105 protein-coding genes, 2 tRNA genes and 3 pseudogenes (2 of these 110 cut by a window edge) are annotated in these 113,353 nt (G+C 58.1%); 38 read left to right on the top strand and 72 right to left on the bottom strand.

What is annotated here, in order from left to right:
- From ACA063_RS00985 to ACA063_RS01025, 9 genes are all read right to left on the bottom strand, one after another.
- Positions 1-485, bottom strand: partial view of a MetQ/NlpA family ABC transporter substrate-binding protein gene (locus ACA063_RS00985; RefSeq protein WP_497664452.1) — the 5' portion only. It extends 325 nt beyond the left edge of the window; only the first 485 of its 810 coding nucleotides appear in the window; its start codon is at positions 483-485; its stop codon lies off the left edge, out of view.
- A gap of 119 nt (positions 486-604) precedes the next feature.
- Entirely contained in the window at positions 605-1,963 is a 1,359-nt protein-coding gene (locus ACA063_RS00990) for an LLM class flavin-dependent oxidoreductase (RefSeq protein ID WP_497664453.1), read from the bottom strand.
- Positions 1,963-3,156 (bottom strand): SfnB family sulfur acquisition oxidoreductase, encoded by a 1,194-nt coding sequence (locus ACA063_RS00995; RefSeq protein WP_497664454.1) that lies wholly within the window; start codon positions 3,154-3,156, stop codon positions 1,963-1,965. Before ACA063_RS00995 ends, ACA063_RS00990 begins: the two co-directional genes overlap by 1 nt.
- A 37-nt stretch (positions 3,157-3,193) precedes the next feature.
- Positions 3,194-4,435, bottom strand: a complete 1,242-nt coding sequence (locus tag ACA063_RS01000; protein ID WP_497664455.1) for an SfnB family sulfur acquisition oxidoreductase — start codon at positions 4,433-4,435, stop codon at positions 3,194-3,196.
- Between the two features lie 376 nt (positions 4,436-4,811).
- Positions 4,812-5,576, bottom strand: a complete 765-nt coding sequence (locus ACA063_RS01005; RefSeq protein WP_497664456.1) for a hypothetical protein — start codon at positions 5,574-5,576, stop codon at positions 4,812-4,814.
- 476 nt (positions 5,577-6,052) lie between these two features.
- Positions 6,053-6,808: an L-cystine ABC transporter ATP-binding protein TcyN gene (tcyN, locus tag ACA063_RS01010; protein ID WP_162437047.1), complete on the bottom strand. Its 756-nt coding sequence runs from the start codon at positions 6,806-6,808 to the stop codon at positions 6,053-6,055.
- Positions 6,809-6,811: 3 nt separating this feature from the next.
- Positions 6,812-7,477 carry a cystine ABC transporter permease gene (tcyL, locus tag ACA063_RS01015; protein ID WP_010464804.1) on the bottom strand — a complete coding sequence of 222 codons (666 nt, stop codon included), beginning with the start codon at positions 7,475-7,477 and terminating at the stop codon, positions 6,812-6,814.
- Complete coding sequence (gene tcyJ / locus ACA063_RS01020; protein ID WP_162437046.1) at positions 7,477-8,271, bottom strand: cystine ABC transporter substrate-binding protein; 795 nt, start codon at positions 8,269-8,271, stop codon at positions 7,477-7,479. The genes tcyL and tcyJ overlap by 1 nt, the downstream gene beginning before the upstream one ends.
- Before the next feature lie 342 nt (positions 8,272-8,613).
- On the bottom strand, positions 8,614-9,612 hold the full coding sequence (locus ACA063_RS01025; protein WP_497664457.1) for a D-cysteine desulfhydrase: 999 nt from the start codon (positions 9,610-9,612) through the stop codon (positions 8,614-8,616).
- 190 nt (positions 9,613-9,802) lie between these two features.
- Between ACA063_RS01025 and epsC the strand changes: the two genes are divergently transcribed.
- Together epsC and betT are read left to right on the top strand one after the other, a co-directional pair.
- Positions 9,803-10,729 carry a serine O-acetyltransferase EpsC gene (epsC, locus tag ACA063_RS01030; protein WP_497664458.1) on the top strand — a complete coding sequence of 309 codons (927 nt, stop codon included), beginning with the start codon at positions 9,803-9,805 and terminating at the stop codon, positions 10,727-10,729.
- 423 nt (positions 10,730-11,152) lie between these two features.
- The gene (gene betT, locus ACA063_RS01035) at positions 11,153-13,108 is read left to right on the top strand and encodes a choline transporter BetT (RefSeq protein WP_497666450.1); all 1,956 of its coding nucleotides are present in this window, start codon (positions 11,153-11,155) and stop codon (positions 13,106-13,108) included.
- Between the two features lie 18 nt (positions 13,109-13,126).
- Here betT and ACA063_RS01040 read toward each other — a convergent pair whose 3' ends face one another.
- Both ACA063_RS01040 and ACA063_RS01045 read right to left on the bottom strand, forming a co-directional pair.
- A complete protein-coding gene (locus ACA063_RS01040; protein WP_497664459.1) occupies positions 13,127-13,384 on the bottom strand; it encodes a hypothetical protein in 258 nt (85 codons plus the stop codon).
- A gap of 139 nt (positions 13,385-13,523) precedes the next feature.
- The gene (locus ACA063_RS01045) at positions 13,524-14,264 is read right to left on the bottom strand and encodes an SDR family oxidoreductase (protein ID WP_497664460.1); all 741 of its coding nucleotides are present in this window, start codon (positions 14,262-14,264) and stop codon (positions 13,524-13,526) included.
- A 176-nt stretch (positions 14,265-14,440) separates the two neighbouring features.
- On the opposite strand from ACA063_RS01045, the gene mgrA reads away from it, so the two are divergent.
- The gene (gene mgrA, locus ACA063_RS01050; RefSeq protein ID WP_497664461.1) at positions 14,441-15,478 is read left to right on the top strand and encodes an L-glyceraldehyde 3-phosphate reductase; all 1,038 of its coding nucleotides are present in this window, start codon (positions 14,441-14,443) and stop codon (positions 15,476-15,478) included.
- A gap of 164 nt (positions 15,479-15,642) precedes the next feature.
- Here mgrA and tauD read toward each other — a convergent pair whose 3' ends face one another.
- The 7 genes from tauD to ACA063_RS01085 all read right to left on the bottom strand — a co-directional run bounded on the left by tauD (position 15,643) and on the right by ACA063_RS01085 (position 24,287).
- Entirely contained in the window at positions 15,643-16,485 is an 843-nt protein-coding gene (gene tauD, locus ACA063_RS01055) for a taurine dioxygenase (protein ID WP_497664462.1), read from the bottom strand.
- A 223-nt stretch (positions 16,486-16,708) separates the two neighbouring features.
- Positions 16,709-17,542, bottom strand: coding sequence for a taurine ABC transporter permease TauC (gene tauC, locus ACA063_RS01060; RefSeq protein ID WP_497664463.1), 834 nt, complete (start codon positions 17,540-17,542; stop codon positions 16,709-16,711).
- On the bottom strand, positions 17,539-18,333 hold the full coding sequence (tauB, locus tag ACA063_RS01065) for a taurine ABC transporter ATP-binding subunit (protein WP_497664464.1): 795 nt from the start codon (positions 18,331-18,333) through the stop codon (positions 17,539-17,541). Before tauB ends, tauC begins: the two co-directional genes overlap by 4 nt.
- A gap of 16 nt (positions 18,334-18,349) precedes the next feature.
- The gene (gene tauA, locus ACA063_RS01070; RefSeq protein ID WP_497664465.1) at positions 18,350-19,327 is read right to left on the bottom strand and encodes a taurine ABC transporter substrate-binding protein; all 978 of its coding nucleotides are present in this window, start codon (positions 19,325-19,327) and stop codon (positions 18,350-18,352) included.
- Between the two features lie 397 nt (positions 19,328-19,724).
- Entirely contained in the window at positions 19,725-21,308 is a 1,584-nt protein-coding gene (gene gshA, locus ACA063_RS01075) for a glutamate--cysteine ligase (RefSeq protein ID WP_162437036.1), read from the bottom strand.
- A gap of 271 nt (positions 21,309-21,579) precedes the next feature.
- Positions 21,580-21,963, bottom strand: a complete 384-nt coding sequence (locus ACA063_RS01080; RefSeq protein ID WP_497664466.1) for a PaaI family thioesterase — start codon at positions 21,961-21,963, stop codon at positions 21,580-21,582.
- On the bottom strand, positions 21,963-24,287 hold the full coding sequence (locus tag ACA063_RS01085) for a Tex family protein (RefSeq protein WP_497664467.1): 2,325 nt from the start codon (positions 24,285-24,287) through the stop codon (positions 21,963-21,965). The genes ACA063_RS01080 and ACA063_RS01085 overlap by 1 nt, the downstream gene beginning before the upstream one ends.
- 361 nt (positions 24,288-24,648) lie before the next feature.
- Here ACA063_RS01085 and ompR point away from each other — a divergent pair, with 361 nt between their 5' ends.
- Together ompR and ACA063_RS01095 are read left to right on the top strand one after the other, a co-directional pair.
- Positions 24,649-25,389, top strand: a complete 741-nt coding sequence (ompR, locus tag ACA063_RS01090) for an osmolarity response regulator transcription factor OmpR (protein ID WP_027922237.1) — start codon at positions 24,649-24,651, stop codon at positions 25,387-25,389.
- Positions 25,390-25,491: 102 nt separating this feature from the next.
- Entirely contained in the window at positions 25,492-26,805 is a 1,314-nt protein-coding gene (locus ACA063_RS01095; protein WP_497664468.1) for an ATP-binding protein, read from the top strand.
- 92 nt (positions 26,806-26,897) lie between these two features.
- Here the strand turns inward: ACA063_RS01095 and rimK are convergent, their stop codons facing one another.
- From rimK to rimA, 3 genes are read right to left on the bottom strand one after another with little or no spacing between them, the layout of a single operon-like run.
- The gene (gene rimK / locus ACA063_RS01100; protein WP_007972871.1) at positions 26,898-27,803 is read right to left on the bottom strand and encodes a 30S ribosomal protein S6--L-glutamate ligase; all 906 of its coding nucleotides are present in this window, start codon (positions 27,801-27,803) and stop codon (positions 26,898-26,900) included.
- A complete protein-coding gene (gene rimB, locus ACA063_RS01105; RefSeq protein WP_008149289.1) occupies positions 27,800-28,279 on the bottom strand; it encodes a retropepsin-like aspartic endopeptidase RimB in 480 nt (159 codons plus the stop codon). Before rimB ends, rimK begins: the two co-directional genes overlap by 4 nt.
- Positions 28,280-28,296: 17 nt before the next feature.
- The gene (gene rimA, locus ACA063_RS01110) at positions 28,297-29,076 is read right to left on the bottom strand and encodes a S6 modification regulatory phosphodiesterase RimA (protein WP_497666451.1); all 780 of its coding nucleotides are present in this window, start codon (positions 29,074-29,076) and stop codon (positions 28,297-28,299) included.
- 116 nt (positions 29,077-29,192) lie between these two features.
- Here rimA and ACA063_RS01115 point away from each other — a divergent pair, with 116 nt between their 5' ends.
- Entirely contained in the window at positions 29,193-29,597 is a 405-nt protein-coding gene (locus ACA063_RS01115) for an RNA-binding S4 domain-containing protein (protein WP_497664469.1), read from the top strand.
- 157 nt (positions 29,598-29,754) lie between these two features.
- Here the strand turns inward: ACA063_RS01115 and ACA063_RS01120 are convergent, their stop codons facing one another.
- Positions 29,755-30,558 (bottom strand): phosphatase PAP2 family protein, encoded by an 804-nt coding sequence (locus ACA063_RS01120; RefSeq protein ID WP_497664470.1) that lies wholly within the window; start codon positions 30,556-30,558, stop codon positions 29,755-29,757.
- Between the two features lie 103 nt (positions 30,559-30,661).
- On the opposite strand from ACA063_RS01120, the gene hslO reads away from it, so the two are divergent.
- Positions 30,662-31,564 (top strand): Hsp33 family molecular chaperone HslO, encoded by a 903-nt coding sequence (gene hslO, locus ACA063_RS01125; RefSeq protein WP_162437028.1) that lies wholly within the window; start codon positions 30,662-30,664, stop codon positions 31,562-31,564.
- A gap of 182 nt (positions 31,565-31,746) precedes the next feature.
- A complete protein-coding gene (locus tag ACA063_RS01130; protein WP_122840747.1) occupies positions 31,747-33,288 on the top strand; it encodes a phosphoenolpyruvate carboxykinase in 1,542 nt (513 codons plus the stop codon).
- A gap of 63 nt (positions 33,289-33,351) precedes the next feature.
- Here ACA063_RS01130 and ACA063_RS01135 read toward each other — a convergent pair whose 3' ends face one another.
- From ACA063_RS01135 to ACA063_RS01145, 3 genes are read right to left on the bottom strand one after another with little or no spacing between them, the layout of a single operon-like run.
- Positions 33,352-34,206 (bottom strand): EamA family transporter, encoded by an 855-nt coding sequence (locus tag ACA063_RS01135; protein WP_497666452.1) that lies wholly within the window; start codon positions 34,204-34,206, stop codon positions 33,352-33,354.
- A gap of 42 nt (positions 34,207-34,248) precedes the next feature.
- Positions 34,249-34,602: a DUF1493 family protein gene (locus tag ACA063_RS01140; RefSeq protein ID WP_497664471.1), complete on the bottom strand. Its 354-nt coding sequence runs from the start codon at positions 34,600-34,602 to the stop codon at positions 34,249-34,251.
- A 43-nt stretch (positions 34,603-34,645) separates the two neighbouring features.
- The gene (locus ACA063_RS01145; RefSeq protein ID WP_497664472.1) at positions 34,646-34,939 is read right to left on the bottom strand and encodes a hypothetical protein; all 294 of its coding nucleotides are present in this window, start codon (positions 34,937-34,939) and stop codon (positions 34,646-34,648) included.
- Between the two features lie 347 nt (positions 34,940-35,286).
- Here ACA063_RS01145 and ACA063_RS01150 point away from each other — a divergent pair, with 347 nt between their 5' ends.
- The 3 genes from ACA063_RS01150 to ACA063_RS01160 all read left to right on the top strand — a co-directional run bounded on the left by ACA063_RS01150 (position 35,287) and on the right by ACA063_RS01160 (position 39,259).
- Complete coding sequence (locus tag ACA063_RS01150; protein WP_497664473.1) at positions 35,287-37,215, top strand: RecQ family ATP-dependent DNA helicase; 1,929 nt, start codon at positions 35,287-35,289, stop codon at positions 37,213-37,215.
- A 227-nt stretch (positions 37,216-37,442) separates the two neighbouring features.
- Positions 37,443-38,669, top strand: coding sequence for a 3-hydroxyacyl-CoA dehydrogenase (locus ACA063_RS01155; protein ID WP_497664474.1), 1,227 nt, complete (start codon positions 37,443-37,445; stop codon positions 38,667-38,669).
- A 170-nt stretch (positions 38,670-38,839) separates the two neighbouring features.
- Entirely contained in the window at positions 38,840-39,259 is a 420-nt protein-coding gene (locus ACA063_RS01160; protein ID WP_497664475.1) for an acyl-CoA thioesterase, read from the top strand.
- A gap of 107 nt (positions 39,260-39,366) precedes the next feature.
- Here ACA063_RS01160 and ACA063_RS01165 read toward each other — a convergent pair whose 3' ends face one another.
- From ACA063_RS01165 to ACA063_RS01180, 4 genes are all read right to left on the bottom strand, one after another.
- Positions 39,367-39,855, bottom strand: coding sequence for a glycine zipper domain-containing protein (locus ACA063_RS01165; RefSeq protein WP_497664476.1), 489 nt, complete (start codon positions 39,853-39,855; stop codon positions 39,367-39,369).
- A 310-nt stretch (positions 39,856-40,165) separates the two neighbouring features.
- Complete coding sequence (locus ACA063_RS01170; RefSeq protein WP_497664477.1) at positions 40,166-42,514, bottom strand: FdhF/YdeP family oxidoreductase; 2,349 nt, start codon at positions 42,512-42,514, stop codon at positions 40,166-40,168.
- Complete coding sequence (gene fdhD, locus ACA063_RS01175) at positions 42,511-43,350, bottom strand: formate dehydrogenase accessory sulfurtransferase FdhD (RefSeq protein ID WP_497664478.1); 840 nt, start codon at positions 43,348-43,350, stop codon at positions 42,511-42,513. The genes ACA063_RS01170 and fdhD overlap by 4 nt, the downstream gene beginning before the upstream one ends.
- Positions 43,351-43,441: 91 nt before the next feature.
- A complete protein-coding gene (locus ACA063_RS01180; protein ID WP_162437018.1) occupies positions 43,442-44,329 on the bottom strand; it encodes a LysR family transcriptional regulator in 888 nt (295 codons plus the stop codon).
- A 138-nt stretch (positions 44,330-44,467) separates the two neighbouring features.
- On the opposite strand from ACA063_RS01180, the gene lysM reads away from it, so the two are divergent.
- Positions 44,468-44,917, top strand: coding sequence for a peptidoglycan-binding protein LysM (gene lysM / locus ACA063_RS01185; RefSeq protein WP_150712480.1), 450 nt, complete (start codon positions 44,468-44,470; stop codon positions 44,915-44,917).
- Between the two features lie 122 nt (positions 44,918-45,039).
- Here lysM and yrfG read toward each other — a convergent pair whose 3' ends face one another.
- Complete coding sequence (yrfG, locus tag ACA063_RS01190; protein ID WP_490146689.1) at positions 45,040-45,702, bottom strand: GMP/IMP nucleotidase; 663 nt, start codon at positions 45,700-45,702, stop codon at positions 45,040-45,042.
- Between the two features lie 90 nt (positions 45,703-45,792).
- Between yrfG and nudE the strand changes: the two genes are divergently transcribed.
- Positions 45,793-46,359, top strand: a complete 567-nt coding sequence (nudE, locus tag ACA063_RS01195; protein ID WP_194691784.1) for an ADP compounds hydrolase NudE — start codon at positions 45,793-45,795, stop codon at positions 46,357-46,359.
- The gene (cysQ, locus tag ACA063_RS01200; RefSeq protein WP_497664479.1) at positions 46,356-47,183 is read left to right on the top strand and encodes a 3'(2'),5'-bisphosphate nucleotidase CysQ; all 828 of its coding nucleotides are present in this window, start codon (positions 46,356-46,358) and stop codon (positions 47,181-47,183) included. The genes nudE and cysQ overlap by 4 nt, the downstream gene beginning before the upstream one ends.
- Positions 47,184-47,295: 112 nt before the next feature.
- On the opposite strand, the gene ACA063_RS01205 is transcribed toward cysQ, so the two are convergent.
- Genes ACA063_RS01205 through ACA063_RS01215 form a run of 3 tightly spaced genes read right to left on the bottom strand, consistent with a single transcriptional unit; the run spans position 47,296 to position 50,991 of the window.
- Entirely contained in the window at positions 47,296-47,751 is a 456-nt protein-coding gene (locus ACA063_RS01205) for a thioesterase domain-containing protein (RefSeq protein WP_497664480.1), read from the bottom strand.
- Between the two features lie 40 nt (positions 47,752-47,791).
- On the bottom strand, positions 47,792-49,186 hold the full coding sequence (locus tag ACA063_RS01210; RefSeq protein ID WP_497664481.1) for a sigma-54-dependent transcriptional regulator: 1,395 nt from the start codon (positions 49,184-49,186) through the stop codon (positions 47,792-47,794).
- Positions 49,183-50,991: a sensor histidine kinase gene (locus tag ACA063_RS01215; protein ID WP_497664482.1), complete on the bottom strand. Its 1,809-nt coding sequence runs from the start codon at positions 50,989-50,991 to the stop codon at positions 49,183-49,185. The genes ACA063_RS01210 and ACA063_RS01215 overlap by 4 nt, the downstream gene beginning before the upstream one ends.
- 227 nt (positions 50,992-51,218) lie before the next feature.
- On the opposite strand from ACA063_RS01215, the gene ACA063_RS01220 reads away from it, so the two are divergent.
- The 4 genes from ACA063_RS01220 to ACA063_RS01235 all read left to right on the top strand — a co-directional run bounded on the left by ACA063_RS01220 (position 51,219) and on the right by ACA063_RS01235 (position 56,891).
- Positions 51,219-54,131 (top strand): aminotransferase, encoded by a 2,913-nt coding sequence (locus ACA063_RS01220; protein WP_497664483.1) that lies wholly within the window; start codon positions 51,219-51,221, stop codon positions 54,129-54,131.
- 310 nt (positions 54,132-54,441) lie between these two features.
- On the top strand, positions 54,442-55,320 hold the full coding sequence (gene aguB / locus ACA063_RS01225; protein WP_162437008.1) for an N-carbamoylputrescine amidase: 879 nt from the start codon (positions 54,442-54,444) through the stop codon (positions 55,318-55,320).
- Positions 55,321-55,325: 5 nt separating this feature from the next.
- Positions 55,326-56,432, top strand: coding sequence for an agmatine deiminase (aguA, locus tag ACA063_RS01230; protein WP_497664484.1), 1,107 nt, complete (start codon positions 55,326-55,328; stop codon positions 56,430-56,432).
- Positions 56,433-56,678: 246 nt separating this feature from the next.
- Complete coding sequence (locus ACA063_RS01235) at positions 56,679-56,891, top strand: hypothetical protein (RefSeq protein ID WP_162437006.1); 213 nt, start codon at positions 56,679-56,681, stop codon at positions 56,889-56,891.
- Between the two features lie 237 nt (positions 56,892-57,128).
- Here ACA063_RS01235 and ACA063_RS01240 read toward each other — a convergent pair whose 3' ends face one another.
- Complete coding sequence (locus tag ACA063_RS01240) at positions 57,129-59,222, bottom strand: TonB-dependent receptor (RefSeq protein WP_497664485.1); 2,094 nt, start codon at positions 59,220-59,222, stop codon at positions 57,129-57,131.
- Positions 59,223-59,606: 384 nt separating this feature from the next.
- Between ACA063_RS01240 and ACA063_RS01245 the strand changes: the two genes are divergently transcribed.
- The 3 genes and pseudogenes from ACA063_RS01245 (at position 59,607) to ACA063_RS01255 (ending at position 61,712) form a co-directional block, all read left to right on the top strand.
- The gene (locus ACA063_RS01245) at positions 59,607-60,893 is read left to right on the top strand and encodes an OprD family porin (protein WP_162437004.1); all 1,287 of its coding nucleotides are present in this window, start codon (positions 59,607-59,609) and stop codon (positions 60,891-60,893) included.
- Positions 60,894-61,119: 226 nt separating this feature from the next.
- A pseudogene (locus tag ACA063_RS01250) lies at positions 61,120-61,438 on the top strand (transcriptional regulator).
- Complete coding sequence (locus tag ACA063_RS01255; protein ID WP_497664486.1) at positions 61,428-61,712, top strand: helix-turn-helix domain-containing protein; 285 nt, start codon at positions 61,428-61,430, stop codon at positions 61,710-61,712. The pseudogene ACA063_RS01250 and the gene ACA063_RS01255 overlap by 11 nt, the downstream one beginning before the upstream one ends.
- A 139-nt stretch (positions 61,713-61,851) precedes the next feature.
- On the opposite strand, the gene ACA063_RS01260 is transcribed toward ACA063_RS01255, so the two are convergent.
- The 5 genes from ACA063_RS01260 to ACA063_RS01280 form a co-directional block, all read right to left on the bottom strand.
- The gene (locus tag ACA063_RS01260; protein ID WP_497664487.1) at positions 61,852-62,757 is read right to left on the bottom strand and encodes a hypothetical protein; all 906 of its coding nucleotides are present in this window, start codon (positions 62,755-62,757) and stop codon (positions 61,852-61,854) included.
- Between the two features lie 232 nt (positions 62,758-62,989).
- Positions 62,990-63,823 carry a hypothetical protein gene (locus tag ACA063_RS01265; protein WP_247266882.1) on the bottom strand — a complete coding sequence of 278 codons (834 nt, stop codon included), beginning with the start codon at positions 63,821-63,823 and terminating at the stop codon, positions 62,990-62,992.
- Positions 63,823-65,631, bottom strand: coding sequence for a hypothetical protein (locus ACA063_RS01270; RefSeq protein WP_497664488.1), 1,809 nt, complete (start codon positions 65,629-65,631; stop codon positions 63,823-63,825). The genes ACA063_RS01265 and ACA063_RS01270 overlap by 1 nt, the downstream gene beginning before the upstream one ends.
- A gap of 17 nt (positions 65,632-65,648) precedes the next feature.
- Positions 65,649-67,199, bottom strand: a complete 1,551-nt coding sequence (locus tag ACA063_RS01275; protein WP_497664489.1) for an OmpA family protein — start codon at positions 67,197-67,199, stop codon at positions 65,649-65,651.
- A gap of 387 nt (positions 67,200-67,586) precedes the next feature.
- A complete protein-coding gene (locus ACA063_RS01280; RefSeq protein ID WP_497664490.1) occupies positions 67,587-67,949 on the bottom strand; it encodes a DUF6124 family protein in 363 nt (120 codons plus the stop codon).
- A gap of 595 nt (positions 67,950-68,544) precedes the next feature.
- Between ACA063_RS01280 and ACA063_RS01285 the strand changes: the two genes are divergently transcribed.
- Together ACA063_RS01285 and ACA063_RS01290 are read left to right on the top strand one after the other, a co-directional pair.
- Positions 68,545-68,781: a CopG family ribbon-helix-helix protein gene (locus tag ACA063_RS01285; RefSeq protein ID WP_497664491.1), complete on the top strand. Its 237-nt coding sequence runs from the start codon at positions 68,545-68,547 to the stop codon at positions 68,779-68,781.
- A gap of 60 nt (positions 68,782-68,841) precedes the next feature.
- On the top strand, positions 68,842-69,711 hold the full coding sequence (locus tag ACA063_RS01290) for an AraC family transcriptional regulator (RefSeq protein ID WP_497664492.1): 870 nt from the start codon (positions 68,842-68,844) through the stop codon (positions 69,709-69,711).
- A 356-nt stretch (positions 69,712-70,067) separates the two neighbouring features.
- Here the strand turns inward: ACA063_RS01290 and ACA063_RS01295 are convergent.
- From ACA063_RS01295 to ACA063_RS01305, 3 genes and pseudogenes are all read right to left on the bottom strand, one after another.
- A pseudogene (locus ACA063_RS01295) lies at positions 70,068-70,235 on the bottom strand (integrase domain-containing protein); the annotation flags it as partial.
- A 342-nt stretch (positions 70,236-70,577) separates the two neighbouring features.
- Positions 70,578-70,907, bottom strand: a complete 330-nt coding sequence (locus ACA063_RS01300) for a hypothetical protein (RefSeq protein WP_497664493.1) — start codon at positions 70,905-70,907, stop codon at positions 70,578-70,580.
- Position 70,908: 1 nt separating this feature from the next.
- Positions 70,909-71,052: pseudogene (locus ACA063_RS01305) on the bottom strand (tyrosine-type recombinase/integrase); the annotation flags it as partial.
- A 131-nt stretch (positions 71,053-71,183) separates the two neighbouring features.
- On the opposite strand from ACA063_RS01305, the gene ACA063_RS01310 reads away from it, so the two are divergent.
- Entirely contained in the window at positions 71,184-71,825 is a 642-nt protein-coding gene (locus ACA063_RS01310; protein ID WP_497664494.1) for a BRCT domain-containing protein, read from the top strand.
- A 194-nt stretch (positions 71,826-72,019) separates the two neighbouring features.
- Here the strand turns inward: ACA063_RS01310 and ACA063_RS01315 are convergent.
- The 7 genes from ACA063_RS01315 to ACA063_RS01345 all read right to left on the bottom strand — a co-directional run bounded on the left by ACA063_RS01315 (position 72,020) and on the right by ACA063_RS01345 (position 77,542).
- A tRNA-Thr gene (locus tag ACA063_RS01315) sits at positions 72,020-72,095 on the bottom strand.
- A 77-nt stretch (positions 72,096-72,172) separates the two neighbouring features.
- The gene (locus tag ACA063_RS01320; RefSeq protein ID WP_497664495.1) at positions 72,173-72,997 is read right to left on the bottom strand and encodes an FkbM family methyltransferase; all 825 of its coding nucleotides are present in this window, start codon (positions 72,995-72,997) and stop codon (positions 72,173-72,175) included.
- A 342-nt stretch (positions 72,998-73,339) separates the two neighbouring features.
- Entirely contained in the window at positions 73,340-74,569 is a 1,230-nt protein-coding gene (locus ACA063_RS01325) for a methyltransferase (RefSeq protein ID WP_497664496.1), read from the bottom strand.
- On the bottom strand, positions 74,550-75,239 hold the full coding sequence (locus ACA063_RS01330; RefSeq protein ID WP_162436990.1) for an ABC transporter permease: 690 nt from the start codon (positions 75,237-75,239) through the stop codon (positions 74,550-74,552). The genes ACA063_RS01325 and ACA063_RS01330 overlap by 20 nt, the downstream gene beginning before the upstream one ends.
- Entirely contained in the window at positions 75,236-75,931 is a 696-nt protein-coding gene (locus tag ACA063_RS01335; RefSeq protein ID WP_162436989.1) for an ABC transporter permease, read from the bottom strand. Before ACA063_RS01335 ends, ACA063_RS01330 begins: the two co-directional genes overlap by 4 nt.
- A gap of 77 nt (positions 75,932-76,008) precedes the next feature.
- Positions 76,009-76,755 (bottom strand): ABC transporter substrate-binding protein, encoded by a 747-nt coding sequence (locus ACA063_RS01340; RefSeq protein ID WP_497664497.1) that lies wholly within the window; start codon positions 76,753-76,755, stop codon positions 76,009-76,011.
- A 13-nt stretch (positions 76,756-76,768) separates the two neighbouring features.
- A complete protein-coding gene (locus ACA063_RS01345; protein WP_162436987.1) occupies positions 76,769-77,542 on the bottom strand; it encodes an ABC transporter ATP-binding protein in 774 nt (257 codons plus the stop codon).
- A gap of 563 nt (positions 77,543-78,105) precedes the next feature.
- On the opposite strand from ACA063_RS01345, the gene gabP reads away from it, so the two are divergent.
- Positions 78,106-79,497, top strand: coding sequence for a GABA permease (gene gabP, locus ACA063_RS01350; protein ID WP_497664498.1), 1,392 nt, complete (start codon positions 78,106-78,108; stop codon positions 79,495-79,497).
- A gap of 72 nt (positions 79,498-79,569) precedes the next feature.
- Here the strand turns inward: gabP and ACA063_RS01355 are convergent, their stop codons facing one another.
- From ACA063_RS01355 to ACA063_RS01370, 4 genes are all read right to left on the bottom strand, one after another.
- Positions 79,570-80,034, bottom strand: a complete 465-nt coding sequence (locus ACA063_RS01355) for a hypothetical protein (protein WP_162436985.1) — start codon at positions 80,032-80,034, stop codon at positions 79,570-79,572.
- Between the two features lie 6 nt (positions 80,035-80,040).
- Positions 80,041-80,457, bottom strand: coding sequence for a hypothetical protein (locus tag ACA063_RS01360; protein ID WP_497664499.1), 417 nt, complete (start codon positions 80,455-80,457; stop codon positions 80,041-80,043).
- Between the two features lie 37 nt (positions 80,458-80,494).
- The gene (locus ACA063_RS01365; protein ID WP_497664500.1) at positions 80,495-81,448 is read right to left on the bottom strand and encodes an alpha/beta hydrolase family protein; all 954 of its coding nucleotides are present in this window, start codon (positions 81,446-81,448) and stop codon (positions 80,495-80,497) included.
- 62 nt (positions 81,449-81,510) lie between these two features.
- Positions 81,511-82,575: a PDDEXK nuclease domain-containing protein gene (locus ACA063_RS01370; protein WP_497666453.1), complete on the bottom strand. Its 1,065-nt coding sequence runs from the start codon at positions 82,573-82,575 to the stop codon at positions 81,511-81,513.
- 262 nt (positions 82,576-82,837) lie between these two features.
- On the opposite strand from ACA063_RS01370, the gene ACA063_RS01375 reads away from it, so the two are divergent.
- Positions 82,838-83,281, top strand: coding sequence for a carboxypeptidase regulatory-like domain-containing protein (locus ACA063_RS01375; protein ID WP_497664501.1), 444 nt, complete (start codon positions 82,838-82,840; stop codon positions 83,279-83,281).
- Between the two features lie 147 nt (positions 83,282-83,428).
- Here the strand turns inward: ACA063_RS01375 and ACA063_RS01380 are convergent, their stop codons facing one another.
- From ACA063_RS01380 to ACA063_RS01410, 7 genes are all read right to left on the bottom strand, one after another.
- Positions 83,429-83,863 carry a hypothetical protein gene (locus tag ACA063_RS01380; protein ID WP_497664502.1) on the bottom strand — a complete coding sequence of 145 codons (435 nt, stop codon included), beginning with the start codon at positions 83,861-83,863 and terminating at the stop codon, positions 83,429-83,431.
- Between the two features lie 270 nt (positions 83,864-84,133).
- Positions 84,134-84,925, bottom strand: a complete 792-nt coding sequence (locus ACA063_RS01385) for a TSUP family transporter (protein WP_497664503.1) — start codon at positions 84,923-84,925, stop codon at positions 84,134-84,136.
- A 71-nt stretch (positions 84,926-84,996) separates the two neighbouring features.
- Complete coding sequence (locus ACA063_RS01390; RefSeq protein WP_497664504.1) at positions 84,997-86,076, bottom strand: hypothetical protein; 1,080 nt, start codon at positions 86,074-86,076, stop codon at positions 84,997-84,999.
- 327 nt (positions 86,077-86,403) lie between these two features.
- Positions 86,404-86,479: transfer RNA gene (locus tag ACA063_RS01395), tRNA-Phe, on the bottom strand.
- A 103-nt stretch (positions 86,480-86,582) separates the two neighbouring features.
- Positions 86,583-86,855 (bottom strand): oxidative damage protection protein, encoded by a 273-nt coding sequence (locus ACA063_RS01400; RefSeq protein ID WP_010464608.1) that lies wholly within the window; start codon positions 86,853-86,855, stop codon positions 86,583-86,585.
- Complete coding sequence (gene mutY / locus ACA063_RS01405; RefSeq protein ID WP_497664505.1) at positions 86,852-87,919, bottom strand: A/G-specific adenine glycosylase; 1,068 nt, start codon at positions 87,917-87,919, stop codon at positions 86,852-86,854. The genes ACA063_RS01400 and mutY overlap by 4 nt, the downstream gene beginning before the upstream one ends.
- A complete protein-coding gene (locus tag ACA063_RS01410; RefSeq protein ID WP_497664506.1) occupies positions 87,916-90,141 on the bottom strand; it encodes an AsmA family protein in 2,226 nt (741 codons plus the stop codon). Before ACA063_RS01410 ends, mutY begins: the two co-directional genes overlap by 4 nt.
- 418 nt (positions 90,142-90,559) lie before the next feature.
- On the opposite strand from ACA063_RS01410, the gene ACA063_RS01415 reads away from it, so the two are divergent.
- The 7 genes from ACA063_RS01415 (at position 90,560) to ACA063_RS01445 (ending at position 96,414) form a co-directional block, all read left to right on the top strand.
- Complete coding sequence (locus ACA063_RS01415) at positions 90,560-92,221, top strand: OFA family MFS transporter (RefSeq protein ID WP_497664507.1); 1,662 nt, start codon at positions 90,560-90,562, stop codon at positions 92,219-92,221.
- 309 nt (positions 92,222-92,530) lie between these two features.
- The gene (gene hisB / locus ACA063_RS01420; protein ID WP_003218037.1) at positions 92,531-93,124 is read left to right on the top strand and encodes an imidazoleglycerol-phosphate dehydratase HisB; all 594 of its coding nucleotides are present in this window, start codon (positions 92,531-92,533) and stop codon (positions 93,122-93,124) included.
- On the top strand, positions 93,124-93,762 hold the full coding sequence (gene hisH / locus ACA063_RS01425) for an imidazole glycerol phosphate synthase subunit HisH (RefSeq protein ID WP_497664508.1): 639 nt from the start codon (positions 93,124-93,126) through the stop codon (positions 93,760-93,762). The genes hisB and hisH overlap by 1 nt, the downstream gene beginning before the upstream one ends.
- A complete protein-coding gene (locus tag ACA063_RS01430) occupies positions 93,763-94,020 on the top strand; it encodes a DUF2164 domain-containing protein (RefSeq protein ID WP_157711279.1) in 258 nt (85 codons plus the stop codon).
- Between the two features lie 42 nt (positions 94,021-94,062).
- The gene (hisA, locus tag ACA063_RS01435; RefSeq protein ID WP_162436975.1) at positions 94,063-94,800 is read left to right on the top strand and encodes a 1-(5-phosphoribosyl)-5-[(5-phosphoribosylamino)methylideneamino]imidazole-4-carboxamide isomerase; all 738 of its coding nucleotides are present in this window, start codon (positions 94,063-94,065) and stop codon (positions 94,798-94,800) included.
- Between the two features lie 9 nt (positions 94,801-94,809).
- Positions 94,810-95,580 (top strand): imidazole glycerol phosphate synthase subunit HisF, encoded by a 771-nt coding sequence (gene hisF, locus ACA063_RS01440; RefSeq protein WP_407013243.1) that lies wholly within the window; start codon positions 94,810-94,812, stop codon positions 95,578-95,580.
- 78 nt (positions 95,581-95,658) lie between these two features.
- Positions 95,659-96,414: a substrate-binding periplasmic protein gene (locus ACA063_RS01445; protein WP_497664509.1), complete on the top strand. Its 756-nt coding sequence runs from the start codon at positions 95,659-95,661 to the stop codon at positions 96,412-96,414.
- Positions 96,415-96,422: 8 nt separating this feature from the next.
- Here ACA063_RS01445 and ACA063_RS01450 read toward each other — a convergent pair whose 3' ends face one another.
- The 6 genes from ACA063_RS01450 to gpmI all read right to left on the bottom strand — a co-directional run bounded on the left by ACA063_RS01450 (position 96,423) and on the right by gpmI (position 104,337).
- Positions 96,423-97,655, bottom strand: a complete 1,233-nt coding sequence (locus ACA063_RS01450; protein WP_497664510.1) for a trypsin-like serine peptidase — start codon at positions 97,653-97,655, stop codon at positions 96,423-96,425.
- Positions 97,656-97,668: 13 nt separating this feature from the next.
- Positions 97,669-99,006 (bottom strand): Vps62-related protein, encoded by a 1,338-nt coding sequence (locus tag ACA063_RS01455; RefSeq protein WP_497664511.1) that lies wholly within the window; start codon positions 99,004-99,006, stop codon positions 97,669-97,671.
- Positions 99,007-99,124: 118 nt separating this feature from the next.
- Positions 99,125-99,901 carry a divergent polysaccharide deacetylase family protein gene (locus ACA063_RS01460; protein ID WP_497664512.1) on the bottom strand — a complete coding sequence of 259 codons (777 nt, stop codon included), beginning with the start codon at positions 99,899-99,901 and terminating at the stop codon, positions 99,125-99,127.
- Position 99,902: 1 nt separating this feature from the next.
- Positions 99,903-101,222 (bottom strand): S41 family peptidase, encoded by a 1,320-nt coding sequence (locus ACA063_RS01465; RefSeq protein WP_162436970.1) that lies wholly within the window; start codon positions 101,220-101,222, stop codon positions 99,903-99,905.
- Between the two features lie 31 nt (positions 101,223-101,253).
- A complete protein-coding gene (locus ACA063_RS01470) occupies positions 101,254-102,555 on the bottom strand; it encodes a murein hydrolase activator EnvC family protein (RefSeq protein ID WP_497664513.1) in 1,302 nt (433 codons plus the stop codon).
- 252 nt (positions 102,556-102,807) lie between these two features.
- Complete coding sequence (gene gpmI, locus ACA063_RS01475) at positions 102,808-104,337, bottom strand: 2,3-bisphosphoglycerate-independent phosphoglycerate mutase (RefSeq protein ID WP_497664514.1); 1,530 nt, start codon at positions 104,335-104,337, stop codon at positions 102,808-102,810.
- Positions 104,338-104,490: 153 nt separating this feature from the next.
- Here gpmI and ACA063_RS01480 point away from each other — a divergent pair, with 153 nt between their 5' ends.
- From ACA063_RS01480 to secB, 3 genes are read left to right on the top strand one after another with little or no spacing between them, the layout of a single operon-like run.
- Positions 104,491-104,904 carry a rhodanese-like domain-containing protein gene (locus ACA063_RS01480; protein WP_497664515.1) on the top strand — a complete coding sequence of 138 codons (414 nt, stop codon included), beginning with the start codon at positions 104,491-104,493 and terminating at the stop codon, positions 104,902-104,904.
- A 1-nt stretch (position 104,905) separates the two neighbouring features.
- Positions 104,906-105,160 (top strand): glutaredoxin 3, encoded by a 255-nt coding sequence (gene grxC / locus ACA063_RS01485; RefSeq protein WP_010464569.1) that lies wholly within the window; start codon positions 104,906-104,908, stop codon positions 105,158-105,160.
- Positions 105,161-105,199: 39 nt separating this feature from the next.
- Positions 105,200-105,691 carry a protein-export chaperone SecB gene (secB, locus tag ACA063_RS01490; RefSeq protein ID WP_194691701.1) on the top strand — a complete coding sequence of 164 codons (492 nt, stop codon included), beginning with the start codon at positions 105,200-105,202 and terminating at the stop codon, positions 105,689-105,691.
- Between the two features lie 185 nt (positions 105,692-105,876).
- Here secB and ACA063_RS01495 read toward each other — a convergent pair whose 3' ends face one another.
- Positions 105,877-106,332 carry a tRNA (cytidine(34)-2'-O)-methyltransferase gene (locus tag ACA063_RS01495; RefSeq protein ID WP_133837827.1) on the bottom strand — a complete coding sequence of 152 codons (456 nt, stop codon included), beginning with the start codon at positions 106,330-106,332 and terminating at the stop codon, positions 105,877-105,879.
- Here ACA063_RS01495 and ACA063_RS01500 point away from each other — a divergent pair.
- Positions 106,331-106,771 carry a hypothetical protein gene (locus ACA063_RS01500; RefSeq protein ID WP_497664516.1) on the top strand — a complete coding sequence of 147 codons (441 nt, stop codon included), beginning with the start codon at positions 106,331-106,333 and terminating at the stop codon, positions 106,769-106,771. The two genes, ACA063_RS01495 and ACA063_RS01500, sit on opposite strands and share 2 nt — an antisense overlap.
- A 552-nt stretch (positions 106,772-107,323) precedes the next feature.
- Here ACA063_RS01500 and ntrC read toward each other — a convergent pair.
- From ntrC to glnA, 5 genes are all read right to left on the bottom strand, one after another.
- On the bottom strand, positions 107,324-108,760 hold the full coding sequence (gene ntrC / locus ACA063_RS01505) for a nitrogen regulation protein NR(I) (protein ID WP_054055303.1): 1,437 nt from the start codon (positions 108,758-108,760) through the stop codon (positions 107,324-107,326).
- Positions 108,757-109,842: a nitrogen regulation protein NR(II) gene (glnL, locus tag ACA063_RS01510; RefSeq protein ID WP_162436963.1), complete on the bottom strand. Its 1,086-nt coding sequence runs from the start codon at positions 109,840-109,842 to the stop codon at positions 108,757-108,759. Before glnL ends, ntrC begins: the two co-directional genes overlap by 4 nt.
- Positions 109,843-110,073: 231 nt before the next feature.
- Positions 110,074-110,694, bottom strand: coding sequence for a DUF4124 domain-containing protein (locus ACA063_RS01515; protein WP_497664517.1), 621 nt, complete (start codon positions 110,692-110,694; stop codon positions 110,074-110,076).
- Positions 110,691-111,200 (bottom strand): DUF4124 domain-containing protein, encoded by a 510-nt coding sequence (locus tag ACA063_RS01520; protein WP_497664518.1) that lies wholly within the window; start codon positions 111,198-111,200, stop codon positions 110,691-110,693. Before ACA063_RS01520 ends, ACA063_RS01515 begins: the two co-directional genes overlap by 4 nt.
- Positions 111,201-111,444: 244 nt before the next feature.
- Positions 111,445-112,851, bottom strand: a complete 1,407-nt coding sequence (glnA, locus tag ACA063_RS01525; protein ID WP_162436960.1) for a type I glutamate--ammonia ligase — start codon at positions 112,849-112,851, stop codon at positions 111,445-111,447.
- Positions 112,852-113,182: 331 nt separating this feature from the next.
- Between glnA and thiI the strand changes: the two genes are divergently transcribed.
- Positions 113,183-113,353 carry the beginning of a tRNA uracil 4-sulfurtransferase ThiI gene (gene thiI / locus ACA063_RS01530; protein ID WP_162436959.1) on the top strand. 1,284 nt of this gene lie beyond the right edge of the window, so the window shows 171 of its 1,455 coding nt (coding positions 1-171); the start codon lies at positions 113,183-113,185; its stop codon lies beyond the right edge, outside the window.

Raw genomic sequence — 113,353 nt, forward strand, 5'->3', positions numbered from 1 at the left:
GTGGCCTTGTAGCCAACACCGGGTCTGAGTGTGATCAGGCCGGACTTGGCCAGGAGTTGCAGGCCGCGGCCGCTGTTGATCGGGTCGTTGGCGATGGCGACGGTAGCGCCTTCTGGCAGATCGTCGAAGCTTTTGTATTTCTTCGAGTACAGGCCGACGTTGTTGATGATCCCCGGTGCAAACGGCACCAGGTCAAAACCGGCGGCGGCCTTGGCGTTTTCCAGGAACGGGATGTGCTGGAAGTAGTTCACGTCGATGTCGCCAGCGGCGAGGCTCACATTGGGGGCGATCCAGTCACTGAACTCGACGAGTTCTACTTTCAGCCCTTGTTTGTTGGCTTCTTCGACGGCCGCTTCCAGAGGGATGGCGAAGGCGGCGGTGGTGCCGACCTTGAGTGCCGGGTCGGCGGCAAAGCTGGCGGAGCTGAAGAGGCCGAGGGCCAGGGCCAGTGCTTTGACTGGGTGGGAGAGGCGTTTCTTGGTCATGATGGTTATTCCAGTCAGTGCATGAATGTGTGTTGTCTGGTTGGGCCTCATCGCCAGCAGGCTGGCTCCCACAGTAGGAATGCATTGCAACTGTGGGAGCTAGCCTGCTAGCGATGCTTTTAACGGCGGAACGCCGAACCCGTGTGTTGATCAGGCAAATGCGCGCCTTCGTGAAACAGCTTTTCCCTGAAGGAGCCGTTGTCATAAGCGGTCTTGTACGACCCTCGACGCTGCAGTTCCGGGATCACCTGTTCAATGAAATCCACATAACTTTCCGGCGTGACGATGCGCGTCAGGTTGAAGCCATCCAGACCGGTTTCAGCGATCCACGATTCCAGCTCATCGGCCACTTGCTCAGGCGAACCCACCACGGTGATGTAACGACCACCGAGGGCGTGTTGCTCCAACAATTTGCGGCGGGTCCAGTCGTTGTTCTGCAGGTTCTTGGTCGCGGACTGGATGGCGTTGCTCTTCACGTACTGGATCGGTTCGTCGATCTCGTACTCGGAAAAATCGATCCCGGTCGAGGCCGAGAAATGCGCCACGCCCGCTTCCGCGCTGGCGTAGCTCAGGTACTCGGCATGCTTGGCCCAGGCAAGCTCTTCGGTGGCGCCGACGATCACGTTCAACCCCATGAACACCTTGATGTCCTCGGGGTTGCGACCGGCAGCAACGGCGCTGGCGCGCACCTTGTCCACCTGAACCTTGGTCGATGGTTTGTTCTGACCGCTGATGAACACGCACTCGGCGTGACGCCCGGCGAACAGCAATCCACGGTCCGAGCTGCCGGCCTGGAACAGCACCGGCGTACGTTGCGGCGAAGGTTCGCAGAGGTGATAGCCCTCGACTTGATAGAACTCGCCCTTGTGCTCGACCTTGTGCACCTTCTCCGGCTGCGCATAGATTCGCTGCTGCGGATCGTTGAGCACCGCGCCGTTTTCCCAACTGCCTTCCCACAGCTTGTAGAGCACTTCGAGGTACTCGTCAGCCTGGTCATAGCGGCGGTCGTGTTCGACCTGTTCACTCAGGCCCATGGCCTTGGCGGCGCTGTCGAGGTAACCGGTGACGATGTTCCAGCCCACTCGGCCGCGACTCAGGTGATCGAGTGTCGACATGCGTCGGGCGAACAGATACGGCGGCTCGTAAGTGAGGTTGGCGGTGAGGCCGAAACCAAGGTTCCTGGTCACGGCGGCCATGGCCGACACCAGCAGCAGCGGGTCGTTGACGGGCAACTGGATCGACTCTTTCAGCGGCACATCCACCGAGTTCTGGTAGACGTCATACACACCGACGATGTCGGCGATGAACAACCCGTCAAACAGCCCACGCTCCAGCAGTTGTGCCAGTTCGGTCCAGTATTCGATGGTTTTGTATTGAGTGGAGTTGTCCCGTGGATGCGTCCACAGGCCATGGTTGATGTGCCCGATGCAATTCATGTTGAACGCGTTGAGCAGGATTTTCTTTTTGCTGGCGGTCATCAGATGGTCCCCCGCAGTGGCGGGTTTTCATCGTTGAGGTAGTAGTTGCCCACGGCGTGATACTTCCAGCGCACCGGGTCGTGCAGCGTGTGCACGCGCGCATTGCGCCAATGGCGATCCAGACCGTGTTCGATCAGGGTCGCCTGGCTGCCAGCCAGTTCAAACAGCGTGCTGCCTGCGGCCAGGGAGATTTCGGTACTGATGGCGCGCGCTTCAGCGATGGCAATAGACGCCGCCGCGACAGTCTCGGCGTTGGTGTCGGCCTGGGCCTTGTCGAGGTATTCGCCAGCACGTTCGAGCAAGGCTTCAGTGGCATGCAGTCGGATGCTCAGGTGGCCGAAGCTCTTGATGGTCAACGGGTCTTCGGTGGCTTTTTCATGGGTGGCATCAATCCACGGTCGGGTTTTGGTGCGCACGAAGTGCAGGGCATCTTCATAGGCCGCGCGTGCAATGCCGGTGTCGATGGCCGCATGAAGAATCTGCGCCAACGGGCCAACCGGTGTCGGGCGTTCGAAAGCGCTTTGAAAAGGGATCACGTCTTCGGCCGCGATGTAGACGTCTTCGAACACCACCGAACCGCTGCCCGTGGTGCGCTGGCCAAAGCCGCTCCAGTCGTCGATAACCGTCAGGCCTTTGCTGTCGCGCGGGACGAACGCCAGTTGCTGCACGCCGTTTTCATCAATGACTGACGTCGGGATGCGTTGGGCGTAAATGGCGCCTGTGGCGTAGAACTTGCGGCCGTTGATGCGATAACCATCGCCTTCGCGGGTCAGGCGGGTGACACGGTCGTGGGCGGTTTTGGTGCCCAGTTCTGCCAGGGCATTGCCAAAGCGCTGACCGGCCAGAACTTCGGCGTACAGGCGTTTTTTCTGCTCGGCGCTGCCGTTCACTCGCAGCACTTCGAGGGCGTAGAAATGGTTTTGGGGGATCTGTCCGAGAGAGCCGTCCGCCTGCGCGATCAAGGCGATGACCTTGGCCAGGGTGACGTTTGAAACGCCCGCGCCACCGTATTCCTTTGGCACGCTGATGCCCCATAGGCCCGAACGGGAAAACACTTCCAGCTCCGGATGTGGCAAACGGCGTTCGCGGTCGCGCAGGGCGCTGTCGCGTTTGAAGTCATCGGCCAGGTCACTGGCGACGATCAGGGCTTGCTCATCGCTGGTTATGACCGCGACGTGGTGAGAAAGAGGCATGTGCTTCTCCAGAGATCTGGTCAAAAGTGTCTGGTCGTTAAATCCAGGAATGACGAGCGGGCAACGTGCCGTTCAAGTGATACGTGCCGACAGCGTGATACTTCCAGCGCACCGGATCGTGCAGCGTGTGCACGCGGGCGTTACGCCAGTGACGGTCGAGATTGAATTCGGCGAGGGTGGCGCGGCTGCCGGCGAGTTCGAAGAGCTTTTCGCTGGACAGCAACGAGATTTCGGTGGTCAGCACTTTGGCTTCGGCCACGGCAATCGAGGCGCGGGCAGCGGACTCGGCGGTGAGCGGCGCGGCGTTGACCTGGTCGAGCACTTGCCCGGCCTTGCGCAGCAGGGCTTCAGCGGCGTGCAGTTCAATTTTCAGTTTGCCGATGTCGGCGATGACATAGAGGTCGTCGCTGGCCCGTTCAACATTGGCGTCGATCCAGGGTCGTGCACGGGTCTTCACGAACTCGATGGCGTCGTCGATAGCGCCTCGGGCAATGCCGGCGTCGATGGCCGCTTGAATCAGCTGCGAGACGGAACCCTGAATGTTCGGCTTGTCGTTGATCGTCCAGTTATCCACCACCAGCTCGGCGTCTACCCGCACGTTGTTGAGCAAGACAGTGCCGCTGGCGGTGGTGCGTTGGCCAAAACCCGACCAGTCATCGACGATGCGCAAACCGGGCGTGCCACGGCGGACGAAGGCCAGTACCTGCTTGCCGTCATCGTTCAGCGCTTTGACGGCGACCCAATGAGCGAACAACGCGCCGGTGGAATAAAACTTCTGCCCATTGATCACGAAACCATCGCCGTCGGCGGTGATTCGCGCTTTCAGTTCGAGGGTGTTTTTGGTGCCGCGCTCCGGGCCTGCATTGCCGATGCGCCAGCCTTCAAGCACGCTTTTGAATAGCTGTTTTTTCTGCGCTTCGGTGGCGCTGCCGAGCACTAGATTAAGGATGCCAAACTGGTTTTGCGGGATCTGCCCTAGCGCCGGGTCGGCCGCGGAAATGATCGCGAAGACCTCGGCAAGGGTGACGAATGAAACCTGTGGACCGCCGTACTCACGCGGGATGGCAATGCTGCCCAGGCCGCTGCGGGTGAATTGTTCGACTTCCGACCACGGCAGCTTGCGCTGCTGGTCACGTTTGGCCGCTTGTAGACGGGCGACCTGTGCCAGCTCATGGGCGGCCTTGATGGCTTGAGCATCGTTGCGCAAAACCTGCGCGGGCAACAGCAACGGGGCGATATCCAGATCACTCTGGACAAGTGCGTCTGCCAGACTGGACATCAGCGCCACTCCTTGGCTGCACGCAATGCCCTGGCGATCTGCACTGGGGTGATTGTGTTCCGGACCATACCTACCTCACATCTCATGGAAACGCCGCGGAAAGGTGGCGTACGAAAACAAGAATGTCCGGTGGTCCGGTTCATATACCCTAAACGTGTATAAATAATTAATAAACTAACTTTTAGGAATATGCATAGAAGGGCGTTGTGATTGAATGTCGCGGTCCTTGTGGCGAGGGAGCTTGCTCCCGTTCGACTGCGAAGCAGTCGAAAAAAAGTCACCTCTGATTAGCTGAAAAAGCTCGATCAGACGTCTTGATGGGGTGCTTCGCACCCAGCGGGAGCAAGCTCCCTCGCCACATGTTTCTGCCAAACATTTACTTTCTGAGAGGTTCAGAGGATTTCGGTTTTTTTTTCAGCGGGACTTTGAGGTAGGCGTTGGCGCAGCCGATCTTCAGCCTGCGCACCGGCGCCCAGCGAGAATTGTTGCCGACCCGGTCGAGCACGCAATATGTGACTTCGAGTCGCAGATCCTCGCCCGCTTCGCGAATGATCGCCGAAGGTACCCAGACCTGAATCGGCTGTCCGATATCACAAGGTTTTAGCTTGGGCAGATCCATTCGCGCGTCCCCCCAGCGCAGGGTGATCTCGTCGTCGACGGCCATGTTCAGGTATGGCTCGATGGTCAACGGCACGCCGCGTTTAATCTGTCTCGAATTGACGCCCTTTCGTTGAATCGCCCGGGGGAGGTTGACCGGTGCCAGATTCTGGTTTTCATCGCCGCACACCGATAGTGGCTGTCCGCCTGGGCATTCCAGTTTGACGTGTACGTGTATGGCGGACGACAGGGCCGGCTCCTGACCGATTTGCATGACCCGGTAGCGAACGCTCGAAGCGCCGCTGGCAATAAAGCTTTCCGGTACTCGCAGGCTGACGGTCTTGCACAGGTCCCTGGCAGCCAACACTTTGGACGCCACGTAGCAGTCATCCCAGAACAGTTCGATGAGATCGCCTTCATCCATGCCGGTGTAAGGCGCCACGTCGATCAGCAGGTGTTCCGCCGAGCTGATGTTGATGCTGCGCTTGTCTGATTGCGCCAGCGTCGGCACCGCCAATTGAAGTGTGGTCGAGATGCTTTTCATGGATTCTCCTTGAAGTCTTGCAACGAATTCCGTTTCTGAAAAAAAGCGCGGATGTCGAACAGCAAAACAGTTCATTATTAAAAGTTGAAATAATGATTGAGTGTGATGAGTGTCGTCCGTAGTCACAGATAAAAGTGCGGATGAATGACTGTCAATAGAGTGAGTTAGTTAAGTGGGTGAGCGCGTGTTATTCAGAAGGTTCCTACGTGCAGGAGTTAGTAAGCTCCATCGCGCAGTCGAATATAGCTCAGTAAATGTTGGGTTTTGTTGTGCTGCTTAGCGTTAGCGACAGCTCATCACTGCTTGAGTGTTGAGCATACTTGCGAAGGTAGAATATTTTCCATGGCCTATGTATGTACCGCGCGCTCCGACAAAAAAGTTGTAGGGCGCACAGTGTTATTGAATTAGGCGAACAGGATATTTATAGAGGGGGAGGGACTTCCATCCGTGGAAGTTAAACCGTATTGCGGGGGTGTTTAGTGGTGTGTGTTGTTTATAAACTTGCTGAGGAATTGTTTCGTCCGTTCCTCTTTAGGGTTGGCAAACAAAGCCTTGGCTTCACCTTGCTCGACGATCACCCCTTTGTCGAAAAACACCACGCGATTGGCCACGTCCCGGGCAAAGCTCATTTCGTGGGTGACGATCACCATGGTGCGTTTCTCTTCCGCCAGGCTGCGGATGGTTGCCAGCACTTCACCCACCAGCTCCGGATCGAGGGCCGAGGTGGGCTCGTCGAACAGAATGACTTCCGGCTCCATGGCCAATGCCCGGGCGATCGCAACGCGCTGTTGCTGGCCGCCTGAAAGACGTCGCGGATACGCGTCCTCCTTGCCCGCCAACCCGACTCGGGCCAACAGTTTTTTGCCCAGGGCAATGGCGTCGGCGCGGGGGATTTTTTTCACCACGATCGGCCCTTCGATCACGTTTTCCAGGGCCGTGCGATGAGGGAACAGATTGAAGCTCTGGAACACGAAACCCACGTGCTGACGCAAGCGGCGCACCAGGCTTTGCTGCTGGTTCAGTGGTCGGCTGCCATCGATTTCGATGTCACCGACCTTGATCCGGCCACTGGTGGGTTCTTCCAGAAAATTCAGGCAGCGCAGGAAGGTGGTTTTACCCGAGCCGCTGGGCCCGATAATGGCCACAACCTCGCCTTCCTTTACTTCCAGATCGATGCCATTGAGCACCACTTGACCCTTGAACTGCTTTGTCAGTTTTTCCACGACAATCATGGGTCAGGACTCCTGGTCGTGCCGATTGACCCGCTCTTCCAACTTGTTCTGCAGGTGCGACAGCACCGTGGCCAGAATCCAGTAGATCAGTGCGGCGGCAAGATACATGGTGAACACTTCGAAGGTGCGTGCTGTGATCAGCTGCGCCTGGCGGAACAACTCCGGCACCTGGATGGTGGCGGCCAGCGCGGTGTCCTTGACCAGCGAAATGAAGCTGTTGCCCAGCGGCGGCAATGCGGTGCGCATTGCCTGCGGGATGATGGCCCGTCGCAGGGTTTGCGCTCGGGTCATGCCGATGCTGGCGGCAGCTTCCCACTGACCGCGCTCGATGGAGCTGATCGCGGACCGCAGGATTTCACAGGCGTAAGCGGCCATGTTCAGCGAGAAGCCGATCAGGGCCGCCGGCAGCGGATCGAGTTCCATGCCCAATTGCGGCAAGCCGTAATAGATCACGAACAATTGCACCAGCAACGGCGTGCCGCGAAAGAACGACACGTAGATGCGTGCGATCCAGCTCACCAGCTTGAAGCGCGACAGGCGCATCAGTGCCAGGCCGAAGCCCAGCATGAGGCCGAAGAACATCCCGCCCAGGCTCAAGATGACCGTGTAGTAGGCCCCCTTGAGCAGGAAAGGCAGGGAATCCAGTGCGAGTTGAAAAGCTTCTTCCATTATTGAGTGACGTCAGCGCTGAAGTATTTTTCCGAAAGCTTTTTCAGCGTACCGTCGGCACGCAGCTTGTCGATGGCCTTGTTCACTGCGGCCAGCAGCTCAGGCTCGCCTTTGCGCAGGGCAATACCGGCTTCCTGGCGGGAGAACGCTTCGCCGGCGGCGACAGTGTCCTTGGCCTTCTTGGCGTATTCCAGGGCGGCGAGACGGTCGATCAGAATGGCGTCGATACGGCCTACGCGCAGGTCCTGGAACTTGGTCGGATCATCGTCATAGGTCTTGATGATGGCTTTGGGTTGATTTTCCTTGAGCCATTGCTCGTAGTTGGTGCCCAGGCCTACACCGACTTTCTTGCCATCCAGATCGGCGGCAGTCTTGATGGTGTCTTTGTTCTTGGTCAAAACCAGCGCCTGAATCCCGGAAACGGTGTACGGCTCGGAGAAGTCGTATTTCTTTTTGCGCTCTTCGGAAATGGTCACCTGGTTGATCACTGCATCCAGACGCTTGGATTCCAGAGCCGCGAGGATGCCGTCCCATTTGGTCGGTTGCAGTTTCACTTTCACGCCCAGCTCTTTGGCCAGGGCTTCGGAGAACTCGACTTCGAAGCCGGCCAGTTTGCCGTCGGCGTCGACGAAGCTGAACGGTGGGTAAGTGCCTTCCAGGCCGACGTTGATCACGCCGGCGTCTTTGATTTTTTGCAGTTGCTCACCGGCAACGGCCTGGCCGATCAGACCAGCGCTCAGCGCCAGGCCCAGCGAACCTACCAGCAGATTTCGACGTAGTGCGGAAAAATTCATGACAAGCCCCTGTGTTTTCTTATGGAAGACGTAGTGAAAAGGTTGGCAAATTCGGGATTTAAACGTCTGCGATATCCTGCCCTAAAGCAGCCTATGCGTCTTGTTGCAAATTCGCCTGCGGCGCGACTATATGATGGCGTTCTTAGATTGGAAAATAATAAATATTTAGATTGTTATTCATTTGAGGAATAAAAAACTCATTCACTTTGTGGCGAGGGAGCTTGCTCCCGCTCGGCTGCGTAGCAGTCGTGAACCCATCGAGGCAACACTAGATCACCGCAGCGAAGGTTTTAGGGGCGCTTCGCACCCCAGCGGGAGCAAGCTCCCTCGCCACAGAATGCTTCAACCTGCCAGATAGTCCTTATAAGCAAACAACGCCGGTGCCCCACCGGTGTGCAGGAAAATAATCGGCCCCTCATTGAAGCGCTGACGCCCGATGCCATCCAGCAAACCCGCCATTGCCTTGCCGGTGTACACCGGGTCGAGCAACAACCCTTCCTGACTGGCCACCAGCTTCACCGCTGAGAGCGTGCCGGCGTTCGGTTCGCCGTAACGCGGTCCGAAATATTCGTCCCACAATTCGACTTTGAAACTTGTTGGCAGATTCACGCCCAGCAGCTCCGCCGTGCGCTCGGCCAGGCCCTGAACCTTGGGTCTTTGATCTTCATCACTGCGCGATACGGTGACCCCGATCACCGGCAAATCCGGCAGTGCTTCATTCAATGCCAGCGCCAGGCCGCTATGGGTTCCTGCACTGCCCGAGGCCAGAACCACGGCAGAAAAAGTCAGGCCGGTGTCCTTGATCTGTTCGGCCAGTTCCAGCCCGGCGCGCACATAACCGAGCGCGCCCAAAGCGTTGGAGCCGCCAATCGGCACGATGTAGGGTTTTTTGCCGTTGTTGCGCAGTCGGTCAGCCAGGGCCTGCAATTGTTCGTCGGCGTTGTCGAGGTTTTCCACCAGCTCGACCTTGGCATCGAACAGGTCGAGCAGCAGCCGATTGCCATTGGCGACGTAGTTGCTGTCGTCAGTGCCCAGCGGATTTTCCAGCAGAGCGATGCAACCCAGGCCCAGTTTGGCGGCCAGGGCAGCGGTCTGGCGAACGTGGTTGGACTGCAGCGCGCCTGCGGTGATGAACGTGTCGGCGCCTTGGGCCAGAGCATCTGCCGCCAGGTATTCGAGTTTGCGCAGCTTGTTGCCGCCCATTGCAAGTGGCGTCAGGTCATCGCGTTTGACGTATACGTCGCGGCCCAGCCAGGTCGACAAGCGCTCGAGTTTTTCCAGCGGCGTCGGGTGGCTGAGCAATTCGAGGCGGTCGAAACGGGCGAGCTGTTGTTTGATCATGGTTACGCACTGGCAGGGAAAGATGTCAGGACTATAGGCACGCCAAAATCCAGGGGCAACCGCCAATCGCTTATAGCCAAAAGTATTGAGTTCAGCACTATTGGTTCTTAATTCGGCTTGAAGACCTTGCCGTAAAGTAATCGCCGTCAAGGTGGCCAGACAGTCCGGCTGCCGATGAGGAGTTTCTACAGTGAGCGAGCGATCCAGCCATTGGCAATTGCAGACCATCGTCAGCCAACTGCGTATCGCGCGTGATCAATGGCGTGCCCAAAACGGTCGCGCCAGTGGCGAGCAGGGCGGTCGCGAGTTGCCTTCACGAGCGGCGATGGCCGACATTCTTGAAGCGCTCTGTGGCGCGCTGTTCCCGATGCGTCTGGGGCCGGTCGACCTGCGTGAGGAGAGTGAAGATTTCTACGTCGGCCACACGCTGGACGTGGCGCTGAACGCATTGCTGGCTCAAGCGCGACTCGAACTGCGTTACGCCGCGCGCCATAGCGCCCAGGCCGATACCGAAGTCGAGGCCAGGACCATTCAGATCATCCAGGATTTCGCCCTCGCGTTGCCGGGGCTGCGCAGCTTGCTGGACACCGATGTGCTGGCGGCCTACCACGGTGACCCGGCGGCGCGCAGCGTTGATGAGGTGCTGCTGTGCTACCCCGGTATCCTCGCGGTGATTCACCATCGCCTGGCGCACCATCTCTACCGCGCCGGGTTGCCGCTGCTGGCGCGGATCAGCGCGGAAATCGCGCACTCGGCCACGGGCATCGATATCCACCCCGGGGCGCAGATCGGTCGCAGCTTCTTTATCGATCACGGGACAGGTGTGGTGATTGGCGAGACCGCCATCATCGGCGAGCGTGTGCGGATCTATCAGGCCGTGACCCTGGGTGCCAAGCGTTTTCCGGCGGATGAAGACGGGCAATTGCAGAAGGGCCATCCGCGGCATCCGATTGTCGAGGATGACGTGGTGATCTACGCCGGTGCGACGATTCTGGGGCGGATTACCATCGGCAAGGGTTCGACCATTGGCGGTAACGTCTGGCTGACCCGCAGCGTGCCGGCGGGGTGCAACCTGACCCAGGCGAATCTGCAGCATGATGATGGGACGCAGAAGTAAGGGCTGAAATCTTCGGTGATTTTCTAACGCCTTCGCGGGCAAGCCCGCTCCCACAGGATCGATGTCGTTCACGCAATGCCGTACGACACAACGCCTGTGGGAGCGTGGCTTGCCCGCGAATGATTTCAAGCCGGACTGTGATAATGGCATTCAGCCAATTATCCAGTGAACCAAACCACCAAATCCCACCTCATACCCTTCCTTGAGCTAGCGTACACACAGTACCGCCGAGCCCTGCGATTAGTCCTTAGCGCCCTATCCATGTTTAACTTGAACGCTCATTCAAGTTAAAACGCCGGTTCGCTGCCCGCTCACAACAGGAGGCTTGCCTTTGCTGAGTCTGATTTTCACAGCCACATTACCTACCTTAGAGGTGCGCGTTTCATGAGTGCATCTTCCCTCCCACCAAGCGGCCAGGTCCGCATGAATCCGCCGGTGTTCTACTTCTCGGCGAGTTTCATTCTGTTGTTCGGCATCGTGGTTATCGCGATGCCCGAGCAAGCCGGGGCCTGGTTGCTGGCGGCGCAAAACTGGGCGGCCAATACGGTCGGCTGGTACTACATGCTCGCGATGACCCTGTACCTGGTCTTCGTGGTGGTCACCGCCTTGTCCGGCTACGGCAAGATCAAGCTCGGTGCCGACCACGACGAACCCGAGTTCAGTTACCTGTCCTGGGCCGGCATGCTGTTTGCCGCCGGGATCAGCATCACGCTGTTTTTCTTTTGTGTGTCCGAGCCGCTGACCCACCTCGCGCAACCGCCCCAGGGCGATGCCGGCACGGCAGATGCAGCGCGGCAGGCGATGCAGATTCTGTTTCTGCACTGGGGACTGCATGGTTGGGGCGTGTTTGCCTTTGTCGGCATGGCGCTGGCCTACTTCGCCTACCGCCATAACCTGCCACTGGCGTTGCGCTCGGCGCTCTATCCACTGATCGGCAAGCGCATCAACGGTCCGATCGGTTATGCGGTGGACGGCTTCGGCATCATCGCCACGGTGTTCGGCCTCGGTGCCGACATGGGCTTTGGCGTGTTGCACCTCAACTCCGGGCTCGACTATCTGTTCGGCGTTGCACACACCCAGTGGGTTCAGGTAGGCCTGATCACGCTGATGATGGGTGCGGCAATCATCGTCGCGGTATCCGGCGTCGATAAAGGCGTGCGGGTGATGTCCGACATCAACATGCTGCTGGCCTGCGCGCTGCTGCTGTTCGTGTTGTTCGCCGGCCCTACGCAGCATTTGCTCAACACCCTGATCCAGAACATTGGCGACTACCTCGGCGCTTTGCCGATGAAGAGTTTTGACCTGTACGCCTATGACAAACCCAGCGACTGGCTGGGCGGCTGGACAGTGTTCTACTGGGCCTGGTGGATTGCATGGTCGCCGTTCGTTGGCCTGTTCATCGCGCGGATTTCCCGTGGCCGGACCATCCGCGAATTCGTTTTTGGCGTGCTGCTGATCCCGCTTGGTTTCACCCTGGCGTGGATGTCGATTTTCGGCAACAGCGCCATCGATCAGGTCCTCAACCACGGCATGAGCGCGCTTGGGATGTCGGCCATCGACAACCCCTCGATGACGCTTTACCTGTTGCTGGAAACCTACCCGTGGAGCAAAACCGTCATCGCGGTCACGGTCTTCATCAGCTTCGTATTCTTCGTCACCTCGGCCGACTCCGGTACCGTGGTGCTGTCGACGCTGTCTGCCAAGGGCGGCAATCCGGATGAAGACGGGCCGAAATGGCTGCGGGTTTTCTGGGGCGCGATGACTGCATTGGTGACCAGTGCGCTGCTGTTCTCCGGCAGCATCGATGCGTTGAAGTCAGCCGTGGTGCTGACCTCGCTGCCGTTCTCGATGATTTTGCTGTTGATGATGTGGGGGCTGCACAAGGCGTTCTACCTGGAGTCGCAAAAGCAGATCGCACAGCTGCATTCCCTGGCACCGGTGTCCGGTTCGCGGCGTGGTGGCTGGCGCCAGCGGTTGAGTCAGGCCGTGCACTTCCCCTCGCGGGATGAGGTCTATCGCTTCCTCGACACGACGGTGCGCCCGGCGATTGAAGAGGTGACTGCCGTATTTGTCGAGAAGGGTTTGAGCGTGGTCACGCAGCCTGACCCGGCCAATGACAGTGTCAGCCTGGAAATCGGTCATGGTGAACAGCATCCGTTCATCTATCAGGTGCAGATGCGTGGCTACTTCACGCCGTCTTTCGCCCGTGGCGGGATGGGTTCGAAGGAGCTCAACAATCGTCGTTACTATCGGGCTGAAGTGCATTTGGCCGAGGGCAGTCAGGACTACGATCTGGTCGGCTACACCAAGGAGCAGATCATCAACGACATCCTCGACCAGTACGAGCGGCACATGCAGTTCCTGCATTTGGTGCGCTGATCAAAAAATGGTGATGGCTCAGGCTTGAGTCATCACCGTGAACAACACCAGTGCGGCCACCGGGACGCTGAACACCAGGCTGCCGACCACCATTTCCGAACTCACGGGCTGGCCGGCAGTGACCACGCCGATGGCGCCGTTGATGACGGTCAGCGCCAGCCACAAGGCGACGAAGCTGTAGGTCAGGGTCTGGCGGCTGAAGCCGATTTTCTCACCGATGAACAGCATCAGCGCCAGGAGGATCAGGCCGAAGGTAATGATGATGGTGGTGTGCATGGTGAGTTCCGCCCTTCGATATGTGTAGTGCTTTTGAAGCCGCTTTCGCGAGCAGGCTCGCTCCCACATGGAACACTGCGAGCCCTGTGAGAGTGAGCCTGCCCGCGGAAGATTCACTGCGGTTTTTTAATGAGCATAGTTAAACCAACCCGCCATTGACCCGCAGAATCTGCCCATTTACCCAGGCCGAATCCGGTCCCACCAGAAACGACACCACGCGAGCGATATCTTCCGGTTGCCCCAGGCGTTCGAGCGGCGGCATCTTCGCAAAATTCTGAATCTGCTCTTCACTCTTGCCATGCAAAAACAGCTCGGTCGCCACCGGGCCGGGTGCGATGGCGTTGACCGTGATCTGACGTCCGCGCATTTCCTTGGCGAACACTTGGGTCAGCGATTCCACCGCCGCCTTGCTGGCAATGTAAACCGCATAGCCCGGCAGGTTCATGCCGACGGTACTGCTGGAGAAGTTGATGATCCGCCCGCCGTCGTTCAGGCGAGTGGCGGCTTCACGCAGGGTGTTGAACGTGCCACGGGCGTGAATGTTGAAGGTCTGGTCGAACAGTTCGTCGGTGTGTTGCGCCAGCGGCATCACCTTGAGGATGCCGGCGTTGTTCACCAGCACATCGACTTTGCCCAACTGCGTTTCGGTCTCCTCGAACAGCCTGCGCACGTCTTCGGCATTGGCCACGTCGGCCTTGATCGCTGCGGCCTGGTGACCCGCCTGACGCAGTTCATCCACCAGTTTTGATGCTTCGGTAGCACTGCTGGCATAGTTAATGGCGACGGCGAAACCTTCACTGGCCAGTTGTCTGGCGATGACGGCGCCGATGCCACGTGAGGCGCCGGTGATGATGGCGACTTTCGATGTTTGCGTGATCATGGCGTTGATACCTGCTGATGGATGGGTAATGGTGTGTGAGGTCAGATTCACATGTTTTTGTTGCGTCGCGCGATAGCCTTGGAGTTGAGTGGCCTTGCTGCGGGTTTGTTTAATTGCACGCCACGGAATTAATGTACTCATCTCAATGAATGTTTACCCAGACAAGAGAGGATTCGATGACTTACACCGCTGCCGAAAACCGCTATGACGCCGTCCCGTACCGCCGTGTAGGCCGCAGCGGGCTGGTATTGCCGGCGCTGTCGTTGGGCCTGTGGCACAACTTCGGCGACAGCACGCCAATCGACACCCAACGCTCGTTGTTGCGCACCGCGTTCGATCTGGGGATCAACCACTTCGACCTGGCCAATAACTATGGCCCGCCGTATGGCAGCGCCGAGATCAATTTCGGCCGTTTGCTGCGTGAAGACTTCAAGCAGTATCGCGACGAACTGATCATCTCGAGCAAGGCGGGTTGGGACATGTGGCCCGGCCCCTACGGCCAGGGCGGCGGTTCGCGCAAATACGTGCTCGCCAGCCTCGACCAGAGCTTGCAGCGCCTGGGCCTGGACTACGTCGACATCTTCTATTCCCACCGCTTCGACCCGGACACGCCGCTGGAAGAAACCGCCAGCGCACTGGCCACTGCCGTGCAGCAAGGCAAGGCTTTGTACATTGGCATCTCGTCTTACTCCGGGGTGAAAACCCGTGAAATGGCCGCGCTGCTAAAGGAGTGGAAAGTGCCGCTGTTGATTCATCAGCCGGCGTACAACCTGCTCAATCGTTGGGTAGAAAAAGACCTGCTGGATGTCACCGACGAGCTCGGCACCGGGGTGATCGCATTCACACCACTGGCCCAGGGGCTGCTGACTGACAAGTACCTCAACGGCGTGCCGGAGGATGCGCGGGTGAATCGTCCGGGGGGTGGCTCATTGCAGGCTTCGCATTTGTCCGAGGCCAACATCGCTCACGTTCGCGCGCTGAACGAGATCGCCAAGCGTCGTGGTCAGAGCCTGGCGCAATTGGCGCTGGCGTGGACGCTGCGGGATCCGCGCGTGACTTCGGCGCTGATCGGCGCGAGTCGTCCGGAGCAGATTATCGAGAACGTCGGGGCATTGAAGAATTTGAGCTTCAGTTCGCAAGAGCTGGCGGAGATTGATGGGTTTGCCCAAGAGGGCGGGATTAATCTTTGGGAGAAGCCATCCTCGGCTGAGTAAGCGTCCGGCGCTGGATTTTTCCGGTGCTTGCAATACCGCTATCGCGGGCAAGCCCGCTCCCACAGGGTTATGTGTTGAGCCAACATTCTGCGGCCAACTGATATACCTGTGGGAGCGGGCTTGCCCGCGATAGCGGTATTTCAGGCAATGACGAAAGTCAGGTCTCACCGAAAAAACGGTACATCCCCCAACACCGTCGCGCGCTGCATCACCCGCCGTGCAGGGCGGTAGTCGTCCACTGCGTAATGCTGCGTCACGCGGTTGTCCCAGAACGCCACATCGTCTTTCTGCCAACGCCAGCGGATGGTGAATTCCGGGCGCGTCGCATGGGCGAACAGCAGCTTCAGAATGGCCTCGCTTTCCGTTTCCGACAGCTCGTTGATCTTCGATGTGAACCCTTCATTGACGAACAACGACCGGCGCCCACTCACGGGGTGGGTGCGGATCACAGGGTGCGACAACGGTGGGTTTTTGCGGCGGGCTTCTTCCCATTGAGCCAGCGCATCTGGCGTGTTGCCGTAGCGTTCCAATGGAAACGAGCGAGTGAAATCGTGGGTGGCGGTCAGGCCTTCGAGCAGGTTTTTCATCGGCGCAGACAGCGCTTCATACGCGGCAATGCCGCTGGCCCACAGCGTGTCACCGCCAAACTCCGGCAGCAGCTTGGCACTGAGCACGGCGCCCATCGCCGGTGTCGGCAGGAAGGTCACGTCGGTGTGCCAGATCGCGTTGTCGCGCACGTCGGTCACGGCGGTATCAAGGATCAGCACTTCAGGTTGTTCAGGCACGTTGGGGTAGATCGGATGGATGTGCAGGTCGCCAAAATAGGAGGCGAACCGCGCCTGTTGCTGAGGCGTGATCGGCTGGTCGCGGAAGAACAACACCTGGTGCTTGAGCAACGCCTGCTCGATAACGTCGCGTTGTTCCAGGTTCAGCGGCTGGCTCACGTCGACGCCGCTGATCTGCGCGCCGAGGGCCGAGCTTAGGGGGACGATTGACAGGTTACTCATGGTCGTTCTCTAAAATGCCGGGGCGTAAATGAATTCTGGTGGCCGTACATAAATTTTTTGAACGACACCGCACCTGTAGGAGCGGTGTAGGAGACTTGTAGGAGCTGTCGAGTGAAACGAGGCTGCGATCTTTTGATGTTGTTTTTTACAAGCAAGATCAAAAGATCGCAGCCTTCGGCAGCTCCTACAGAGTTGAATCAAGAATTGGGGCAACTCAAAGTACTCAGTGAGCCTGGCCGTGCCACGGCACCAGCTTGCGTTGCAGGGCACGCAGGCCCATTTCCATGGCGAAGGCAATCAGCGCGATGACCAGAATCCCCAGTACCACCACATCGGTGACCAGGAACTGCGCGGCCGATTGCACCATGAAGCCCAAACCGCTGGTGGCGGCGATCAATTCGGCGGCGACCAGTGTCGACCAACCCACACCGAGACCAATGCGCACGCCGGTCAGAATGTCCGGCAAGGCGCTTGGCAGAATCACATGGCGAATCAGCTGCGCCCGTGTTGCGCCCAGCGACTGCGCGGCACGCAGCTTGGCCGGGTCGACCGTGCGCACACCCGTGGCCGTGGCGATGGCGATGGGCGCAAAGATCGCGAGGTAGATCAGCAGGACTTTGGACAGCTCACCGATGCCGCACCAGATCACGATCAGCGGCAGGTAGGCTAACGGTGGAATAGGGCGGTAGAACTCGATCAGCGGATCGAGAATGCCGCGGGCAATGCGGTTGTGGCCGATGGCGATGCCGACCGGTACCGCCGTCAATACCGCGAAGCCCAGGCCCAGCCCGATGCGACTCAGACTGGCGCCCAAGTGCTGCCACAAGGTGGAGTCCATGTAGCCGGTGGTCACCAGCAACCAGCCCTTTTGCAGGACGGCGGACGGAGGCGGCAGGAACAGCGGTTCGATCATGCCGGTAGCCGTCACCGCCCACCAGAGCGCCACCAACGCGACCAGTGTCAGGACACTGATCCAGCGTGTGCTCAAGCTGCGCCGTACAGGTATCACCGTCGAAACGGTTTTTACCGTGACAGCCGGAATTTCATAGCTGCTCATGCGCGCTCCTGCCGCTGGGCGGCGCTGCGTTGGGAGAACACCTTGGCGAGGACGTGTTCGCGGGTTTCGATAAAGCGTGGGTCGGATTTGATCGCCCGTGCCGATTCGCCAGCGGCGTAGCGCTGACCGAAATCAAGACTCAAGCGCTCTACGATTTGCCCAGGATTAGGCGCCAGAAGAATCAGGTCAGTGGCAAGAAATACGGCTTCTTCGATGTCGTGGGTAATCAGAAAAACCGGTTTGGCGGTGCGCTGCCAGACTTGCAGCAAGAGCTCTTGCATCTGTTCGCGGGTGAACGCGTCGAGGGCGCCGAACGGTTCGTCCATCAGCAATACGCGAGGGTCGGCAGCCAGCGCGCGGGCCAGGCCGACGCGCTGTTTCTGTCCGCCCGAGAGTTGCCAGATCCGGCGGTTCTCGAAACCGGAAAGGTCCACCAGCGCGAGCATTTCCCTGGCGCGGATTTCGCGTTTTTCACGAGACACCCCCGCCAGCTCCAGACCGAAGCCGACGTTGGCCAGCACGTCTTGCCAAGGCAGCAGGGCATCGTCCTGGAACACCACGCCGCGTTCGGCGCTCGGCCCTTTGACCGGTACGCCGTCCAGCGTGATACGCCCGGTGCTGGGCTCGACGAAACCGGCAATCAGGTTCAACAGCGAGGTCTTGCCACTGCCGGACGGGCCGAGAGCCACCAGCAACTGCTGAGGCCCAAGGCTCAAGGAAATATCCGCCAGCACCGGTTCCGGGCTACCGGGGTACTGTGCGCTGATGCGCTCCAGCTGTAGCAAAGCCATCGCAATGAACTCCCGATCAGTTAGTGATGAACTTGGCGCTGACGTAAGGCGCGTAGTCCGGCAGTACAGCTTCGACCTTGCCCTGTTCCTTAAGGAACGTGGCGGTGTCGGTGATGGCTTTGGTGGTTGGCGCGCCAAGGGTGATCACCTGATCAGCCGCCAGCGGGTAGACGTTGCCTTGCAGCAGCAACGGAATGTCGCTGGCCTTGGCGCCGGAGAGTTTCACCAGCTTGTCGACATTGGATTGATTGGCGAGCCAGGCTTGAGGGTCTTTGCGATATTCGGCGTAGGCGTCGAGGGTGACTTTGGCGAACGCGGTGACGATTTCCGGGTGTTTTTCGGCGAAGTCTTTGCGCACGATCCAGGCATCGAACGTCGGTGCGCCGAACTTGGTCAATTCACCAGAAGTGATCAGCACTTTGCCGTTTTCCTTGGCAACGCCCAGGGCCGGATCCCACACGTAAGTAGCGTCGATGTCACCGCGTTTCCACGCAGCAATGATCGCGGGCGGGGCGAGGTTCAGGACGGTGACTTTCGACGGGTCGATGTTCCAGTGCTTCAGTGCCGCCAGCAGGCTGTAGTGGCCGGTGGAGACAAATGGCACGGCGATTTTTTTGCCGATCAGGTCTTGCGGGGTCTTGATGCCGGAACCATCGCGAGCGACCAGGGCTTCGGCGGCGCCGATCTGGGTGGCAATGAGGAAGGTTTCCACCGGGACTTTGCGGGTGATCGCGGCAGTCAGGGGGCTGGAACCCAGGTAGCCGATTTGTACATCACCGGAGGCAATGGCGGCGATGATGTCGGCGCCGTTGTCGAATTTGCGCCAGTCAATCTTGGCGTTGGTGGCTTTTTCGTACGCGCCGTCGGCCTGGGCGACTTTCGCCGGGTCAACGGTGGTCTGGTAGGCGACGGTCACGTCGGCTGCCTGGACAAAGAAACTCGCCGCAGCCAGCGAAGCGGCCGCCAGGAGGCGAAGGGGGAAGTGCAGTTTCATGGAGAAGCTCCTCAACAGGCAGCCGAGAGTTGGCATGTGAGGAGACTAAATGATCTAAGAATCCTTAAATAAATAACTTTTTAGAATTAGCTTATGAGTGGAAAACCGGTGCGCAAACCCATGGGGCCAAGGGCTTCCGTAGTGGAGGGGATTTTTGTGGTGAAAGGGATTTTTGGTAGTGAGGAGATTTACTGTGGTGAGGAGATTTACTGTGGTGAGGGGATTTACTGTGGTGAGGGGATTTACTGTGGTGAGGGGATTTATCCCCGTTGGGCTGCGAAGCAGCCCCCATTTCACAGGTATGGCGACTGCTTCGCAGTCGAACGGGGATAAATCCCCTCGCCACACAAGCCCCTCACCACAGTTAGTCCCCCGCCGCCCGCAGGACCGCCAACGATCAGTTACTGATCGCCAGAATACTCGCCTGATACGATCCGACGAACACGTCGAAATCACCGACTTCGTTCTGCTCCAGCTCCACCTGTTCGGCCAGCGAAGTGCGCGCACGGTTTTCAAACGTCGCCTGGGCTTCGGCTGACAGCGGCTCGCTTCGGAAATACTCGGCATGTGCGCGGCTCTGGCGCAGGGAGAACTGGGCGAAGCTTTCCTTATGCTCGGCCATCGACGCCAACACCATGGCCGACGGCGTCCGGGACGGGTCCTTGATCTTCTCCATCTGCACGTCCAGCGCCTTGCTGTGAGCATCGCCGCCATGGCTTTGATCAAGCAGTGCGGCCAGCGGTGCAATCTTCTCCAGCAGCTCGGCAGCCCATTCCTTCATGTCCACCGGTTGACCGTCGCGCTGCAGTTGCAAGCCTGGGCGGCGACCTTCCTTGACCACGCTGAGGAAGTTCGAGGTCGCATTGCCACAGCTGCTGTTGGTCAGCAGAGGGCTTTCGTTGAGCGCGCAATACAACAGGAAGGCGTCGAGGAAGCGCGACTCGGTGAGATCGATGCCCATCGGCAGGAACGGGTTGATGTCCAGGCAGCGCACTTCGACGTACTGAATGCCACGGGCCACCAGCGCCTGGATCGGCCGCTCGCCGGTGTAAGTCACGCGCTTGGGACGGATGTTGGAGTAGTACTCGTTTTCGATCTGCAGGATGTTGGTGTTGAGCTGAACCCACTCACCGTCCTGATGAGTGCCGATTTCAACGTACGGCGCATAAGGTGTCGCCACCGCTTTGCGCAAGCTGTCGGTGTAGCTCGCCAGGTCGTTGTAGCACGGCGTCAAGCCGGCCTGGGCGTTGCTCTGGTAACCCAGGTCGCTCATGCGCAGGCTGGTGGCGTAGGGCAGGTACAAGGTGTCCGGGTCCAACTGCTCGAGCTGGTGCGAACGACCGCGCAGGAATCCGGCGTCGAGCGCTGGCGAGGCACCGAACAGGTACATCAGCAGCCAGCTGTAGCGACGGAAGTTACGGATCAGTGCGATGTAGGCCGACGATTGATAATCGCGGTCGGTGCCGACAAAGCCTTCGGCCTCTTTGAGCAGCGGCCAGAGTTTTTCCGGCAGGGAAAAATTGTAGTGAATCCCGGCGATGCACTGCATGGTCTTGCCGTAACGCAGGGCCAGGCCCTTGCGGTACACGTACTTGAGCTGCCCTATGTTGGACGTGCCGTAGTAGGCGATCGGGATATCTTCCTCGGCCGGCAACGGGCACGGCATCGACGGACTCCACAGAAACTCGTTGCCGAGCTTGCTGTAGGCAAAGCGGTGAATGCTGTCCAGGCTCGCCAGCGTGTCGGCCGGGTCGGGCAGGGCTGGCGTGATGAACTCCAGCAGCGACTCGGAATAGTCGGTGGTGATTTGTTCGTTGGTCAGCGCGGAACCCAATTCTTCCGGGTGCGGCGTTTGCGCCAGGCGACCTTCGCTGGTCACGCGCAGGCATTCACGTTCGATGCCGTGAAGGCACTGTTCGAGCAGAGAGAGGTTAGCGCGCTCGCCGAGCAGAGCCAGGCGGCGGTTGAGAAGTTCGCTCAAGTTGGATTCCTTCACGCGTCAGTCGCCCCAATATGGGGGTGGGCAAGACGGTCTACAAGGGTGAAGTAGAAACTGGCGTTTTCGCCTGGTTTTTGCAACCGCGCAAGCCATGCCGGTTAGTAAAGAACTGCACAATCCCTGTAGGAGTGAGCCTGCTCGCGATAGCGGCGTGTCAGACGACGTTTATGTTGACTAACACACCGCTATCGCGAGCAGGCTCACTCCTACAGGATTCGTTGCGCTGAAATTAACTCAAATCGATGAGATCTAGCTACAGGACAGCGAACGTGCCTTGTGCTTTTGCGACTAATTTTTCGCCTTGCATCACGTCAGCTTCGACCACCAGCGTGCGACGGCCCGGGTGAATCACCCGTGCCGTGCACATCACTTCACCGTCGGACACGGCGCGAATGTAGTTGATCTTGCATTCGATGGTCGCGCTCTGCTGGTCAAAGCCGTGGGTGCTGGAACAGGCCAGCCCCATGGCGATGTCCACCAGACTGAACAATGCCCCGCCGTGCAGCTTGCCGCCGCGATTGCGCAACTGTGGCTCAAGCGCCAGGGCGACTTGTGCCACACCGGTTTCCAGGCTGTGCAGGCGACATCCCAGTAGCTTGAAAAACGCGCTTTCGGTCAGGCCGGCAGGGATCTCCATCAGCGTTTCTTCAACTGCTTGGCGTTGGCGAACAGCGACGCCATGGCGTTGTTGGCCGGAGCCGCAGCCGTGGTTTCCTTGCGTGGAGCGGAGTTCTGGGATTGGCGCGGAGCCGAACCCGGACGTGCACCACGGGCGCCGTCGATTTTCTCACCCGGTGTGTCGCTCATGCGCATTGACAGGCCAACGCGTTTACGCGGGATGTCGATTTCCATGACCTTCACTTTCACCACGTCACCGGCCTTCACTGCTTCACGAGGATCCTTGATGAACTTCTCCGAAAGCGCAGAGATGTGCACCAAACCGTCCTGATGCACGCCGATGTCGACGAATGCGCCGAAGTTGGTCACGTTGGTGACGACACCTTCGAGGATCATGCCCAGTTGCAAGTCCTTGAGGTCTTCGACGCCTTCCTGGAACTCGGCGGTCTTGAACTCCGGGCGTGGGTCGCGACCAGGCTTTTCAAGCTCTTGCAGAATGTCGGTGACCGTCGGCAAACCGAAAGTTTCGTCGGTGTACTTCTTCGGATCAAGACGCTTGAGGAAGCTGGCATCACCGATCAGGGAGCGGATATCGCGGTCAGTCTCGGCGGCGATACGCTGCACCAATGGATAGGCTTCCGGGTGAACCGCGGACGAATCCAGCGGGTTGTCGCCATTCATGACCCGCAGGAAGCCAGCGGCCTGTTCGAAGGTTTTTTCGCCCAGGCGTGCAACTTTCTTCAGTGCGGCGCGGGTTTTGAAGGCGCCGTGCTCGTCGCGATGGCTGACGATGTTCTGTGCCAGCGTTGCGTTGAGGCCGGAGATACGGGCCAGCAGCGCCACAGAGGCAGTGTTGACGTCGACGCCGACGGCGTTCACGCAGTCCTCGACCACAGCGTCCAGGCCGCGCGCCAGTTTCAGCTGCGACACATCGTGCTGGTACTGGCCGACACCGATGGATTTCGGATCGATCTTCACCAGTTCTGCCAGCGGATCCTGCAGACGACGGGCAATGGACACCGCGCCACGGATCGACACGTCGAGGTCCGGGAATTCCTTGGAAGCCAGTTCCGAAGCCGAGTAAACCGATGCACCGGCCTCGGAGACCATTACCTTGGTCATTTTCATCGCTGGATACTTTTTGATCAGTTCAGCGGCGAGCTTGTCGGTTTCCCGGCTGGCGGTGCCGTTGCCGATGGCGATCAGGTCCACCGAATGCTTCGCGCACAGGGCGGCGAGCACGGCGAGGGTCTGGTCCCACTTGTTGTGCGGTACGTGCGGGTACACCGTGGCGTGGTCCAGCAGCTTGCCGGTGGAGTCGACCACGGCGACCTTGCAGCCGGTGCGCAGGCCGGGGTCGAGGCCCAGGGTGGCACGTGGGCCGGCGGGTGCCGACAGCAGCAAGTCGTGCAGGTTGTGCGCGAAAACGTTGATCGCTTCGGTTTCCGCGCCGTCGCGCAGTTCGCCGAGCAAGTCGGTTTCGAGGTGGGTGTAGAGCTTGACCTTCCAGGTCCAGCGCACCACTTCGCCCAGCCATTTGTCGGCCGCGCGGTTCTGGTTCTGGATGCCGAACTGCTGGCCGATCATGCCTTCGCACGGGTGCATGGTGCCCGGGAGCTCGTCGCCGACTTTCAACGCGGAGCTGAGAATGCCTTCGTTGCGGCCACGGAAAATCGCCAGGGCACGGTGCGATGGCATGCTTTTCAGGGGTTCATCGTGTTCGAAGTAGTCGCGGAACTTGGCGCCTTCCTCTTCCTTCCCGGCGATGACACGGGCACTCAGGGTGGCTTCCTGCTTCAGGTAGCTGCGCAGTTTGTCGAGCAGACCGGCGTCTTCGGCGAAGCGCTCCATGAGGATGTACTTGGCGCCTTCGAGGGCGGCCTTCACGTCGGCCACGCCTTTTTCGGCGTCGATGAAGCGCGCAGCTTCAGCGTCCGGCGCCAGGGTAGGGTCGTTGAACAGGCCGTCAGCCAGCTCTCCGAGGCCGGCTTCCAGGGCGATCTGGCCCTTGGTGCGGCGTTTCTGCTTGTACGGCAGGTACAAGTCTTCAAGGCGGGTCTTGGTGTCGGCGAGCTTGATGTCGCGTTCCAGTTGCGGGGTCAGCTTGCCTTGTTCCTGGATGCTGGCCAGGATGCTGATGCGCCGTTCGTCGAGTTCTCGCAGGTAGCGCAGACGTTCTTCAAGGTGGCGCAGCTGGATGTCATCGAGGCTGCCGGTCACTTCTTTCCGGTAGCGGGCGATGAAGGGAACGGTAGAGCCCTCATCGAGTAGCGCGACGGCCGCTTCGACCTGTTGTGGGCGTACGCCGAGTTCCTCGGCGATGCGGCTGTTGATGCTGTCCATAAAACCACCTGACAAATTGTGAAAGCAGGCTCGCAGGCGCAGAGATAAGGGCTCGGCGAGTCTGGTTGAGCGGCCTGGCCTGCGCCGCTACCTGGATCAACAGGCATTCCGTTGACCCGTGAAATCGAACAATTACTGCCGGCGCCATGAAAATAAAAAGCGGTCGCCGGGGTAAACGATCAGACGTTGCCTGACACAAAACGCCGCGCATTATAACCAGCGTTCGATCATTCGGGGGCATCACCGACCTTGGCGATAACGCCCGGCGTGCTGGCGGTGAAGGAAAAATCTGCTAACAATGCACACGGTGCGTATAACGGCAGCTACGCCATAATGCGCGCCGAGCTAAAAGGAGCATCTAATGAGCAGCACTGCAAACATTGCTGAAGGCGAAAAAATTCTTATTGTTGACGACGATCCAGGGCTCAGCAGCCTGCTGGAACGCTTTTTCGTCAGCAAAGGCTACCGAGCCCGTGCCGTACCGAACACTGAACAAATGGATCGCCTGTTGGCGCGCGAAGTGTTCAACCTGGTTGTTCTCGACCTGATGCTGCCTGGCGAAGACGGCTTGACCGCTTGCCGCCGCCTGCGCACCGCTAACAATCAGATCCCGATCATCATGCTCACCGCCAAGGGCGACGAGCTGAGCCGTATCAAAGGCCTCGAACTGGGCGCCGACGACTACCTGGCCAAGCCGTTCAACCCGGATGAGCTGATGGCTCGCGTCAAAGCCGTGTTGCGTCGCCAGTCCACCCCTGTGCCGGGTGCGCCGGGCAGTGAAGACGAAAGCGTGACCTTCGGTGACTACGAGCTGTCGCTGGCCACCCGTGAGCTGAAGCGCGGCGATGAAGTGCACATGCTCACTACCGGTGAGTTTGCGGTACTGAAGGCCCTGGTCATGAACGCGCGTCAGCCTCTGACCCGCGACAAACTGATGAACCTGGCCCGTGGCCGTGAGTGGGATGCTCTGGAGCGCTCCATCGACGTGCAGATTTCCCGTCTGCGCCGAATGATCGAACCCGATCCATCCAAACCGCGTTATATCCAGACTGTCTGGGGCGTGGGTTACGTGTTCGTTCCGGATGGCGCCGCCACCAAGTGATCGGCGTTTTGTAGGAGCGGGTCTTGCGGACGATGTTGTCCGCAGACTCGCGATCCGCAATATGCGAGCATCCTCGCTCCTGCAAGCGTGTAACGGCTATTCATGAAAACCCCGATTTGGTTTCCCCAAAGTTTCTTCTCCCGCACCCTTTGGTTGGTGCTGATTGTCGTTCTGTTTTCCAAGGCGCTGACCCTGGTTTATCTATTGATGAACGAGGACGTGCTGGTGGACCGGCAATATAGCCACGGCGTCGCCCTGACGCTTCGCGCCTATTGGGCGGCTGATGAAAAAAACCGTGAAGTAATTGCCAATAAGGTGCCGCTGATTCGTGTGGTGGGTGCCGGCGTGCCGGAAGGCGAACAGCACTGGCCTTACAGCGAAATTTACCAGCGTCAGATGCAGACAGAGTTGGGGCCTGACACCGAAGTCCGATTACGCATGCATTCGCCGCCGGCGTTGTGGGTCCGGGCGCCGAGCCTGGGTGAAGGCTGGCTGAAAGTGCCCCTTTATCCGCACCCTTTGCGCGGTCAAAAAATCTGGAACGTACTCGGCTGGTTCCTGGCCATCGGCTTGCTGTCGACTGCTTCAGCCTGGATCTTCGTCAGCCAGCTCAACCAACCCTTGAAACGTCTGGTCTTTGCCGCAAGGCAACTCGGCCAGGGTCGCAGCGTGCGCCTGCCAATCAGTGACACACCGAGCGAGATGACCGAGGTGTACCGCGCATTCAACCAGATGGCTGAAGACGTCGAGCAGGCCGGTCGCGAGCGCGAGCTGATGTTGGCCGGCGTCTCGCACGACCTGCGGACTCCGCTGACCCGCTTGCGCTTGTCTCTGGAATTGATGGGCGACCGCAGCGACCTCACCGATGACATGGTGCGCGACATCGAAGACATGGATGCGATTCTCGACCAGTTCCTGGCGTTTATCCGCGATGGTCGCGACGAGTCGGTGGAAGAGGTCGACTTGATCGATCTGGTGCGCGAAGTCGCCGCTCCTTACAACCAGAATGAAGAAAAAGTAAGACTGCGCCTGGAGCCGATCCAGCCATTCCCGTTGCGTCGGGTGTCGATGAAACGACTGCTGAATAATCTGATCGGCAACGCGCTGCATCACGCTGGCAGTGGTGTCGAGGTCGCGGCTTACGTGTCTGGAGATACCAGCGCCCCGTATGTGGTGCTGAGTGTGATGGACCGTGGGGCGGGGATTGATCCTTCTGAATTGGAAGCGATCTTCAACCCGTTTACCCGTGGTGATCGTGCTCGGGGTGGAAAGGGGACTGGATTGGGGCTGGCAATCGTGAAGCGGATCGCTTCGATGCATGGCGGGAATGTTGAGTTGCGCAACAGAGCCGGTGGCGGACTGGAAGCGCGGGTGCGGTTGCCGTTGGGGCTGATGCTGCCGCGAGATGCGGTTTAACCACTGAAAAGATCGCAGCCTGCGGCAGCTCTACAGGGAACGCATTCCCATGTAGGAGCTGCCGCAGGCTGCGATTTTTTGATCTTTGCGCTTTAACCTTTGCCTTTGGTCCGGGTCATGTTCGGCCCGCCATTCTTCTCGAGATGCTCGATGATGATCCCCGCTACATTCTTCCCGGTGGTGGTTTCAATCCCTTCCAGGCCCGGCGACGAATTAACCTCCATCACCAACGGTCCGTGATTGGAGCGCAGGATATCCACACCCGCTACCGCAAGGCCCATCACTTTCGCCGCACGTAATGCAGTCATGCGCTCTTCCGGCGTGATCTTGATCAGGCTTGCACTCCCACCCCGATGCAGGTTGGAACGAAACTCCCCGGGTTTAGCCTGCCGCTTCATCGCCGCGATCACTTTGTCGCCGACCACAAAGCATCGAATGTCCGCGCCGCCGGCTTCCTTGATGTACTCCTGAACCATGATGTTTTGCTTGAGGCCCATGAACGCCTCGATCACCGACTCTGCCGCCGTTGCGGTTTCGCAAAGCACCACGCCAATGCCTTGAGTGCCTTCCAGCACCTTGATCACCAGGGGTGCACCGTTGACCATTTCAATCAAATCGGGAATGTCATCCGGCGAGTGAGCAAACCCGGTGACCGGCAAACCGATACCGCGACGCGAAAGCAGTTGCAGCGAGCGCAGCTTGTCTCGCGAACGTGCGATGGCCACCGACTCGTTAAGCGGAAAAACCCCCATCATTTCGAACTGACGCAACACGGCGCAGCCATAAAACGTCACCGACGCGCCGATCCGCGGAATGACCGCATCGAAGCCTTCCAGCGGCTTGCCGCGATAGTGAATCTGCGGTTTGTGGCTGGCGATGTTCATGTAGGCGCGCAGGGTGTCGACCACCACCATTTCATGGCCACGCTCGGTTCCGGCTTCGACCAGACGACGAGTGGAATACAGACGCGGGTTACGCGACAGCACAGCGATCTTCATGCAACACCTGTGGAGGAGGTAGATACCGGGAACACCGGCTTGTCTTGTACGTATTTAATGCCCGGATTGACCACCAGTTGGCCATCGATCAGGGCTTTGGAGCCGAGTAGCAGGCGATAGCGCATGGATTTGCGGCAGGCGAGGGTGAACTCGACCCGCCAGACCCGATCACCAAGGGCCAGGGTAGTGCTGACCACGTATCGCATTTGCGCGTGACCATTGGAGCTTTTAATGGTTTTCATCGTCACCAGCGGTGCTTCGCAGCGCCTGTGACGCAGTTGCACCACCGTCCCGAGGTGCGCGGTAAAGCGCACCCACTGCTCACCATCGCGCTCGAACGGTTCGATGTCGGTGGCATGCAGGCTGGAGGTGCTGGCACCGGTGTCAATTTTTGCCCGAAGTCCCGCGACTCCCAGATCCGGGAGCGCCACCCACTCGCGCAGACCGACAACGGTCAAATGGTCAAATGTCTTCAATAGGGATAAACCAGCGATTAACGCGTCCAGGCTCCAGGTGTTACCTGGGCCAACGCTTTGAATGCAGGTTTGGCGAACCAGTAACCCTGCATCAGAAAAATTCCACAGTCCGCCAGAAAATCCCTTTCCCCGGCGCTTTCGATGCCTTCGGCAATGACTGTAACGTTCAACTCCGCACAGATTGTGACAATCCCTCGAACGATAGCCTGACGAACACGATCGCGGTCGACATCGCGGATGAGCGCCATGTCGAGCTTGATCAGGTCCGGTTGGAAATCGGCGAGCAGATTGAGCCCCGAGTAGCCCGCCCCGAAATCGTCAATGGCGGTCTTGAAGCCGAATTCGCGGTATTCACGCAGAATATTGGTCAAATGGCGATAGTTATCTACGTGCTCGCTTTCCAGTGTTTCGAAAATCAGCTGTTTGATCGGGAAGTTGTGCTTTTGTGCAGCTTCCAGCGTGCTTCGAATGCACAGCTCCGGGCGGTAAACAGCATTTGGCATAAAGTTGATCGACAGGTTCGTTTGCATCCCTAAACGCGCAGCACCTTCAATGGCTCGGGTCCGGCAGAGCTGGTCGAAACGATAGCGGTTTTGATCGGTAACCTGATCAAGCACGGACATCGCGCCTTGACCGTCCACTCCTCGCACCAAGGCTTCATGAGCGAAAATGGAGTGATCTCGCAGGTCGACGATGGGTTGGTAAGCAAAGGCAAAATCGAACCCCAAGGGTTCGCTTTGCTGACATCCCTGACACCCGACCTTGGGCGCAGTCAATGAAGACGGAAATATAGTCACTCGATCACTCCACGGCGTTGAACCGGCCAAGATCTCATTCTATCTGGAGGGCCGGGTTCTTGCGCCCGACAGAAACGGTAGTACAGTTCCGACTATTGTCTGAAAGAGGAATTCCAGTGGCACAAAAACAGGAAGAGGACGACAAGGTCCGTCTCGATAAGTGGTTGTGGGCTGCGCGTTTTTACAAAACACGTGCCCTGGCCAAGGCGGCCATTGAAAGCGGCAAGGTGCATTGTCGTGGCGAGCGCTGCAAACCGGGCAAGGAGCCCCGGGTCGGTGACGAATTTCAGATTCGCGCCGGTTTCGATGAGCGCACGGTGGTGGTCAAGGCGCTGTCGAGCGTGCGCGGTGGCGCGCCGCAAGCACAGACACTGTACGCCGAAACCGAAGCCAGTATCGCCAAACGCGAAGCTGCTGCGGCCATGCGAAAAGCGGGCTCGCTGGGCGTGAGTACGGACGGCAAGCCGAGCAAGAAGCAGCGCCGGGATTTGTTCAAGTTTCGTGGCAGCAGTAACGAGTAGTCATTGTTTTGTGGCGAGGGAGCTTGCTCCCGCTGGAGGCCGAAGGACTCCTGATCCTGACAACTGCATTCTTGCAGCAAGAACACGGTCGTCTGGCTTTGCGGTTGCTGCGCAACCGAGCGGGAGCAAGCTCCCTCGCCACGTAGGCATCAAGGCATTAACTTGCAGCCCGCACCACACTCATCCGCGAAACCACTGGCAATCTGCCCAGCAGTTCAAACACCGGCGCCGTTATCTTCAGGAAAAACTCTGAAACATAATAGGCAAGCGGCGTGTAGTAACCCCAACCCAACGCCCACACCGCCAGCATCACACCGCCAATGTAATCGTCCTGACCCCAGTGGGCACCCGCCACGAGACGCGGCATCATGAACAGCAGTGCAAGACTCCAGATCACCGCTGTCTGCCACGTGGAGCGACTGAACACCGTCATGAACAGCGCCCAGATCAGTAGCACTGACGCATGGTCTCCCGGAAAACTCTGACTCGATCGGTCCTTCAGTTCCCAGGCTTTTTCAAGCCCCGGAAAGTAGTCGCTCATGCGGACGGCGCTGTCGATCACCATCGACGGACTGCTGTGCTGCCAGTCCATATGCACGGCCAGTTTTGAAAACAGCATTCGGATAAACAGCAACAACAGCAGCGTCGAGAGAAACCCGAAAAACGCCTGGCGCACTTCATTGGCTTTGAATACCCAATCGCCCTTGATCAGCAGGGTCAAAAGAATCACGCCGACCACCGCGTCGAAGGGGCGCAGACTTGCAATCGCCCAGATGTGCAGCCATATCGGGTTAGTCGCCAGTGGCGAATTGAGGCGGTAAAAAAGCCACTCGTCGAAAATCACACACACCATCTGCCCTGTAGGCCATAACCAGAAGGCCAGCAGTGCCAGCGGCACAAAGTTGCACAGAGCTAACCGGCGCAGGTTCCACCTTGCTTGGAACAAACCCGGATTGTTCATAAAATGCCTCCCATGGCTGAAAATTTCGCACCAAAACGGTGCCGAATAAGCAAGATTCTCACTTTTTGAAATCACTTTGTCATTAATTCAGATACCCAGACCTATGACCGATCTAACGGATACCGACTACACCCAACGCTTCATCTTCGATGACAGCGATACCCGCGGCGAACTGGTTTCGTTGGAACTCAGCTACGCCGAAGTCTTGGCAAAACACGCCTACCCGGAGCCCGTCGCGCAGCTGCTGGGCGAGTTGATGGCAGCGGCGTCGCTGCTCGTGGGCACCTTGAAATTTGATGGTTTGCTGATCCTTCAGGCCCGGTCCGATGGTCCGATCCCGCTGTTGATGATCGAGTGTTCCAGCGAGCGTGAGATCCGTGGCCTGGCCCGTTATGAAGCTGACCGGATTGCCCCCGATGCGACCCTCGCCGACCTTATGCCCAATGGCGTACTGGCGCTGACGGTCGACCCGAAACAGGGTCAGCGTTACCAGGGGATCGTCGATCTCGACGGCGAAACGCTGTCCGAATGCTTCACCAACTATTTCGTCATGTCCCAGCAAGTGGGCACGCGCTTCTGGCTGTACGCGGATGGCCGTCGTGCTCGCGGTCTGCTGCTGCAGCAATTGCCCGCCGACCGTCTCAAGGACGAAGAAGAACGCGCCGACAGCTGGCAGCACATCACCGCGCTGGGCAGCACGCTGACCGCCGATGAGTTGCTCAGCCTGGACAACGAAACCGTGCTCCATCGTCTGTACCACGAAGAACAGGTTCGACTCTTCGATGTGCAAAAACTGCGCTTCCGTTGCAGTTGCTCCCGCGAACGTTCGGCCAATGCTCTGGTGAGTCTGGGTCTGGAGGATGCGCAGGAACTGGTCATCGAACACGGTGGCAACATCGAGATCGATTGCCAGTTCTGCAACCAGCGCTACCTGTTTGATGCCGCGGATATCACTCAATTGTTCGCTGGAGCGGGTGTAGATACTCCGTCAGATACCCGGCACTAAAACGGTTCAGCGCAGGTAAATTCACTGCTTGGCGCCGGAATAACGCCGTTACGACGGGAGGGCCCTACTATTTTTGGGCGTTTCTGGCATAATCCGGCCCACTTTTTGTCGCGGTAGTAGTGCACGACTTTCTACTACAAAACGTTTGGAGCACACTCGGCCACTGGCCGACGGGGAATCTCATGACGCAAGCCAATAACGCCGTGTACACCGATCTGAGTGTTGATGATCTGGTTAAAGAAGCTCTGAATCGCGGTGAAGGCGAGCTTGCCGATACCGGCGCGCTGGTGGTTCGCACCGGTCACCGCACCGGCCGCTCGCCAGTTGACCGTTTCATTGTTGAAGAGCCAACCACTCAGGCAGCCATTGCTTGGGGCCCGATCAACCGCAAGTTCCCGGCCGACAAGTTCGACGCCCTGTGGGACCGCGTTGAGGCTTTCAACAACGCGCAAGAGCATTTCGTTTCCCATGTGCATGTAGGTGCGTCGGAAGATCACTACCTGGCCGTGAAGATGACCACTCAGACTGCCTGGCAGAATCTGTTCGGTCGTTGCCTGTTCATCAACCCGGCCCAGTACAACCCTGCGGGTCGTGAAGAGTGGCAGGTTCTGAACGTTGCCAACTTCGAATGCGTTCCAGAGCGTGATGGCACCAACTCCGACGGTTGCGTGATCCTCAACTTCGCACAGAAGAAAGTGCTGATCGCCGGTATGCGTTACGCCGGTGAGATGAAGAAAGCCATGTTCTCGGTGCAGAACTTCCTGCTGCCGGCTGCCGACGTGCTGCCGATGCACTGCGCCGCCAACATCGGCGAGGCGGGCGATGTAACCCTGTTCTTCGGTTTGTCCGGTACTGGTAAAACCACCCTGTCCGCCGACGAAAGCCGTTACCTGATCGGTGACGACGAGCACGGCTGGGGCGAAGGCGTTGTCTTCAACATCGAAGGCGGCTGCTACGCCAAGTGCATCGACCTGTCCGAGAAGAACGAGCCGGTCATCTGGAAAGCCATCAAGCACGGCGCAGTCCTGGAAAACGTCGTCATCGATGATGCCAAGCACGCCGACTACGCCGATGTCAGCCTGACCCAGAACAGCCGTGCCGCCTACCCGCTGGAGCACGTTGCCAAGCGTTCCGAGAAAAACCTCGGTGGCGAGCCGAACGCTGTGATCTTCCTGACCTGCGACCTGACCGGCGTACTGCCGCCAGTGTCGATCCTCAGCGAAGAGCAAGCGGCCTACCACTTCCTGTCCGGCTACACCGCTCTGGTGGGCTCGACCGAAATGGGTTCCGGCAGCGGCATCAAGTCGACCTTCTCCACCTGCTTCGGCGCACCGTTCTTCCCGCGTCCGGCTGGCGAATACGCAGAGTTGCTGATCAAGCGCATCCGCGGCTTCGGTTCCAAGGTATACCTGGTCAACACCGGCTGGACCGGCGGTGGCTACGGCGTCGGCAAGCGCTTCAACATTCCGACCACTCGCGGTGTAATCGCAGCGATTCAAAGCGGCGCGTTGATCGGTGCTGAAACCGAACACCTCGACACCATCAACCTCGACGTGCCACTGGCCGTACCGGGCGTTGAAACTGGTCTGTTGAATCCACGTAACACCTGGGCTGACAAAGCCGCTTACGATGAATCGGCTAAAGCACTGGCCGGTCTGTTCGTTGAGAACTTCAAGAAGTTCGACGTGAGCGATGCCATCAAGGCTGCTGGTCCGAAGTTGTAAGTGTTGGTTTGAAGCTGTGAGAAAGCCGCCTTTAGGGGCGGCTTTTTTGTGGGCGCTGTTTTTTCAGGTTTTGAGGTGCAAGACAAATGCCCCGAGTAAAACCAAAACAACCCCAAGGATTTGTATCTTCGCCAGTCTCTCTTTAAAAAATACATACCCCAAAATCGCCGCGATTCCTCCGGAAAGTGTGCTGATCACCGTCACCACCGAAACCGATCCCGCCACCGCTCCCCAGGCGAATGACGAAAACCCGCCGAGGTTCATCAGGCTGGCGCCAGTGAGTGTCATACAGTTTTTCAGAGGTGGAATTTTCAGGCCGTCCTCAATTTTCAGGACGATGACTATCAGCACCATAAGTCCGATCAGGTACGCCAGCCAGAGCATCGTCACTGGACCGAGTACTGGCAGCACGTAGTGGCCTTGCAGCCAGAAGCTGGTGCCATAAAAAACAGCTGCAAGCAGTGCGTAGGCAATCGAGCTGCCGGCTTGAGTCGTGTGTGGAATCTTCGAGTCTGAATGAATGCTCGAGAGGATGACCCCGAGCACACACAGGGCAATGCAAAACAGCTGGATCAGACTGATCTGCTCACCTGCAGCCCATGACAACAACGTCGTCACCACGCCATAAGAAGTCACCAACGGCGCGACGCTAGACGCTTTGCCAAGGGCGAACGCTTTTGACAGCGCGAGTGCGCCGGAAACGGTCAGCACGGCGGCACCCATGCCGATCAGCCAGACGTCGAGCGATGCCGACATCGACTTGACGATAAATGCGGGGAAAGCGATCAGCAGCAGGCTCATGATGCAGAAACCCAGCGCCTGACCGAAATAAACGGCGCGTTTAACACCCACTGCACGGGCATTCAAACCCACCAGGAAATCCGTACCGCCCCACATCACGGCGGCGAGCAATCCCATCAGTACGTCCACACTATGTCCTTATAGATTGCACTGCGGACGTCAGAGGCTTTCCAGCGCCTGAGTATCCCAGCAGCGGGCCTTGATCGCCCGGTAGAGCATGCCAACGGTCAGCGAAACCTTGTCGCCACGTCCCTTGGCTCTGCGTTTAAGAAACACATCGTAGCCTTCGGGGTGGAAGTAGCGATAGGCGTCATAATCGACGAAGTCGACGTCGAACTGTTCTTCCAGCGCCTCCATCAGTTTTCGCGCATCAGTGCCGTCGCAACCGAGGTCGACGTTGATCGAGGTGGCGAGGCTGACGGTTTTACGTTCGGGCAGGCCAAGTTCTTCGTGCAGCAACTGCATCAGCAGCTGCATGTCGTGATCGTCGGGCAAGTCGGAGGCGAAATTCATTGCAGGGTTATCCGATACGAAGGACGGGACTGAGGCAGGGGATTCAGATTACGGTAATTTTTGGAATCCGTTGTCGAGCAACTTCGAGCAGCTCGTGACCGTCTTGTGTCAGCAGGTATAGCGCGCTGATGATTTTGGGGATGTCACTGGCTTCGGCTTGTTCAAAACATTGACAGTAAAGCGTTTCAAGCAGGTCACTGGCGGCGCGGATGCGTTGTCGGGCGGCGTCGAGTATTTCGTGCGGATCGGCTTCCGAGTCGATGACTAGCACGGGCGTTTCGCTGTAGCTGGACTTCAGCGGTCGATAGCGTTCTGTAGGCGGATTGATCTGATTCATTGAAGCCTGTCCTTGATGAATTCGGAGGTCGCTCCGGCTGGCCGACAAGTATTTTCAGCTGCGGCGAAAACTATGACGATGCCGACCTGTGTGTGCAATACAGCCTCAATCGACAGGGTGTGTAGGGGCTTTACTGCCCTTTCGGATTGGCCCTACACGTTTTGTGAAAGACACCGATAAATGAGAAATTTCCCACGGTTTCGTCAGACACGATAACGACAAACCGTCCTGATCATTCTTTCATCCGCTGTATCATCCCGTATCGTTTTTGCCCCCGACCTTTTCTCGACTCGCTGCAATCGCCGGCTAGGCTTTGGGCTTCGCAGCGGTCAACGGAGTGACAGCTTATGCACAACACCCTGGAACAGGTTTTCGGTTTCTCACAGTTTCGTCCCGGCCAAGAAGCAGCGATAAGCGCGGTGTTGGCCGGTCGTTCAGCCGCAGCGATTTTCCCTACGGGATCGGGCAAGTCCATCTGCTACCAATTGTCTGCCTTGTTGCTGCCGCACCTGACACTGGTGGTGTCACCGCTGCTGGCGCTGATGCAGGATCAACTCGTATTCCTGCAGCGCCATGGCATCTCGGCAGGCAGTATCGATTCGGCCCAAAGTCGTGATGACGCCAGTGATGTAATGGCTCGCGCCAAGTCTGGCGAGCTGAAGATTTTGATGATTTCGGTAGAGCGGCTGAAAAACGAACGCTTTCGCAATTTTTTGCAGCAGGTACCGATTTCCTTGCTGGTGGTGGACGAGGCGCATTGTATTTCCGAATGGGGCCATAACTTCCGACCCGACTACCTCAAGCTTCCGGACTACCAGCATCAGTTCAATATCCCGCAGGTGCTGCTACTGACCGCTACGGCGACACCCAAGGTGATCGCGGACATGCAGGCCAAGTTCGCCATCGCGCATGAAGACGTGGTGACCACGGGGTTCTACCGCCCCAACCTCAACCTGCTGGTGGAACCGGTACGGGGTCAGGACAAGCGCCGACGACTCGTCGAATGGATGAGCCAGCGGCCGGGCCAGCCCAGCATCGTTTATGTCACCTTGCAGAAAACCGCTGAACACATTGCCGAGCACCTGGAACGCAACGGTATCCAGGCCGAGGCGTATCACGCAGGTTTGCCCCACGAGCAGCGGGAAGCCATCCAGAAACGCTTCATGGGCGGTCAGTCCAACTGCATCGTTGCCACCATCGCGTTCGGTATGGGCATCGACAAAAGTGACATCCGCAATGTGGTGCACTTTGACCTGCCTAAATCGATCGAGAACTACAGTCAGGAAATCGGTCGCGCCGGACGTGACGGGGAGCCGTCGGACTGCCTGGTCCTGGCCAACCGTGACAGCCTCAATGTGCTGGAGAACTTCGTTTACGGCGACACCCCTGAGTTGGACGGTATCCGGCATGTGCTCGACGAATTGCGAGCGGCAGCGCCGGAAGGACAATGGGAGTTTTTGCTGGGCCCGTTGGCAGATCAGAGCAACATTCGGCAGCTCCCGCTCAAGACTTTGCTGGTTCAGCTGGAACTGCGCAGGATCATCGCCCCGCGTTATGCCTATTACGCCGAATATCGCTTCAAGTATGTGCAGGAGCCCGAGGTTTTACTTGCCCGTTTCGAGGGTGAACGAAAGGATTTCGTCGCTGCGATCATCCAGACCTCCAAGCGTGCGCGCGCCTGGGCGACGGTGAATTTCGAAGCGCTTTACGACCAATATCAAGCTGAGCGCGGTCGGGTAGTGAAGGCGCTGGATTACTTCCAGGAAAAGGGTTGGATCGAGCTGGAAAGCAAGCTGATGACCGAGGTCTACAGCGTATTGCATACGGATTTTGACAGTCAGGCACTGGGCGCAGAACTGCATGCTTGTTTCACACAGCATGAGCGCACCGAGATCGCCCGGATTCACGCCATGCTGGACCTTTTCGCCACTGGCCAATGCCTGGGTTATCGACTGGCCGAGTACTTCGGCGATGAAAATGCGCCACAGCGGTGCGGGCATTGTTCGGTGTGCCATGGAGACATAGCGCGGTTGCCATCCCCGCCAGAACTCCCCGCGCTTGTGGATAAGTCTTTCGAAGCGTTGTGTAGTGATTTTATCCACAAGCACGAAGCGCACACCGGCAGTGCTCCGTCGTCTGAGCGCGTCACGCGGTTTCTATGTGGGATCAGTGTGCCGTTGTTCACCAAGTTAAAAGCGCGGGCCATATCGGGGTTTGCGGTGCTGGAGGATTATCCCTATGGCGAAGTGCGGGGTTGGGTTGAAACGCACCTCTGACCTGTAGGAGCTGACGAAGGCTGCGATCTTTTGATCTTGATCCTCGGCAGTTCCAGTAGCACTAAAGATCAAAAAGATCGCAGCCTTCGGCAGCTCCTACAGGGTTGGCTGCAAATACAGGGCTAATCCATCCGCTGAATGTTGCTCATCACAGGAATAAATTTCAAAAATGTGCGGTGGCTGACTATGGTGAGGGCTGTCTTTGGATCGCTAACAAGAGAACAACCATGAGCCAGACACCGTTCAATATTCAGCGCGCCGCCGTCATTGGCGCTGGCACCATGGGCCGGGGCATTGTGATGTGCCTGGCCAACGCCGGAGTGCCGGTGCAATGGGTCGACAACAATCCGCAGATGCTTGAGCAGGCGCTGGCCGCCGTCGCGCAGACCTGCGAGCACAACGTGCGCCAGGGGCGTATCGATCAGGCTGAAGCGGACGCACGCATTGCTCGAGTTACCACGGCTCCCGACTACGCAGCGATTCGCGACGTTGATCTGGTCATTGAGGCGGTTTACGAGAACCTCGAGCTCAAGCAAAAAATCTTCCGTGAGCTGGATGGTCTGCTCAAGCCTGAAGCCATTCTTGCCAGCAATACTTCGGCGCTGGATATCGATGCCATTGCCGCGGCAACCCGACGGCCAGAGCAAGTCCTGGGCCTGCATTTCTTCAGCCCGGCGCACATCATGAAGCTGCTGGAAATCGTCCGTGGCGCCAAGACTGCGCCAGCGGTTCTGGATGCCGCGATGGCTTTAGGCAAGCGCATGGGCAAGGTCAGTGTGGTCTCCGGCAACTGCGATGGTTTTATCGGCAATCGCATGCTCAACACCTACGTGCTCGAAGCCCGCAAGATGCTGCTGGAAGGTGCCTACCCTTATCAGGTGGATGCGGCGCTGCAAGGTTTCGGTTTCGCGATGGGACCGTTCCGCATGTTCGACGTGGTCGGGATCGACCTGCAATGGCGCGCTCGGGAGTTGGCGGGCACAGGGCAGGATGCACCAGAGGTCCAGGTGGACAACCGTTTGTGTGAGCTGGGGCGCTTCGGGCAAAAAAGTGGCAACGGCTACTACCACTATGAACCGGGCAGTCGTCAGGCTGAGCACGATGTGGAGGTCGATGCGCTGGTTCTGCAGGTTAGCGAAGGGCTGGGCTTCCAACGCCGGGAGATCGGGCCTGAGGAGATCCTCGAGCGCTGCTTGCTGGCACTGGTCAACGAAGGGGCGAAGATTCTTCAGGAAGGCATCGCCGGCTCCGCGCACGACATCGATCTGGTTTATCTCAACGGTTATGGCTTCCCGGCGGACAAGGGCGGTCCAATGGACTGGGCGGATCAGCAAGGGCTGGCGGATATCCATCAACGCTTGTTGGCGCTTGAGACCCGGCAGGGCGATCACTGGCAGCCGGCCCGCTTGATTGGGGAATTGGAGGCGATGGGCAAGGGGTTTGCTGAACGATAATCGGGTGACAGCACCGGCCTCATCGCCAGCAGGCTGGCTCCCACACTGGATCTGTGTCGGGCACAAAATGTGTGCACATTGGAGAACCACTGTGGGAGCCAGCCTGCTGGCGATAAATACGACACGGTTTTCGCATTAGACTGCCCCTCACATTCAAGGAACCGACGCCGATGCCTCAACGCACTGAATATCCGCACTTTCAGCCCATCACTACGCGCTGGCATGACAACGACGCCTACGGTCACGTCAACAACGTCACCTACTACAGCTTTTTCGACACGGCGGTGAATACCTACCTGATCGAAGTCGGCGGCCTCGATATTCATGAAGGTGAAGTGGTGGGTTTCGTGGTGAGTTCAGCCTGCGACTATTTTGCATCCATTGCCTTCCCTGATCGGATCGAGATCGGTCTGCGCGTGGGCAAGCTGGGCAATAGTTCGGTGCAGTATGAATTGGCAGTGTTCAAGGCCGGCGAAGATGAAGCCTGCGCGGCGGGGCGTTTTGTTCACGTGTTCGTGGACCGCGAATCGAATGAGCCGGTGACGATCCCTGGCCCGTTACGCACGGCATTGGAACGATTGGTGATTTGAAACGAAAAGATCGCAGCCTCCAACAATTCCTGCAGGTATCACACACCCTGTAGGAGCTGCCGGAGGTTGCGATCTTTTGATCCTCAATCGTTAGATCGTTCTAGCGATCAACGATGACGATTGTATTTGTGATGCTTGCGATGGCCATAAGCGTGACCGCGGCCACGGTGGTCATCACGGTAGTAACGGCGATCATCACGGCCGCGACTGGAATGACGATCATCATCGTCGTCGTCACTCTTGTTACCCATGTAGTTACCCAGCGCGCCACCCGCGCCGCCGCCTGCTGCAGAGCCGATCAGGCTGCCAGTGGTGCCGCCCACGCTGCGACCTACCACATTACCGCCTGCTGCACCCAGCGCGCCGCCAATGGCTGCTTCGCCACGGCTGCGTTTGTCTGCGCCGACTGCACTACCACCCGCGCCGCCCAGGGCTGCGCCAATGGTCGAACCTGTGTTGCCGCCTAACGACTGTCCGACGACCGAGCCAAGAACCCCGCCCAATGCGCCGCCCACACCTGCTTCGGTGGTGCCTCCGGCAGAAGCGAAGCCACTGACCAGGCCAAGGGACAACAAGAGAATCGAGGAGAACTTCATAGAGGAACCTCAAGGGGATGACGGCGCGATCCTGAGGCTGTGCGGTAGTGGTTACAATCAAAATCCGACGAGTAACACGACTTGTACACAATTCCATAAGTTACTGTTTTTTAGACGGAACTTAAGTGTTTTTCGCCGGTCTTTAGTTACTTCGGATAGGCCGTTTTTGTGAAAAAACGGCCTTTTTTGTGGGCGATTGAAAAGTGTTGTGTCAGTAAAATGGCTAAAAGATCGCAGCCTTCGGCAGCTCCTACAGGAGTATGCATTCCACTGTAGGAGCTGCCGAAGGCTGCGATCTTTTGATTTTACATTACGCTGACCTGGCCATGATCAATCCAGTCTCACTCGCCGCTTCCAAACGTATCGCCACAAACTTCGACGTCGGCGTATGGCTGCCATCCCCGGTGCTTTCCAGCGGCACCAGTGGATTCACTTCCGGATAGTAAGCCGCTGCCTGCCCCGCCGGAATATCAAACGCCAGCAGCGTAAATCCCTTTACCCGACGCTCTCGGCCATCATCCCAAATCGAAACGATGTCCGCCTTCTGACCCGGTTTGAAGCCCAGGCGAATGATGTCGGCCTCGTTCACGAACAACACATCGCGCTGGCCTTTCACCCCACGGTAACGGTCATCAAGCCCATAGATCGTGGTGTTGTACTGATCGTGGGAACGCAACGACTGCATGATCAAATCCGGCAGCACGCCGGTCGCGCGAGTGCGCTCATGCACAAGGTCTTTGGGCAGAACGTTTGGTCGAAAATTGGCGCGGCCCGATGCCGTGTTCCACTTGCGCGCTCCCGCGCTGTTGCCGAGGTAGAAGCCACCCGGGTGCTTGACCTTCACGTTGAAGTCGCGAAAGCCTGGAATCGTGTCGGCAATCAGGTCGCGAATGCGATCGTAGTCGGCCACCAGCCAATTCCAGTCCACCGGCTTGCTCCCCAGAGTCGCGGCAGCGATGCCGGCGATGATCGCCGGCTCGGAACGCATCTGCTTCGACAGCGCCTGCAGCTGACCGTTGGACGCGTGGACCATGCTGAACGAATCTTCAACGGTCACCGCCTGCGGGCCTTCGGTCTGGATGTCGATATCGGTGCGCCCCAGGCACGGCAGGATCAGGGCGACTTTGCCATGGGCCAAATGGCTACGGTTGAGCTTGGTACTGATTTGTACTGTCAGGTCGCAATTGCTCAACGCCTGGAACGTGCGCGGGCTGTCCGGCGTCGCTTGAGCGAAGTTACCACCCAGACCGATGAAGACCTTCGCGCGACCCTCAGCCATGGCGTGAATCGCCTCGACCACGTTATGGCCATTCTCGCGCGGCACCTTGAACTGGAAACGGCGCTCCAGCGAATCAAGGAACGCCACCGGCGGACGCTCGTTGATGCCCATGGTCCGGTCGCCCTGCACGTTGCTGTGGCCACGTACCGGACAGAGCCCTGCACCTGGCCGACCGATGTTGCCACGCAGCAGCATCAGGTTCGCGATCTCCTGGATGGTCGCCACCGAATGGCGATGCTGGGTGATGCCCATCGCCCAGCACATGATCACGTTCTTGCCTTTGGCGTACATCCGCGCGGCTTGCTCGATCTCCACCAGGGGCAGGCCGGATTGCTCGACGATCTGCTCCCATGAGGTGTCGTCGACGATGCCCAGATACTCCAGCACGTTGACGCTGTGTTCATTCAGGAAGTCATGGTCGAACACGGCAGGCTCACCCGCCTTCTGCGCATCGCGCTCCCATTGCAGCAGGAACTTGGCCATGCCGCGCATGATCGCCATGTCGCCGCCCAGTGCTGGACGGAAGTACGCGGTGTTGGTCGGCTTGTCGCCGTTGGTGAGCATTTCGATCGGGTGCTGCGGGTGCTGGAAGCGTTCCAGGCCGCGCTCTTTCAGCGGATTGATGCACACCACCTGCGCACCGCGTTTCACCGCTTCGCGCAGCGGTTCGAGCATTCGCGGGTGGTTGGTGCCAGGGTTCTGGCCCCAGACGAAAATCGCATCGGCATGTTCGAAGTCGTCGAAGGTCACCGTACCTTTGCCGACGCCGACACTTTGCGACAACGCCACGCCGCTGGCCTCGTGGCACATGTTCGAGCAGTCGGGGAAGTTGTTGGTGCCGTAGGCGCGCACGAACAATTGATAGAGGAACGCGGCTTCGTTGCTGGCGCGGCCCGACGTATAGAACTCGGCCTGGTTCGGGCTCGACAGCCCTTGCAGATGTTTGCCGATCAAGGCGAAGGCGTCTTCCCAACTGATCGGCTTGTAGCGATCGGTCTGCGCGTCGTAGCTCATTGGCTCGGTCAGCCGGCCCTGGTACTCGAGCCAGTAATCACTTTGCTCCAGCAACGAACTCACGCTGTGCTTGGCGAAGAACGCACCATCGACACGCCGTTTGGTCGCTTCCCAGTTCACGGCTTTGGCGCCGTTCTCGCAGAACGCCACCATGCCGGCCTCGTTGGAATCGCCCCAGGCGCAACCCGGGCAATCGAACCCGCCGTTCTTGTTGGTTTTAAGCATCATGCGCAGGTTTTTCAGCGCGTTGTCGCTGCCCAACCAGGCACGGGCAACGCTGGCCAACGCGCCCCAGCCACCGGCCGGGCCTTTGTAAGGCTTGTAGCGCGGAACGGGTTTCTGGTCGGCTTGATTGTGTTGACTCACGCTTGATTCTCCAACGCAGGGCTGTAGACCCGCGGCGCACTTTTTTGCGGCAGGTGGATGAGATTGAGGTTGTGACGACGGGCCCATTGCACGGCAAGGCCGGTGGGCGACGACAGGCTGACGAGGGTCTGGATGCCTGCCCGCAGCACTTTCTGGATCAGTTCGAGGCTGCAACGGCTGGTGACGATTGCCAGTCCACCCGTCATCGGAATTTGTTTGCGAATCAGTCCGCCGATCAGCTTGTCGAGGGCGTTGTGCCGCCCTATATCTTCGCGACCCAGCAGCAACTCGCCCTGGTCGTTCATGAACACCGCCGCATGTACGGCGCCGCAATGTTGGCCCAGGGGCTGAAATGCGCCGATGCGCTGGCGCAGGCCGTCGAGCCATTCGGCCGGAGGCAGTGGCGCGCCGGACAAGACCTTGAGGTCAGGCAGTGCCTGCTCGACCGCTTCCACGCCGCACAGACCGCAGCCGCTGGTGCCGGCCAATTGCCGACGTTGTTGCTTGAGGTTCCAGAAGGCGCGATTGGCGATGGTCACTTGGGCGTATTGCGCGGACCCCGAGCCGCTGAGTTGCAGGTCATAGATCTCAGTGGCGTCTTCGATGATGCCGCTGCCCAGGCTGAAACCGACGATGAAGTCTTCCAGATCGGTCGGCGTCACCAGCATCACGGCCTGGCTGATGCCGTTGTAGGCAATCGCCAACGCGACTTCCTCGGCCAGCGCGGTGCTGTCCGTCTCGGTGTTTTCAAGGTTGCTGTAGCTGTAGGTCTGACTCGCAGCGGGCGCGGGCGTTTCGAGGGCAGGCGCCGCGCTGGATGGGCGCTTGGCGTTCATGGCATCACCACGGATTGATCAGCTTTAAGCCTAGGCGCGTCAAAGGGTCGCGTCTAATCGCTAATACTGATGTGCCGATAGATGGCGTCGATCAAGCGCCCGTCGGCGATTTCTGATAAATCGCAAAACAGGCCTCTGCCAGCGCTGAGCGCGGGGCGCTGCGACGCATGATCAGGCCAAGCCGGGCGAGGGTCTGGGCGTTTTCGATGGGCTGCAGGCGCAAGTGATCAGTGAGATTTTCCAGGCCACCGTCCAGCGGCATAACGGCGCAGCACAGACCGCCGTGCACAGCTTGTAACAGTTGATGCACGGCGTCGGTTTGCAGCAACGGCTGAGGCGTGAGGCCACGGCTGTGAAAGTTATGGTCGATCGACTGACGAAAGTGCATGCCACTGGTGAGCATGCCCAGCGGCAATTCGATCAGCGACTCCCAACTCAGCGGCGTCTCACCAAAATTGAAGAAGCGTTGATCGTAGAGCAAGCCCATACGGGTTTCGCTGAACGCCAGGGAGTCGAAGCGCTCGCCATCCAGGCGTTCGAGGTAGGAAACGCCGAGGTCCAGCCGATTGTTCGCCAGCTGTTCGAGGATCTGTTCGGAACTGAGGGCCGAGAGTTCGAAGCGCAGGTTCGGGTGTTCGGCATGCAAGCGCTGCATCAGCGGCAGCGGGTCGAAGCTCGACAGCGGCACCACACCCAGTCGTAGCGTACCGACCAGGTTACCGCGACAGGCCGCCGCTTCGGCTTGCAGACCGTCATAGGCTGCCAGCACCGTGCGTGCCCACGCCAAAACCCGCTCACCCGGAGCGGTGAAGCCTTCGAAGCGTTGACCGCGATTGACCAGCGGCAACTCCAGCTCTTCTTCGAGGCTGCGCAGGCGCATCGAGAGGGTGGGTTGGGTAATGTGACACCGGGCGGCCGCCTGACCGAAATGGCGGGTTTCGTCGAGGGCGATGAGGAATTTCAGCTGCTTGATGTCCATCTTCGCTCCAGGGCGCGGGAAGGTCGGGATTCTAGCGCCTGGGGGGAAGCGGCGTCATTGGTCGGGTTGGAAACGCTGTTGGCAGGCTTGGTCTAGGCTTTTGCGTCTGGACCCATTTATTCCCATGGAGAGCACACGATGAGCCTTTTCAGTTTTCTCAAAGAAGCCGGTGAAAAAATCCTCGATGCGCTGACGCCGGATAAGGCCGAAGCCAATAGCGAAGCGCTGACCAAGCATGTGAAGGATGCCCTGACGGGTATCGACACTTCCAAGATTCAGGTCAAGGTTGAGGGTGACAAGGTTATCGCCAGTGGCGAGGCGGCGACCCAGGAAGAGAAAGAAAAAATCCTGCTGTCACTGGGCAACGTCGCAGGTGTCAGTGGTGTAGAAGACCAGATCACCGTCACCGGCCCGGTTGTCGTCGCCGCGAAGTTTGTCGTGGTTGAGAAGGGCGACACTCTTAGCGCGATTTCCCTGCGTGTGTACGGCGATGCCAACAAGTATCAAAAAATCTTTGAAGCCAATAAGCCAATGCTCAAGGATGTGAACAAGATCTATCCAGGGCAGTCGCTGCGGATTCCCGAATAATGTGAGGCCCGTAGGAGCTGCCGAAGGCTCGGGCCGCGTTCGGACGATCTTTTGATCTTGTTTTTTCGGCATTTTACCGTCGAGATCAACAGATCGCAGCCTGCGGCAGCTCCTACATGGAATCAGAGACCTTCGATCAATTCCCGATAATCCCCAACGGCCGCAAATTCCGCCGTGTCTTTCGGCCCTTTACGGCTGTCCGGCTCGCGCACTGCCAGCAAATGCGCCACGCCAAAATCCCTCGCACTGCGCAGGATCGGCAAGGTGTCGTCGATAAACAGGCTGCGCGCCGGGTCGAAACTTATGTCCGCCTGCAAGGCGTCCCAGAATTGCGGGTTTTCTTTCGGAAAACCGTAATCGTGGGAACTGATCAGACGCTCGAAGTAAGGCGCCAGCTCTATTCGCTCCAGCTTCAATGACAGCGAATCCCGGTGGGCGTTGGTGATCAGCACCACGCGTTTGCCTGCTCGCTTGATCGCCGCCAGGAACGTATCCGCATCAGGGCGCAGGGCGATCAGGTGCGCCGTTTCCAGTTTCAGTTCACGCACCGGCAGCTTGAGTTCCGCGCTCCAGAAATCCAGGCAGTACCACTGCAGCTGGCCGGCGTTACGCTCAAACAGCGGCTGCAATTCCATTTCGGCCATGGCCCGGCTCACCCCGTGCAACTCGGCGTAGCGCTGGGGCAAGTGCTCCAGCCAGAAATGGTTGTCGAAGTGCAGGTCCAGCAGCGTGCCGTCCATGTCCAACAGAACGGTGTCGATGTCGTGCCAGGGCAGCAGGGACATAAAAAACTTCTCCAGCGGTGAAAAGGATATCCGGGATCAACAATGAGGATAGGCCGGGTATAGTAACCCGCTATCGCCAAGGAGCCGCTCATGCGCCAGAAACCCACCATCCTCGCCCGCGAGATCGTCGCCACCAGCCGTTTGTTCTGCGTCGAAGAGCTCAAGTTGCGCTTTTCCAACGGCGTGGAGCGCACCTATGAGCGATTGGTCGGCAAGGGCGCCGGCTATGGCGCGGTGATGATTGTGGCGATGCTCGATTCGGACCATGCGGTGCTGGTCGAAGAGTATTGCGGCGGCACTGATGAATACGAAATGTCGCTGCCCAAAGGTTTGATCGAACCGGGCGAAGATGTTTTGGCAGCGGCCGAGCGCGAGCTCAAGGAAGAGGCGGGGTATGGCGCACGGCAACTGGAGCATCTGACCGAGTTGTCGTTATCGCCCGGTTACATGAGCCAGAAGATTCAGGTGGTGCTGGCCACCGATCTGTACGAGGAAAGCCTGGAGGGTGATGAGCCGGAGCCGATGGGCGTGAGCAAGGTCAACCTGCGCGAGCTGTCGGCGCTGGCGCAAAACCCGCAGTTCACCGAGGGACGTGCGTTGGCGGCGCTGTACCTGGCCCGTGACCTGCTGACTCAGCGCGGGGTGTTTCTGCCATGAATTTTCCACACCCATTGATGGCTCCCGTCGTCGCGTTGGCGTTGCAGGCGGGTGACGCGATCCTGCCGTTCTGGCGCACGGGCACTGCGGTGACTGCCAAGGCCGACGACTCTCCAGTGACTGCCGCTGACCTGGCGGCGCACCATTTGATTCTGGATGGCCTGACGGCGCTCGATCCTGCTATTCCGGTGCTGTCCGAAGAGGACGCGAACATTCCCCAATCCGTGCGTGCGGGATGGCAGCGTTGGTGGCTGGTCGATCCGTTGGACGGGACCAAGGAATTTATCTCGGGGAGCGAAGAGTTCACCGTCAACATCGCGCTGATCGAGCAGGGGCAGGTGGTGTTTGGCGTGGTCTCGATGCCGACCAGTGGACGCTTTTATGTCGGTGGCGCAGGGTTGGGCGCGTGGCGTGGTGATAAAGATACTCCGCCATCGCCTATTCAGGTTCGCACGGTGCCGCCGACAGGGCAGGCTTTTACTGTCGTCGCGAGCCGGCGGCATTCGAGCCCCGAGCAGGAGCGCTTGCTGGCGGGTTTGAGTGCCAGTCTGGGTGAACTGGAACTGGCCAATATCGGCAGCTCGTTGAAGTTTTGCTTGCTGGCGGAAGGTTCGGCGGATTGTTATCCACGCCTGGCGCCGACATCGCAATGGGATACGGCGGCCGCCCAGGGCGTGCTGGAAGGGGCGGGCGGTGAGGTGCTGGAGTTGAGCGGAGCGTCGTTCAGTTATCCGGCGCGGGAATCGTTGTTGAACGGGTTCTTTCTGGCGTTGCCTGCGAAAGCGGCCTGGCGGGAAAAATTGCTGGAATTGGCTCGGGTGTGAAGATCAAAAGATCGCAGCCTCGTTTCACTCGACAGCTCCTACAGAACGACCACCTTAATCTGTAGGAACCCTGCAGGAGCTGTCGAGTGAAACGAGGCTGCGATCTTTTACTTCACCGATGCAACACATACTGCCCGGTAAACGTCACCGCATCGTCATCACTGTCAGCATTCACAATCCGCGAATGCAGCGTAATCCGGGCCCGACCGTATCGCTGATACATCGCCAGAAACTTCTTCCAGACGGCTGCACTCGGCGCCTGACAAATCGAAACCGCGTCCATCGTGACTGGCAACGGATAGCTGATTTGCCCTTCCTGAATCACGATGTGCCCGTCTTCAATCCCTTCTTCACGTAAACGCAAATGCAGCCAGCCCCAGCCCGCCAACACGGCGCCGCAATACAGGCTGCCGCCAAACATGGTGCTCTTGTGGTTGACGTTGGCTTCCAGCGGCAAGTGCAGGCGCAATTGTTGGTCGTGCCAGTCGAGCACCTTGAGGCCCATGTCCCGCGTCAGGGGGATGTCGTGATGGAGGATGGATTCCAGGTAGCGACTGTCGCGGCTCATGAATGCTCTCTTGCTTTCAGGTGGATGATTGGACGGCGGCTCAATCAAGGTCGTCGGTGGAGGTGTGGGCGCTGCTGTCGGCGAAATTCAACCCATGCTTGCGCAGTTTGTCGTGCAGGGTTTTACGCGGGACGCCGAGTGCTTCAGCCAGGCTGCGAACCGAGCTGTGGGAGCGTGCGAGTTCAGCCGCGATCAGGCTCTTTTCGAAATGCTCCACTTGCTCGCTCAGGCCTCCGCCGACGACTTCAACAGTCATGCCGGACACGCTATCGGACGAGCTGTTGTCCAGCGCCAGCTCCAGACCCAACGCAAAGCGCTCTGCGGCATTTTGGAGCTCACGCACATTGCCCGGCCAGGTGTGACGCAGCAACAGGGCGCGTTGCCCCGGTTGCAATTCATGGGGTGGTAAACCGTGACGGGCACTGGCCTCATCGGCGAAATGCTGAAACAACACCAACGCATCTTCACCGCGCTCGCGCAGGGGTGGAATGCGCAATGGGGCGACGTTCAGGCGGTAATACAAGTCGGCGCGAAAGCGTCCCTGATCAGCGGACTGGCGCAGGTCTTCCTTGGTCGCGGCGATGATTCGGATGTCCAGGGGGATCTGCTGATTGCCCCCCAAACGCTCCACCACACGCTCTTGCAGCAAGCGCAGCAACTTCACCTGCACGTCCAGGCTCATGCTTTCGATTTCATCGAGAAACAACGTGCCGCCGTTGGCAAATTCGAACTTGCCGATGCGACGTTTCTGCGCGCCCGTGAACGCCCCCGGCTCGTGCCCGAACAACTCGCTTTCCACCACCGATTCGGCCAGCGCTCCGGCGTTGATCGCCACGAACGGACCGTTACGCCGATTCGATAAATCGTGCAGCGCCCGGGCGACGACTTCTTTGCCGGCCCCGGTTTCACCGAGGATCAGCACATCGGCCTTGGTGGCGGCCAACGCGCCGATCTGCTCGCGCAGGCGCAACATCGGCGCCGACTGGCCGACCAGCCGGGCGCTCAGTTCATTGCGATCGCTCAGGGCCAGACGCAGGCTGCGGTTATCCAGCACCAGTCGGCGCAGGGCCAATGCGCGACGAACGCTGTCGAGCAACGCATCGCTGGCGAAAGGCTTTTCGAGAAAGTCATAGGCCCCGGCGCGCATCGCTTGCACCGCCAGCGGCACATCGCCGTGACCAGTGATCAACAGAACCGGCAGCTCCGGATCTTGAGCATGCAATTCGGTCAGCAGTTCGAGGCCGTCCATGCCTGGCATGCGGATGTCGCTGACCACCACGCCTGGCCAGTCGCGTTCCAACTGTGCGGCGAGGCCTTTGGCTTCAGCCAGCGGCAAGATCTTCAGGCCGGCAAGGTCCAGCGTCTGGCTCAAGGCCTGACGCAGATGGGGATCGTCGTCGATCAGCACGACCTGGATGCGGTTGTCGATGGTCATGCACTTCGGTCCTCGGACGGTTGCAGGCTCACGCCCGGTGCGCCTGGGCGCAGCTTCAGGGTAATCAGGGCGCCACCTTCCTTGTGGTTGGAGAACAACAGTTCACCGCCGAAGGCACGCATCAAGGTTTCGCAAATGGCCAACCCCAGTCCAAGCCCTTGGGTGCGGGTCTTGGTGGTGTAGAATGGCTCGCTGGCGCGTCCAAGGGCTTCCATGCAGAAGCCCGGGCCGTTATCGCGAATGTACAGGGTGACGCCATCAGCGGTGGATTGGGCACTCAGCCAGAGTTTACGCGGCGGACCTTTTTCAGTCAGGGCGTCCAGGGCGTTCGCCAGCAGATTGCCGAGCACCTGGCGCAAACGGGTTTCCCCAGCCTCGACCCACAAAGTGGCGGCGGGCAAATCGCGAATCAGCTCGACATCCATGCTGCGCCGCCGCTTGGCGAGCAGGGCCAGCGCGTCATCCAGCGCCGGTTGCAGGGCAACGCTTTCCGGGGCGTGGCGATCCCGCCGGGCGAAGGCGCGCAGGTGGGCAATGATCGAGGCCATCCGCGCGGTCAACTCGCTGATCAACTTGAGGTTGCCGCGCGCATCGTCAGTACGCTGGTGATCGAGCAGTATTTCGGCGTTTTCCGCGTAGCTGCGGATCGCCGCCAGCGGCTGGTTCAGTTCGTGGCTGATGCTGGCCGACATCGTCCCCAGCGCCGAGAGTTTGCCGGCCTGCACCAGATCATCCTGGGCGCGCACCAGTTCCTGTTGGGCCTGTTCGCGCTCCAGCACTTCTTCCTTGAGGCGTCGGTTGAGACCTTCCAGATCACTGGTCCGCTCGACGACACGCCCTTCCAGTTCACGTCGGGCCTTGGCTTCGAAAGCGATGCGTTCGAGGTAATGGCGCCGACGCTGCATCATCAACCCGAGCAACAGCATCAACACCAGCAAAGTGGCGCCGCCGATGGCGACCACGGTGCGCACCGGGCGGTCGATCAGGGTGCGCGGCGCGAGGATGTTGACGGTCCAGCCGGTTTCTTCAATTTGTCGGGATTGCGTCAGCCACGCATTCGGATTGAGCTTCAGCGGTTTGGGGTCGCGGGTCGGATAGGGCTGAATCGCAGTAATGGCCTTGTTCTCTTCTTCGCTCAACGCGCGGGTCGAGCGGAAGCGCCATTCTGGTCGCGACGTCAGAATGACCACGCCATTGTGGTCGGTCGCCAGCAATTGCTCTGGGGTCTTGCCCCACAAACTTTCGGTGTGGTCCAGATCAACCTTCACCACCAGCACGCCGATAATTTTCTCGCCGTGCCGCACGGCCGCAGCAAAAAAGTAGCCACGCTTGGCGGACGTCGTACCCAAGCCAAAAAAGCGCCCGAGCCGTCCGGCCATGGCTTCGCTGAAATACGGTCTGAAGGAAAAATTGCGCCCGACAAAGCTGTCGTTTTTATCCCAGTTGGACGCCGCCAGCGTCTTGCCCGTGGTGTCCATCAGGTACATCACTTCGGCACCGGTCTGGGCGCTGATGTTCTTCAGCAAGCGGTTGGCGTTGCCTTGCGTGACGCTATCGTCTGGCGCCCCCAGCACCGCGCGCAGGGCCGGAAGATCACCGAGGATCTGCGGTAACACCTCGTACCGGTGCAGCGTGCCCAGCAGGTTGGCCACATACAGATCAAGGGTCTGGCGATTCTGCCCGGCCAGTTCGCTGCGGTAATAACGCTCGGCCAGATGCTCCAGCGGCCACAGCAAAGGTGCCAGGCACAGCGCAAGCAGTGCGAGGCTGCGCCAGCGGGGTCTGCGGGGAAGGGTCGGAGTCATGAGCATCGAGCGCCTGAAAGTACAGGCGCATTATGCCCCCGCTCGGGAAAAGACGTCAGCGTCGTTGAAGCAGGTGGCGACGTGGTTATTGGCTGAAAGTTGCGGCGCGGCGTCGAGTTGCTCATCAAAGGCCAGGTGGAACGCGAGTGGTCTCGCTCTGGAAGGGGTTGCGTATCGCGACAAGCAGTGGCGATATAAGCGCCTGAAAACATTCTCAGGGGTCTTGTATGCCGCTCGCCACGTTGATTCATCGCGCCAGTTTGCCCAGCCCGCAGGTGTCTGCAGAGCAAGCGTCAGCGCTGCTCGAAAGGCATTACGGGTTGAGTGGCAAGTTGCAGGCGCTTGGCAGCCAGCAGGATCTCAATTATCGCGTCGACAGCGACCAAGGGCGTTTCGTCCTGAAAATTTGTCGCGGTGATTACGCGGTGCAAGAGCTGCAAGCCCAGCACGCGGGGCTCAAACACCTTGCCGATCACCCCGATGTGCAGGTGCCTCGGGTGATACTCGCCAAAAACGGCGCTGATCTGCTGTCGCTGGAAGTGGATGGGCAGACGGTGCATATGCGATTGCTCGATTACATCGAAGGCCAGCCGCTGACTCACCTGGGTCATCTGTCTGGTTCAGTGGTGGCGGGTTTTGGACGGCTATGTGGCGAAATGGATCTGGCACTGGCTGACTTCGACCATCCAGGGCTGGCGCGTACGCTGCAATGGGACGCCCGCCACGCCCACGCGTTGATCGCGCATTTGCTGCCGGTTATCAAGGATGACCTGCAGCGCCAGCAGATCGCCGAGGTGGCCGAACGTGCCGAGCGTCATTTGCTGCCGTTGGTGGATCAGCTGCCTGTGCAGGCGATTCACATGGACATCACCGATGACAACGTGGTCTGGCAGCGTGATGCGCAACGCGTATGGCAACTGCAGGGCGTGATCGATTTCGGCGACCTGATCCGGACCTGGCGCATCACGGATCTGTCGGTGACCTGCGCGGCATTGCTGCACCACGCCGAGGGTGATCCCTTTTACATCTTGCCGGCGGTCCAGGCGTACCACGCGGTCAATCCGTTACAGCCTGCGGAGCTGCTGGCGCTGTGGCCGTTGATCGTTGCGCGTTCAGCGGTGCTGGTGCTCAGCGGCGAACAGCAGGTCAGCGTCGATCCGGGCAATGACTACAGTCGCGATAACCTCACCCACGAGTGGGAGATCTTCCGCGTTGCGACGTCGGTGCCGTTGGCGTTGATGGAAGCGGCGATCCTGAGTTCTGTTGGCCAGAGCCTGACGAGCATTGGCAGTGAAGGTTTTGCGCCGCTGCTGCCCAGCCTGGTCGGGCGAGAATTTGCCTTGATCGACCTGGGGGTGCTTAGTCCGCATTTCGAGGCCGGTAACTGGGAGCAGGGCGGGATCGATCAGCGTCTGCTGGACGAGGCGTCGGCGGCGCATGGTCTGGCGGCCAGTCGTTACGGGCAGTATCGCCTGTCCCGCACTCAGCCGGACATTCCGTCCGAACCCGAGACCTGTCCTTTGCACGTGGAGTTACGGGTGCCCCACGGCACTCCGGTCGAATCGCCATTTGCCGGCATGATCCATCAACGGTCGGCGGGTGTTCTGCAACTCGATGGCCCGCAACTGAGCCTGCGGCTGTGGGGCGTGACGCCATCGTTGCACACGGGTGCGGCACTGGTGAAAGGCCAGGTGCTGGGTTCGGTCAGCGGCCCGTTAGTGGTGCAGCTGTGCCGAGGTGCTTCGCTGGATGCGCCGCTGTTTTGCACGCCGTCCCGAGCGGCGGCCTGGCAAGCGTTGTGCCCATCCCCGGCAACGTTGTTGGGGCTGGCCTGCGATGCGGAGCAGGAGCTGGATTCGCAGGCATTGCTGGCGCGTCGCGAGGCCAGTTTTGCCCGTACCCAAAAACACTATTACATCGACCCGCCGCGCATCGAACGTGGCTGGCGCAATCACCTGATTGACATGCAGGGTCGTTCCTATCTCGACATGCTCAACAACGTCGCGGTGCTGGGCCATGGGCATCCGCGCATGGCGGCGGTTGCCAGTCGCCAGTGGTCACTGCTCAACACCAATTCGCGCTTCAACTACGCCGCGGTTGCCGAGTTTTCCGAGCGTCTGCTGAAGCTGTCGCCGGACTCCATGGACCGCGTGTTTCTGGTCAACAGCGGCAGCGAGGCCAACGACCTGGCGATTCGTCTGGCGTGGGCTTATAGCGGTGGGCGCGACATGGTCAGCGTGCTGGAGGCCTATCACGGCTGGACGGTGGGCGCCGATGCGGTGTCGACCTCGATTGCCGACAACCCCCAGGCCTTGAGCAGCCGTCCCGATTGGGTGCACCCGGTGACTGCGCCGAACATCTATCGCGGCGAGTTTCGTGGCCCGGACAGTGCACCGGATTACGTGCGCAGCGTCGAACACAACCTGGCGAAAATCGCCGAGCAGAAACGCCAGCTCGCCGGGTTTATTTGCGAACCGGTGTACGGCAATGCGGGCGGGATCTCGTTGCCGCCGGGCTATCTGAAGCAGGTCTACGCACTGGTTCGCGCCCAGGGCGGGGTGTGCATCGCCGATGAAGTGCAGGTCGGCTATGGCCGCATGGGCCATTTCTTCTGGGGCTTTGAAGAGCAGGGCGTGGTGCCGGACATCATCACCATGGCCAAAGGCATGGGCAATGGTCAGCCGCTGGGTGCGGTCATCACTCGCCGGGTAATCGCCGAAGCGCTCGAGGCCGAGGGTTATTTCTTCTCGTCGGCTGGCGGCAGTCCGGTGAGTTGCCAGATCGGCATGGCGGTACTGGATGTGATGGAAGAGGAAAAACTCTGGGAGAACGCTCAGGTCGTGGGTGGGTATTTCAAAGAGCGGCTTGAAGCGTTGATCGATATTCATCCGCTGGTGGGCGCGGTGCATGGCTCCGGTTTCTATCTGGGCGTGGAGTTGATCCGCAACCGCGAGACTCTGGAGCCCGCGACGCAGGAGACCACCGCCTTGTGTGATCGCCTGCGCGAGTTGGGCATTTTCATGCAGCCGACGGGAGATGACCTGAACATCCTCAAAATAAAACCGCCGATGGTGACGTCGCGTCGGAGTGTGGATTTTTTTGTCGACATGCTTTCGAAGGTGCTCACCGAAGGCCTCTAAGTCGAAAGACTGATCCCCCTGGGTCTCTGTAGGAGCTGACGAGTGAAACGAGGCTGCGATCTTTTGATGTTGTTTTTAAAGATCAAAAGATCGCAGCCTTGTTTCACTCGTCAGCTCCTACAGTCCTGTGTGGCGATCGCGCAAATGCGGGATAAAATATCGATTATTATCGGTATTGATTTGATTTTTATTCGCTTGTTGTCGAAATAATCACTTTTAAAGCCGATTTTTATCGGCTATAAAGTCGCCATTGCCTCGGCGTGGTCGACTTCGCCTGGGCTTTTTCCCTTTCTGTCCCAGGAGATGATTCATGAGTCGTATCGTTACCGTCGCCGCTACCCAGATGGCTTGTTCCTGGGACCTTGAAGCCAACATCGAGACCGCCGAGAAGCTGGTCCGTGAGGCTGCGGCCAAAGGCGCGCAAATCATCCTGATTCAGGAACTGTTCGAAGCCCCGTACTTCTGCCAGAAACCCAACCCGGACTACCTGCAACTGGCTACGACAGTCGAAGACAACGTCGCCATCAAGCACTTCCAGAAAGTCGCCAAAGAGCTGCAAGTGGTGTTGCCCATCAGCTTCTACGAATTGGCCGGCCGCGCGCGTTTCAACAGCATCGCGATCATCGATGCCGACGGCAGCAACCTCGGGATTTATCGTAAAAGCCACATCCCGGACGGCCCCGGCTATCACGAGAAGTACTACTTCAACCCGGGCGATACCGGTTTCAAAGTCTGGAACACCCGCTACGCAAAAATCGGCGTGGGCATCTGCTGGGATCAGTGGTTCCCCGAATGCGCCCGCAGCATGGCGTTGCAAGGCGCGGAGATTCTGTTCTACCCGACCGCCATCGGTAGCGAGCCACACGACAAGAGCATCTCGTCCCGCGATCACTGGCAACGTGTGCAGCAAGGCCATGCCGGCGCCAACCTGATGCCGCTGATCGCCAGCAACCGCATCGGCAATGAAGAGCAGGACGGCTACGACATCACGTTCTATGGCTCATCGTTCATTGCCAACCAGTTCGGCGAGAAGGTTCAGGAACTCAACGAAACCGAAGAGGGCGTACTGGTGCAGCGTTTCGATCTCGATCAGCTGGAACACATTCGCAGTGCCTGGGGCTCCTTCCGTGACCGCCGTCCGAACCTGTATGGTGCTATCAAAACCCTCGACGGTTCTCTGGAGTCCTGATCGTCATGACCACTTTAAACAGCACGCCCCGCGCCGATGGCTTCCACATGCCAGCCGAATGGGCGCCACAAACCCAAACCTGGATGATCTGGCCGGAGCGTCCTGATAACTGGCGCCTGGGCGGCAAACCGGCGCAAGCCGCCCACGTCGCAGTGGCCAAGGCCATTGCCCGGTTCGAACCGGTGACCGTGGCGGTATCCGCCGGCCAATACGAAAACGCCCGTGCCCGCCTCGACGTGCCCAATATTCGTGTCGTCGAGATGTCCAGCGACGATGCCTGGGTGCGGGACACCGGTCCGACGTTTGTCATCAATAACAACGGCGAAGTCCGCGGCGTGAATTGGGATTTCAACTCGTGGGGCGGTTTCGACGGCGGGCTGTACTCCCCGTGGAACCGTGACTCCCAGGTCGGCGGCAAGATCCTCGAGATCGAGCGCAGCCCACGCTATCGCACCGAGGGCTTTGTGCTCGAAGGCGGTTCGATCCACGTCGATGGCGAAGGTACGCTGATCACCACTGAAGAATGCCTGCTCAACCGCAATCGCAATCCTCACCTGGACCGCGCAGCCATCGAAGAAGTGCTCAGCGCCAATCTGGCTGTGGATAAAATCATCTGGTTGCCGGACGGTTTGTTCAACGACGAAACCGACGGCCATGTGGATAACTTCTGCTGCTACGTGCGTCCGGGTGAAGTGCTGTTGGCCTGGACCGATGATCCGCAAGACCCGAATTACCCGCGCTGCCAGGCGGCGATGAAAGTGCTGGAAAGCAGCACCGATGCCAAAGGTCGCCCGTTCACAGTGCACAAAATGCCGATCCCGGGTCCGTTGTATGCGACCGAGGAAGAGTGCGCAGGCGTTGATCCGGTGGACGGCACACAGGAGCGAAATCCTACGGTTCGCCTGGCCGGTTCCTACGTGAATTTCCTGATCGTCAATGGCGGCATCATCGCGCCGAGCTTCGACGATCCATTGGATGGACCCGCCAAGGAAATCTTGCAGAACCTGTTCCCGCAGCATGAAATTGTCATGGTACCGGGTCGTGAACTGTTACTGGGCGGCGGCAATATCCACTGCCTTACCCAACAACAACCAGCGCCGCACAAAGAGTGAGTGCAGTTGTAACAGGTTGAGTTGGTTCAGAAAAAATTCTGACCCACGGTTTTCCCCTCGTACTTTACGAGAAGCCCGCGATCCATCAGGACCGCGGGCTTTTTTGTATCCGCTTGTCGACAGCTCGGACAGATTGGCACAGCTCTTGTATCGGTCATGGCGTTAAACAGGGAGGGGAGAACTGTGCTGTTCTGTCATAAACCTTGGATAAGTTAGCCGCTCACACACCCAGGAGAGAGCGCGGAAATGAACGCCGAAGTGAATGTAGTGAGCGAGCAGGCGTTGCATCCCCTGGCAGTCAATAACGAATCGCTCCAGATCCTGGCGCACTGGTTGAAATCCAATGGAACGCGTCAGATCAGGGAACCTGATCCGCGCCGGATGATGATCGAGCGCTACCCCGCTGGTTTGTTCAGCGAAGCGGAACTGGAAGCGTTGTGGGATGTGATGGAAGGATAAGAAGGAAAACAACGGATTGGTAAAGCGCTGCCGGGATGGCGGCGCTTTTTTTCGCCTGCATTTAATGAAGAGATCCCCAATCCTGTAGGAGCTGTCGAGTGAAACGAGGCTGCGATCTTTTGATCTTAAAAACAAAATCAAAAGATCGCAGCCTCGTTTCACTCGACAGCTCCTACAGGTTCTACGTGGGCTCGCGGCCCGGCCTTCGGCAGCTGCTACAAGGTTTGTGGGTGATGTTTAGAAGCTGTACGTCCCGGTCACCACCAGGCTGCGCGGTGCTCCCGGTTGAATCTGGAACTGGCTGGTCGCCGACTCGTAATAGCCTTTGTCCGTGATGTTGTTCAGCGCTGCTCGCAAATCCCAGTCTTTCTGGCGGAACCCTGCCAACGCATCCCAACGGCCATAACCTGGCAATACCACGGTGTTGAGGTTGTCGGCGTAACGATCGCCCACCAGCGTCAGGCCCGTTTCCGCATACCAGCCCATCTCCGGTTTCCAGGTCAGAAACAGACTGCCGTTGTGTTTGGCCACATCACTGATGCGCTTGCCCTCAAAGCCGTTGTTGTCTTCCTCCACCGTTGCATCCTGTAGACCGACGCCACCGCGCACATACCAGTTACCCACGATCTTGCCCGTACCGGTCAATTCGATCCCGCGGGAGCGTTGCTTGCCGGTCAGCAGGGTAATGGTCGGGTCCAGTGGATCGCTGGTGCGCCGGTTGTAGAGTTCCAGTTCGTAGATCGCCAATGTGGTGCTCAGGCGGTCGTCGAGCCAATCGCTTTTCACCCCGATTTCTTTCTGCTTGGTCAGCTCCGGGCTCAGGTCGTTGCTATTGCCGGCGGCCCCTGGCGTGATGCCGATCAAGCCACCGCCGACAGGCGAAAAGGTCTTGGTCCAAGAGGCGTAGAAGGAGTGATTCTGCAGCGGTGTCCAGACCACGCCGACACGGGGGCTGGTGCTGTGGCTGTCACGGTCTTCGGAAATATTGCGTATCTGGTTGGTCGACTCGATGTCGAAGGTGTCGTAGCGCAGACCGGCCAGGACTTGCCATTGATCGTTCAGGCGCAACTGATCCTGAACATAGATGGCGCGACTTTCGACTTCGGTGTGGTTGTCGCTCGACACCTGCATGCGTCCGGTGTGGCGCAAATCACGATTGGGGTTGTACAAATCCACAGAGGGCACCGGTGAACTGCCTGGCCCCGAAGTGGCGGCGTTATACAGCGTCGGGTCGCGGCGCTGGCTGCCGATTTCGATACCGGTCAGCAGGCGATGCTCCAGGCCGAAGGTGTCGAAACCGCCTTCCATCTCGACGTTGTTGAAGACGTTGCGAGTGGTCAGGTCCTGCTGCCAGTGCTGGCGCAGCACCTGGTTGGTCGTCGGGTTGAATCCGGTCTGGTAGGTGTTATCGAAATCACTGTTGAGCTTGAACACGCCCAAGGTGTGGCGCAGCTGCCAGTTGTCGCTGAGTTCATAGCTGAGTTTGGAGCGCAGGGATTGCGATTTATCGTCGATGAAATCGTGATCGTTGCCGTAGGTTGTGTCGCGCCCCACATCCGCCGGGCGCCCGTTCACACCGGGGATGCCGCGATCCGGGGTGCGGTTGTAGCGGCTGTACTCGTACTGCACCAGCCAGTTCAAGTCCGGCGTGAGCTGCCAGCTCATCGACGGCGCGAACAACTGTCGGTTGCCGCTGACACCATCGCGGAAGCTGTTTTCATCCATGTTGCCCATGTTCAGGCGCAGGCTGATGTTCTCGCTCGGATCGGTGCTCAAGTCGGCATACAGGCTGCGCAAATCTTCGCTACCGCCTTGGGCTTCAATGGTTGAGCGACGACCAAATTCCGGTAGCTTGCTGACGCGGTTGACGATCCCGCCCTGGCTGCCACGGCCATACAAAACGGCTGCGGGGCCCTTGAGGACTTCGATGCGTTCGATGTTGTGCAAGTCGCGCACGTACTGGCTGTCGTCACGAATACCGTCGAGATAAAAGTCGTTGCTGGCGTCAAACCCACGGATGCGCAGGCTATCGAAGCGCGTGTCGGCGCCGCTGCTAACGTTCGGCATACCGCTGAGTGCCGTGCCCAAATCGTTGGTGCCGTAATCCATTACGTTCGAGGTTTTGACCGAATCAATGGCTTGCGGCACATAGCGAACCGGCGTCGCTGTGCGGGTTGCGGTACTGGTTTCTTTCACGCGTGGATCGTCGGCTTCAGTTTCGGCGCTGATCGACGTTGCCGGCAATGTGGTGGGCGCAGCGTAGGAAAAACCGGCAGAAAGCACAGCAGAGAGCCCAAAACTGAAGGGCACAAGACGAAATGGGGCAGGCATTTGAAGGGGCGCGTCCGTAGGGGTTGTAGGATTTTTCTTGTGAAGGGCGCGAATGATAATGCTTGCTATTTACTTCCGTTAATTATTCCTGAAAAGTTCCCCGCTTTGATTGTTTCTAATCATGTCAAAATCGATACACAGATGATTCTTTAGATTTTTTTCGCCTATTTACAGACGATTCTTGAAATTGACACATTGTTAAGCGCGCGGATAGGATTCGCCCCAACGCCTGTGGCCAACCGCCATGACTCACAAAATAATAAAAGGCCCGCCTCGATTTCTCGTGGGCGGGCCTTTTTATTTTGCGGTGAAAAAAGAGCGCAATAGCGCCGTTTCAGCCGTCCGGCACAGTGCGTATCAACCGGTAATAAGGAAAAGAACAAAATGTTGAATAAGCGAATCAGCCTGATCGCTCTGGGGATGTTGAGTGCTACACAGGCCATGGCTAACGACCAGGCCGAATCCAAGGGTTTTGTCGAAGACAGCAGCCTCAAAGTGCTGTTGCGCAACGCCTACATCAATCGTGATTACAAAGACGGCAATCCGGACAAAGCCGAGTGGGGCCAAGCGGCGATCGGTACGTTCTCGTCCGGCTTCACCCAAGGCACCGTCGGTGTGGGTGTGGACGCCTTTGGTCTGTACGCACTGCGTCTGGATGGCGGCAAAGGCCGCAGCGGCGCCGGTGGTATCGACTTCTTCAAACAGGGTGACAGCGGCAACGCGGCTGATGACCTGTCGAAGGGCGGCGCAGCGGTCAAATTCCGTCTGTCCAGCACCACGCTGACCTACGGCGACCAGATGCCGGCCCTGCCGGTTCTGAACTACGACAACTCCCGCCTGCTGCCAGAAAGCTACACCGGCACCCTGATCACCTCCAAGGAGATCAAAGGCCTGGAGCTGAACGCCGGTCGCTTCACCGCTGAATCGCGCAAAAGCGCTGAAGGCCGTGACAGTGGTGGCTTGAAGTCGATCAATGTGTTGGGTGGTAGCTACCAGTTCACCGAACAATTCAAAGCGGCCGTTTACGCGTCCGACGTTGAAGACGTGTTGAAGAAACAGTACCTCAACGCCAACTACGTATTCCCGATCGATAAAGATCAGTCCCTGACCCTGGACTTCAACGGCTACCGCACCAAGCTGGACGATTCCTACGTCCGCGAAAGTGGCGCCACCGGCGACGACAACAAGATCTGGAGCCTGGCAGCTACCTTCGCCACCGGCCCGCACTCGTTCACCCTCGCTCACCAGCGCAGCACCGGCGACAGCAACCTGGGCTATGCCTACGGCGGCTATCAGAAGGATCAAGGTCGCGTCGGCGATGGCGGCAATACCATCTACCTGGCGAACTCCTACTGGTCCGACTTCAACGCTGAAGACGAACGCAGCTGGCAGCTGGGCTACGGCCTCGATTTCGGCAGCTTCGGCGTGCCTGGCCTGAGCTACAACTTTGCCTACGTGCGCGGCGACAACATCACCACTTCCACCAGCGAAGGCGGTACCGAGCGCGAAATCTTCAACCAGTTCAAATACGTCGTACAAAGCGGCCCGGCCAAAGACCTCAGCGTGAAACTGCGCAGCTCGATCCTGCGTGTTTCGCAGAAATCGAGTGAGTACAACGTCAGCGGTAACGAAGTGCGTGTGTTCGTGGATTACCCGATCAACATCTTCTGATGCTGATTTGAGTCTTTCAGCTTGAAGAAAACCCCGACTGGTTCGGGGTTTTTTGTTTCATGACGCTCCATTGTCGTTTGAATGTGTCATGTCGCCGAAATCGCATTTCGAGAACATGTGTTGCCAACATGTCGTTAGTAGCGACACGTAAATGGATCGCAGAATGCTGGCGGTATCGGACGAAAGAGTATTGCTCAGCTGTACGGCAAAGCCGTATAGTCGGCGCATGTTCACGATTATCGAAACCGAAATCTTCAAGCGTTATGCTGAGTCCATCTGGGACGACGTTGAGCGTCATGAATTTATTATCTGGCTGGCGGCGAACCCGTTGGCAGGCGATGTGATTCCTGGCCAGCGGTGGCTTGCGCAAGGTACGTTGGTCCCGAAGCGGTATGGGCAAACGTGGTGGTACACGTGTCATTTACTACAACATGCTTTCCGAAGGTTCTATCTGGTTGTTGATCGCCTACACAAAGGCAAAATTGGACAACTTACCCGTGGCCTTCCTTAAGCAACTGAAGGAGGAAATCGGCAATGGTCAATGAACTGGAGCAATTCCAGCGGGACTTGCTGGACTCTGTGCGTCAAATGAAAACTGGCAAGGCGGCTCGTGTGACAGAGGTTCCATTGTCTGCGGCTGCTGAAGCGAGAGCCAAAGTAGGCGTATCTCAGAGCGCTTTTGCAAAGCTGATTGGAGTCAGTTTGCGGACGCTGCAAGATTGGGAGCAAGGGAGACGTCAACCTACGGGAGCGGCGCAGACGTTGTTGCGTGTTGCAAGTCAGCACCCCGAAGTGTTGCGAGATCTGCAGGCCGTTTAAGTTAAGAAAAAGGGCAGATATTCTCTAATTGAACCTGGTGGGCAATGCGCTGGGCACTACGGGCTGCCTTTCCTACCGCTGAAAACGACAAAGCCCTCGCCTGATATCGAGGGCTTTTTTGTGGAACGTACCTTGTGAGTTATTCCTGGCGTTCTTGCGCCTGGATCATCATGACGGGCTTTTCATACCGGGCAATGTAGCCCTTTAGTTGTTCCAGCCGCTGATCAAGCGCGAGCAGAAGTCGGCTACGCGTCGTCAACACCTCGTTCTTGTTGAAGAACCCGGGCTCAACCGTATAGAGGTTGAACATCTGGTTGATCTGCGCCGGGGAAAAAATGATGTGGTACTGGGCAGCGTTGTGGTTGTAGAGCGAGACCATTTGCCCGGTATCGTTATCAGCCGGCCGCATGAAGAGCATTGAAATCATCTGGCCTTCGCGTATGCGAACGTTCTTGTCGGCGAACTGAAAGCAGGACTCTTTACCGTCTTGCAGCCTGACCCAAAACTCGTGTTCTTCGACATTACGGCTACTGACGTAAGACGATGATGAACCGCCGCCAACGTAACCGCTGCCATTGCTGATGTACCCACCACCAGAACTATGAGAGTGACCGGCATGCAGATGCACCTGGTTGCGCTTTTGGCTGTCCAGTACTTCACCGGTGATGATGAAAAAGTTGAACTGACGCCCGTAATGGTTGAACGGTTCATCGATGAACAACTCATCCTCGGGAGACAGGCTGATGTCATACATCGTGCGGATCATTTCATCACGTGCCGCTTTATCGTTCTTTGCTTGCACCTGAAGTTCGGCCCGACGGATCTTTGCGTCATCGATCGCCTTCAAGGCTTGAGCCTTCACGATAGGCGTCTTTTCCTGGGCGTAGGCAGCAGCTTTCTCGCCGGCCTCTTTCAACACCGGCGCGGCCTTCTGGCCGGCTTCAATCGCCAGATCCTTGGCTTTGTTCAGGGCCTGTGCGGCCTTGGAGGCCAGTTCAGGGTTGGCATCTATGGCTTTCTGTTTCAGGTCGCCCCAGAGACTCATGTTCGCTCCTTATTACATTCGCTCCCGGAACAACCCGGTACCTGTAGGAGCTGTCGAGTGAAACGAGGCTGCGATCTTTTGATCTTTTCTTTAAAACAAGATCAAAAGATCGCAGCCTCGTTTCACTCGACAGCTCCTACAAGGGGTAGAGGTTTTGCTCCAATTCGGTGGTGCGCCGGGCGTTAGGGTGAAACAGGTGCAATGAAAAGGCCGCCCTTGGGCGGCCCATCAATCACTCGACTGCGATGGTCAACTCAGGGTTGCCGAACCCTTTGAGTTGCGCGTTCGACTTCTCAAAATAGAGACGCCAAAAGCCTTCCAGGTTCTGGATCATCTTGCCGCTGCGGTAGCCGTTCTTGATCTGGGTCGGCACAAATGCCGCCCCGTGAACGTAGACCCGAGCCCCGGAAAAATCGGCCAGCAGGTTCTGCTTTTCGACCTTGGCCAGTTCGACGCCGGGGTTGATTTCACGAATCCCGTTGTTGGTGTAGAAGCTGCCGAAATCGCTGTATTCCAGCATGTCGGACATGAGCAAAATGACCTGCTCGTTGACACCTTCAGCGGTCTTGATGTCGTCACCGATCGACTTCAGGCTGAACAGGATTTCACTGCGGGGAATGTCCGAACTCGATTTACCCATCGCACTGGAAAAGGCTTTTCCGAACCGCTGAAACAGTGCCGCGGACTGGCCTTTCAGGCAACCATCGAACTTGCGGCTGGCCATCATCGGCACATCGCCCAGCACCGCAGGGTCGATGGGCTTCTCAAGCTCGCCAGCGAATTGCAGGCGCGTGTAATGGCCTTCCAGGTAAGCGCTGAATGAGTACAGGCGCAGCTTGTCACCCGGTTGCATGAAACGCTTGATGTGGCCCCAGGCGGTCTTTTGCAGGTCGGGGGTCAAGGGTGTTGTCTGGTCCACGACGACGGTCAGCATGCGGCCGGAGGGCGCGCTGCGAAACGCTTCGATCTTGGCTTGGGCGTAGCAGCTCGGCACGTCGTTGCGCTCCGCTGCCATGAGGGCAGCGGGGGCAAATGCCAGAGCCAGGATCAGGCTCTTGAACTTCATCAGGCCTCCGACTTATCGAGCAACTGGAGTTTGCGGGCACGGCGGATGGTCGCAGCGTCCACGCCTTTTTTGCTGGCAACGTAGTCGATGTCGTCTTCTTCGTAACCGGTCAGATCACCGAAGGCGTTGTGATCGAAGGCTGCTGCCTGGGTCGGGGCGACGATTGGGGCAGGAGCTGGAGCTGGAGCTGGAACAGGAACTGGAGCGGGTTCAACGGCAACGGCCACTTCGATGACGGATGCTTCGACCCGTGTAACGACTGGTGCTGGTGCTGGTGCTGGTGCAGGTGCAGCCGTCGGTTTGGTGTGGAAGATGCTCAGGCTGGCGAACTGCGTTTTGAAATCTGCCAGCGTAGGGTCGTTGTCGTCGATTTGATTAAAGCGCGGGGTGGCGACCGAGATCAGTTCGTTGATCTTGGCGTTGTCGCCCGCTTCAATGGCGGCAGACAGGTCGGCCATGAGTTTCTTGAAGTAGGTCTCGATGACGTCGCGGCTCTTCTTGCCCCTGGCTTTGTTGTCTTCCTGAGCGATGTACGATTCGAAGGTACGGTTCAGCAGATCCGAACGCAGCGCTTCCAGATCGCTGCCACCAACCCGGAATACTTTCATCTGCAAACCTTGAAGCATGCCCAAGGAGGCTTGTGCATCGTTGGCAACATCGCGCGCCTTGCTGGCGTGGTAGCGCATGAAGTCGTCGGCGCTGGAGAATTTGTGTGTCCGTTCCCAGGCTTTGCGTGAATGTGTGCCGGCAAAGCCGAAGATGAACGCCAGGTAGGTCGAGCTCGCCTGGATGAAGATAAACAGGCCACTCAATACGGCAAAGGTCACGAGGGATGCGCGGTGCAACGCATCAATCTGATCCTGGGCCGATTTGCCGGCAGCACTGTCGGACAGGGCTTGCATGTCATCGGGGATCGGTACGCCGTCCGCTGCCGGGAAGTCGTCAGCCGACTGGACCTGCGCAGGCGGGTTGGCGATCAGGTCAGACTCTTGGGCGTTGAGTGTTTCGGTCCGGACCCAGAACGCAGCGACCGCCAAACCAACAATGAAAATGCCATAGCCAATCAGCATGGTGTAACGCTTGGCTGGCATGTCGCCGTTTTTATCCACTTTCACGCGGTTCAGCATCTGCTGATAAGGCGCGTCACCGTCATCGTCATTGGTGTTGTCGATGGTGATGATGTGAGTGCTGATCATGTCGCCACCAGCACCCTTACGGCGCAGGTTTTCATACGACATGATGTTGTCGACCATGTGGTTCTTGTACAGCGCGCGCCCGGCGAACTCGGACAGGAACAAACCAATAATCGAGATCACCAGACCGATCGCAAACGCACCCGCCAACGCGGTATTCGGTGTGGCCAGCGTCAGGGCGAACGGTGCCAGTGCGAAACCGAACGCCGTGGCCTCGATCAGCATCAACACAATAATCAGTGCCCAAAGGCCCAGGCCTTTCTCCTTGCGACCCGCTTCCTGGACCTTGCCGAGGTAATTCTGACAGCGCCGGAAGTTGGCTTCCGAAGGCTGGTGGTCCCGGTAGTACTTGTCGTAGAACGAGCACAATTCACGTTCGGACGAAAGAAAACCGATAGGTCGGGTGTTGTTTTCGCTTGGCTTTTCTTTTTCGCCAGGATGCTTGACCCAGTGTCTGATGCGGCCAAATACCGGCAGTCGAATGCGGACCTTCATCAGCCAGTATTTAAAGGACGACCAGTAAACAATCACCGGGATGGATAGCAGGACGGTAAAGATCACCGGGATGATCACGTACCAGTACGCCGTGAAAAATGAACGGGCGATTTCGAGCATTGTGTGTACCTCTAGGCTTAACGGCGCTTGGGTGTGAACTGAGCGACGTAAGCGTCACCCTGTTTCGGGTAATATATTTCGCCTGCGACCGCGCTACCGGCGCGCTTGTCGAAAACGATGTCCATGCACGTCACCGGCGACTTGTTCTGGTCGACAGCAAACACGCGGTACAAGATCTGGGTCTCACCTTCGTAGGTGTTAGCAACGGAGGCGTAGGCCTGGCTTTGCTTCTTCTGCGGTGTGGCGTAGTCCGTGATGAACTGCATTTTTGGCGCTTGAGCGACTTTGGCGTCATCACGCAACACAGCGATCGGGCCGACGGTGACGGAGTGCCCATTGACCGCTGTCGCCCACGGCTTGCCGGTCAGACCCGGAAAGAACTCGTTGGTGGCGAACTCGTTCAGCGGCTTGTCATCGGCCAGGCTTTTCACCTGGCCCTCGATGCGGGGCAGATCAGCAACGCACGAGCTCAACGGGGCCGCAGCGTTAGCCGTGCCGATCAGTGCGAACGGTGAGCTTTTCGGCGTAATCCCCATCGCCAGCACCGAGCGCGTGTTGGTGACAGCACTGCCGCCGAAATCGACACCGCCCTTGCCGTCCAGCAAAACAACAGGCGAGGTAACGGAGGCAGGTGTTTTTGTTTCAGGTATCTGAGCAACCGGTTCCTGTGCGTCTACCGCAGGTTTCTTGCTGGCGACGACCACAGGCTTCTTGGTGGTTGGCGCTTTAGCCACCGCGGGTTTGGCCGAAGTCACGGGGGCTGTGCCGTGAGCCAGGTACTTGGCGTTGCTGCGCTCACTGCGGACGCGCTCGACCAGCAGTTTTTCGTTGTCGACTTCGACAAACTCCACACGACGGTTCTCGGTACGACCTTGTTCCGTGGCGTTGCTGGCGAGCGGGCGGGACGCACCGGCGCCCTGGTAGTAGATGTCCTGACGAGCGATGCCCGCATCGGCCAGGATCTGGCCTACCGCGCGAGCGCGTTGCTCGGAGAGTTTCTGGTTGAATTCAGCAGCACCTGTCGCGTCGGTATGCCCAACCACCAGGATTTTCTTCAGCGTCTGAGGCGCTTGTGGCGCTTTGCCCGGTTGCTTGTCGGCTAACGTGGCAGCCAGGCGAGTCAGTTTCCGCCGGCCATCGGGAGTCAGCTCCGCCGACCCCACGGCAAACATTTCGGAAGACTGCACCTGCGCTTCAACACCAACGGCTTGCATGCTTGGCGCGGCAGTAGGCGTGGCGGCGACGTTGGCATTCAACTCGTTGACCTGCATCACCAGGCCTTCTTCTTTAGCCACTGCCTGCAGCTTCTGCACGCGATCGCGGTACAGCAGCGCAATGCCGCAACCCGCCCCCGCGCCGATCAGCGCGCCTTTGGTATAGGCGTTGGCGTCACCTTTGCTCAAGGCAGCAACGGCCACACCCAACACGGCACCGACAGCGCCACCGGCAACACATGCACTCGTCCCCGAGGACTGACCCATGTATTCATCGACGTGCGCGCAACCACTAAGGCCAACAGCAATCGCAACGGCGAGCGCAGTGGGTCTCAAGACACGATTCAAAAGCATCTGGCAACTTCCATGGATTTACAGGCAAGCAGAAGCCCGAGCGGCATGCGTCAAGCACGGCTCCAGGCAGAGGAATGAGATTTTTTGCGAGGCGAAAGCCCATGTCGGGAATATCCATATAAGTACAGGCATGACGCCGTGACACATCCGTGTCTTTGGTGTCGCTCAGCGTGCGACGTATCGGGTGAAGCGGGGAAGGCCTTTGGGTGGGGCGAGGCTTCCCTGGGCATGATACTTCGGAATTGGGTGGTGATGGCACTGTGATATGCAGAAAAGCGGTGGAACTGTTCTGTGGGTGTGGGTGAGGGACTGCGAAGCCCTCGTCGTTTTGCGAGGACTTTGCTTTGGATGGTTGAAAAGAGAGCCGTCGCTTTTATTTGCTGCGTTTTATTCAATAGGGTCGAGTTGGTCTAGCGCCCGATTCACTGAGAGTTCTGCAACCATCAGGATCTGGTGAACACCCAGCAGAGAGTTGCGACTTGTCCCGGTCTCACGGTCTGCAACATCCATGGTGATGACGCTGGCGGATGCCAGTGACTCGCTCACACATCCTAAAAGGGTTTGGACGTCGATATCCGGGTTGACTGTGTACATCGTAGAAGGTGTGCGCGGGGTGGCTTTTATATTGGCGACGCAGGCGTGTCGTTCATTGCAGTCGCAGTGGGTGGCTTGTTCGGGCGTTTCAGATTTGGGGTTTTCGGGCTCGGAGGTTTTGCTGGTATTCGGGGGATCGGGGGTCAGCTTGCGCATTTCAAAGTTCCATAAAGGGTGCCAAGCCTTTTCTTCCGCTAAGAGAAAAGGGTGGCAGCTGCACGCAGGTTAGCGGACCGGGGAACTTCGCAAAGCCGGTGCGCCCGAAGGCGCCCTGCGTACAGCCACCATCAAACCGCAGGTATGTAGAACACCTTTGGGATGGATGCACGTACAAGCGAAATACCGCGAGCCGCTAAGCCCGACCACTGATGAGCAGTGGCAGGTCAACGATAGAACTCGGGGGTATAGCCGCACAAGCCGGGGGATTCTGGAGTATCTGTAAGCAATGCCGCAAGGTTTTGTAGCTTTCTGGAAGTGACGGGTGACGGGATTAAACAAACTGCGCTAATCACGCGGTGGATATGTCATTTGAGAAATTCGGCGAACATTTCCGCCGACTAATAACGAACCTTCCTACTTTTTTTGATTTTCCAGATTATGGATTGAGTGTCGCGTAGCGCCGAATCAGTGAAAGTAGACCTGACCCCTTTGAGATCAAAAAACAACATGAAGCATCTCGTGAGTACCTGCCCATTCAAGTAGGCGCTTGGCGGTTTAGGATATCCAACAAACGTTCACTATCGAGGCTGCCATGACCGGGATATCTCTGAACCTGCCGGAAGACCTTTCAAACGCTCTTGCCGATCTGGCGAAGGCGACTGGACAAAGTGTGTCTGACTTGGCGATAAACGTTCTTCGGGACTACATCGAGCAGGAGACTGTTCTGGCTGCAAAGATCGAGTTGGCAGTAGATGAGACAGATCAAGCTAAATTCGCCACCGATGACCAAGTAGCCGCGATGCGCGCCCGGCTGAGCAAACGCGGCTAGGCGCGTTCACGCCGTTATAGTCGACTCTATTGCCGACCGTACTTCCCGGAGCTTTTCCCAGTGTCTGACATGCCGACCAACTTCGCTTACACAAAACGCTTCAACACCGTACTCGCCTACATTGATGCCAATCTCGAAGGTGACCTGTCGGTGAAGACGTTGAGCCATGTGGCGAACTTTTCGGCGTTTCACTTCCATCGGCAATTCACCGCGTTCGTAGGAGTGCCTGTCTCGCGTTATGTGCAACTGATGCGACTACGACGCGCGGCACATCGCCTGGCCTCCCTCGCTGATCACTCGGTACTGGACGCCGCACTCGGTGCCGGCTTTGAAAGTCCCGAGGCATTTTGCAGGGCGTTCAGGCGGGCGTTCGGTATGACGCCGAGTGCGTTCGGGAAGGAACCGAACTGGCAGGTCTGGAGTACGGTATTTGCAATCCCTCACTTTTCCAGGACTATCATCATGCAAGTACGAATCGTGGAATTCCCTGAAGTCAGAGTAGCAACGCTTGAGCACTGCGGACCCGCCGGGCTCGTCAATGAGACCGTTTGCAAGTTCATCGAGTGGCGTATGCAGAGCGGACAATCGCCGGTGGCATCGAGTCGCACCTTTGGCATTCCCTATGGCAACCCCGATACAACACCTCCACAAGAATTCCGCTTCGCAATCTGCGGCGAGATTCATGAGGCCGTGGCGTCGAATGAGTTCGGTGTGCACGAGATCGTCATTCCTGGCGGTCGCTGCGTCGTGGTGCGACACGCGGGGTCACCGGATCACATCGGCGAAACGATCTATCCGATTTTCCGCGATTGGCTTCCGGCCAGTGGAGAGGAGCTTCGTGACCAGCCGCTGTTCTTTCATTACCTGAGCGCCTATCCCGAGACACCGCAGGATCAATGGCAAACTGATGTGTATGTTCCGCTGCAATAGCGGAGCAAGCAGCTTTCGATCCTGACGGACGTTGACGAGTGTCCGCGCAGCAATGTGACAGGTTCTAGGGGGAGTTTCCAAACCCCAGAAACAACAAAGCCCTCGCATTTCTGCTAGGGCTTCATTTTGTATGGTGCGGCACCAGACAAATGGTATGTTTCGGCCAGACTAGGTTTTTCGGGCGCCTGGAATTCGCTGGAAAATGCGGCGTACCCCAACTAGTAATTATAAATCAGCTAGTTATGGCGTTCGGTGGAATCGAATTCGGGATTTTTTAGATGTCAGCACATTGTCGGTCTGTAAGTAATTCAGAGCCGGATACGAATGGTAAACCTCTCCTGGATGTTGATCTTTCAGAATTGCTTGGCTTCACGTTTTAGACGAAGAAGGTCGGCCAAAATCGCCTCGCGCAAGCGCATACCGGTGGCTCGCGCTAACTGAGCGATGGCCGCAGCGCGCGGCTGCTGGTTTTCGCAAAGCACCTCTACGATCCGCTTCACTTGTTCGCGGTCCTGGCCTTGCGGCCCCGCATAGCTCAATTGCCGGCCATAGCCAAAATTCCGCCCATCCCGTCTGCCTACCAATGCCATGATCAAACTCTTCTCGAAGCCAAAACGTTTCAAACCTTCCTCACGTCATCCCGCCAAGAGTGCTGAGTTTTATCAGGGATCAAGGCCCCTGCGACCTGTGAGGGTTGTCCTTCGGGAGTTCTGCGGCTGTGGATGAAATTATCCACCGGTGGAAATCTGTGGTTTTCCACAGACAGTTGCGTGGGCTTTGGATTTTTTAAGTGCGGTCTATCCAAACAGAGCGGCTTTGCAGCCATGTTTGGATGGACCTGCGTGGCAGAGCAGATTGCGAGAGTCTTACGGATGTACGCTTGCTTTACTGCGGCACTTTAAAAGCCAAAGCAGTGTCAGCACCGTTGGCCAAAACAACGTGTTGAGAATGTCGTGAGCGCTTGCCTGCCAACGCCAGTATCCGAAGCTTCCAATATCGTCTCGCCGATCTACCCACTCCCCAGCACACGCAATGATGAAAACAAACAGCCAGCCCATGTATGGCCTGAATCGTCGGGTGCCGACGAGCAACGTTAAATAGACCACCATGCCCACATAGATATGCAGCGCGTCTTTTGACAGCCCGGTTGCCGACACGATGGCGAGCTTGATGCTTTGTGCGGTTGAGATATCCATGTCAATTCTTCCTTTCTGCGCCAATGCCAGACTTCGCCTTCATCCGAGTAACGTTAACGCCAATCTGGTTGGCGAATTCGTGTGGATTGACATGCTCTTGCCGGTTGGCCTCCAGATTCCGACTCCACCAGTTCATGATCAGCCTGAAGGGAAAGCGGACGGATCTATTTCCGTATAAAAAAGGGGTGTCTGCGCGCGGCGATGCTAGCTTTGAACACAACATTTACCCGCTAATGCTTCGGAATCAAACCAGCCCCACCCCAAGGAAAACCCGTAATGGATCTACACCAAGAGTTCGAAAGCAGTAAATTCTTCCACCGTTCCCGCATCGACCGACGCGCCGCCGATGCCTTGGTAGGTTTGGCCGCCGGGATTGCGGCTGACGGTACTGTGAACACTGCCGAAGCCGTTTTCCTAAAGCAATGGCTGGAAAACAATCTCGCGCATCTGAACGATCCGGTCATCAACCTGCTGTATTCGCGTCTGGCGTGCATGCTTCAGGACAATGCTCTGGACAAGGATGAGTCCTTAGAGCTGCTCAACATTCTGCGTGGCTTTTCTGGCGTTTCAATTGAGAGACCTAAGGCCGGCAATGCGATTGCTGTCGCACCTACGGACCTTCCTTTCAATTCACCAATCCCTGATTTGGTGTGGGACAACCGGACGTTTGTCTTTACGGGAGTCATGGCCTTTGGGCCGCGTAAGGATTGTCAGGCGCTGGTCGAGGAACGAGGTGGTTTGATTGGGGGTGGTGTGAGTAAGAAGGTGCATTATCTGGTGGTGGGTAGCGTGGGTAATGAGCAGTGGCGCCATAGCACTTACGGGACGAAGATCATGAAGGCTGTGGAGTTACGGGAGGCGGGGGCTTCGATTGCCATTGTGGGTGAGGATCATTGGCAAAAGGTACTGTTTGGTTGAGGTTGGGTTGTTCTAGGTGTCTTGGGAAAGGCAGACTAGTGTTTTTGGTCGGAATTCTTTGGTGGATTTGATGGCCTCATCGTCGGAATGCCGCCCAGACCAAGCCCGCTCCCACAGGTTTTGGTGTGTGGGTGAGAAATTGGCGTTCCAGAAACAACAAAGCCCCTGCATTTCTGCAGGGGCTTCGTTTTGTATGGTGCCGGCACCAGGAGTCGAACCCGGGACCTACTGATTACAAGTCAGTTGCTCTACCAACTGAGCTATACCGGCGTGTTGGGCGACGATTATAGCGATTGGATTGGTTCTGTAAACCCCTGAATTCAGACTATTTTTGCACATGCTTCATGTCAGGCTCGGCGCAGTGCTTTCTTGAGTTTATGCAGGGCTTTCCAGGCGCGGCTGTTTTGGATGGCGTGCAGCTGCGCTTCGGCCTGTTCGGCGCGTGCCAGAGCGGCGGCGAGGTGGTGTTCGGCGTCGCTGACGGGGTGGCTGAATTTGTGGCCACGGCATAACTGGAAGTTGTCCAGGTTGCAGGGCGGGATGTCGAAGGCGGGTTTGAGGTTCAGGTGTTCGTCGGCGAGGTAGTAGGTGTTGATGCCGTCGAACAGGATGGAGTGGTAGCCGGCGTCGGTGACGAGGGTTTCCCAGGTCTGGTTTCGCTCCCAGGGCGTTTCGATGAGGATGATCCACGGTCGCCATTGGGTGAAGTCCATGCCGCGCAGCACGGTTTCTTCGTGGCCTTCAACGTCTATTTTCAAAAAGTGGATCGGCCGGCCATGTGTGTGTTCTTCGCAAATGGACGACAACGTGCGGGATTTCACGGTGTGGGTTCGAACGTCCATGCCGGCATCTTTGTGCAGTTGCGCCATGGCCGGTTCCAGGGTCGACAGGCCGGTGCCGGCGATGCCGTAGAAGGTCAGGTCTTGCGCGTTTTCACCGGCTACGCATTGCAGGTTGATGTCTTTGGGGCGCTGCTCGCAAAGGGCTTCGTAGTAATTGGGCATTGGCTCGACATTGATGCCGGTCCAGCCATTGTCGTAGAAGGCTTTGGTCACGGAGTCATGGGCAGGGTCATTGGCGCCGATGTCGATGTAGAAGCCGCTCTCTATGTTTCTGAGCGCGCGCCACAGGCGAATGTCTTCGAAATTCTGTGCGTAGGAAATAAACGTCACTGTCGCCTCCTGCCAGTTGGTTTTCTTGTTTTTTGGCTGCGATGTCGGCGCCTGGTTGCTTGTATAGCAAGGGTAGCGGGTGGGGCGCAATTTCCTGCTGACGAGGTCCCGGATTCGGCGGTTATGTCCTTTTCAGCAATTGCTTATGCACAACTGGCTTGTCTCGTGCAGGTGCTCATTACTGTTTTTGTGGACCCGTTCTCATTTGAGTGCAAATGACTGTTTTTCGGGTTTTTTATTCATGTGTACGAATATTGAACAGTGGTGTTTCAGCCCCGAAACAGCTGTAGATATTGGATCCACGATTATTTCATCAACAGAGTTATCCACAGGCTGTGGAAGTTAAGCGCGTTCACCGATCAGCAGGAAGTTGCGCGGTGTGAGGGGGCTTTCGCAGAAGGTTCCAAGTCTGACGGAGTAGCCCTGCTCGAAAAGGAAAAGTGCCCGATCGAGTACCAGCCAAAGCTCCAGTGGCCGTCGGAAAAGTCCGCGCAACAGCTCCAGGTTGCGCACCTGGGCCAGGCGCTGCCAACCGGCGGCTTCGAGGGCGGACCAATCCTGATGGCCCATTGTGGATAACTCCTTCAATGCGGCCAAATGATGGCAGTATTCAGGGAAGGATTTATCCAGCCATACAGCAGGCAGTGACGGCACGGGTAGGTATTCATCAACGCCGCGCACTTGTCTTTGCAACAGGTCGAAGGCCAAGCGTCGTGCCATGGACGTATCGCGCTGGCGGCGGACGCGGATGCCGGCGGTAACGGTTTCGCTGGCGGGCAATGACAGATCGTCGAGGGAAAGCACCAGGCTGGATTGGATGGCCGCCGAGGACATTGCCTTGTAGGTCGGAAGATTGATCCGGTTATAGCAGCACGGGGCGACCGCCAATTGTTTGCAGCCTACCGCGCTGGCGAGCTGGATCAGCCTGACGTGCAGATCGCCGCAGGCGTGTAGCGCAACGGGTGTGTGGGACTGATCAAGTAGAGACGAGGTGTCAGGGTCGAGTACATCGCATTCAACGTGCAGCGCATGCAGTTGATGACGCTGGCTGAGTGCCTGGCCGCTGGCGACCAGTGCCGGGTCGTATTCCAGGCAAGTGAGTTGTTGCCCGGCTTGCAGCAGGCGTCGTCCCAGATGGCCTTTGCCCGAGCACCAGTCCAGCCAATGCACGGGCGTTTGCGCGAACGTTAATCGACTGGCGAACGCTTCGATTTGCTGCCATTTACGACCGGGTACATCGACGTTCAGCCGATGGCTGGCTTCTGCCAATGCCCGAGTAGGCAATTCGGCCACGGCGCTCAGTTCCAGCGACTTCGCGGCCAGGGAGGCGAACGGCTCGGGGGCATCGAGAAGAGCGGGGTGGTTGTGTACGTGTTCCGCTTCGTCCAGGGAGCGCCCGCGTAGCCAATGCGCGAGTTCGGGGTAGGACGTTTCCCAGGGAAGCTCAAGATGGGTAAACGGTCGGGGCTTCCATAGCGCTTGATGCTCGATCAGAAAAGCATCCAGCACCGTGAAACGGGCGAGTAGCTCCTCGCCCGTCAGCACTTCGCGATCAGCGCCCTTGGCAGGCATCGACGCGCAGCCAGCGCTCCAGCAGCTTGAAGCCGCGAACCAGCACGTAAGCCATCAGCAGGTAGAACATGCCTGCGGCGAAGAAGATCTCCACCGGCAAGTACGTTCGGGCAATGATGGTGCGGGCCATGCCGGTCAGTTCCAGCAGGGTCACGGTGCTGGCCAGGGCGCTGGCCTTGAGCATCAAGATCACTTCGTTGCTGTAGGCCGGCAGGCCGATACGCGCCGCACGGGGCAGGATGATGTAGAACATCGCTTTGGCGCGGGACATGCCCAGCGCCCGGGCAGCTTCGATTTCACCCTTTGGAATCGCCTGGATCGAGCCGCGCAGGATCTCGGCGATGTATGCCGCCGTGTGCAGGGTCATGGTGGCGGTGGCGCACCAGAACGGATCGCGCAGGTACGGCCACATCGAGCTGTTGCGCACGGCATCGAACTGCGCCAGCCCGTAGTAGACCAGGAACAGTTGAACCAGCAACGGCGTGCCGCGGAAAAAGAAGATGTAGGCGTAGGGAAATGCGCGCACGTACCAGTGGCGCGACGAGCGCGCGATGCCCAGCGGAATCGCCAGCAGCAATCCGGCAATGACAGCGATGGCGACCAGTTCCAGGGTCAGGGTGGCACCTTGGGCCAGCTTCGGCAGCCACTTGATGATGACTTCCCAGTTCATTGGGTGCTCCTTGCGAAGCCGCGACTGGCGCGTCGTTCCATAAAGTGCATGCCGGTCATGGCGAGAATCGTCAGGCCCAGGTACATGAACGCGGCCACCATATAGAAGGTGAACGGCTGCTTGGACACGGTCACGCCGATTTGCGCGTGACGCATGATTTCTTCCAGGCCGATGACCGAGACCAGTGCGGTGTCTTTCATCAGGATCATGAACAGGTTGCCAAGACCTGGCAGGGCGATGCGCCACATCTGCGGCATGATCAGCTTGGTGAAGATGCGCCATTTCGACAGACCCAAGGCCACGCCAGCTTCGCGGTGACCTTTGGGGATCGCCAGGATGGCGCCGCGAAATACTTCCGTGGCGTAGGCGCCAAAGCACAGCCCAAGGGCAATTACACCGGCGGCGAATGCGTTGAGTTCAAGGTCGGGGTTGCCGAAGAACTCGCCCAGCGCGCGCATCAGGTTGACCGTACCGAAGTAGATCAACAGCACCCAGAGCAATTCCGGGATGCCGCGCACCAGGGTCGAATAAGTACCGCCAAGCCATTGCAACGGCTTGTACGGGGAAGTCTTGGCCAAGGCGCCGAGCAGACCGAGTACCAGCCCCAGGCACAGGGCCGAGAGTGCCAGTTTCACAGTCATCAGCGCGCCAGCGGCGAGCGCCGGGCCAAATCCGTAGAGGTCGATAATCATGGATTTCTTTTCAAATCGCGGCAGGCAAGGCCGGGACCGGCGCCGTCAGAGGGCGGCGTCGGTCCGGCAGGTCAGGATCAATAGATGCTGAACGGGAAGTACTTGTCGTTGATCTTCTTGTAGGTGCCGTCAGCCACGATTTCTTTCAGTGCGACGTTCAGCTTCTCGCGAATCGGATCGTTTTTACGCACAGCAATACCGATCTTGTCGCTTTCTTCCACCGGATCGCCTTTGAACTCGTAACTGCGGCCGGCGTCGCTTTTCAGCCATTCGTAGTTGACGTATTTGTCCGCCAGGATGCCGTCCAGACGACCGGAGGTCAGGTCCAGGTAAGCGTTTTCCTGGGTGTCGTACAGTTTGACTTCAACGCCTTCCATGTTGTCTTCCATCCAGGTGCCAGCGAGGGTCGCACGTTGTGCGCCGATCACTTTGCCCTGCAGGGAAGCCTTGTCGGTTTTGAAGTCAGCGTCTTTCTTGGCGATGAACTGCAGCTTGTTGGAGTAGTACGGGTCGGTGAAGTCGACGGCTTGCTTACGCTCGTCGGTGATCGACATCGACGAAATCAGGAAGTCGAACTTCTTGGCGTTCAGGGCCGGGATGATGCCGTCCCAATCGGACGTGACCACGGTGCAATCGACTTTCATCTTGGCGCACAGAGCGTCGCCGATTTCCTTGTCGAAGCCGACAACGTTGCCGCTGGCATCTTTGTTGTTAAACGGCGGGTAGGCCGCTTCGATGCCCATCTTCAGGGTTTCGGCCATGGCACCGGCGCTGAACGCCAGGGTGACGGCGGCAGCCAGGAAGACCTTTTTGTAGTTCTGCATGCGGGTAGCTCCGTTAGCGGTTGCTGGACATGAATTGTTTGCAGCGCGCCGAAAGCGGGTTTTCGAACACCTGCTGTGGCGATCCTTGCTCTTCTACCAGGCCCTGGTGAAGGAACACCACTTCGCTGGACACTTGACGGGCGAAGCCCATTTCGTGGGTAACCAGCAACATGGTGCGGCCTTCCTCGGCCAATGCGCGGATGACATTAAGTACTTCCTGGACCATTTCCGGGTCAAGGGCGGAGGTGGGTTCGTCGAACAGAATCACCTTGGGTTGCATCGCCAGCGTGCGGGCAATTGCCGCGCGCTGCTGCTGGCCACCGGACAGTTCTGCCGGGTAGGCGTGGCGCTTTTCGGCAATGCCGACCTTGGCCAGCAAGGCTTCGGCGACTTCGATGGCCTCGGCTTTACTCTGGCCGAGCACGCGGCGCGGGGCTTCGATGATGTTGTCGAGCACGCTCATGTGCGGCCAGAGATTAAAGTTTTGAAACACAAAACCAATCTCGCTGCGCAGGCGGTTGATCTGCTTGCCGTCAGCGGCAACCAGTTCGCCGTTCTTGGCGGCTTTGAGCTTGAGTTCTTCGCCGGCCACCAGGATCTGTCCCTGATGCGGGTTTTCCAGCAGGTTGATGCAACGCAGGAACGTGGACTTGCCGGAACCGGAGGAACCGAGGATCGAGATCACATCGCCGTCGCGGGCGGTCAGCGAGATACCTTTGAGCACCTCCAGCGAACCGTAGCGTTTGTGCAAGTTGCGGATTTCAAGCGCGGGCGCGGCCTCAGCCATGTGCGTTCCTCATAGTGTGTTGCTCCTGCTGTTGGCGGCCTTCCTGGCGAGGCGGCCAAGCTAGCATAGCGTCTGAATGGCAGCCAACAGCGCTACGGGCGGTAAACGGATGTCGTGTGGCAGGTTGTCGCATCGGTACAGCAGACTGTCGCGCTGCTATCAACCGAACAGCCGTTTGAACCCGGCCTGTCGATAAAAAACGCGGCAGCTGTCCCAAAAAAGGGCGCGATGTTGCCAGCTTTGACGGGGTGTTGGAAGCATTGATCGGACAAACGTTCCGGATCCGCACTTTTATCGTGCGACCAGCAATTATTTAGTGTGTTTCTGGTGCGCTGATTCGTTCTCAAAGTGGGTCGGAGGGTAACGCTCTGGCGAATTGCCATTAATCTCAACAACTTGCGATGACTGTCCGGTCACTCCACAGGCCCCGTGGTTGAGGACTTTGTTACATTTTGGCGCAATTATTGCGTGCAGAATACGGAACGCCCTGTTGGTTTCTTTTTACGAGAAGGAATGCCACGGCGGGGTGGACGTAATCGCTTCTCCTTACAAAGGTAGTTTCAATGAGCAGTACCCCAAGCTCCAATGGCCTCGAACAGGGGCTCAAACCGCGTCATGTGACCATGCTGTCGATCGCCGGGGTTATCGGCGCCGGGCTGTTTGTCGGTTCCGGCCACGCCATTGCTGCCGCCGGCCCTGCCGTGCTTTTGGCCTACGCCGCCGCCGGTACCCTGGTGGTGCTGGTGATGCGCATGCTCGGTGAGATGGCTGTTGCTTCGCCAGACACGGGCTCCTTCTCTACGTATGCCGATCGCGCGATCGGTCATTGGGCCGGTTTCACTATCGGCTGGCTGTACTGGTGGTTCTGGGTGTTGGTGATTCCGCTGGAAGCGAACGCTGCCGCGACGATCCTGCATGCCTGGTTCCCGAATGTGGCGATCTGGGCGTTTACGCTGGTCATCACCCTGCTGCTGACAGTGACTAACCTGTTCAGCGTGAAAAATTACGGTGAATTCGAATTCTGGTTCGCCCTGATCAAAGTCATCGCGATCATCGGTTTCATTGCCCTTGGTGTTGCGGCGATTTTTGGCTTTTTACCGAATAGCCAGGTCAGCGGCGTTTCACACCTGTTCGACACCCAGGGCTTCCTGCCGAATGGCATGGGCGCGGTGTTGGGCGCGATTCTGACAACGATGTTCTCCTTCATGGGTACCGAGATCGTGACCATTGCGGCTGCGGAATCGAAGAACCCAGGTCAACAGATTTCCAAGGCCACAAATTCGGTGATCTGGCGGATCGGCTTGTTCTATCTCGTGTCGATCTTCATCGTCGTGGCCCTGGTGCCTTGGAATGACCCGGTGCTGGCAGCGGTGGGTTCGTACCAGACAGTGCTTGAGCGCATGGGCATCCCGAATGCCAAGCTGATCGTCGACATCGTGGTTCTGGTTGCTGTGACCAGTTGCCTGAACTCGGCGTTGTACACCGCCTCGCGCATGATGTTCTCCTTGGGCAAGCGCGGTGATGCACCGGCCATTTCCCAGCGCACCAACAAAAGTGGCACGCCGTATTGGGCCGTTATCCTGTCCACGGCAGCGGCTTTCCTGGCGGTGTTCGCCAACTACGTGGCCCCGGCTGCCGTGTTCGAATTCCTGCTGGCCAGCTCCGGCGCCATCGCGTTGCTGGTTTACCTGGTGATCGCCTTTTCGCAACTGCGCATGCGCAAGCAGCGTATGGCTCGCGGTGAGAAAATTGCCTTCAGCATGTGGCTGTTTCCGGGCCTGACTTACGCGGTGATCATCTTCATCGTGGTGGCCCTGACCATCATGCTGTTCCAGGAAGCGCATCGCGTGGAGATTCTCGCCACCGGTTTCCTGAGCCTGTTGGTGGTAGCGGCCGGTTTGTTTGTGGCTCGCCGTCGCAAGCTGCAGAAACATGGCGCAGTGGTGTTGACCTGATTCGCACGATGTAACGTAAAACGGCCGCTGTCAGTGATGACGAGCGGCCGTTTTTGTTTCTGAAGGGGAAAATTACTCGCCCTTTTCTTCCTCTGCGTCCAGCGACTGGCGATAGCTGTCCAGTGCTGTACCGAAGTCAGTAATGAACTGCGGGTCGGTCAGCCAGGCCTGGGCGGCGTCGTGGTCCATGCCGTCAGCCCACATGCGATAGTCGATCAGCATGTCGGCGGCCAGGTGAGTGGCAGCCATGGCTTCGTTGTCGGCGTTTTCCATGTCGAGCAGGTCGGGATGGTCGGTGATGATTCCGGCGAGGTCGGTCAGCAGGGCCAGCAGCATGTCGTTGCGGCTAACGGCTTCTGCGTCGCGCATTTTGCTGAACATGGCCAGGGTGTATTCCGGGATCGGCTCGCCCGGTTCGTCCAGGTCATTGTCCAGGTCGTCGTCCAGCGCGGCGGGTTTTCGTCCGTGGATATTGATTTGCTTGGCTTTGATCTTGGCGCGCTTGGCGCGTTTCTGCTGCTTGTTCAGGGAGGCCATGGGAACTCAGTTCGGTGTCTGTGGGTTTTGGGCCGCGATGGCTTCGGATGCCGCCACGTAGTCAATCTGGAAATCCGGGGATTCGATCCACGCCAAGGCACCGGCTTCGTCCACTTCGGTGGACCATTGGCGATACTCGATCAGCGCGGCGATGATGAAGTCTGTCGCGGTTTCTTCGCCTTCCTGCTCCAGCACCAGCGCGAGCAACGGGTGTTCCAGGAACACGGTGCACATGGCTTGCTGGCTTACTTTCTGGGCGTCGATCATTTCTTTGAACAGTTCGGTCAGGTCTACAGATTCGAAGTCGATTCTATCGTCATTCGGATCCAGTTCGACCGGCGCGACCGCCCGTTGGGTGCGGTTCTGCTTGGCCTTGGCTTTGGCGCGGGTGGCGCGTTTTTGCTGCTTGTTGGCGGAGGCCATGGGCGTCGTTCCGTATTTCGTTGAGTGGGCGCATTGGTCAGTGACGAGGCACTAGCCGTCCCGGAGTGTCAGCGGCCAGTTCGCCGATTTGCAGCCAGGACAATGCAATGGGCCATAGTGTGGCTTGGTATGCGCTGCGAAAAAAGGCGAAATGTCCGACTTCTGTCTGGCCGATGTCTTCGGGGGCGATTCGCAGGTGGGTGTTTGTGCTCTGGGTGAAGTAGCCGAGCAGTCGTTCGATAGCCGGTATCGTGCCATAGGGATCGTCTGTGATGCTGATGGCCAGCGTTTGTGCGGTGACGCGGGCAAAGGCCCTGACGTGGCTGTCCTGACCGCTGGGGCGCTTCTCGTAACGAGCAGTGGGTGTGCTCCAGTCGCGGACGACGCCCGCCGGAGTGTCTTCCAGCCAGCCGAGCCGTTTTCCGGGGAAATAGCCGCACAGCATCGTCACTAACGGCATGACCAGATGCCACTTGCCGAACAAACGCCAGCGATGGGCGGGCGCATAGTCGCGCCAGTAGGCGAATTGCGCGCCGACGGTCACCAGGCGTCGAATGAGATGCCCAGACGCTCCCAGGCCCGCTGCACAGCCTCCAAAGCTGTGGGCGACGACATCGATGGGCTGGCCAGGGAATTCGCGCTGAGCGCGCTTGAGCATCGCCTCAAAATCCAGGGCACCCCAGTCGGACCATGACGCCTTCAGTCCTTTCAGCGAGTCAGGTCGTGATTCTCCGATGCCGCGGTAATCGAAGGTCATGACGTCGAAACCATGGGCGCAGAGATAGTCGGCAAAGCGCGAGTAATGGCGGCAGCGCACGGAGGTGGCGGCATTGATGATGACGACCGGACGCATTGAGTCAGGGATAGCATGCCGCCAGATGAATCCGCCGAGGATAAAGCCGTCTGCGGCGGGCTCCATGAACGGTTTTGCCGCAGTCGGAGGCTGCTCGATTTGGGTGGAGATGGGGGGCATGTCCTGCTGCAGAGTCATCGGTATCGGACCTTTGCGAGAAGCAACCAACGATAGTCTTCGCGCAGCGGATGGACAATCCGTCAGCTGTTTGGTGAATGAATATGAAGCAACCGCTCCTCAAGCAAAGCGCGCTCGCGGTCCAGTTCGGCTCGAAGTTCTTCCTCGCTTGGCAACACTAGCCTGTACTTGGTGGCGAACAGGTGGTCGTGGCCTTCCAGCACCGAATAACGCACCACGGACTCGTCTTTTTGCGCGCAAAGGATGATGCCGACAGTCGGGCCATCTTCCGAGCCGCGTCTGAGGTCATCGTACATGCGTACATACATGTCCATCTGCCCGACGTCCTGGTGTGTCAGTTCTCCGCGTTTCAAATCAAAGATGACAAAGCATTTAAGCAAGTAGTTGTAGAACACCAGATCGATGTAGAAATCTTTGCTGTCGGTGCTGATGCGTTGTTGGCGAGCGATAAAGGCAAAGCCTTTTCCGAGCTCAAGCAGAAACGATTGCAGTTGGTTGATCAAAGCTTGCTCAAGCTCGCTTTCCATGACCAGGCCTGCATCAGGCAGGCCGAGAAACTCCAATACCACCGGATCCCTGACGAAGTCTCGAGGATTGGTGTTCATTTGCTGGATGCTGGAGGCGGCTTCCTGCATAGCGGCAGGGCGATCCCGGCTCGCCAACAAGCGTTCGTAATAGAGGGTATTGATCTGGCGTTCCAAAGCTCGCGATGACCAGTTTTGCAGAGCGGACTCGTTCATGTACCAGTGCCGGGCGTGTTCACTGTCGACCCTCAAGAGTCTGCGGTAGTGCGTCCAGCTCAATTCGAGACGCAGTGCGTCTCGAATTGGAAACGCCTGATAAAAAAGTCGCATCTTCCGCAAGTTAGTCTCATCGAATCCTTTCCCGAACTCTGCCGTCAGCACCTTTGCCAGCGATGCCAGTAGATGTTTGCCATAGCCAGCCCGCTGGGCGCCTCCCTGCTCGAACTCGACAATATGCCGCCCGATCTGCCAGCAGGTTTGTACCTGAACCGTGTCAACCGTTCGCAGGACCTTCTGGCGTGCCTCACGAATCACCTCGCCAAGGTTGCTCAGGAGGCTGGTTACATTGGGGTCTTGAATCATGTCCTGACGGGGCGCTTTCATCGATTCTTCCGGGGCTGAGTGAGCGGGGGGGGAAAGAATCGCAGGGCAGGAGTAGGCAGCGATGCCGGGCGCGGCTGGTAAATGTGAATGAAGGGCCTGATGGTGTTGCAGGATCGATCCGACGGCTCGGCAAAGTTTTGGAATACGACCTGTAGTCCAATTCGTAGTGAGTCCAAGCACTAATCAATCTAAAACTTGGACGTTCAGGGACAAATCTAACAAAGGTAAAAATTGAGCTTTGCGGAGCTCGGGAGTTGCCATCATGAAACACGCGCATGCATTGCTTTTTGCACTCGTCTGCTTATCGATGTTCCCGGTTGCGCTGCAGGCTGCCAGCCTGGAGCCGGTCGACAGCTCAGGGGTGCAAGTCCAGCGACAGGACCAGTATGGCGTTGCCTACTTGTCTGGCGGTGTTGGCGAGGACGAGGCGAAGGCGATCCAGCAAGCCACTGGTTACAACTTGCACATGACGTTTTCCATTGGCGTGGAGAACAAGTACGTTCCGGATGTCGATGTGGTCATTCATAACGCTCAAGAACAAGCCGTGTTGACCCTGACTCAGGCGGGTCCGCTGGTATACGTGCAACTGCCTCCTGGCAAATACACGGTAATTGCAACGCGCAATGGTGAGGAGCGGCGTGACACCACGGATGTCGGCAGTGGAACCGCGCGCAATCTGGTTTTTCACTGGAATGATGGTGAATAGGGGACGTCGTAAGCGCGAGGGGTTTTCTTCAACTTTCAAATCCGCAAACAGCTGTTTTCATGGGCTGTTTGCGGAATGCCGCGCGCGGTGTCTGGGGTTTGCCACTGCGCGCAGGGTGTTTACTCAACGATCACCAGGGATAGGCAGTTAGCGGATGCTGCGGATGTTGCCTTTGTTGCCTTTCACCGTGACGGAAACCTTCTTGAAGATGAAGTAGTTTTCTTCGTTCACTTCATAGCGCGGGGCCACAATCAGGTCGGCTCCGGAGGACTTGACCGCTTTGTAGGCTGCTGCCGATTTAACGGCGCTGACCGGATCCAGGCCCAACCCCAGGCCGCCACTCTGACCACCGTAGCTCACGCCATCGGCAAATTGAGAATCGCCGCCGAACTTGAGGAAGCCGAACAGGATGTTGACCGATGATTCACCGGAGATGGTGTCACCAACAGCGATGTCTGCTTTCAGGTCTGCCTTCACGGTGCTGTCGATAGGCGAAGTTGGCTGGCTTTGGTTGTAGCTGACGCAACCGCTGGCGGTGGCAATGAGGGTCGACAGGGTGAGGATTTTCAGAAGCGTGTTCAAGAATTGTTTCCTTACTTTGAAACGTTGAATGCAGGCAGATTTGCTGCTGCATAAGTTTCACTTTGTAAGGAAGCTTGCTCCAATAAGGCGTTTCCTAAAAAGACGTGCGAAGAGATGGTCGCGACGTGGAGGAAAATGGCGTGGCGGGAGTAGGAGTTTTCGGCGACGCTTGAATTTGCTAAATCCCAGGCATAAAAAAACCCTGAATCTTGCGATTCAGGGTTTTCGTTATCGGGTGTCAAAGACGGAATCGAACAATGCTTTTGGTGATCATAGCGAAGCCAATGATTGAAGGATCGCGACGCGCAAAGGATTTGTTTCTACGCTTAACAGCTTGATGGCCAAGGCGCAGCAAACCACGATCAGCATTGGCTTAATCAATCGTGGCCCTACCCGAACAGCGGCCCGTGCTCCCAATTGAGCGCCAATGAAGGCTGCCAAAGCCATGGCTATGGCGATCGGCCAGATAATCACACCTTTGGTAACGAAAATCGACAGAGAACCCAGGTTGCATGAGGCGTTGGCAAGTTTGGTAAAACTCATGGCCCGCATCATGCCCATGCCGCAGAGAAGGACAAACCCGACAATAAAGAAAGAGCCTACGCCGGGACCAAAAATTCCATCATAAAAGCCCAGGATCGGAGCCACGGTAAACGAAAAAAGCAGAATGCCGATTCTCTTGCGTCGATCTTCATTAGCCAGCTTCGGAGAGAGCGCAAAATAGATCGCGACCAGTATCAACATGATAGGCACGCAAACTTCCAGATAGCGCTTATCAATCGAGCTGACCAGCAAGGCGCCACTGGCTCCGCCAATAAATGCACAGACGACCAGAAAGCGGCCTTCGCGCCACTCGATCATCCCTTTGCGAGCAAAGGTTACCGTTGCCGAAATGGTTGCGGAGGCGGCTTGGAACTTGTTCGTTGCTATTGCACTGATCGGATCTAGACCCGCAATAAACAATGCGGGCAAAGTGATCAATCCACCACCACCGGCAATCGCATCAAAAAAGCCCGCGCAAAAAGCGACGAGCGCCAACATGCCGATTAAATCCCAAGACATTGCATTCCCTCGTTGTAGTGATTAGCCGGTATTCCCTGGCGAGTCCTTCAGCAGCTTGAGTATTTAAAGAATCAGCCCTGCAGCAGCAACGGGTCCTCTGAAATAACGATAGGGGAAGCGAATTTCGACAGCCCGAAAATGCGAACCAGGACGCGTCTGTTGTCTTTGATGACATCGCGACAGTGCAAGGCTCGAACGTTATTGATGACCATGGCCGACTCTTGCGTGAGCGCGCACTCGACTGGAGTTGCTTCGCCTGCGGCCTGGCAAAGGGCGGTGTAGGCCGTTTTGACAAAAGCCGAGGCGTTATCATTGACCGAAAAGCGATAGGCGTTGAAGCGGGCTGCGAACCCGACCTTGTCGTCAAACTCCAGAACCGACACATCGCGGCCATCTTGTCCTTTGCCACTGACAAAGGAATCACTACGAGTGAATTGGAAGTTGCGTGTGGTCAGTGCGAGGCAGTGGGTGACGCCAATTTTGTCGAGTATGGGAGGTAATGGAATGGCCCGTGTAGGTTCCAGGCCCGGGTTCCACAGCGCGGAAAGTATGAGCGACGAGGGAGAGGGTGAGTGCTCGTCTTTCGCGTTCACTGCGCACCAGTAAGGCGCTTCGGTATGCGGGCCAAGCGCGAGGCCTGAATGGGAGCTCAGTTCTTTGACTTCCGGCTCGGCATTGAGTTTGTTGAGCCCGCCACCCTTGAAGTTGGCCACCACTCGAACCAGTTTTCCGTCATTGTCCATGTCATAGGCAAAGGCAGTGTTATCCACCAGTTTCAACAAGATCTGATTGCGGGCGGCCAGGCAAAGGACGTCGTAACGGTTCTCCAGAGATACCAGGTCTGGCAGTTCATCTGGAGGGCTGGCATCGTTGATCGTTTGCAAACCTTCAAAAATCAACACGCAAACAAGGCCATCAGAGTAGGCACCTAGCAGTTCGCATTGATCTTTCGAAAGCGAACGCTTTATTTCGGTTGCCGCCAGACAGGCGTTGGATTCGGCCCCTTGTGCCTGCGGCCCGCCGTTAGCGCCCAGTTCTTGCGCTAACGCGTGAAGCAATGTCGACTGGCAAGAATTAAATCTGAACGTTCTGACTTCCTGACCCGAGTAAAAGTCAGCGGTTTTGACCACTGGATTAACGGTGACCGTCATGGTCTACATCCCTGTTTTGCATCTGCTCCCGGTTAGCGGCAGCTCCTTTTCCGATAGTGCCCAATCCGATGATCAGCGTATGTCATCCATTTCCGGTAATACATTCGGAGCGTTCCGACAAAATCGAGGGGCTACTCAACGCGGCTACTCACCGATGCTTGGCGTTTATCGTGGATCGCTCTCTACAAGCGCCACAGGCGCTTCCTGGTGGGGCAATAGGAAAAGGGTGAAGCTTCTTCCAGTGTGTCGGTAGAGAGGGAATTTGCTCCTGATCAAATCCCGGGCATAAAAAAACCCTGAATCTTGCGATTCAGGGTTTTCGGTATTTGGTGCCCAGAGACGGAATCGAACCGCCGACACGGGGATTTTCAATCCCCTGCTCTACCGACTGAGCTATCTGGGCAACGGGGCGCATTAAACTGGTTTTTCAGGGGGTCGTCAAGCAAGTTTTCAAAAAATATTTAATTATTACCGTCGCTTACGTACCGACCCCCAAGAAAACGGGATTATTCAGCCGGCGGAACGTAGCCGTCAGCCTTGGCGTATTCCTCGCCGGAGAAGTACTTGTCCATCTCGCCCTGAAGATATTTGCGGTCTTCGGCGTTCATCATGTTCAGGCGTTTTTCGTTGATCAGCAGGGTCTGGTGTTTCTGCCAGTCCGCCCAGGCCTTCGCCGAGACGTGGTCAAAAATGTCCTGGCCTTTAGCGCCCGGGAACGGAGCGCGCTCCAGGGCGGGCAATTCTTCTTTGTACTTGCGGCACATGATGGTGCGGGTCATGACGACTCTCCTGCGTTCAATACGGCGGCCGCGCGTGCGAGCAATGTTTTGACCGGGGCGGCAAGGCCCAGGCGCGGCGGGGTGGCGAGGTTATACCAGAGCCAGTCGGCCTCGGCCACGTGATGGCCGACCTCCTGGACCTGAACCAGCCAGGGTTCGATGGACAATTGAAAGTGGCTGAAGGTGTGAACAAGGCTTGGCAAGGCTTGCTGAGTGCCCAGTTCCAGCGAGTGCTGGGCCGCCAGATGTTGCAGGTCCTCGAGGTCGTCGAGTTCCGGAAGGCTCCAGAGACCGCCCCACAAGCCCGTGGAAGGGCGACGATAAAGCAGGATCGCGCCTTCGCCGTTGGCGAGCATTGGCATCAGCGTACGCTTCTGTGGCACGGCTTTACGCGGTTTGGGGATCGGGTAGCGGGTTTCCAGGCCAAGCATGTGCGCTTCACAGCCCTTTTCGAGCGGGCACAGAAGGCAGCTCGGTTTGCTGCGAGTGCATAGAGTGGCGCCCAGATCCATCATCGCCTGGGTGTAGGCGTTGACCCGATCATGTGGTGTGAAGCGCTCAGCGTTCGCCCACAGCTGTTTGGCGACCTTCGGCTCGCCTGGATAGCCCTCTTGTGCAGTAAAGCGCGCCAGGACCCGTTTGACGTTGCCATCAAGGATCGGCGCCCGCAGGCCCATGCTCAGGCTGGCAATGGCCCCGGCTGTGGATAATCCGATACCTGGCAGCTCCACCAGCTTCTCAACGTCGCGCGGAAACTCGCCGCCGTACTCCGCCACGACGATTTTTGCGGTCTTCTGCAAATTGCGCGCACGGGTGTAGTAACCAAGGCCTGTCCACAAGTGCAGCACTTCGTCTTCCGGTGCGGCAGCCAGAGCTTCGACCGTTGGCAGCGACGCCATGAAGCGGTCGAAGTAGTTCAGCACGGTGCTGACCTGGGTCTGCTGCAGCATGATCTCCGAGACCCACACCCGATACGGGTTGATGCCCTGTTGCCAAGGCAAATCGTGGCGGCCGTGGCGGTCGTACCAGTCCAGTACTGCCGATGAAAATTGCTCGGATCTCATCGCTTGAACAAACCCTTCAGTGCATTTTTCAATTCAGGACTGACCTTGTCGCCAAGCTTCTCGTCGATTTTCTCGCTGAGTTTGTCGCCCGCCAGTTTGCTCGCGACCTGGCCCATGCGCTCATTGTCCAGGCGGCAGGCTTTGGCGCCGAGTTCCAGCGGACCGCGGCAGCGCAGTGGCCACTCGATACCGACAAACTTCTCGCCGACCTGACAAGCCGGGTCCGGCATATCGCTCTTGTCGCCTTCGACGATGATGCCAACGCGGTAATCCATACCCAGCACTCGCAGGTCGACGTCGCCGTCACCGTTGATGGTCATGCCCGGGATGCGCACTTTCAGGTCAGGGTTGCTGGCCACGCCGTTACGGAAGGTCAGGTTGCCCTTTAGTTCCTGGAATGGCGTGTCCTTGCCTCGTGGTTCGCCGCTGAGGGTTTTGCGGTTGAGGGTGGCAATGCCCTTGCACAGTTGCTGTTCGAGGTTGGCGTTAAGCAGCACGCCGTTGTTGATCACGAAACTGGCGTTGCCGTTAAGGCTGTCGATCAGCGCTTTCTGGCTATTGCCGCTGCCTGTGAGGTTGCTGTTGAGTGTGACCAGACCTTTGACCGGCGGATTCTTGCCTTGGCTTTCGAGGATTTTTTCTACCGGGACTTTGTTGAGCTGCGTCTGCATGTTCAGCGCCGGCACCTGCTGGCGCACGTCGAGGGTACCTTTGGCCTCGAAGCTGCCGTCGTACAGGTCGCCTCGCAGGTTTTCCAGGGTCAGCAGACCGCCTTGGCCAGTGGCTTTGAGCGCGGCATTCTGGATGGGCAGTTTGTCGAGTGTCAGCTGGCCGAAGGTCAGGTCGGCGTCGACGTCGAGTTTGCTCAGGCGCTCGACCGGCAGCAGGCGATCGGAGCTCCATGCGGTTTTGGTCGGCGCATCGGGTAGCGGAGTGCTGCCTGCGCCCGCCATGGCATTGGCTTCGGTGCTGGCCACCTCGGCCTGACGCACTTGAGTCGCGCTGTTGGCTTCAGCGGATGTTGGCTTCAGATATCGGTCGACGTTGAAGGTGTCAGCTTTCAGCACGGCACGCAGCGACTGCTTGGCGAAATCCTCGACCGCGATGCGACCGTTGAAGCTGCTGTCATCGACTTTCAGATTGATGTTGTCGAACGAAACGCTGCTTGGCGTACCGGCAAGGCGAGTGACCAGTTCGACTTTGCTCAGACTGCCTTCAGCCATGGCTGGAAGGGTCTGGCCAATGCTGTCGATAAATTTTGCCAGGTCGAACTGAGCGATCGACAGGGCGCCGTTGATTTGCGGAGTCTTGTCGAGGTCGTTGACCTTGAGTTCGCCCAGCGCACGCAGTTGGTTGGCAGAAATCTTGATGCCGGTCCATTCGGCGACGTTCGCAGCTTTATCCAGCAGAAGCTGGCCCTGGGCGGCGAAAGTCATCGTCTTGCCTTGCAACGGATCACCCGCCACTTCGCCGGAGAGTTTCATGTCTTCGAATTTGTAGCGTTGCAGCGCGCGTTCGAAACGCAGCTCGCCGTTAAGCTCAGTGCGCACCCGCAAGACCGGCTGGTTGGTGCCCAGGAACGCCGTCAGTTTGACCGGGATATTGGTCGAGTCGTGCACGGCGCCGGTGCTCAGCTGGATGCTTTCCGCGCTGAATTGCTTGCCGGTTTTTTCGTCGTTGTATTCAACGCGGGCGTTATTGACGGTCAGGCTGTCGATATCCAGACGGATCGGCTGGGCCGGTTTCTCGACCTGGACTGTGGTGTCTGGCGCCGGTTCGCCCGGGGTGACGGGTGCAGTAGTCGAATTGCCCGCTACCGGCACCTTGCCGATATCTTCCCAGTTGCCGTGGCCGTCCTTGTCGCGGTTCAGGCGCAAGTTCAAGCCTTCGACGCGCACGTCGCTCATCTGCACTTCACGGCGCAGCAGCGGCAACACGCGAACGGACAGGCCGAGCATCTGTAGGTCAGCGAACGGTTCGGTGGGTTTGGCCAGGGTCGCAACACTGGCTTCGTGCAGTTCCAGGCCTAGCCAGGGGAACAGGCTCCAGCCGATATCGCCATTGAGCGTCAGCTCGATGTGGGCCTTGTCGCGGGCAATCTGGCGAATCTCGTCTTTATAGTCGTTGGGATCAAAGAGGTGGGTCAGGGCAAAACCCAAGGCCACAATGATCAGCAACAGCCCGAGAAGTACCAGACCCAGGATTTTGCCGAACGCTTTCATGGGCGAGTCCTTGTAGTTAGTCGAATTCGAAATTTAGCCGGGGAGTATAGCGCTCCCAAACAGATGACCGGTCAGCGATCACCTCACCAGTCAGTCCAGCGGTAATTTGAGCCTGGTTGCCAGCGCCTGAGCACGTTCATGGGCACGAAAAAGAACGGCATGGCGGCGCCAGTGATTCAGTTGCGGTATCGGCCTGTGGCAGCCTTCACGGTGCCCGGATCAAACAGCTTGCCGAAAGGTGATATCAGTTTGATTTTTCTGCTACACACAAATGGTAACCTTTGCCCGTTCGCTCGTCCTTCTGCGACTTGATGTCGCATCAAATGGAGCTTCATTCAAAAAACGGTCATGCCTGCGTGCATTAAGGCTGAGAGTGAGGAGTGGCTGGCGAACCATACTAATAATTGGGGGATACACAATGACCACGAGCATCACGGCTGACGGCATTGCCGACCAGCCTGCGTTCCTGTCCAAGGAGCGCATCATCGCCAAGCCGGGTTTCAACCGCTGGCTGGTACCACCGGCCGCGCTGGCCATCCACCTTTGCATCGGCATGGCCTACGGTTTTTCGGTGTTCTGGCTGCCGCTCTCCAAGGCCCTGGGCGTGACCGCTCCGGTGGCTTGCGCGCCGGACATGAGCTTCATTTCGCAAGTCTTCTCGTCGCAATGCGACTGGCCGATCTCGATGCTCGGCTGGATCTACACCCTATTCTTCATTTTCCTGGGTTGCTCCGCGGCGATCTGGGGTGGCTGGCTGGAACACGCCGGTCCGCGTAAGGCTGGCGTTGTCTCTGCGCTGTGCTGGTGCGGCGGTCTGCTGATTTCGGCGCTGGGTATTTATACCCATCAGATCTGGCTGATGTGGGTGGGCTCTGGTGTCATTGGCGGTATCGGCCTCGGCCTGGGCTATATCTCACCGGTTTCGACCCTGATCAAATGGTTCCCGGACAAGCGCGGCATGGCGACCGGCATGGCGATCATGGGTTTCGGCGGTGGTGCGATGGTGGGGGCTCCGCTGGCGGCGGCTCTGATGAGTCATTTCGCTTCGCCTAGCGGTGTTGGCGTATGGCAAAGCTTCCTGGTGATGGCTGCGATCTACTTTGTGTTCATGATTGGTGGCGCGTTGTCCTACCGTGTCCCGCCAACCGGGTGGAAGCCTGAAGGCTGGACCGCTCCGGCGAAAAAAGCGTCGAACTCGATGATTACACACCGTCACGTTCACGTGAATGTGGCGTGGAAAACCCCGCAATTTCGTCTGGTGTGGCTGGTGTTGTGCCTGAACGTTTCGGCGGGTATCGGCATCCTGGGCATGGCTTCGCCGCTGTTGCAGGAGGTTTTTGGCGGAAAACTGATCGGTGTTGACCTGCCATTTGGGCAGCTGGACTCCGGCCAACTGGCCTCTATCGCCGCTATTGCCGCCGGTTTCACCGGTTTGCTGAGCCTGTTCAATATCGGCGGGCGCTTCTTCTGGGCCTCGTTCTCCGACTATCTGGGTCGCAAAAACACGTACTTCGTGTTCTTTGCACTGGGTTTCGCCCTGTACGCGCTGATCCCGAACCTCGGTCACCTGGGCAACGTTGCGCTGTTCGTGGCGGCGTTCTGCATCATCTTGTCGATGTACGGTGGTGGTTTCGCGACGGTGCCTGCTTACCTGGCGGATCTGTTTGGCACGCAAATGGTCGGCGCAATCCACGGTCGACTGCTGACTGCATGGGCAGCGGCTGGGGTTCTGGGTCCGGTATTGGTGAATTACCTGCGTGAGTATCAGCTGAGCATCGGCGTGGAACGTGCCGCGGCATACGACATCACGCTGTACATACTCGCCGGCCTGCTGGTGCTGGGTTTCCTCTGTAACTTGCTGGTACGGCCGGTGGCTGACAAGTACTTCATGACTGACGCCGAGCTGGCGGCCGAACAGGCGCTGGGCCACGACAAAGGTGCTGACAGCAGCACCGTGCTGGAGTGGAAAGCGGCGCCGGGCAGCAAACCTCTGGCGATCGCTGCGTGGCTGGCGGTGGGTATTCCGTTGGCGTGGGGTGTCTGGGTGACGCTGCAGAAGACGGCGGTGTTGTTTCACTAACGCCGTTGTAGCAGGTGGCACGGTTCCTGTGGGAGCAGGTTGTTGTGGCGAGGGAGCTTGCTCCCGCTGGGTCGCGAAGCGAACCCAATCGATTCACCGCGTGATTTCAGGCAGATAGCGGTGATAGGTTTTGGGGCTGCTACGCAGCCCAGCGGGAGCAAGCTCCCTCGCCACATAAGCCAACTCGCAATTGTATGCACATGTCTATCCTCGACACTCCATCAGTCTTATCCCCTTCGATGTTTCTGTTTAGCGCCCGCGCCCCTATAATGGCTGCCTTTTTCGCCCAATGATTTTGCGGAGCTGGTGATGGCCGAACGTAAGGCGTCAGTCGAGCGCGACACTCTGGAAACCCAGATCAAAGCCTCGATCAACCTGGATGGCACCGGAAAGGCCCGATTTGATATCGGTGTTCCTTTTCTTGAGCACATGCTGGACCAGATCGCCCGTCACGGGCTGATCGACCTGGATATTGTCAGCAAGGGCGACCTGCATATCGACGACCACCACACCGTGGAAGACGTTGGTATCACCCTGGGTCAGGCCTTTGCCAAAGCCATCGGCGACAAAAAAGGCATCCGTCGCTACGGCCACGCCTATGTGCCGCTCGATGAAGCGCTGTCGCGCGTAGTGATCGACTTTTCCGGTCGTCCTGGCTTGCAGATGCATGTTCCCTACACCCGCGCCACCGTCGGGGGCTTCGACGTTGACCTGTTCCAGGAATTCTTCCAGGGCTTCGTCAACCATGCGCTCGTCAGCCTGCACATCGACAACCTGCGTGGCACCAACACCCACCACCAGATCGAAACCGTCTTCAAGGCTTTCGGCCGCGCGCTGCGCATGGCTGTAGAACTCGATGACCGCATGGCCGGTCAGATGCCGTCGACCAAAGGCGTTCTGTAATGCAGACGGTCGCGGTTATCGATTACGGCATGGGCAACCTGCACTCGGTGGCCAAAGCCCTCGAGCACGTCGGTGCCGGCAAGGTCCTGATCACCAGTGATGCCAACGTCATTCGCGAAGCCGACCGGGTGGTTTTCCCCGGCGTCGGCGCGATTCGCGATTGCATGGCTGAGATCCGTCGCCTGGGCTTTGATTCGCTGGTGCGTGAAGTCAGCCAGGACCGCCCGTTCCTTGGCATCTGCGTCGGCATGCAAGCCTTGCTCGACAACAGTGAAGAGAACGACGGCGTCGACTGCATCGGTTTGTTTCCGGGCGCGGTGAAGTTCTTCGGCAAGGACCTGCATGAAGACGGCGAGCATCTGAAAGTCCCTCACATGGGCTGGAACGAAGTGAAGCAGACGGTCACGCACCCGCTGTGGCACAACATTCCGGACCTGGCGCGTTTTTACTTCGTGCACAGCTACTACATCGCTGCCGCCAACGCGCGCCAGGTGGTGGGTGGCGGTCACTACGGTGTCGATTTCGCCGCAGCGCTGGCCGAGGGCTCGCGTTTCGCCGTGCAGTTTCACCCGGAGAAGAGCCATACCCATGGCCTGCAATTGCTGCAGAACTTCGCCGCGTGGGATGGTCGCTGGTAAATGGCTGCCAAGAAAAAGCCGCCGATCCTGACCCTCACTCCCGAGCAGGAGAACGAGGCGAATCAGAAGATCAAGCGCTTCATGGAGGACCGCTTCGAACTCGACCTGGGTTCGTTCGAAGCGGCCGAAATCCTTGAGCTGTTTACCCGTGAAATTGCTCCGCATTATTACAACAGGGCGATTTTCGATGTGCAGACGCACCTCAAAGAGAGGTTCGAAAGCATCGAAAGCGACTTGTGGGCGCTCGAGAAAAACTGATTTCCGAGCGAAGCTGAATACTCGAATTTGAAGGTTTGCCAGATGCTGATTATTCCCGCTATCGATCTCAAAGACGGTGCCTGTGTTCGTCTGCGCCAGGGCCGCATGGAAGATTCCACAGTGTTCTCCGATGACCCGGTGAGCATGGCGGCCAAGTGGGTGGAGGGCGGTTGCCGTCGTCTGCATCTGGTCGATCTGAATGGCGCTTTCGAAGGCCAGCCAGTCAATGGTGAAGTCGTCACCGCCATCGCCAAGCGTTATCCGAACCTGCCAATCCAGATTGGCGGCGGTATCCGCTCCCTGGAAACCATCGAGCACTACGTGAAAGCCGGCGTGAGCTACGTGATCATCGGCACTAAAGCCGTAAAAGATCCTGCCTTCGTCGCTGAAGCCTGCCGCGCGTTTCCGGGCAAGGTGATTGTCGGTCTGGATGCTAAAGATGGCTTCGTTGCCACCGACGGCTGGGCTGAAATCAGCACCGTCCAAGTAATCGATCTGGCCAAGCAATTTGAAGCCGACGGCGTGTCCGCGATCGTTTATACCGACATCGCCAAAGACGGCATGATGCAGGGCTGCAACGTTCCGTTTACCGCTGCACTGGCCGCTGCCACGAAGATCCCGGTGATCGCCTCCGGCGGCATCCACAACCTGGGTGACATCAAGTCGCTGCTCGACGCCAGAGCGCCAGGCATCATCGGCGCGATCACCGGCCGGGCGATCTACGAAGGCACCCTCGACGTCGCTGAAGCGCAAGCTTTCTGCGATTCGTACAAAGGCTGAGGACTGACCATGGCGCTGGCCAAACGCATCATCCCTTGCCTGGACGTGGACAACGGTCGGGTCGTCAAGGGTGTGAAGTTCGAAAACATCCGCGACGCCGGCGATCCGGTGGAAATCGCTCGTCGCTACGACGAGCAGGGTGCTGACGAGATTACCTTTCTCGACATCACCGCCAGTGTCGATGGCCGCGATACCACGCTGCATACCGTCGAGCGCATGGCCAGCCAGGTGTTCATTCCGCTGACCGTCGGCGGTGGCGTTCGCACCGTGCAGGACATTCGAAATCTGCTCAACGCGGGTGCGGACAAGGTATCGATCAACACCGCCGCCGTGTTCAATCCGGAATTCGTCGGCGAAGCGGCGCAGCATTTCGGTTCGCAATGCATCGTCGTCGCCATCGACGCCAAGAAGGTTTCCGGGCCGGGCGAAACGCCTCGCTGGGAAATCTTCACCCATGGCGGTCGCAAGCCGACAGGCCTGGACGCGGTGGAGTGGGCGAAGAAGATGGAAGGCCTGGGCGCTGGTGAAATCCTGCTGACCAGCATGGATCAGGACGGCATGAAAAACGGTTTCGACCTGGGGGTCACTCGCGCCATCAGTGATGCGTTGGGCATCCCGGTGATCGCCTCTGGCGGCGTCGGCAACCTGCAGCATTTGGCCGACGGCATCATCGAAGGCCACGCCAGTGCGGTGTTGGCGGCGAGTATTTTCCACTTCGGTGAATACACCGTGCAGGAAGCCAAAGCCTTCATGGCCCATCGCGGAATCGTGATGCGCTGAACAATCCGATACAGGCCAGTGGACATCATGGCGGGCTCAGGGCACTCTTGGGAACGCCATGGATTTCGGTAGCCAGACATGCTTAAACGCCTTCTACTTGCCCTCGCCAGTGCATCTCTATTGCTCGTCAATGGAGCACAGGCTGCAGAAAGTCCCGCCACCGATCTGGTGCTGCTGACGGAAAATTTCCCGCCGTACAACATGGCGAGGAACGGCAAGAATTTCGCTCAAGACGAAAACATCAATGGCATTGCCGTGGACATCGTCCGCGAGATGTTCAAGCGCGCCAACATCACTTACAGCCTTACGCTGCGTTTCCCTTGGGAGCGGATCTACAAGATCGCCCTCGAGAAACCCGGTTATGGCGTGTTCGTGATGGCGCGGTTGCCCGATCGTGAGAAGCTCTTCAAGTGGGTAGGCCCGATCGGCCCGGACGACTGGATCATGCTGGCCAAGGCAGACAGCAAGATCAACCTCGACAGTCTGGATGATGCGCGCAAGTACAAAATCGGCGCTTACAAGGGCGATGCGATTGCCGAGACTTTAGCCAAGCAAGGGCTGAAGCCGATTGTCGTGCTGCGGGATCAGGACAATGCGAAGAAACTCACAAACGGTCAGATCGATCTGTGGGCCACAGGTGATCCTGCCGGACGTTATCTGGCGCGCCAGGATGGTGTGACCGGGCTCAAGACGGTGTTGCGATTCAACAGCGCCGAGTTGTATCTGGCACTGAACAAAGAAGTGCCAGATGAGACCGTCGCCAAGCTGCAAGCCGCGCTCGATCAGTTGCGCAAGGAAGGAGTGGTCGATGAGATCATGGCGCGGTATCTCTAGCAGCTATCTTACTGGGCTTGCGGCGGAACCCGCGGTGGCGGGTTCAAATACACTGCGCTCGTGAACACATTGTTCAATGTTGCCGCCGTCAGGCTTTGTTGCGCGGAGTCAACACCAATAACGCAAAGTGCGTGCACTCCATTTGATGGACCTATCTCAGTATTGATATGCGCATCTTCAGTACTAATGGCGGCGCTGTAGTTGTGAGGCACCTTGCATTCTTTGGCGTCACGGACTGCTTTAAAACGATAGAACGGTGCGTCTAACGAGAACCGGAAATCCCATGTTGGCAATGCAAACTGCCCGGCTGTATTTCGCGATCTATCAACGTATGTTTTGAGTTTCCATGGCTCAATAACGCTCAACTCAACAGGCTTCAAGGCACAGCCCGGTCCATCAATGGTGAATACACCGTCAGTGAAACAGGCATACAGGAAGTTGGCAGGGTAGCTGTAGTTGAAACGGGCGGCCTTGCAGGATGACGAGTCCTCGCAACCTTCGGGCTCTGGTATTACACGCGAGGCAGCGATCTTACTGACGATGCCGGTGATTTCATTTGTATTGCGGTTAAGCATCGGACTGCCGGAGTTCCCAGGTCGAAGGTCACAACGGTTTCGCATTGCCAGGGGGAATACCCCAGGGTGATCGATGAATGTACCTGCAGTTTGTTCGTCGCAAGCGCTCAATCGAAGCCCGCTTTCGCTAAAGCCCTGTGGCGCGCCAACGTTAAGTGAGTCATGGCTCTCATTTATTTGGTGGGATGCCAGGTTAAGCGGGTTGATGCCGGCCTGAATCAACGAGGCCAGGGTGGCGTCTACTTCAAGTACGGCAAGATCAGTCCCGGACAGACTGGTCCATCGGGCGGTCCGAACTGCAAATTGGCTGTGTCGCTCGGGCGTGTCATAAAAGTACTTGAAAGTTACCGTCGCCTCTATCGGCAGATTGATCCGTGCCGAACCGTACTGGAACAGTACGCAATGTCCACTGGTGAGCAGATAGCCAGGTCCAGTGGCCTTACCTTGTCTGTTTCGCGTATTTAGCAGGACGGCACTACAGGATTCTCCCGATTGCAGGGTTAATTTCCCGATGCCACTCCAGATTTCGTAAAGGCGTCCGCTGTTTTGCAATGCTCTCGAATTGGAGTCGTTAACAGCACCCTCTCCGAGGTCGCGAGCGAGCACGGATGCAATGCCCATCAGGCTGATCATGACTGACAGGTAAAGATACTTAAGGTATTTCACGTCCATTCCTTGGTTATGAAATTGAGGTGCCCACTATTCGGGCATCACTGTGATTATCAGCGGCGCAAATGTTGTCGCCCTGCTCCGGTGGGAACTCGGCTACATACAGGCTATCGAGATCGCAGTAACTGATAGGTGACGCTACTTGAGTGCCGTCTTCACGAAAGAGCCTGTAGACACTTTTCAGACGATAAACCACGATCAGTTTGCGCTTTGGCGCGATGGCGACGACTTCCACCGGTGTCACGCGGCTCCAACCGTCGGATGATTTCTCGGTATGAGTAAAGCCTTTGTCCAGTCTCGCCGAAAACTGGATTGAAGCGGTCCACAAGTGATTTATGGTGCTCACTTGTGCCAAATGAATCAGGGGCCATTCGGTTTCGGTTCTGATACTGGTGATGCCCGTAAACTCAGACAGCATTTCAGCACTTTGGACCTTGGACGCAGTCCACTGGAAGGTTTTGCTGACCGCGCCAGTGTTGTGGCCGTACCCCAGAAATTCATACTGGTCAGATCTTTCCAGAAGGTACAACGCCGATGTCCGCAATTGCTCCCGAGCATTCAGGCCAGGGTCTATGACGGTGAACCATGGAAGGTAGACAATCTTGGTGACTTTGGTTGTCTCATCGGCGGCAGGTGGCTCATACCCAGTAAGAGTTGGCGCCACGATCGGAGAGTTGGCCCGCATGGCGATCTTCATGCGCAGTGAGTAAGCGACGTCGCCTGTCGGTCTATAGGTGTTGATGCCAACAAAGGTGCCCGGTGAAAAGCAGATATCTCCCGCAGGCGCACTTGGAGGGGAGGAGCCCCAGGCTGAAAAGTTCTTCTTGGCGCCACTCCCGCGGTCGTCCCAGATCATGCGGTTAGCGGGCGATGCGATCACCAGATCCGCGCGCACGCAGCGGACAGTATCGCGCAACGGCTTGTCGCGGCCATTGGAGCAAACCATGCCCAATGCCACATAACCGTCTGGTGGTATCGGGCGCCAGATAGTAATGTCCGCTTTGGCTCCGGAACCTGAATCTCTCCAGACTTGTTCGAAGTCGATCGGGACGCCGAGGGCTTTGCCTTTCGAGGTGTCTGCGTTCTCCGGCACGCCCTCGCAGACAACTACCACAATGTTGTTCTCGTTTATGTTCTCGTATCCAGGCGAAACGACATCACCCAACGGGAAATATCCAGGCAACAAATCTGCGGGAGGTAAAGGGCGCCAAAAACTCGCTTTTTTCGAACCAGAGCCCGCGCTATCCCAGATCCGGTTGAATTGTGTCGTGAAGTTGATCAACAGATTGTCAACCTGGATCGATGCCAAAGGCCTAGCGGCCGGTGTGACTGTTTCATTGGTGGGCATGATGGTTCCTGATAGTTTGACAGGCGACTTGGGCGTAGTCGCAACATGGTTCACGTCACTATCTGGAATTCTTCGAAGCGTTCGGCGGTAACTATTTATGGGATATCGAGCCGGGTTATTACCGATAAATACCGTCTTTGCCATGAGCCGCCGTTGCGCGATTCCCGCGCACACTGATCATCAACTTGATATCAATCCAGTCGATACCCTGACCTTTTAGTTTCGGCAACTCACGCTCCAGTACCGCAAGCGTCTGCGGATACGGATGCCCGATCATCACCGCCGAACCCTGTTTACGCGCCAGGTTGATGGCCGTCTGTAACTGGATGAAGATCGCCGCTTCAGTGCGCTCGTCGTCCAGAAAAACGTCCCGGGAAACGCTTGCCAATCCAATCCTCTGTGCCTCGGCAGCAGCGACTGTCTGCGCGCTGGTGCGGCTGTCGACGAAGAACTTGTGCCTGCGCTGCAAGTCCGCCATCAACCAGGCCATTGCAGCCGGTTGCGAGGTCATGCGGCTGCCCATGTGGTTATTGATGCCTGCGGTGTAGGGGACCATTTTGAATGCCGCGTTCAGGCGTTTTTCCAGCTCATCGAGAGGTAAGTCAGGGTGCCAGGCGAACGGGCCGGTGGCCGGGTCCATAGGCATGTGAAGGATGACAATCTTGCCGGCGCGATGGGCTTCGCGGGCAAATTCAGTGGCGTGGGGAGTGTCAGGCATGATGGCAGCCGTGACCGGACCGGGCAGGGCGAGCACGCGGCGGTCCCGAGGCAGGTTCTGCCCCAGGTCATCGATGATCAGGCTCAGGTAGGCCTTTTGCTGAGCCGGCTTGGCGGGCGTTGCATGAGCAACACCCATCAGACAGCACAGCAGGCCGAGGGCTAACCGCAGGCGCATCTCAGCGGCCGGAGGTGATGCTCAGCCCTTTGAGCAGGCTCAGCGCCTGGGCCAATTGGTAATCGTCGTCCTGCGGCATCACCTTGGGTTTGGCGCCCGAACCGGTCGGCTTGTCTTCGCCGCCATTGCCATTACCCAGGTGCCCTTGCAAATCGGCTTCCTTGAAATACTCGCCGTCTTGCTCGCTGGTGATCTTGGCCTTGCGCACTTCGATGTCCGGGACGATGCCCTGAGCCTGGATCGAACGGCCGTTCGGCGTGTAATACAACGCAGTGGTGATCTTCAGTGCGCGGTCGTTGTTCAGCGGCAGTACCGTTTGAACCGAGCCTTTACCGAAGCTTGTGGTGCCCATGACCACTGCGCGTTTCTGATCCTGCAAGGCGCCGGCGACAATTTCCGAGGCCGAGGCGCTGCCGCCGTTGATCAACACGACCATTGGCACAGCTTCGCTTTCATCCTTTCCAGTGGCCGAGAAGCGCAATTCGGAGTTGGCGATGCGACCCTTGGTGTAGACGATCAAGCCCTTGGTGATGAAGTGGTCGACCACTTCAACCGCCGCTTGCAGCACGCCGCCCGGATTGTTGCGCAGATCAAGGATGACACCTTTGAGTTTCTTGCCATTGTCCTTGCGCAGCTTGGCCAGGGCCTTGGAGACCTCTTCGCCGGTCTTGACCTGGAACTGGGTAATGCGGATATAGCCGTAGCCCGACTCGAGCAACTGGGCCTTCACGCTCTTCACCTGGATGATGGCGCGTGCGAGGGTCACGTCAAACGGTGTGCCGCCGTCACGTACAAGGGTCAGGGTGATTTTCTGACCGATCTTGCCACGCATCTTGTCCACGGCTTCAGTCATGCTCTGGCCGCGAGTCGGTTGGCCGTTGATCTTGACGATGAAGTCGCCCGCCTGAATGCCGGCCTTGGACGCCGGGGTGTCATCGATTGGCGATACCACCTTGATGAAACCGTCTTCGGCGCCCACTTCGATGCCCAGGCCACCAAACTCGCCGCTGGTGCTTTCCTGCAACTCCGCGAAATCTTCCGGGCCAAGGTAGGCGGAGTGCGGGTCGAGGTTGCTGAGCATGCCTTTGATGGCATTTTCCAGCAGGGTCTTGTCGTCTACCGGTTCGACATAAGCGGCTTTGATCCGGTCCATGACCTCGGCAAATGTGCGCAACTCTTCCAGAGGCAGTGGTGCCTTGGTGGTCGCAGCAGTGCCCGCAGGTGCAACCGCTGGCGCAGGTTGAGCGGCGAACGCCAGAGGCGCGCCGATCACCAGAGCGATCGTCAGGGCCAGCGAGGTAAGGCGGGACAGATGCAGCATGTCGAACGAACTCCTGAATTAGGTAAGGCGCTTATCCTTGCGCGCGACACCATTGTGCCGGATCACTCGGGTGACCCTGCTGACGAATTGCGAAATACAGCGCTGGTGTGTCCTGCCCGCCACTGCTACCGACAGTGGAGATGGACTCACCGGCTTTAACCACATCACCCGCAGACTTCAACAGCGTCTGATTGTGACCATAAAGACTCAAGAAACCGTTGCCGTGATCGAGAATCACAAGCAGGCCGGCACCACGCAACCAGTCGGCAAACACCACGCGACCTCCGTGAACGGCATGTACCTGGCTGCCGGCGGACGCGCTGATCATCACGCCGTCCCATTTGGTACGAGCGTCGTCGCCACGGGATTCGCCAAAGCGTGCCAGCAGTCGACCATCAACAGGCCAAGGAAGTTTTCCCCGAGTTGAAGCAAACGCACCACCGAAGGTCTCGCCTGAACTGGAAACAAGGGCGCCGGGTGTCGATTTAACAGCTTTGCGTGGGGCGTCGGTCGTATCTGCCGCGTCTGCTGCTGCCTGGGCCTCACGTAAACGCTTTTTTTCGGCTTCCTGCTGGGCGATCAGCGCTTTTTGCCGCGCCTCTTCTGCCTCACGGGCCTGGCGGGCCAAGGTTTCTTCAATGGTTTTAAGGACTTTAGACAGGTCTGCCTGATCCTGCTCGCGAGACGCCAGTTTTTGGTCGCGAGCCTTTACGTCTTCATTGAGCTTGGCCAGGACTTGCTGGCGCTCTTTGCGAACCTTGTCGAGTTCGTCGCGCTGACTGTCGAGGCTGCTTTTCTGAACGAGTAACTGCGCCTGCTGCATGTCGATGTCTTTTTCGACATTGGCCAGTTGGCGCAGGGTTTCGTTGAAGTTCTTCAGCTGTTCCAGGCGGGCCTGGCTCAGGTAGTCGTAATAGGTGAGGGTGCGGGCGAATTTTTCCGGATTCTGCTGGTTGAGCAGCAGTTTCAGATACTCCTGACGACCATTCTGATAGGCCGCACGGGCCTGAATGGCGATCAGTTGTTGCTGTTCAGTGCGCGCGCTCTGGAGTTTTTTTTTCTCCGCATCGAGTCGTTGCAGCTCGGATTCGCTTTTCTTCAGCTCTTTTTGCAGGGCATCGACCTGTTTCTCGAGCTTGCCCATCTCGGTTTCGGTGCCCTTGAGGTCTTTTTGAACGCCGGATCTTTCTTCCTGAATCTTGCCCAGCAGTTTCTTCAACTCGGCAATGTCCTGACGCGTGGCGTCCAACTGTTGTTGGGTTTGCGCGCGCTCGTCAGCGAAGGCCGGTTGGAGCAGGCAGGTCAGAGCAAGGGCTATCAGGACGCGAAGCATAGAGGCGGGCGACACCAGGGAAAGGGACGGCCTAGTATGCCCGCCAAGCGCCGCAAAAAAAACGCCCAATTGGGGTTGTGTGATAACCGGGCTGGCAAGTGGGTGTAATTAATCTTTGAAACCACCACAAACCACTGTGGGAGCGGGCTTGCCCGCGATGGCGTCTTAACATTCAACAGTGATGTTGGCTGTCAGATTGCTATCGCTGGCAAGCCAGCTCCCACAGAGTTTTGTGGTGATTTGAAGGGCGGGTTACACCAGTATTGAAGTGCCCGTCATTTCTTCCGGTTTTTCCATTCCCAGCAGCATCAGCATGGTCGGCGCCACATCCGCCAGCACGCCGCCATCGCGTACCTTGAAGTCACGCTTGCCGACATAAATGAACGGCACCGGCTCGGTGGTGTGAGCGGTGTGAGCCTGGCCGGTGGATTCGTCAGCCATTTGCTCGACGTTGCCATGGTCAGCCGTGATCAGCGCTTCGCCGCCAACCTTGTCCAGCGCGTCAACGATGCGACCGACACACAGGTCCAGGCATTCAACGGCTTTGACCGCCGCATCGAACACGCCGCTGTGGCCGACCATGTCACCGTTGGCATAGTTGACCACGATCACGTCGTAACGCTGGTTTTCGATAGCGTCGACGATGCGGTCGGTCACTTCCGGGGCGCTCATCTCGGGCTGCAAGTCATAGGTGGCGACTTTTGGCGACGGGATCAGGATACGTTCTTCACCCGGGAACGGTTCTTCGCGTCCGCCAGAGAAGAAGAAGGTGACGTGGGCGTATTTCTCGGTTTCGGCGATGCGCAGCTGGGTTTTACCGTTTTTCGCCAGGTAGTCGCCCAACACGTTTTCCAGGCTGCCGGCGGCAAAGGCCGAGGGGGCAGGAATGCTGGCGGCGTATTGAGTCAGCATGACGAAGCCGGCCAGTTTCGGCTGACGGGCGCGTTCGAACTCCTTGAAGTCATCTTCGACGAACACGCGAGTCAGTTCACGGGCGCGGTCCGCACGGAAGTTCATGAACACGACGGCATCGCCATCTTCGACTTTGACCGGTTCGCCGATAGAGGTGGCTTTAACGAATTCATCGCTCTCGCCACGGTCGTAGGCCGCTTGCAGACCTTCCTGCGCAGTGGCGGCGTTGAATTCACCGTTGCCGTCGACAATCAGGTTGTAAGCCTGGGACACACGGTCCCAACGATTATCGCGGTCCATGGCGAAGTAACGGCCAACAATGCTGGCGATCCGGCCTTTACCGAGGGCCTCGAACGTGGCGTCGAGCAGTTCGATAGAGGACTGAGCGCTTTTTGGCGGTGTGTCGCGACCGTCGAGGAAGGCGTGAAGGTAGATTTTTTCGGCGCCGCGCTTGAAGGCCAGTTCAGCCATGGCAACCAGGTGATCCTGGTGACTGTGAACGCCCCCATCGGACAGCAAGCCCATGAAGTGCACGGCTTTGCCGGCAGCGACGGCTTTATCCACGGCGGCGCAAATGGTCGGATTTTCGAAGAATTCGCCATCACGGATCGATTTGGTGACGCGCGTGAAATCCTGATACACCACGCGGCCGGCACCGAGGTTCATGTGGCCAACTTCTGAATTGCCCATCTGGCCATCCGGCAGGCCGACGTCCATGCCGCTGCCCGAGATCAGGCCGTTTGGCACGGTGGCAGTCAAACGGTCCAGTACGGGCTTCTTGGCCGCGAACACGGCGTTGGATTCAGGGCTGTCGCTGTGACCGAAGCCGTCGAGAATAATCAGGACCAAAGGTTTAGGCGTGGTAGTCATGGATTCCACTCGTGGCTGAGTTAAAAGAGGGCGATGGAAAAGGGAGTAGGAGTTTAAAGCTAAGTTCCTGCGGCGTCACCGCCGGACGGGGTTTGGCCCACCATAGTGGCTGTGTATACTGGCCGACATTTTAACGCCCTGGAACCTCCTTCAATGGTTGATCACCTGATTGCATTTGCCACCACCCACTATCTGCTCGTCGGTATCTTCGCCGTTCTGCTGGCTCTGCTGATCGCCCATGAAATGAAAGGCGGCGGCCGTAGCCTGAGCACCGGTGAACTGACCGGGCTGGTCAACAAGGACGAGGGCGTGGTGATCGATATTCGTTCGACCAAGGACTTTGCCGCCGGTCACATTGTTGGCGCGTTGAACATTCCTCACGACAAACTGACCGCTCGCGTCGGTGAGTTGGAGAAGCACAAGTCCAAGACCATCATCCTGGTTGACGCCGTGGGCCAGACCGCTGGCACTCACGCTCGCGAACTGATGAAATCGGGCTTCACTGCGGCCAAGCTGTCCGGCGGGATTTCCAGCTGGAAAGGCGACAACCTGCCGCTGGTGAAGTGATATGAGCAACGTCGTCGTCTATTCCAGCGATTACTGCCCTTACTGCTCGCGAGCCAAGTACCTGCTCGAGAACAAAGGCGTGGCCTTCGAAGAGATCAAGGTCGATGGCAAGCCGCAGGTGCGTGCCGCCATGGCCCAGAAAGCCGGGCGTACGTCCGTGCCGCAGATCTGGATCGGTGAGCGCCACATTGGTGGCTGTGATGATTTGTTTGCCCTGGAGCGCGCCGGCAAGCTCGACGCGATGCTCAAGGCCTAATTCCTTCCCTATAAGACCCAAGATCAGAAAGGATCTGAGATGACTGACCAACAGAACACAGCAGCTAGCGAAGAAGACACCTCGCCGCAATTCTCTTTGCAGCGCATCTACGTACGTGACTTGTCTTTCGAAGCCCCGAAAAGCCCAGCGATCTTCCGCCAGCAGTGGGAACCGAGCGTTGGCCTGGATCTGAATACCCGTCAAAAGGCTTTGGAAGCTGACTTCCACGAAGTGGTGCTGACCCTGTCGGTGACCGTGAAGAACGGCGAAAACGGCGAAGTGGCGTTCATCGCTGAAGTGCAACAGGCCGGGATCTTCCTGATCAAGAACCTGGACGACGCTTCGATGAGCCACACCCTGGGCGCGTTCTGCCCGAACATCCTGTTCCCGTACGCTCGCGAAACCCTGGACAGCCTGGTTACCCGTGGCTCGTTCCCGGCGCTGATGCTGGCTCCAGTGAACTTCGATGCGCTGTACGCACAAGAACTGCAACGCATGCAGGCGGCTGGCGAGACTCCGACCGTTCAGTAAACGTTCGATGCAGTCACGAAAAAAGCGCCGTAACAGGCGCTTTTTTCATGGGGAATACGAAATGGCTGGATGTGCGCTGATTTCGCCGACCTCTGTAGGAGCTGCCGAAGGCTGCGATCTTTTGATCTTAAAAATCAAAATCAAAAGATCGCAGCCTGCGGCAGCTCCTACAGTGGATCGCGTTGTTACTTGAACCCGAGCTGGCGCCAGCCTTCGTAAACGGCTACGGCCACAGTGTTCGACAGATTCAGGCTGCGGCAGCCTTCGCGCATCGGTAGCCGAAGGCGTTGTTCGCCGGGCAGGGCGTCCAGCACGTCAGCGGGCAGGCCGCGGCTTTCCGGGCCGAAGAGGAACGCATCGCCTTCTGCAAAGCTGGCATCGTGGAACGGCCGCGAGCCCTTGGTGGTAAAGGCGAACAGGCGCGGGTGGCCGAGGCTTTCCAGGCAACTGGCAAGGTCGGCGTGGCGCTGCAGGGTGGCGTATTCGTGATAGTCGAGGCCGGCCCTTCGCAGGCGCTTGTCGTCCATCTCGAAACCCAGCGGTTCGATCAAATGCAGGTGGCAGCCACTGTTGGCGCACAGCCTGATAACGTTGCCGGTATTCGGCGGAATTTCTGGTTGGAAAAGGATGACGTGAAACATGCACGGCTCCGAAGGTAAAGATGACCGGCATTCTACGCCGCAAGCGGACAAGCGTTCGAAACTATTCCCACGGGTGATGGGTTCGCTGGCGATTGTCGGGGTCATGGTGGGATTGATGATCGGTCGCCTGACCACACCGGACCCCAGCACCTTGCAGCAGGTCGAGGTGACGAGTGATGGCCTGGTGATGTGGTTCAACAACGAACCCAAGGTCCACGGCGAGATCGTGGACGGCAGTGTCGCACTGCTGTTCAGTGCTGAAGGCAAGGCGCAGAACGGTCAGCTCAAGCTCAACGACAAAGGCGTGAACTGGCGTGTACGTTTGAGTGATGGGGGGTTGTTGTTGACGGTGGTGGCGGCTCGACCGCTTCAGGGCGACTGGGCCGGTAGCGAGGTCGATGACCGTTGGCGGCTGGAGATCCATCTCCGAGAGCAATAAAAGAGGGAATCCCCGGCCTGCCTGTACCAAGGTCCCCAAAACGGGAGGGGTCACGCGTTGCGTCGTGAACCCGGTGTAAAGAAGGAACCCCTGACCTGCCTGTATCAAGGGCCCCAAAACTGCGTGGGCTCGTCGCAAGTGCGGTATGAGCCCGGTGTAAAGAGGGGAATCCCCGGCCTGCCTGTACCAAGGTCCCCGAAACTGGGTAGTGAATCGAATCACTGAAAGGACTATTGCAGGGGGCGTGCCAGCTTTTAACAAGTTGAAACAGAAAGTCGTCGTTGAATGCTGAAAGCCCCGTATTGCGGGGCTTTCGTGTTTTTTCGATAGGGGTTCGATTGCGAAAAGAGGTGGGGTTTTAAGCCAGTGTTTGTGCGCGATTGCGGTTCACGGTGCCTTCAGTCGGTGCACCGAACCCCCAAAAGCATCGCGGGCAAGGCCGCTCCCACAGTATTCAGCGGTGTACACAAAATTGTGAAAGCACCAAAGATCACTGTGGGAGCGGGCTTGCCCGCGAATGGATCTAACGATCAGCGAAGATCTACAGGCTGATTAGCCCTCTTCCCCCTCATCATCATCCCCACCATCAACCTTCATTCCCAATTCCTTGATCTTGCGAGTCAGGGTATTTCGTCCCCAGCCCAACAGAACCGCGGCATCGCGGCGACGGCCAGCGGTGTGTTTCAGGGCGGTTTCAATCATGATCCGCTCAAAGGCCGGCACGGCGCTGTCCAGTAAGCTCGACTGACCGCGAGCCAGCGCCTGGTCCGCCCACTGGCGCAATGCTTGTTCCCAGTTGGTGACCGGCGCCGAATCCTGCGGCAGGTTCAGCAACTCTGGCGGCAAGTCGCTGATGTGCACTTCGCGGCCGGAAGCCATCACGGTGATCCAGCGGCAAGTGTTCTCCAACTGGCGCACGTTGCCGCCCCACGGCAGGTTCTTCAGGTATTCCTCGGTTTCACTTTTCAGCAGCTTCGGCTCAACCGCGAGCTCTTGCGCGGCGCGGCTGAGGAAGTGTTTGGCGAGGGTCGGGATGTCTTCGCGACGGTCCGACAGGCGCGGGATGTGAATGCGGATCACGTTGAGGCGATGGAACAAGTCCTCGCGGAATTTCCCCGCGTGCACCAGGGTTTCGAGGTTCTGGTGCGTCGCGGCGATGATTCGCACATCCACCTTGACCGGCGTATGACCGCCAACGCGGTAGAACTCGCCATCCGCCAGCACCCGCAGCAAGCGGGTTTGCGTATCTGCTGGCATGTCGCCGATTTCATCGAGGAACAGTGTGCCGCCATCAGCCTGCTCAAAGCGCCCGCGACGCAGGTTGGCCGCACCGGTAAACGCGCCTTTCTCGTGGCCGAACAGCTCGGATTCCATCAAGTCTTTCGGAATCGCCGCCATATTCAGCGCAATAAAAGGGGACGCCGCGCGGGGGCTGTGGCGGTGCAGGGCATGCGCCACCAGTTCTTTGCCGGTGCCGGATTCGCCATTGATCAACACGGTGATGTTGGAGTGACTCAAGCGCCCGATGGCGCGAAACACTTCCTGCATCGCCGGCGCTTCGCCGATGATTTCCGGGGTGCGGGTCAGAGCGACCGGCACTTCCAGGCCTTGCTGTTCCTGCGCATGCTGGTTGGCGCGCTTGACCAGGGACACGGCTTCGTCGACGTCGAACGGCTTGGGCAGGTATTCGAATGCGCCGCCCTGATAGGACGCGACAGCGCTGTCCAGATCGGAGTGCGCGGTCATGATGATGACCGGTAGCCGTGGGTGTTGCTCGCGAATCCGCGCCAAGAGGTCCAGACCGCTGGCGCCCGGCATGCGGATGTCGGAGATAATCACGTCCGGCTGCTGGCGCGCCAGGCGGCTCATCACGCCATCAGCGCTGTCGAAGCTTTGCGTGGTCATGCCTTCCTGTTGCAAGGCTTTTTCCAGAACCCAACGGATTGAACGGTCGTCATCGACGATCCACACGGTTTCACTACGGCTCATGTCGATGTGGCTCCTTGTTCCAGTGGCAGAAAGATCGAGAAGGTTGTGTGGCCTGGATGGCTGTCACATTCGATCAGGCCCTGGTGCTGGCTGATGATGTTCTGGGTAATGGCCAGGCCCAGCCCGGTACCGTCCGGACGGCCGCTGACCATGGGAAAGAAGATGGTTTCCTGCAGTTCCGCAGGAATGCCGGGACCGTTGTCGATGATTTCGATCTTGGTCACCAGTCGATGGCGTACATGGCCGATGGTAAACTGGCGCATGGCGCGCGTACGCAGGCTGATGCGGCCAAGGCGCAACTCGTTCTGGCTGCTGATGGCCTGCATCGCGTTGCGCACGATGTTCAACACCGCCTGAATCATCTGTTCGCGGTCGATCAGGACGTCGGGAATGCTTGGGTCGTAATCGCGCACCAAGGTAATGCAACCCTGGCTTTCGGCCTCGACCAGGTGGCAGACGCGCTCCAGCACTTCGTGGATGTTGCACATGGCCAGGGACGGCAGCTTGTTGGAGCCGAGCATGCGATCGACGAGGTTACGCAGGCGATCGGCTTCTTCGATGATCACGTTGGTGTAATCGCGCAGGCTTTCTTCCGGCAATTCACGGGCGAGCAATTGCGCAGCGCCGCGAATCCCGCCGAGCGGATTCTTGATTTCATGAGCGAGGCCGCGCACCAGCATCTTGCTGGTTTCCTGCTTCGACAGCTGCGCCTCTTCCTTGGTGATCCGCAGCAAGCGATCACGGGGATGGACTTCCAAAAGCAGCATGGTGGCGCCGTTGGCCAGGATCGGTGTCACTGCATAATCGACGGTCAGCGTCTGGCCGGTGAGGGCGGTGAGCATCGCTTCGCGCTTGGTAAAAGGATGGGCCTGCTCGACCGCCTGGCGTAGGGAATTCAGTGCTTCGGTGGACTCGGTGAACAACTCGCTGATGAACTGTCCATGGCTACGTTGGCCGCTGATGGCCAGCAGCATTTCAGCCGCCGGGTTCATGTACTCGAGGCGCAGTTCGGCGTCGAGCAGGATGGTGGCGGTGGTGAGGTTGTCGAGTAGCAATCGATGCAGTGCGTCGCTAATGGTCATCAGGACCTCTTTTGGAGCAGGGCGCGCGCATGAATAAAGCGCTGATGCGGGGAAAATGCAAAAACCAAACCAAGGCTCCGAAAAGAAGCGTTTAAGGCTTGAAACGGGCGTTTGACGCTCATTTACGTGGCGTTCTGCCAGCTGTCGCGGGTACTTTCGAACCAAAATGGGATGAGAGTTGGGAACGATGGCGCAATTCGCACCAGTACAGTGCGCAATCGTAAGTGACAATTAAAAGAAGCGCAGGAAGGGATTTTTTTCTTCTTCGGGTTTGTCTTTGAGCGGGCATTCGGGTCGCTGACCGTAATCGGTCAGCACGCAGGGTTTGACCTGGCGTTTTTGCGCGAGGGAGATACGCAGCATGTGGAACGGCTGGTTGGCGGTACGTTCGACGGTGCGACCCTGCTCATCAATGATTTCCACGGACAGGTTGTGGGAGCCGCGGTCGAGGTTGCTCAAGGCAAACACCGGGCTCCGTCCGGGTTCGGATGTGGGTTGGCCGTCCACCAGCAGGCGATAGCGGTGACCTCGTTGCAGGCCGGGTTCGCTGGTGACGCTGACAATCAGTTCACCGGCGCTACTGCGGACCGTGGCGTCGGGTTCCGGTATCAGCACTCTGAGCATGTCGTAATGAAACGACGGTGGTGTTTCCGTTTTCTTACTGACAATGACGGGCACTGCGCCGGTCGGGTTGGCGGACATCCGATTGCTCGGCGCCATCGGCACACGTTTGGCGTTACCCGTGACGGGTTGATCGGTGAAGACCCGATTGCCTTGGGCGTCGGTATAGGTGAAGACCTCGGCTGCCACGGGTAGCGCGATCAGGCAGGCCAGCAGCAGCCACGCCCTCACGGTTTATGGACCCGTTGCACTGTGAAGGTGATGGTCGGGCTTTGCTGAATGATGTTTTCTCCATCGATAACCTGAACGGCGAAGCTGTGTTCGCCGCGGTCGATGTTGACCAGTTGCAGGATCGGTACGTTGCTCGGCTGGCCGTAAGGTTGATCATCCAGCAATAGCCTGAACAGATGAGCTCCTTGCAGGCGAGGTTTGATCTGCACATTGACGGTGAACGTGCCGTTGTTGGCGCGCAGGGCTTCGGTGGTGGGCAAGTTGGTCAGCTCAAGCACCTCATAGGCGCTCAGTGGCTGCTGACGGTTGTTGGCTTCGGCGGCTGGCGCAGGTGGGGCCTGTCGCTCGACGCTGTTCAGGGGTGGCAACTCGACGGGCTGCGCCTGCACGCCATCGGGCGGCTGATTGCTGTACGCGGTATTGCCGGCGGCGTCGGTGTACTTATAGATCTGCGCTGCGGCGGGCAGGGCGATCAGCAGCAACATCAATAGAAAACCACGACCCATAAAATCGACCAGAAACGAAAGCGTTGGGGTGCAGCATAGGTCAGGGCTGGCGGTTGGCCCAAGTTGTTAACATTCGGATGCTTAAAGGCGAGATCAAAAGATCGCAGCCTTCGGCAGCTCCTACAGGTTGTACGCGTTCCAAAGTAGGAGCTGCCGAAGGCTGCGATCTTTTGACTTTGCCCACAAAAAAGGCCTCCCGAAGGAGGCCTTTCTTTTTCACGCCGCTTGCGCAGGCGCTACCGGATCAGCAGCTGTAGTACAGCTCGTATTCCAGTGGGTGTACGAAGGTACGGACCTTGATTTCTTCTTCGCTTTTCAGAGCGATGTAAGCGTCGATGAAGTCGTCGCTGAAAACGCCGCCTTTGGTCAGGAACGCACGACCTTTGTCCAGCTCTTCCAGGGCTTCTTTCAGGCTGCCGCAAACTTGTGGGATCTCTTTCGCCTCTTCAGGCGGCAGGTCGTACAGGTTTTTGTCAGCTGCATCGCCAGGGTGGATCTTGTTCTGGATACCGTCCAGACCAGCCATTACCAGGGCAGCGAAGGCCAGGTACGGGTTGGCTGCCGGATCCGGGAAGCGAGCTTCGATACGGCGAGCGCGAGGGCTGGACACGTAAGGAATACGGATCGAAGCGGAACGGTTGCGAGCCGAGTAGGCCAGCATCACTGGCGCTTCGAAACCTGGGACCAGACGCTTGTAGGAGTTGGTCGACGGGTTGGTGAAGCCGTTCAGTGCCTTACCGTGCTTGATGATACCGCCGATGAAGAACAGTGCGGTGTCGGACAGGCCGGCATAGCCTTCGCCAGCGAAGGTGTTCTTGCCTTCTTTAGCGATGGACAGGTGAACGTGCATACCCGAACCGTTATCGCCGTACAGAGGCTTAGGCATGAAGGTAGCAGTACGGCCGTAAGCAACAGCCACGTTGTGTACGCAGTACTTCAGGGTCTGAACTTCGTCAGCCTTGGCGACCAGGGTGTTGAACTTCACGCCGATTTCGTTCTGGCCAGCAGTTGCCACTTCGTGGTGGTGAACTTCGATGACCAGGCCCATTTCTTCCATGGCGTTGCACATGGAGGTACGGATTTCATGGTCGTGGTCAAACGGTGGAACCGGGAAGTAGCCGCCTTTGATGCCTGGACGGTGGCCATGGTTGCCGCCTTCGACGTCCTGGTCAGACATCCACGAACCTTGCTCGGAGATGATTTTGAACATCGAGCCGGAGATGTCCGACTTGAATTTCACTTGGTCAAAGATGAAGAACTCTGGCTCCGGACCAACGAAAACGGTATCGCCGATACCGGTCGACTTCAGGTATTCCTCGGCACGCTTGGCGATCGCACGTGGGTCACGGTCGTAGCCCTGCATGGTCGACGGCTCGATGACGTCGCACACGATGATCAGCGTTGGGTCTTCGGTGAACGGATCGAGAACGGCAGTGCTGTCGTCTGGCAGCAGGATCATGTCGGAAGCTTCGATGCCTTTCCAGCCAGCGATGGAGGAACCGTCGAACATTTTGCCTTCTTCGAAGAAAGCGTCATCCAGCGCGTCGCGAGCCGGCATGGTCACGTGGTGCTGAGTGCCTTTGGTGTCCGTGAAGCGCAGATCAATCCACTTGACGTCATGATCTTTGATGAGTTGAACCGACTTCGACATAGTGTCCTCCGGGTGGCTTCGGGCTTAAGTAGTGGATGCCCTTAGAATGTGGGTGATGCCGGCGCGAATACTCTGCCAAGGCAACCTGCCTCACAAGGGAGCAAATTGCATGCCAGTGCCCCACCGTGGGTTTTTTGCCCCAAATTCACGCTTATAAAGGCTTGATAAGACGTTTACTGGAAAATATCGCCCTGTAATGTGGCGCTGTTTTCAGTAAATGACCTGTTTTGGTGCGCGCAAAACCTTCTGCACATTAACTGGTTAAACCTTGAGCAATTTCCGCTATAATCCGCGCCCCCCTTTTTCGGCTGGCCCAGCGCGCGCTGTTTTCATGAAACTAATCGTAAAAGTCTTCCCCGAGATCACCATCAAGAGCCGCCCGGTACGGATGCGTTTCATCCGCCAATTGGCCAAAAACATCCGCACCGTGCTCCGCGACCTGGACCCGGCCGTGGTGGTGAACGGTGTGTGGGACAATCTCGAGCTTGAAACCCGCGTAGCC

The organism is Pseudomonas sp. LBUM1643 (assembly GCF_059716215.1).

Coding starts and splice junctions, on each gene's coding strand:
- ACA063_RS01235 (WP_162437006.1), top strand. CDS start 56,679: ATGAACGCCGAAGTGAATGTAGTGAGCGAGCAGGCGTTGCATCCCCTG.
- ACA063_RS01330 (WP_162436990.1), bottom strand. CDS start 75,239: ATGAACTGGGAAGTCATCATCAAGTGGCTGCCGAAGCTGGCCCAAGGT.
- ACA063_RS01285 (WP_497664491.1), top strand. CDS start 68,545: ATGACCGGGATATCTCTGAACCTGCCGGAAGACCTTTCAAACGCTCTT.
- rimK (WP_007972871.1), bottom strand. CDS start 27,803: ATGAAGATCGCTGTGCTGTCGCGTAACCCGCGTCTGTATTCCACTCGT.
- ACA063_RS01310 (WP_497664494.1), top strand. CDS start 71,184: ATGGATCTACACCAAGAGTTCGAAAGCAGTAAATTCTTCCACCGTTCC.
- ACA063_RS01000 (WP_497664455.1), bottom strand. CDS start 4,435: ATGTCCAGTCTGGCAGACGCACTTGTCCAGAGTGATCTGGATATCGCC.
- betT (WP_497666450.1), top strand. CDS start 11,153: ATGAATCCGCCGGTGTTCTACTTCTCGGCGAGTTTCATTCTGTTGTTC.
- grxC (WP_010464569.1), top strand. CDS start 104,906: ATGAGCAACGTCGTCGTCTATTCCAGCGATTACTGCCCTTACTGCTCG.
- ACA063_RS01140 (WP_497664471.1), bottom strand. CDS start 34,602: ATGAATTTCGCCTCCGACTTGCCCGACGATCACGACATGCAGCTGCTG.
- ACA063_RS01265 (WP_247266882.1), bottom strand. CDS start 63,823: ATGAAGTTCAAGAGCCTGATCCTGGCTCTGGCATTTGCCCCCGCTGCC.
- ACA063_RS01375 (WP_497664501.1), top strand. CDS start 82,838: ATGAAACACGCGCATGCATTGCTTTTTGCACTCGTCTGCTTATCGATG.
- ACA063_RS01135 (WP_497666452.1), bottom strand. CDS start 34,206: ATGGGATTGCTCGCCGCCGTGATGTGGGGCGGTACGGATTTCCTGGTG.
- ACA063_RS01345 (WP_162436987.1), bottom strand. CDS start 77,542: ATGGCTGAGGCCGCGCCCGCGCTTGAAATCCGCAACTTGCACAAACGC.
- hslO (WP_162437028.1), top strand. CDS start 30,662: ATGACCGATCTAACGGATACCGACTACACCCAACGCTTCATCTTCGAT.
- ACA063_RS01260 (WP_497664487.1), bottom strand. CDS start 62,757: ATGAGTCTCTGGGGCGACCTGAAACAGAAAGCCATAGATGCCAACCCT.
- ACA063_RS01085 (WP_497664467.1), bottom strand. CDS start 24,287: ATGGACAGCATCAACAGCCGCATCGCCGAGGAACTCGGCGTACGCCCA.
- ACA063_RS01205 (WP_497664480.1), bottom strand. CDS start 47,751: ATGAGCCGCGACAGTCGCTACCTGGAATCCATCCTCCATCACGACATC.
- fdhD (WP_497664478.1), bottom strand. CDS start 43,350: ATGAACGCCAAGCGCCCATCCAGCGCGGCGCCTGCCCTCGAAACGCCC.
- mgrA (WP_497664461.1), top strand. CDS start 14,441: ATGACTTACACCGCTGCCGAAAACCGCTATGACGCCGTCCCGTACCGC.
- hisA (WP_162436975.1), top strand. CDS start 94,063: ATGCTGATTATTCCCGCTATCGATCTCAAAGACGGTGCCTGTGTTCGT.
- ACA063_RS01340 (WP_497664497.1), bottom strand. CDS start 76,755: ATGCAGAACTACAAAAAGGTCTTCCTGGCTGCCGCCGTCACCCTGGCG.
- mutY (WP_497664505.1), bottom strand. CDS start 87,919: ATGAGATCCGAGCAATTTTCATCGGCAGTACTGGACTGGTACGACCGC.
- ACA063_RS01335 (WP_162436989.1), bottom strand. CDS start 75,931: ATGATTATCGACCTCTACGGATTTGGCCCGGCGCTCGCCGCTGGCGCG.
- ACA063_RS01385 (WP_497664503.1), bottom strand. CDS start 84,925: ATGTCTTGGGATTTAATCGGCATGTTGGCGCTCGTCGCTTTTTGCGCG.
- ACA063_RS01465 (WP_162436970.1), bottom strand. CDS start 101,222: ATGCTGCATCTGTCCCGCCTTACCTCGCTGGCCCTGACGATCGCTCTG.
- ACA063_RS01410 (WP_497664506.1), bottom strand. CDS start 90,141: ATGAAAGCGTTCGGCAAAATCCTGGGTCTGGTACTTCTCGGGCTGTTG.
- hisH (WP_497664508.1), top strand. CDS start 93,124: ATGCAGACGGTCGCGGTTATCGATTACGGCATGGGCAACCTGCACTCG.
- ACA063_RS01145 (WP_497664472.1), bottom strand. CDS start 34,939: ATGAATCAGATCAATCCGCCTACAGAACGCTATCGACCGCTGAAGTCC.
- tauD (WP_497664462.1), bottom strand. CDS start 16,485: ATGAGTAACCTGTCAATCGTCCCCCTAAGCTCGGCCCTCGGCGCGCAG.
- ACA063_RS01355 (WP_162436985.1), bottom strand. CDS start 80,034: ATGGCCTCCCTGAACAAGCAGCAGAAACGCGCCAAGCGCGCCAAGATC.
- ACA063_RS01240 (WP_497664485.1), bottom strand. CDS start 59,222: ATGCCTGCCCCATTTCGTCTTGTGCCCTTCAGTTTTGGGCTCTCTGCT.
- ACA063_RS01500 (WP_497664516.1), top strand. CDS start 106,331: ATGCACGGCTCCGAAGGTAAAGATGACCGGCATTCTACGCCGCAAGCG.
- ACA063_RS01415 (WP_497664507.1), top strand. CDS start 90,560: ATGACCACGAGCATCACGGCTGACGGCATTGCCGACCAGCCTGCGTTC.
- ACA063_RS01460 (WP_497664512.1), bottom strand. CDS start 99,901: ATGCGCCTGCGGTTAGCCCTCGGCCTGCTGTGCTGTCTGATGGGTGTT.
- glnL (WP_162436963.1), bottom strand. CDS start 109,842: ATGACCATTAGCGACGCACTGCATCGATTGCTACTCGACAACCTCACC.
- cysQ (WP_497664479.1), top strand. CDS start 46,356: ATGAATTTTCCACACCCATTGATGGCTCCCGTCGTCGCGTTGGCGTTG.
- tcyN (WP_162437047.1), bottom strand. CDS start 6,808: ATGATTGTCGTGGAAAAACTGACAAAGCAGTTCAAGGGTCAAGTGGTG.
- ACA063_RS01445 (WP_497664509.1), top strand. CDS start 95,659: ATGCTTAAACGCCTTCTACTTGCCCTCGCCAGTGCATCTCTATTGCTC.
- ACA063_RS01155 (WP_497664474.1), top strand. CDS start 37,443: ATGAGCCAGACACCGTTCAATATTCAGCGCGCCGCCGTCATTGGCGCT.
- nudE (WP_194691784.1), top strand. CDS start 45,793: ATGCGCCAGAAACCCACCATCCTCGCCCGCGAGATCGTCGCCACCAGC.
- ACA063_RS01365 (WP_497664500.1), bottom strand. CDS start 81,448: ATGACTCTGCAGCAGGACATGCCCCCCATCTCCACCCAAATCGAGCAG.
- yrfG (WP_490146689.1), bottom strand. CDS start 45,702: ATGTCCCTGCTGCCCTGGCACGACATCGACACCGTTCTGTTGGACATG.
- ACA063_RS01120 (WP_497664470.1), bottom strand. CDS start 30,558: ATGAACAATCCGGGTTTGTTCCAAGCAAGGTGGAACCTGCGCCGGTTA.
- ACA063_RS01210 (WP_497664481.1), bottom strand. CDS start 49,186: ATGACCATCGACAACCGCATCCAGGTCGTGCTGATCGACGACGATCCC.
- glnA (WP_162436960.1), bottom strand. CDS start 112,851: ATGTCGAAGTCGGTTCAACTCATCAAAGATCATGACGTCAAGTGGATT.
- gabP (WP_497664498.1), top strand. CDS start 78,106: ATGAGCAGTACCCCAAGCTCCAATGGCCTCGAACAGGGGCTCAAACCG.
- ACA063_RS01025 (WP_497664457.1), bottom strand. CDS start 9,612: ATGATCAAACAACAGCTCGCCCGTTTCGACCGCCTCGAATTGCTCAGC.
- tauC (WP_497664463.1), bottom strand. CDS start 17,542: ATGAGCAGCTATGAAATTCCGGCTGTCACGGTAAAAACCGTTTCGACG.
- ACA063_RS01480 (WP_497664515.1), top strand. CDS start 104,491: ATGGTTGATCACCTGATTGCATTTGCCACCACCCACTATCTGCTCGTC.
- ACA063_RS01520 (WP_497664518.1), bottom strand. CDS start 111,200: ATGGGTCGTGGTTTTCTATTGATGTTGCTGCTGATCGCCCTGCCCGCC.
- hisB (WP_003218037.1), top strand. CDS start 92,531: ATGGCCGAACGTAAGGCGTCAGTCGAGCGCGACACTCTGGAAACCCAG.
- ACA063_RS01080 (WP_497664466.1), bottom strand. CDS start 21,963: ATGGAGATCCCTGCCGGCCTGACCGAAAGCGCGTTTTTCAAGCTACTG.
- ACA063_RS01045 (WP_497664460.1), bottom strand. CDS start 14,264: ATGATCACGCAAACATCGAAAGTCGCCATCATCACCGGCGCCTCACGT.
- ACA063_RS00990 (WP_497664453.1), bottom strand. CDS start 1,963: ATGACCGCCAGCAAAAAGAAAATCCTGCTCAACGCGTTCAACATGAAT.
- ACA063_RS01165 (WP_497664476.1), bottom strand. CDS start 39,855: ATGAAGTTCTCCTCGATTCTCTTGTTGTCCCTTGGCCTGGTCAGTGGC.
- ACA063_RS01495 (WP_133837827.1), bottom strand. CDS start 106,332: ATGTTTCACGTCATCCTTTTCCAACCAGAAATTCCGCCGAATACCGGC.
- aguA (WP_497664484.1), top strand. CDS start 55,326: ATGACCACTTTAAACAGCACGCCCCGCGCCGATGGCTTCCACATGCCA.
- ACA063_RS01255 (WP_497664486.1), top strand. CDS start 61,428: ATGGTCAATGAACTGGAGCAATTCCAGCGGGACTTGCTGGACTCTGTG.
- ACA063_RS01220 (WP_497664483.1), top strand. CDS start 51,219: ATGCCGCTCGCCACGTTGATTCATCGCGCCAGTTTGCCCAGCCCGCAG.
- tcyL (WP_010464804.1), bottom strand. CDS start 7,477: ATGGAAGAAGCTTTTCAACTCGCACTGGATTCCCTGCCTTTCCTGCTC.
- tcyJ (WP_162437046.1), bottom strand. CDS start 8,271: ATGAATTTTTCCGCACTACGTCGAAATCTGCTGGTAGGTTCGCTGGGC.
- ACA063_RS01130 (WP_122840747.1), top strand. CDS start 31,747: ATGACGCAAGCCAATAACGCCGTGTACACCGATCTGAGTGTTGATGAT.
- ACA063_RS01040 (WP_497664459.1), bottom strand. CDS start 13,384: ATGCACACCACCATCATCATTACCTTCGGCCTGATCCTCCTGGCGCTG.
- ACA063_RS01005 (WP_497664456.1), bottom strand. CDS start 5,576: ATGAAAAGCATCTCGACCACACTTCAATTGGCGGTGCCGACGCTGGCG.
- ACA063_RS01430 (WP_157711279.1), top strand. CDS start 93,763: ATGGCTGCCAAGAAAAAGCCGCCGATCCTGACCCTCACTCCCGAGCAG.
- ACA063_RS01325 (WP_497664496.1), bottom strand. CDS start 74,569: ATGCCTGCCAAGGGCGCTGATCGCGAAGTGCTGACGGGCGAGGAGCTA.
- ACA063_RS01270 (WP_497664488.1), bottom strand. CDS start 65,631: ATGCTCGAAATCGCCCGTTCATTTTTCACGGCGTACTGGTACGTGATC.
- ACA063_RS01455 (WP_497664511.1), bottom strand. CDS start 99,006: ATGCCCACCAATGAAACAGTCACACCGGCCGCTAGGCCTTTGGCATCG.
- ACA063_RS01360 (WP_497664499.1), bottom strand. CDS start 80,457: ATGGCCTCCGCCAACAAGCAGCAAAAACGCGCCACCCGCGCCAAAGCC.
- ACA063_RS01215 (WP_497664482.1), bottom strand. CDS start 50,991: ATGACTCCGACCCTTCCCCGCAGACCCCGCTGGCGCAGCCTCGCACTG.
- ACA063_RS01275 (WP_497664489.1), bottom strand. CDS start 67,199: ATGCTTTTGAATCGTGTCTTGAGACCCACTGCGCTCGCCGTTGCGATT.
- ACA063_RS01280 (WP_497664490.1), bottom strand. CDS start 67,949: ATGCGCAAGCTGACCCCCGATCCCCCGAATACCAGCAAAACCTCCGAG.
- lysM (WP_150712480.1), top strand. CDS start 44,468: ATGAGCCTTTTCAGTTTTCTCAAAGAAGCCGGTGAAAAAATCCTCGAT.
- hisF (WP_407013243.1), top strand. CDS start 94,810: ATGGCGCTGGCCAAACGCATCATCCCTTGCCTGGACGTGGACAACGGT.
- tauB (WP_497664464.1), bottom strand. CDS start 18,333: ATGGCTTTGCTACAGCTGGAGCGCATCAGCGCACAGTACCCCGGTAGC.
- ntrC (WP_054055303.1), bottom strand. CDS start 108,760: ATGAGCCGTAGTGAAACCGTGTGGATCGTCGATGACGACCGTTCAATC.
- tauA (WP_497664465.1), bottom strand. CDS start 19,327: ATGAAACTGCACTTCCCCCTTCGCCTCCTGGCGGCCGCTTCGCTGGCT.
- aguB (WP_162437008.1), top strand. CDS start 54,442: ATGAGTCGTATCGTTACCGTCGCCGCTACCCAGATGGCTTGTTCCTGG.
- gpmI (WP_497664514.1), bottom strand. CDS start 104,337: ATGACTACCACGCCTAAACCTTTGGTCCTGATTATTCTCGACGGCTTC.
- ACA063_RS01245 (WP_162437004.1), top strand. CDS start 59,607: ATGTTGAATAAGCGAATCAGCCTGATCGCTCTGGGGATGTTGAGTGCT.
- ACA063_RS01400 (WP_010464608.1), bottom strand. CDS start 86,855: ATGACCCGCACCATCATGTGCCGCAAGTACAAAGAAGAATTGCCCGCC.
- ACA063_RS01390 (WP_497664504.1), bottom strand. CDS start 86,076: ATGACGGTCACCGTTAATCCAGTGGTCAAAACCGCTGACTTTTACTCG.
- secB (WP_194691701.1), top strand. CDS start 105,200: ATGACTGACCAACAGAACACAGCAGCTAGCGAAGAAGACACCTCGCCG.
- ACA063_RS01300 (WP_497664493.1), bottom strand. CDS start 70,907: ATGGATATCTCAACCGCACAAAGCATCAAGCTCGCCATCGTGTCGGCA.
- ACA063_RS01150 (WP_497664473.1), top strand. CDS start 35,287: ATGCACAACACCCTGGAACAGGTTTTCGGTTTCTCACAGTTTCGTCCC.
- ACA063_RS01095 (WP_497664468.1), top strand. CDS start 25,492: ATGAAAACCCCGATTTGGTTTCCCCAAAGTTTCTTCTCCCGCACCCTT.
- ACA063_RS01160 (WP_497664475.1), top strand. CDS start 38,840: ATGCCTCAACGCACTGAATATCCGCACTTTCAGCCCATCACTACGCGC.
- ACA063_RS00995 (WP_497664454.1), bottom strand. CDS start 3,156: ATGCCTCTTTCTCACCACGTCGCGGTCATAACCAGCGATGAGCAAGCC.
- ACA063_RS01470 (WP_497664513.1), bottom strand. CDS start 102,555: ATGCTTCGCGTCCTGATAGCCCTTGCTCTGACCTGCCTGCTCCAACCG.
- ACA063_RS01180 (WP_162437018.1), bottom strand. CDS start 44,329: ATGGACATCAAGCAGCTGAAATTCCTCATCGCCCTCGACGAAACCCGC.
- ACA063_RS01370 (WP_497666453.1), bottom strand. CDS start 82,575: ATGAAAGCGCCCCGTCAGGACATGATTCAAGACCCCAATGTAACCAGC.
- ompR (WP_027922237.1), top strand. CDS start 24,649: ATGAGCAGCACTGCAAACATTGCTGAAGGCGAAAAAATTCTTATTGTT.